Origin of the sequence: Kitasatospora sp. NPDC101447, from assembly GCF_044767225.1 — a bacterium.
In the GTDB taxonomy this organism is placed as follows: domain Bacteria; phylum Actinomycetota; class Actinomycetes; order Streptomycetales; family Streptomycetaceae; genus Kitasatospora.
In genome coordinates this window covers 288,770-402,761 of sequence record NZ_JBIWNL010000003.1, presented here as the reverse complement: position 1 = coordinate 402,761, position 113,992 = coordinate 288,770, and the positions used below count along the sequence as shown (strand labels likewise).

At 73.0% G+C, this 113,992-nt stretch carries 102 protein-coding genes, 7 tRNA genes and 1 pseudogene; 80 read left to right on the top strand and 30 right to left on the bottom strand.

The genetic code is table 11. The features are described 5' to 3' along the window. Positions 1–93: 93 nt before the first annotated feature. Entirely contained in the window at positions 94–444 is a 351-nt protein-coding gene (locus ACIRST_RS06805; RefSeq protein ID WP_350523799.1) for a transcriptional regulator, read from the bottom strand. Beyond that, positions 441–1,232, bottom strand: coding sequence for a hypothetical protein (locus ACIRST_RS06800; RefSeq protein ID WP_402800563.1), 792 nt, complete (start codon positions 1,230–1,232; stop codon positions 441–443). The genes ACIRST_RS06805 and ACIRST_RS06800 overlap by 4 nt, the downstream gene beginning before the upstream one ends. Positions 1,233–1,458: 226 nt before the next feature. Between ACIRST_RS06800 and ACIRST_RS06795 the strand changes: the two genes are divergently transcribed. Continuing rightward, complete coding sequence (locus tag ACIRST_RS06795) at positions 1,459–2,898, top strand: radical SAM protein (protein WP_402800562.1); 1,440 nt, start codon at positions 1,459–1,461, stop codon at positions 2,896–2,898. Further along, the gene (locus tag ACIRST_RS06790) at positions 2,895–3,917 is read left to right on the top strand and encodes an aminotransferase class I/II-fold pyridoxal phosphate-dependent enzyme (RefSeq protein ID WP_402800560.1); all 1,023 of its coding nucleotides are present in this window, start codon (positions 2,895–2,897) and stop codon (positions 3,915–3,917) included. The genes ACIRST_RS06795 and ACIRST_RS06790 overlap by 4 nt, the downstream gene beginning before the upstream one ends. Before the next feature lie 16 nt (positions 3,918–3,933). On the opposite strand, the gene ACIRST_RS06785 is transcribed toward ACIRST_RS06790, so the two are convergent. From ACIRST_RS06785 to ACIRST_RS06775, 3 genes are all read right to left on the bottom strand, one after another. Next, positions 3,934–4,836, bottom strand: a complete 903-nt coding sequence (locus tag ACIRST_RS06785) for a 5'-3' exonuclease (protein WP_350523879.1) — start codon at positions 4,834–4,836, stop codon at positions 3,934–3,936. Positions 4,837–4,994: 158 nt separating this feature from the next. Beyond that, on the bottom strand, positions 4,995–6,071 hold the full coding sequence (locus ACIRST_RS06780) for a cation diffusion facilitator family transporter (protein WP_402800558.1): 1,077 nt from the start codon (positions 6,069–6,071) through the stop codon (positions 4,995–4,997). 194 nt (positions 6,072–6,265) lie between these two features. Beyond that, positions 6,266–7,054, bottom strand: a complete 789-nt coding sequence (locus tag ACIRST_RS06775) for a gamma-glutamyl-gamma-aminobutyrate hydrolase family protein (protein WP_402800556.1) — start codon at positions 7,052–7,054, stop codon at positions 6,266–6,268. Between the two features lie 174 nt (positions 7,055–7,228). Here ACIRST_RS06775 and ACIRST_RS06770 point away from each other — a divergent pair, with 174 nt between their 5' ends. From ACIRST_RS06770 to ACIRST_RS06760, 3 genes are all read left to right on the top strand, one after another. Then, positions 7,229–8,719 (top strand): glutamine synthetase family protein, encoded by a 1,491-nt coding sequence (locus tag ACIRST_RS06770; RefSeq protein WP_402800553.1) that lies wholly within the window; start codon positions 7,229–7,231, stop codon positions 8,717–8,719. 101 nt (positions 8,720–8,820) lie between these two features. Then, positions 8,821–9,621: a 3-oxoacyl-ACP reductase gene (locus ACIRST_RS06765; protein WP_402800551.1), complete on the top strand. Its 801-nt coding sequence runs from the start codon at positions 8,821–8,823 to the stop codon at positions 9,619–9,621. A gap of 111 nt (positions 9,622–9,732) precedes the next feature. Then, the gene (locus ACIRST_RS06760; RefSeq protein ID WP_402800549.1) at positions 9,733–11,031 is read left to right on the top strand and encodes a DUF2510 domain-containing protein; all 1,299 of its coding nucleotides are present in this window, start codon (positions 9,733–9,735) and stop codon (positions 11,029–11,031) included. Positions 11,032–11,157: 126 nt separating this feature from the next. Here ACIRST_RS06760 and ACIRST_RS06755 read toward each other — a convergent pair whose 3' ends face one another. The 3 genes from ACIRST_RS06755 to ACIRST_RS06745 all read right to left on the bottom strand — a co-directional run bounded on the left by ACIRST_RS06755 (position 11,158) and on the right by ACIRST_RS06745 (position 14,008). Then, a complete protein-coding gene (locus ACIRST_RS06755) occupies positions 11,158–12,075 on the bottom strand; it encodes a lytic polysaccharide monooxygenase (protein ID WP_402800547.1) in 918 nt (305 codons plus the stop codon). Positions 12,076–12,320: 245 nt separating this feature from the next. After that, positions 12,321–12,731, bottom strand: coding sequence for a hypothetical protein (locus tag ACIRST_RS06750; RefSeq protein WP_402800545.1), 411 nt, complete (start codon positions 12,729–12,731; stop codon positions 12,321–12,323). A gap of 59 nt (positions 12,732–12,790) precedes the next feature. Beyond that, a complete protein-coding gene (locus ACIRST_RS06745; protein WP_402800544.1) occupies positions 12,791–14,008 on the bottom strand; it encodes an alanine racemase in 1,218 nt (405 codons plus the stop codon). 91 nt (positions 14,009–14,099) lie between these two features. Here ACIRST_RS06745 and ACIRST_RS06740 point away from each other — a divergent pair, with 91 nt between their 5' ends. Continuing rightward, on the top strand, positions 14,100–14,882 hold the full coding sequence (locus ACIRST_RS06740; protein ID WP_402800543.1) for an SseB family protein: 783 nt from the start codon (positions 14,100–14,102) through the stop codon (positions 14,880–14,882). 54 nt (positions 14,883–14,936) lie between these two features. On the opposite strand, the gene ACIRST_RS06735 is transcribed toward ACIRST_RS06740, so the two are convergent. Beyond that, the gene (locus ACIRST_RS06735; protein WP_350523786.1) at positions 14,937–15,314 is read right to left on the bottom strand and encodes a DUF1844 domain-containing protein; all 378 of its coding nucleotides are present in this window, start codon (positions 15,312–15,314) and stop codon (positions 14,937–14,939) included. Positions 15,315–15,790: 476 nt separating this feature from the next. Between ACIRST_RS06735 and infC the strand changes: the two genes are divergently transcribed. The 12 genes from infC to ACIRST_RS06675 all read left to right on the top strand — a co-directional run bounded on the left by infC (position 15,791) and on the right by ACIRST_RS06675 (position 28,288). Next, a complete protein-coding gene (gene infC, locus ACIRST_RS06730; protein WP_350523878.1) occupies positions 15,791–16,519 on the top strand; it encodes a translation initiation factor IF-3 in 729 nt (242 codons plus the stop codon). A 143-nt stretch (positions 16,520–16,662) separates the two neighbouring features. Beyond that, positions 16,663–16,857 (top strand): 50S ribosomal protein L35, encoded by a 195-nt coding sequence (gene rpmI / locus ACIRST_RS06725; RefSeq protein WP_045701618.1) that lies wholly within the window; start codon positions 16,663–16,665, stop codon positions 16,855–16,857. Between the two features lie 109 nt (positions 16,858–16,966). Continuing rightward, on the top strand, positions 16,967–17,362 hold the full coding sequence (gene rplT, locus ACIRST_RS06720) for a 50S ribosomal protein L20 (RefSeq protein WP_030055649.1): 396 nt from the start codon (positions 16,967–16,969) through the stop codon (positions 17,360–17,362). Positions 17,363–17,475: 113 nt separating this feature from the next. Further along, on the top strand, positions 17,476–18,342 hold the full coding sequence (locus ACIRST_RS06715; protein ID WP_350523785.1) for an RNA methyltransferase: 867 nt from the start codon (positions 17,476–17,478) through the stop codon (positions 18,340–18,342). Positions 18,343–18,507: 165 nt separating this feature from the next. Continuing rightward, complete coding sequence (locus tag ACIRST_RS06710; protein ID WP_402800541.1) at positions 18,508–19,611, top strand: ATP-binding protein; 1,104 nt, start codon at positions 18,508–18,510, stop codon at positions 19,609–19,611. A gap of 265 nt (positions 19,612–19,876) precedes the next feature. Then, on the top strand, positions 19,877–20,998 hold the full coding sequence (gene pheS, locus ACIRST_RS06705; RefSeq protein ID WP_350523783.1) for a phenylalanine--tRNA ligase subunit alpha: 1,122 nt from the start codon (positions 19,877–19,879) through the stop codon (positions 20,996–20,998). Then, a complete protein-coding gene (pheT, locus tag ACIRST_RS06700; RefSeq protein WP_402800539.1) occupies positions 20,998–23,499 on the top strand; it encodes a phenylalanine--tRNA ligase subunit beta in 2,502 nt (833 codons plus the stop codon). The genes pheS and pheT overlap by 1 nt, the downstream gene beginning before the upstream one ends. Positions 23,500–23,646: 147 nt before the next feature. Next, on the top strand, positions 23,647–24,084 hold the full coding sequence (locus tag ACIRST_RS06695; RefSeq protein ID WP_350523781.1) for a GntR family transcriptional regulator: 438 nt from the start codon (positions 23,647–23,649) through the stop codon (positions 24,082–24,084). Continuing rightward, entirely contained in the window at positions 24,084–25,010 is a 927-nt protein-coding gene (locus ACIRST_RS06690) for an ATP-binding cassette domain-containing protein (protein ID WP_402800536.1), read from the top strand. The genes ACIRST_RS06695 and ACIRST_RS06690 overlap by 1 nt, the downstream gene beginning before the upstream one ends. After that, the gene (locus ACIRST_RS06685) at positions 25,007–25,972 is read left to right on the top strand and encodes an ABC transporter permease subunit (protein WP_402800534.1); all 966 of its coding nucleotides are present in this window, start codon (positions 25,007–25,009) and stop codon (positions 25,970–25,972) included. The genes ACIRST_RS06690 and ACIRST_RS06685 overlap by 4 nt, the downstream gene beginning before the upstream one ends. Positions 25,973–26,093: 121 nt before the next feature. Next, positions 26,094–26,930 (top strand): chitosanase, encoded by an 837-nt coding sequence (locus ACIRST_RS06680; protein ID WP_396548367.1) that lies wholly within the window; start codon positions 26,094–26,096, stop codon positions 26,928–26,930. 266 nt (positions 26,931–27,196) lie between these two features. Beyond that, complete coding sequence (locus ACIRST_RS06675; RefSeq protein WP_350523777.1) at positions 27,197–28,288, top strand: substrate-binding domain-containing protein; 1,092 nt, start codon at positions 27,197–27,199, stop codon at positions 28,286–28,288. Positions 28,289–28,379: 91 nt separating this feature from the next. Here ACIRST_RS06675 and ACIRST_RS06670 read toward each other — a convergent pair whose 3' ends face one another. Then, positions 28,380–29,249 carry a 3-hydroxybutyryl-CoA dehydrogenase gene (locus ACIRST_RS06670; protein WP_350523776.1) on the bottom strand — a complete coding sequence of 290 codons (870 nt, stop codon included), beginning with the start codon at positions 29,247–29,249 and terminating at the stop codon, positions 28,380–28,382. Between the two features lie 314 nt (positions 29,250–29,563). Between ACIRST_RS06670 and ACIRST_RS06665 the strand changes: the two genes are divergently transcribed. Then, positions 29,564–30,382 carry an SDR family oxidoreductase gene (locus ACIRST_RS06665; RefSeq protein ID WP_350523775.1) on the top strand — a complete coding sequence of 273 codons (819 nt, stop codon included), beginning with the start codon at positions 29,564–29,566 and terminating at the stop codon, positions 30,380–30,382. A 15-nt stretch (positions 30,383–30,397) separates the two neighbouring features. Here ACIRST_RS06665 and ACIRST_RS06660 read toward each other — a convergent pair whose 3' ends face one another. Beyond that, a complete protein-coding gene (locus ACIRST_RS06660; protein WP_396548369.1) occupies positions 30,398–31,306 on the bottom strand; it encodes a polysaccharide deacetylase family protein in 909 nt (302 codons plus the stop codon). 208 nt (positions 31,307–31,514) lie between these two features. Between ACIRST_RS06660 and ACIRST_RS06655 the strand changes: the two genes are divergently transcribed. From ACIRST_RS06655 to ACIRST_RS06645, 3 genes are all read left to right on the top strand, one after another. Continuing rightward, positions 31,515–32,399: an SAM-dependent methyltransferase gene (locus ACIRST_RS06655; protein WP_350523773.1), complete on the top strand. Its 885-nt coding sequence runs from the start codon at positions 31,515–31,517 to the stop codon at positions 32,397–32,399. Between the two features lie 124 nt (positions 32,400–32,523). Then, complete coding sequence (locus tag ACIRST_RS06650; RefSeq protein WP_396548370.1) at positions 32,524–33,081, top strand: HDIG domain-containing metalloprotein; 558 nt, start codon at positions 32,524–32,526, stop codon at positions 33,079–33,081. A gap of 37 nt (positions 33,082–33,118) precedes the next feature. Further along, the gene (locus tag ACIRST_RS06645; RefSeq protein ID WP_350523771.1) at positions 33,119–33,643 is read left to right on the top strand and encodes an FBP domain-containing protein; all 525 of its coding nucleotides are present in this window, start codon (positions 33,119–33,121) and stop codon (positions 33,641–33,643) included. Positions 33,644–33,679: 36 nt separating this feature from the next. Here ACIRST_RS06645 and ACIRST_RS06640 read toward each other — a convergent pair whose 3' ends face one another. Both ACIRST_RS06640 and ACIRST_RS06635 read right to left on the bottom strand, forming a co-directional pair. Then, positions 33,680–34,054: a S4 domain-containing protein gene (locus tag ACIRST_RS06640; protein ID WP_350523770.1), complete on the bottom strand. Its 375-nt coding sequence runs from the start codon at positions 34,052–34,054 to the stop codon at positions 33,680–33,682. A gap of 132 nt (positions 34,055–34,186) precedes the next feature. Further along, positions 34,187–34,591, bottom strand: coding sequence for a VOC family protein (locus ACIRST_RS06635; RefSeq protein WP_350523769.1), 405 nt, complete (start codon positions 34,589–34,591; stop codon positions 34,187–34,189). Positions 34,592–34,687: 96 nt separating this feature from the next. Between ACIRST_RS06635 and ACIRST_RS06630 the strand changes: the two genes are divergently transcribed. From ACIRST_RS06630 to cobA, 16 genes are all read left to right on the top strand, one after another. Then, a complete protein-coding gene (locus ACIRST_RS06630) occupies positions 34,688–35,899 on the top strand; it encodes a methyltransferase (RefSeq protein WP_402800529.1) in 1,212 nt (403 codons plus the stop codon). Between the two features lie 153 nt (positions 35,900–36,052). Next, positions 36,053–37,081: an N-acetyl-gamma-glutamyl-phosphate reductase gene (argC, locus tag ACIRST_RS06625; RefSeq protein ID WP_402800527.1), complete on the top strand. Its 1,029-nt coding sequence runs from the start codon at positions 36,053–36,055 to the stop codon at positions 37,079–37,081. Positions 37,082–37,095: 14 nt separating this feature from the next. Continuing rightward, positions 37,096–38,250 (top strand): bifunctional glutamate N-acetyltransferase/amino-acid acetyltransferase ArgJ, encoded by a 1,155-nt coding sequence (gene argJ / locus ACIRST_RS06620; protein WP_350523876.1) that lies wholly within the window; start codon positions 37,096–37,098, stop codon positions 38,248–38,250. Positions 38,251–38,426: 176 nt separating this feature from the next. Then, positions 38,427–39,302 carry an acetylglutamate kinase gene (gene argB, locus ACIRST_RS06615; protein WP_402800636.1) on the top strand — a complete coding sequence of 292 codons (876 nt, stop codon included), beginning with the start codon at positions 38,427–38,429 and terminating at the stop codon, positions 39,300–39,302. Beyond that, positions 39,299–40,504 carry an acetylornithine transaminase gene (locus ACIRST_RS06610; protein WP_350523767.1) on the top strand — a complete coding sequence of 402 codons (1,206 nt, stop codon included), beginning with the start codon at positions 39,299–39,301 and terminating at the stop codon, positions 40,502–40,504. The genes argB and ACIRST_RS06610 overlap by 4 nt, the downstream gene beginning before the upstream one ends. Before the next feature lie 23 nt (positions 40,505–40,527). Beyond that, positions 40,528–41,076: an arginine repressor gene (locus tag ACIRST_RS06605; RefSeq protein ID WP_049652068.1), complete on the top strand. Its 549-nt coding sequence runs from the start codon at positions 40,528–40,530 to the stop codon at positions 41,074–41,076. A 114-nt stretch (positions 41,077–41,190) separates the two neighbouring features. Continuing rightward, entirely contained in the window at positions 41,191–42,615 is a 1,425-nt protein-coding gene (gene argH, locus ACIRST_RS06600; RefSeq protein ID WP_350523766.1) for an argininosuccinate lyase, read from the top strand. 108 nt (positions 42,616–42,723) lie between these two features. Then, positions 42,724–42,981, top strand: coding sequence for a winged helix-turn-helix domain-containing protein (locus ACIRST_RS06595; RefSeq protein WP_350523765.1), 258 nt, complete (start codon positions 42,724–42,726; stop codon positions 42,979–42,981). A 210-nt stretch (positions 42,982–43,191) separates the two neighbouring features. Beyond that, on the top strand, positions 43,192–43,692 hold the full coding sequence (locus tag ACIRST_RS06590) for a GNAT family N-acetyltransferase (RefSeq protein ID WP_350523764.1): 501 nt from the start codon (positions 43,192–43,194) through the stop codon (positions 43,690–43,692). A 548-nt stretch (positions 43,693–44,240) separates the two neighbouring features. Further along, positions 44,241–45,266: a methionine ABC transporter ATP-binding protein gene (locus tag ACIRST_RS06585; RefSeq protein ID WP_402800522.1), complete on the top strand. Its 1,026-nt coding sequence runs from the start codon at positions 44,241–44,243 to the stop codon at positions 45,264–45,266. Next, positions 45,263–45,994 carry a methionine ABC transporter permease gene (locus ACIRST_RS06580; protein WP_402800521.1) on the top strand — a complete coding sequence of 244 codons (732 nt, stop codon included), beginning with the start codon at positions 45,263–45,265 and terminating at the stop codon, positions 45,992–45,994. Before ACIRST_RS06585 ends, ACIRST_RS06580 begins: the two co-directional genes overlap by 4 nt. A gap of 109 nt (positions 45,995–46,103) precedes the next feature. Next, the gene (locus ACIRST_RS06575) at positions 46,104–46,928 is read left to right on the top strand and encodes a MetQ/NlpA family ABC transporter substrate-binding protein (protein ID WP_350521297.1); all 825 of its coding nucleotides are present in this window, start codon (positions 46,104–46,106) and stop codon (positions 46,926–46,928) included. A 205-nt stretch (positions 46,929–47,133) separates the two neighbouring features. Beyond that, a complete protein-coding gene (locus tag ACIRST_RS06570; protein ID WP_350521296.1) occupies positions 47,134–47,799 on the top strand; it encodes a GNAT family N-acetyltransferase in 666 nt (221 codons plus the stop codon). A gap of 243 nt (positions 47,800–48,042) precedes the next feature. Then, positions 48,043–49,299 carry a precorrin-6y C5,15-methyltransferase (decarboxylating) subunit CbiE gene (gene cbiE, locus ACIRST_RS06565; RefSeq protein WP_402800518.1) on the top strand — a complete coding sequence of 419 codons (1,257 nt, stop codon included), beginning with the start codon at positions 48,043–48,045 and terminating at the stop codon, positions 49,297–49,299. Positions 49,300–49,806: 507 nt separating this feature from the next. Beyond that, positions 49,807–53,844, top strand: a complete 4,038-nt coding sequence (gene cobT, locus ACIRST_RS06560; RefSeq protein WP_402800515.1) for a nicotinate-nucleotide--dimethylbenzimidazole phosphoribosyltransferase — start codon at positions 49,807–49,809, stop codon at positions 53,842–53,844. A gap of 106 nt (positions 53,845–53,950) precedes the next feature. Continuing rightward, positions 53,951–55,198 carry a uroporphyrinogen-III C-methyltransferase gene (cobA, locus tag ACIRST_RS06555; protein WP_402800513.1) on the top strand — a complete coding sequence of 416 codons (1,248 nt, stop codon included), beginning with the start codon at positions 53,951–53,953 and terminating at the stop codon, positions 55,196–55,198. A gap of 54 nt (positions 55,199–55,252) precedes the next feature. On the opposite strand, the gene ACIRST_RS06550 is transcribed toward cobA, so the two are convergent. Further along, positions 55,253–57,997 carry a SpoIIE family protein phosphatase gene (locus ACIRST_RS06550; RefSeq protein WP_402800511.1) on the bottom strand — a complete coding sequence of 915 codons (2,745 nt, stop codon included), beginning with the start codon at positions 57,995–57,997 and terminating at the stop codon, positions 55,253–55,255. Between the two features lie 89 nt (positions 57,998–58,086). Here ACIRST_RS06550 and ACIRST_RS06545 point away from each other — a divergent pair, with 89 nt between their 5' ends. After that, on the top strand, positions 58,087–58,899 hold the full coding sequence (locus tag ACIRST_RS06545; protein ID WP_402800509.1) for a TrmH family RNA methyltransferase: 813 nt from the start codon (positions 58,087–58,089) through the stop codon (positions 58,897–58,899). Positions 58,900–60,005: 1,106 nt separating this feature from the next. Here the strand turns inward: ACIRST_RS06545 and ACIRST_RS06540 are convergent. Then, positions 60,006–61,280, bottom strand: a pseudogene (locus ACIRST_RS06540) (protein kinase); the annotation flags it as partial. A gap of 407 nt (positions 61,281–61,687) precedes the next feature. On the opposite strand from ACIRST_RS06540, the gene ACIRST_RS06535 reads away from it, so the two are divergent. Further along, the gene (locus tag ACIRST_RS06535) at positions 61,688–61,891 is read left to right on the top strand and encodes a hypothetical protein (protein WP_350521290.1); all 204 of its coding nucleotides are present in this window, start codon (positions 61,688–61,690) and stop codon (positions 61,889–61,891) included. Between the two features lie 311 nt (positions 61,892–62,202). Here ACIRST_RS06535 and ACIRST_RS06530 read toward each other — a convergent pair. The 5 genes from ACIRST_RS06530 to ACIRST_RS06510 all read right to left on the bottom strand — a co-directional run bounded on the left by ACIRST_RS06530 (position 62,203) and on the right by ACIRST_RS06510 (position 62,724). Beyond that, positions 62,203–62,274 (bottom strand) — tRNA-Val (locus ACIRST_RS06530). Positions 62,275–62,315: 41 nt separating this feature from the next. Then, a tRNA-Val gene (locus ACIRST_RS06525) sits at positions 62,316–62,387 on the bottom strand. Positions 62,388–62,431: 44 nt separating this feature from the next. Continuing rightward, a tRNA-Val gene (locus ACIRST_RS06520) sits at positions 62,432–62,503 on the bottom strand. A gap of 34 nt (positions 62,504–62,537) precedes the next feature. Then, positions 62,538–62,611, bottom strand: a tRNA-Cys gene (locus ACIRST_RS06515). A 40-nt stretch (positions 62,612–62,651) separates the two neighbouring features. Then, a tRNA-Gly gene (locus ACIRST_RS06510) sits at positions 62,652–62,724 on the bottom strand. Between the two features lie 351 nt (positions 62,725–63,075). Here ACIRST_RS06510 and ACIRST_RS06505 point away from each other — a divergent pair. The 3 genes from ACIRST_RS06505 to ACIRST_RS06495 all read left to right on the top strand — a co-directional run bounded on the left by ACIRST_RS06505 (position 63,076) and on the right by ACIRST_RS06495 (position 65,927). Then, the gene (locus ACIRST_RS06505; RefSeq protein WP_402800507.1) at positions 63,076–64,137 is read left to right on the top strand and encodes a chorismate-binding protein; all 1,062 of its coding nucleotides are present in this window, start codon (positions 63,076–63,078) and stop codon (positions 64,135–64,137) included. A gap of 33 nt (positions 64,138–64,170) precedes the next feature. Then, positions 64,171–65,001 carry an aminotransferase class IV gene (locus ACIRST_RS06500; RefSeq protein WP_402800504.1) on the top strand — a complete coding sequence of 277 codons (831 nt, stop codon included), beginning with the start codon at positions 64,171–64,173 and terminating at the stop codon, positions 64,999–65,001. Positions 65,002–65,081: 80 nt separating this feature from the next. After that, positions 65,082–65,927: a GNAT family N-acetyltransferase gene (locus tag ACIRST_RS06495; RefSeq protein WP_350521287.1), complete on the top strand. Its 846-nt coding sequence runs from the start codon at positions 65,082–65,084 to the stop codon at positions 65,925–65,927. Positions 65,928–65,934: 7 nt separating this feature from the next. Here the strand turns inward: ACIRST_RS06495 and ACIRST_RS06490 are convergent, their stop codons facing one another. Next, positions 65,935–66,435 carry a DsbA family protein gene (locus tag ACIRST_RS06490; protein WP_402800501.1) on the bottom strand — a complete coding sequence of 167 codons (501 nt, stop codon included), beginning with the start codon at positions 66,433–66,435 and terminating at the stop codon, positions 65,935–65,937. 110 nt (positions 66,436–66,545) lie between these two features. On the opposite strand from ACIRST_RS06490, the gene ACIRST_RS06485 reads away from it, so the two are divergent. Beyond that, entirely contained in the window at positions 66,546–67,001 is a 456-nt protein-coding gene (locus ACIRST_RS06485) for a hypothetical protein (RefSeq protein ID WP_350521285.1), read from the top strand. Positions 67,002–67,063: 62 nt separating this feature from the next. On the opposite strand, the gene ACIRST_RS06480 is transcribed toward ACIRST_RS06485, so the two are convergent. Both ACIRST_RS06480 and ACIRST_RS06475 read right to left on the bottom strand, forming a co-directional pair. Then, positions 67,064–67,633, bottom strand: a complete 570-nt coding sequence (locus ACIRST_RS06480) for a CGNR zinc finger domain-containing protein (RefSeq protein ID WP_350521284.1) — start codon at positions 67,631–67,633, stop codon at positions 67,064–67,066. Between the two features lie 429 nt (positions 67,634–68,062). Then, on the bottom strand, positions 68,063–68,476 hold the full coding sequence (locus tag ACIRST_RS06475) for an SsgA family sporulation/cell division regulator (RefSeq protein ID WP_030056266.1): 414 nt from the start codon (positions 68,474–68,476) through the stop codon (positions 68,063–68,065). A gap of 195 nt (positions 68,477–68,671) precedes the next feature. Here ACIRST_RS06475 and ACIRST_RS06470 point away from each other — a divergent pair, with 195 nt between their 5' ends. From ACIRST_RS06470 to ACIRST_RS06460, 3 genes are all read left to right on the top strand, one after another. Beyond that, positions 68,672–69,130 carry a TIGR02611 family protein gene (locus ACIRST_RS06470; protein WP_402800498.1) on the top strand — a complete coding sequence of 153 codons (459 nt, stop codon included), beginning with the start codon at positions 68,672–68,674 and terminating at the stop codon, positions 69,128–69,130. Between the two features lie 78 nt (positions 69,131–69,208). Further along, positions 69,209–69,280, top strand: a tRNA-Val gene (locus ACIRST_RS06465). A gap of 206 nt (positions 69,281–69,486) precedes the next feature. Continuing rightward, positions 69,487–69,558, top strand: a tRNA-Val gene (locus ACIRST_RS06460). A 79-nt stretch (positions 69,559–69,637) separates the two neighbouring features. Here ACIRST_RS06460 and ACIRST_RS06455 read toward each other — a convergent pair. Next, entirely contained in the window at positions 69,638–70,405 is a 768-nt protein-coding gene (locus tag ACIRST_RS06455) for an exonuclease domain-containing protein (protein ID WP_350521282.1), read from the bottom strand. Positions 70,406–70,574: 169 nt separating this feature from the next. Here ACIRST_RS06455 and ACIRST_RS06450 point away from each other — a divergent pair, with 169 nt between their 5' ends. The 4 genes from ACIRST_RS06450 to ACIRST_RS06435 all read left to right on the top strand — a co-directional run bounded on the left by ACIRST_RS06450 (position 70,575) and on the right by ACIRST_RS06435 (position 75,029). After that, entirely contained in the window at positions 70,575–71,129 is a 555-nt protein-coding gene (locus ACIRST_RS06450; RefSeq protein WP_350521281.1) for a DUF4365 domain-containing protein, read from the top strand. Positions 71,130–71,161: 32 nt separating this feature from the next. Continuing rightward, positions 71,162–72,319, top strand: coding sequence for a hypothetical protein (locus ACIRST_RS06445; RefSeq protein ID WP_402800496.1), 1,158 nt, complete (start codon positions 71,162–71,164; stop codon positions 72,317–72,319). Positions 72,320–72,407: 88 nt separating this feature from the next. Continuing rightward, positions 72,408–74,387: a threonine--tRNA ligase gene (gene thrS, locus ACIRST_RS06440; RefSeq protein WP_402800494.1), complete on the top strand. Its 1,980-nt coding sequence runs from the start codon at positions 72,408–72,410 to the stop codon at positions 74,385–74,387. A gap of 81 nt (positions 74,388–74,468) precedes the next feature. Continuing rightward, positions 74,469–75,029, top strand: a complete 561-nt coding sequence (locus tag ACIRST_RS06435; RefSeq protein WP_097238679.1) for an HIT domain-containing protein — start codon at positions 74,469–74,471, stop codon at positions 75,027–75,029. Positions 75,030–75,102: 73 nt separating this feature from the next. On the opposite strand, the gene ACIRST_RS06430 is transcribed toward ACIRST_RS06435, so the two are convergent. Further along, positions 75,103–76,749 carry a hypothetical protein gene (locus ACIRST_RS06430; RefSeq protein ID WP_350521278.1) on the bottom strand — a complete coding sequence of 549 codons (1,647 nt, stop codon included), beginning with the start codon at positions 76,747–76,749 and terminating at the stop codon, positions 75,103–75,105. A 173-nt stretch (positions 76,750–76,922) separates the two neighbouring features. Here ACIRST_RS06430 and ACIRST_RS06425 point away from each other — a divergent pair, with 173 nt between their 5' ends. Beyond that, positions 76,923–77,381: a thiol-disulfide oxidoreductase DCC family protein gene (locus ACIRST_RS06425; RefSeq protein ID WP_402800490.1), complete on the top strand. Its 459-nt coding sequence runs from the start codon at positions 76,923–76,925 to the stop codon at positions 77,379–77,381. Positions 77,382–77,516: 135 nt separating this feature from the next. Here the strand turns inward: ACIRST_RS06425 and ACIRST_RS06420 are convergent, their stop codons facing one another. Then, positions 77,517–79,565, bottom strand: a complete 2,049-nt coding sequence (locus ACIRST_RS06420; RefSeq protein ID WP_350521276.1) for an elongation factor G-like protein EF-G2 — start codon at positions 79,563–79,565, stop codon at positions 77,517–77,519. A 255-nt stretch (positions 79,566–79,820) separates the two neighbouring features. Here ACIRST_RS06420 and pgsA point away from each other — a divergent pair, with 255 nt between their 5' ends. The 16 genes from pgsA (at position 79,821) to ACIRST_RS06340 (ending at position 95,729) form a co-directional block, all read left to right on the top strand. Then, positions 79,821–80,468, top strand: a complete 648-nt coding sequence (gene pgsA / locus ACIRST_RS06415) for a phosphatidylinositol phosphate synthase (protein ID WP_350521275.1) — start codon at positions 79,821–79,823, stop codon at positions 80,466–80,468. A 16-nt stretch (positions 80,469–80,484) separates the two neighbouring features. Further along, complete coding sequence (locus ACIRST_RS06410; protein WP_402800487.1) at positions 80,485–81,462, top strand: phosphatidylinositol mannoside acyltransferase; 978 nt, start codon at positions 80,485–80,487, stop codon at positions 81,460–81,462. A gap of 40 nt (positions 81,463–81,502) precedes the next feature. Continuing rightward, positions 81,503–82,687, top strand: coding sequence for a glycosyltransferase family 4 protein (locus tag ACIRST_RS06405; protein WP_350521273.1), 1,185 nt, complete (start codon positions 81,503–81,505; stop codon positions 82,685–82,687). A gap of 100 nt (positions 82,688–82,787) precedes the next feature. Continuing rightward, positions 82,788–83,156 (top strand): isomerase, encoded by a 369-nt coding sequence (locus ACIRST_RS06400; RefSeq protein ID WP_350521272.1) that lies wholly within the window; start codon positions 82,788–82,790, stop codon positions 83,154–83,156. 43 nt (positions 83,157–83,199) lie between these two features. Further along, positions 83,200–83,745, top strand: coding sequence for a hypothetical protein (locus ACIRST_RS06395; RefSeq protein WP_402800484.1), 546 nt, complete (start codon positions 83,200–83,202; stop codon positions 83,743–83,745). A gap of 128 nt (positions 83,746–83,873) precedes the next feature. Continuing rightward, entirely contained in the window at positions 83,874–84,785 is a 912-nt protein-coding gene (gene pdxS / locus ACIRST_RS06390; protein ID WP_350521271.1) for a pyridoxal 5'-phosphate synthase lyase subunit PdxS, read from the top strand. A 103-nt stretch (positions 84,786–84,888) separates the two neighbouring features. Then, the gene (gene pdxT, locus ACIRST_RS06385) at positions 84,889–85,512 is read left to right on the top strand and encodes a pyridoxal 5'-phosphate synthase glutaminase subunit PdxT (RefSeq protein WP_350521270.1); all 624 of its coding nucleotides are present in this window, start codon (positions 84,889–84,891) and stop codon (positions 85,510–85,512) included. A 112-nt stretch (positions 85,513–85,624) separates the two neighbouring features. Continuing rightward, entirely contained in the window at positions 85,625–86,383 is a 759-nt protein-coding gene (locus ACIRST_RS06380; protein WP_350521269.1) for a YebC/PmpR family DNA-binding transcriptional regulator, read from the top strand. 143 nt (positions 86,384–86,526) lie between these two features. Beyond that, positions 86,527–87,078, top strand: a complete 552-nt coding sequence (ruvC, locus tag ACIRST_RS06375) for a crossover junction endodeoxyribonuclease RuvC (RefSeq protein WP_350521306.1) — start codon at positions 86,527–86,529, stop codon at positions 87,076–87,078. After that, positions 87,075–87,686, top strand: a complete 612-nt coding sequence (gene ruvA / locus ACIRST_RS06370; protein WP_350521268.1) for a Holliday junction branch migration protein RuvA — start codon at positions 87,075–87,077, stop codon at positions 87,684–87,686. Before ruvC ends, ruvA begins: the two co-directional genes overlap by 4 nt. A 55-nt stretch (positions 87,687–87,741) precedes the next feature. Next, positions 87,742–88,812: a Holliday junction branch migration DNA helicase RuvB gene (gene ruvB / locus ACIRST_RS06365; protein ID WP_402800634.1), complete on the top strand. Its 1,071-nt coding sequence runs from the start codon at positions 87,742–87,744 to the stop codon at positions 88,810–88,812. Between the two features lie 261 nt (positions 88,813–89,073). Beyond that, positions 89,074–89,481: a preprotein translocase subunit YajC gene (gene yajC, locus ACIRST_RS06360; RefSeq protein WP_402800482.1), complete on the top strand. Its 408-nt coding sequence runs from the start codon at positions 89,074–89,076 to the stop codon at positions 89,479–89,481. 148 nt (positions 89,482–89,629) lie between these two features. Next, complete coding sequence (gene secD / locus ACIRST_RS06355; RefSeq protein ID WP_402800480.1) at positions 89,630–91,450, top strand: protein translocase subunit SecD; 1,821 nt, start codon at positions 89,630–89,632, stop codon at positions 91,448–91,450. A 4-nt stretch (positions 91,451–91,454) separates the two neighbouring features. Continuing rightward, the gene (secF, locus tag ACIRST_RS06350; RefSeq protein WP_350521266.1) at positions 91,455–92,543 is read left to right on the top strand and encodes a protein translocase subunit SecF; all 1,089 of its coding nucleotides are present in this window, start codon (positions 91,455–91,457) and stop codon (positions 92,541–92,543) included. Positions 92,544–92,571: 28 nt separating this feature from the next. Next, positions 92,572–93,123: an adenine phosphoribosyltransferase gene (locus ACIRST_RS06345; protein WP_402800477.1), complete on the top strand. Its 552-nt coding sequence runs from the start codon at positions 92,572–92,574 to the stop codon at positions 93,121–93,123. A gap of 191 nt (positions 93,124–93,314) precedes the next feature. Beyond that, positions 93,315–95,729 (top strand): RelA/SpoT family protein, encoded by a 2,415-nt coding sequence (locus ACIRST_RS06340; protein ID WP_396550483.1) that lies wholly within the window; start codon positions 93,315–93,317, stop codon positions 95,727–95,729. Positions 95,730–95,793: 64 nt separating this feature from the next. Here ACIRST_RS06340 and ACIRST_RS06335 read toward each other — a convergent pair whose 3' ends face one another. Continuing rightward, positions 95,794–97,023 (bottom strand): DUF349 domain-containing protein, encoded by a 1,230-nt coding sequence (locus ACIRST_RS06335; RefSeq protein ID WP_350521264.1) that lies wholly within the window; start codon positions 97,021–97,023, stop codon positions 95,794–95,796. A gap of 276 nt (positions 97,024–97,299) precedes the next feature. After that, a complete protein-coding gene (locus ACIRST_RS06330; RefSeq protein ID WP_350521263.1) occupies positions 97,300–98,142 on the bottom strand; it encodes a peptidylprolyl isomerase in 843 nt (280 codons plus the stop codon). A gap of 250 nt (positions 98,143–98,392) precedes the next feature. Here ACIRST_RS06330 and ACIRST_RS06325 point away from each other — a divergent pair, with 250 nt between their 5' ends. The 8 genes from ACIRST_RS06325 to rpsD all read left to right on the top strand — a co-directional run bounded on the left by ACIRST_RS06325 (position 98,393) and on the right by rpsD (position 106,831). Beyond that, a complete protein-coding gene (locus ACIRST_RS06325) occupies positions 98,393–99,100 on the top strand; it encodes an MBL fold metallo-hydrolase (protein ID WP_350521262.1) in 708 nt (235 codons plus the stop codon). Positions 99,101–99,111: 11 nt separating this feature from the next. After that, positions 99,112–100,374 carry a histidine--tRNA ligase gene (hisS, locus tag ACIRST_RS06320; RefSeq protein WP_350521261.1) on the top strand — a complete coding sequence of 421 codons (1,263 nt, stop codon included), beginning with the start codon at positions 99,112–99,114 and terminating at the stop codon, positions 100,372–100,374. Then, positions 100,371–102,161 carry an aspartate--tRNA ligase gene (aspS, locus tag ACIRST_RS06315; RefSeq protein WP_396550434.1) on the top strand — a complete coding sequence of 597 codons (1,791 nt, stop codon included), beginning with the start codon at positions 100,371–100,373 and terminating at the stop codon, positions 102,159–102,161. The genes hisS and aspS overlap by 4 nt, the downstream gene beginning before the upstream one ends. A gap of 97 nt (positions 102,162–102,258) precedes the next feature. After that, on the top strand, positions 102,259–102,765 hold the full coding sequence (locus tag ACIRST_RS06310) for an N-acetyltransferase (protein WP_350521259.1): 507 nt from the start codon (positions 102,259–102,261) through the stop codon (positions 102,763–102,765). A gap of 136 nt (positions 102,766–102,901) precedes the next feature. Continuing rightward, positions 102,902–103,705 (top strand): polyphosphate kinase 2, encoded by an 804-nt coding sequence (ppk2, locus tag ACIRST_RS06305; protein WP_350521258.1) that lies wholly within the window; start codon positions 102,902–102,904, stop codon positions 103,703–103,705. A 72-nt stretch (positions 103,706–103,777) separates the two neighbouring features. Further along, positions 103,778–104,389, top strand: coding sequence for an antibiotic biosynthesis monooxygenase (locus ACIRST_RS06300; protein ID WP_402800475.1), 612 nt, complete (start codon positions 103,778–103,780; stop codon positions 104,387–104,389). A gap of 53 nt (positions 104,390–104,442) precedes the next feature. Then, on the top strand, positions 104,443–105,906 hold the full coding sequence (locus ACIRST_RS06295; protein ID WP_402800474.1) for a replication-associated recombination protein A: 1,464 nt from the start codon (positions 104,443–104,445) through the stop codon (positions 105,904–105,906). Between the two features lie 310 nt (positions 105,907–106,216). Then, on the top strand, positions 106,217–106,831 hold the full coding sequence (gene rpsD / locus ACIRST_RS06290; RefSeq protein ID WP_196952100.1) for a 30S ribosomal protein S4: 615 nt from the start codon (positions 106,217–106,219) through the stop codon (positions 106,829–106,831). 147 nt (positions 106,832–106,978) lie between these two features. Here the strand turns inward: rpsD and ACIRST_RS06285 are convergent, their stop codons facing one another. Continuing rightward, complete coding sequence (locus tag ACIRST_RS06285) at positions 106,979–107,305, bottom strand: tetratricopeptide repeat protein (protein WP_350521255.1); 327 nt, start codon at positions 107,303–107,305, stop codon at positions 106,979–106,981. Between the two features lie 48 nt (positions 107,306–107,353). Then, positions 107,354–109,582, bottom strand: a complete 2,229-nt coding sequence (locus ACIRST_RS06280) for an ATP-binding protein (protein ID WP_402800471.1) — start codon at positions 109,580–109,582, stop codon at positions 107,354–107,356. Between the two features lie 220 nt (positions 109,583–109,802). Between ACIRST_RS06280 and ACIRST_RS06275 the strand changes: the two genes are divergently transcribed. The 4 genes from ACIRST_RS06275 to ruvX are packed head-to-tail and all read left to right on the top strand — an operon-like array spanning position 109,803 to position 113,848. After that, on the top strand, positions 109,803–110,282 hold the full coding sequence (locus ACIRST_RS06275) for a DUF948 domain-containing protein (protein WP_396550422.1): 480 nt from the start codon (positions 109,803–109,805) through the stop codon (positions 110,280–110,282). Positions 110,283–110,286: 4 nt separating this feature from the next. Next, complete coding sequence (locus tag ACIRST_RS06270; RefSeq protein ID WP_402800470.1) at positions 110,287–110,700, top strand: DUF6167 family protein; 414 nt, start codon at positions 110,287–110,289, stop codon at positions 110,698–110,700. Continuing rightward, entirely contained in the window at positions 110,700–113,369 is a 2,670-nt protein-coding gene (alaS, locus tag ACIRST_RS06265; protein WP_402800469.1) for an alanine--tRNA ligase, read from the top strand. The genes ACIRST_RS06270 and alaS overlap by 1 nt, the downstream gene beginning before the upstream one ends. Next, positions 113,369–113,848, top strand: coding sequence for a Holliday junction resolvase RuvX (ruvX, locus tag ACIRST_RS06260; RefSeq protein WP_350521250.1), 480 nt, complete (start codon positions 113,369–113,371; stop codon positions 113,846–113,848). Before alaS ends, ruvX begins: the two co-directional genes overlap by 1 nt. The last annotated feature ends 144 nt before the right edge of the window (positions 113,849–113,992 follow it).

Below are 113,992 nucleotides of genomic sequence, written 5' to 3'. Positions count from 1 at the left end.
CTGCGCTCATGTCCGGCGCCACCCCGCCGTGCCAGGCTCCCGCCGTCGCCGACGGGCGTGAGGGGGAAGTCGGCCGGGCCGACTTCCCACTCCCTACTCCTGCCGCCCGCTCGCCGCGGCCGCGTCGAGGCGGCGGACGAGTTCCCGCAGGGCCCGGAGTTCGCGGTCGAGCGCCTCGGCGCCGCGCGGGGTCATGGCGACCCAGGTCCGGGGGCGGCGCCCGGCGTAGCCCTTGGTGACGGTGACGAGGCCGGAGTCTTCCAGGACCTTCAGATGGCGGGACAGGTTGCCGTCGGTGGCGCCGAGTTGCTCCTTGAGGAAACCGAAGTCCACCTGGTCGGCCTCGCGGGCGATGGTGAGGATCCCGAGCCGGACCCGTTGGTGGACGGTGTCGTCCAGCGACAGGGTCGGGTGCTGTTCCTCGGTTTCGTCGGCAACGCTCATGGGGTGACCGTACGGGATGCCGCAGCTCGTCGACGCCCGGCGGTCCACTGCGCCAGGCCTGCGGCCAGCGGGATCGCCGCCAGCAGGAGGGCCTTCAGCTCCGGGCGGTCGGTCCAGCCGTCGGACCGGTCGAGCCACGGCAGCCAGCCGCTCTCCCACGGGGCCGAGAGGTAGGCGCTGAGCAGCGCGGTGTGGAGGAGGCCGGCGCCGGCCACCAGCGGGCTGCGTTCGGCCAGGCCGAGGACGAACAGGCCGACACCGAGGACGTACCAGGGCGAGGCGTAGGTGTTCACCAGGAGGCCGAGGTCGAAGTGCCGGCTGTCGACGAGGACCCGCGCGAGCACCACGGCGGCGGCCAGCGCGCCGACTCCGGCCGTGGCGCCCAGCCAGGTCGTGCGGCGCGGGACGATCCCGCGGCCTTCGCCGCGCCGCCGGTACCAGCGGGCCAGGGCGAACCAGGCCAGCGGGAGCAGTGCGAACCAGACGCCCCAGGCCAGGCAGCGGAGCACCGCCCCGGCGAACTCGCCCTTCTCGCAGGCGGCTCCGGGGGCGTGCGGCACGCACAGGCCGGTCAGCTGGGCGTAGGCGAAGGCCGGATAGGAGGTGATGTCCCGCCCGTTGGCGCCGAAGTTGAAGGCCTGCCCGGCGACCGGTACGGCCGCCAGTGCGAGCAGGCCCAGGCCGAGCAACGGGACCCCCGCCCCGCTCAGTCGGCTCCTGGCCCTCGCCCGCAGCCCGTTCGTGGCGGCCAGCAACTCGGCCGGGCCGCCCTGCTGCAGTGTGGTCACGCTCCACCCCCTCGGTGCCGTCGGCCCCTCCGACGGCCCGTCAACTTTGCAATGCAAAGTACATTGCGGTCAAGAGTTCACGGGGATGCAGAGCCGGGGCGGCCGCGGGGTCGGTTGCGGCGAACGCGGCGGCCCCTCGTGCGGATCGTCCGGCCGGTGGGGAAGCCGTCCGGGATCATCGGATCGAGCAGCTCGCACGCGAGGGCCGGTCGTGCATGATGACCCGATGAAACGTAGCGACCGGCGCTTCCACGTCATCGTGCTGTCGAACTTCGCCAGGGGCTTCGACAAGTACGCCTTCGCCTACGGCAAGGCGGGCATCCCGGAGAGCACCCATCCCGACCGGTTCCACCTGCTGACCCGTGCGGAGTTGGGCATCGGCGTCGGCAAGGCACGACGCCTGCTGGAGAGGCTGGCCATCCCGGGCGACCGGCTGCTGGTGCTGGAGACCGCGGTGGACCCCGACGAGCTGGTGCCCAACGCGGCGACCGGCCTCGGCATGGAACTGCACGAGGCCCGCATCCGGCTGTCAGCCGTCCACGAACTCGACCACGCGGACGACCCCGACGGCCCCAACGACCCCGCTGACCCGGCCGACCCGGCCACCCCCGCCGACCCGGCCACCCCCGCCGACCCGGCCACCGCGAGCGAAGCGGGCGACGGGCTCACGCTGCGCCCGACGACCGTCGAGGACGCGATGGCGGCCTCCCTGCGCCTGCACGGATCGGCAGATCGTCACTACGCCGACCTGAGACCGCGCTCGGTCTCGCTGCTGCCGGTCGCCTCCGCCTGCCAGGCCCGGTGCTCGTTCTGCTTCTCCGCGGCGTCGATCTCCAGTGACCAGGCGCCGGCCCGGGTCCCGTGGGACGCGGTCGCCCACTGGCTGGAGCGCGCCCGTGCGGCGGGCGCCGAGCGTGCCGTGATCACCGGTGGCGGGGAGCCCACGCTCATACCCTTCGACCAGCAGCTGCGGCTGGTGTCCGCCTGCTCGGCGGCCTTCCCGAAGGTCGTCCTGATCACCAACGCGCACACCCTGGCGAAGGGCGGGCACGCCGACCGGGCCGACCGGCTGGCAGCCCTGGGCGCCGCAGGCCTGAGCGTGCTGGCGGTCTCCCGGCACCACCAGGACGACGCCGTCAGCGAGCGGCTGATGGCGCTGCGCACGCCGGTGGGCTCGGTGATCGACACCTGGCGGGTGGAACGCGACCGCTGGCCGTCGCTGCTGACACGGCTCATCTGCGTGCTCCAGCGCGGCGGCGTGGCCGACGCGGCCGGCGTCGCCGACTACCTCTCGTGGGCCGCGGCCCTGGGTGTCGAGGAGGTCTGCTTCAAGGAGCTCTATGTCTCCACCAGCACCGAGTCGCTCTACTTCGACCGCGCCGCCAACGTCTGGAGCCGGGAGAACCAGGTGTCGCTGTCCGTCGTCACCGGGTTCGCCGAGCAGCACGGCTTCGAACTCGCGAGCCGCCTGCCCTGGGGTGCGCCGGTCTACCGCGGCAGCTGGGACGGCCGGCCGATGCGGATCGCCGCCTACACGGAGCCCAGCCTGCTCTGGGAGCGCACCAGCGGGGTCGCCCGCAGCTGGAACGTCCTGGCCGACGGGCGCTGCTACGCCTCCCTGGAGGACCGGGCCAGCGAGATCCTGCCGGAAGGGGCGATGGCGTGAGGTTCGACGAGTTCCAGGACTTCCGGCAGCGGCAGCTCGACGCGTCCCCGTCGCTGCTGGACGCCGCCGAGACCAACCTGTACCGGGCGCTCGCGCCGATGCGGCCGGAACCGCCGGACGACGCGCGTACGGTGCACCGGTGCGATCTCGCCCGTGCCTGGCTGCGGCGCTACGAGCTGCCGGAGGAGTGGTCCGGTCGCGCCATGGTCTGTCGAGGGGTCCGCCACGGGCTCGACGTGGTGTTCCGCCGGCTGCGCGCCGTGCGGGCGAGGGTGTGGCTGCCCGCGGACGTGTACCCGGTCTACTTCGAGCTGGCCCGCGCCGCGGGCCTGGCGCCCGCGGCCTACCCGACGCTGCCGGCACCGGTCCTGCCGGGGGCGCCGGCGGACGACCGGCCCGAGTACCTGCTGCTCGCCAACCCCAGCAAGCCGCTCGGCCGGTACCTGTCCGACGCCGAGTGCGCCGAGGTGATGGCCTGGCTGCGGGAGTCACCGCACCGGCACCTGCTGATCGACGGCGTCTACGACCTGGGCGCACCGTTCGCCGCCGGCACGCGGCGGTTGCTGGACACCGGTCGTGCGGTCCTGCTGCACTCGGTCACCAAGGGATGGCTCTGGCCGCGCACCTTCGGAGTGGTCCTGCTGGGCCCGGATCAGGCCGAACTGGCCGACTCGTTCCGCGCGGACCCGCCGACGCCCGACCAGCTGAGGCTCGCCGACCGCCTGCTGACCGTGCACGGCGACGTGCCCGGGCAGGTGGCCGCCGAACTGGCCGTACGGGCCGAGCGGTTGTTCGACCGGCTGCCGGCCGACGTGCTCGGGGCGGTCGCGCCGGGGAGCCGGACGTGCCCGGGCAACTACTTCTTCCCGGTCGACATCCCGGCGGAGACGCTCCGCCGCGCGTACGGCGTGCTCGCCCTGCCGGGCGGCGTCTTCGGCGAGACCGCTTGGTCCGGCTCCGTCCTGACCAGCCTCGCCGACGCCTTCGGCCCGACGCCGTCGGCGGTGCGGCCGGGGTGATGCCCCCGTGGGTGCCTCAGCGCCGGGCCAGGGCCTCCAGGACGCGGTCCAGGGAGGTGCCGAGGCCCCAGCGGGTGGAGAGCTCTTCGAGGGTCATCGGGTCGAGGGGTTCGCGGGGGAGGACCGGGTCGAACGCGGGGAGGGGGGCGTCGTCGGCGACGCGGACGACCTTCGGGGCGACGTCGAGGTAGGCGGCGCCCTCGACGATGTTGCGGCGCCGGGCCGGGGTGAGCCTGGAGGCGAGGTCGAGGGCGGCGGCGCGGATGGCCGGGAGGTCGCCGTACTCGTTGATCAGCTGGGCGGCGGTCTTCTCGCCGATGCCCTTGACCCCGGGCAGGCCGTCCGACGGGTCACCGCGCAGGGCGGCCATGTCGGCGTACTGGGCGCCGCGCACGCCGTACTTCTCCAGCAGCAGCGCGTCGTCGGTGACCTGCAGGTTGCCCATGCCCTTGACCGGGTAGAGCACGGTGATCCCCCGGGCGTCGTCCACCAGCTGGAAGAGGTCGCGGTCGCCGGTGACGATCTGCACCGGGCCCTCGGCGCGGGCGGTGAGGGTGCCGATCACGTCGTCCGCCTCGTAGCCGGGGGAGCCGACCCGGGCGATGCCGAGCGCGTCCAGCACCTGCTCGATCACCGGGACCTGCGGGGCGAGCGTGTCGGGCACCTCCTCCTCGCCGTCCACGGCGGCCTCGGCGACCCGGTGGGTCTTGTACGAGGGGACGAGGTCCACCCGCCACTGCGGGCGCCAGTCGGCGTCCATGCAGGCCACCAGCCGGTCGGGGCGGTGGTCGTGGACCAGCCGGGCGATGAAGTCCAGCAGGCCGCGGACGGCGTTGACCGGCTCGCCCTGCGGCGAGCGCAGGGTGTCCGGTACGCCGAAGTAGGCCCGGAAGTACAGGCTGGCGGAGTCGAGCAGCATCAGTCGCGGTGCGGTCACGTCACAGATCATGCCGCACCGCGCTGACGGAGTCCCGGTTCTCGGGGTTCGTGCGGCCGGTTCCGGGTGCTCGTACGGCCCGGTTCCCGGCGCTCGCACCGCCCGTGCTCGTACGGTCCGGCGCTCGTACGGCCCGGTTCTCAGTGCTCGTGCGGTCCGGCGCGGTGGACCGGGCCGTGGGCGTCGGCGCAGTGTTCGGCGGCCGTGTCGCCCGGTGCGGCGATCTGCAGCAGCGCGCCCGCCTCGTCCTCGCCGACGTGGTCGACCTGGAGGGTGCTGTGGGTGATGCCGTACTCGTCGGCCAGTCGGCGCTGGAGCCGGCGCCGGACGGCGTGGCAGTCGCCGCCGGGGGTGACCAGGATGTGCGCGGACAGCGCCGGCTGGCCGGAGGTGATCTCCCAGATGTGCAGGTCGTGGATCTCCTCGACCAGCGGTTCGGTGACCATCCGGTCGGCCACCGCGTCGGGGTCGATCCCGGCGGGGGCGGCCTCCAGGAAGATCCGCCCGGAGTCGCGGACGAGCCCGATGCCGGCCTTGAGCATCAGCGCGACGACGATCAGCGAGGCGATCGCGTCGGCCCGCTCGAAGCCGGTGGTCAGGACGACCACACCGGCGATGGCGGTGGCGATGAACGCGTACAGGTCGGTCAGGACGTGCTGGAAGGCGCCCTCGACGTTCAGCGAGCTGCGGTTGGCCTTGGACATGCACCAGGTCGCCGCGAGGTTGACGACGATCCCGACCAGCGCGGTGACCAGCACCAGCGAGCCGGCGACGTCCGGCGGTTCGAGCAGCCGGGTGACGGCCTCGTAGCCCAGCCAGGCCGAGAGCACCAGCAGGGTGACGCCGTTGGCCTGCGCGGAGAGGATCTCGGCCCGCTTGAGGCCGTAGGTGTAGCCGCCGCGGGCCGGGCGGGCGGCGAGCCGCATCGCGACCAGGGCGAGCACGATCGAGGCGGCGTCGGTGAGCATGTGCGCCGCGTCGGAGATCAGCGCGAGGGAGTGGGCGGCGAAGCCGACCACGACCTCGCCGGCCATGAAGACGACGATCAGGGCGAGCGCGCCGAGCAGCCAGCGGCGGTCCGCGTCGGCGGCGACACCGTGCGAGTGCCCGCCGTGGCCCCCGTGTCCGCCGTGCGCGTGTCCGCCGCCGTGCCCGTGCCCGTTCGACTGTGCGTGGTCATGCGCATGATCATCGTGCGAATGCTCGTGCCTGGCCATGGAAGTCCTCTCTGGGCGCACGAAGGCGAACGGGGGTGCGGCGCGACCGCCCCGCAACCGAAGTGAACCGCAGAATCGACAAAGATCCAAAGGCTGTACTGGTGACCGTTGTCGTTGCCGTTCGGCCGGCCGGACGCGGTGCACTCCGCACCCCTCCGACCAGCCGATGTCGCCTGCGCCCGCGCCCAGTTGAGCTACCCCAGTGCGACCGGGTCCAGGGCCGCCGAGCCCAGGACCGCGGCATCGGCGACGGCGGCGTCCAGGGCCGTGGCGTCCAGCGCGGCGGCGGTGGCCGCCCGTACCAGGGCCCGCATCAGCCGCAGGTCGTCCCCCTGCTCCGGATGCCACTGCACCCCGAGCGTGAACCCCGGCCCCTCCACCGCCTCGACCGTGCCGTCCGGCGCGTGGGCGCTCACCCGCAGGCCCGTGCCCACCCGGTCGACGGCCTGGTGGTGGAAGGTCGGCACCTCCAGCTCGCACTCCGGCAGCAGCCCGCCCAGCAGCGTGCCGGGCACCGGCCGCACCAGGTGCGTGCCGTACCGTCCCGGCGCCCCGCCGTGCACGTTCACCGGCAGCACGTCCGGCAGGTGCTGCACCAGCGTTCCCCCGCACACCACGTTCAGGACCTGCATCCCGCGGCAGACCCCGAGCAGCGGCATCCCCGCGGCCAGCGCCGCCCGCAGCAGGGCGACCTCCCAGACGTCGCGCTCCGGCGAGTCCACCTCGGTCGCCGGATGGGCCGGCTCCCCGTAGTACGCCGGGTCGATGTCCGGCCCGCCGGCGATGACCAGCGCGTCCAGCCGGGCCAGCACCTCCGGCGCCCGCTCCGGGGCGTCCGGCGGCAGCAGGACGGCGATCCCGCCGGAGTCCCGGACGTACGCGGTGTACCGCTCGGGCACGAGGGCGACCCGGCGGCCCCGCCAGTCGCTCCAGCTCGCGTCCACGAGGTAGGTGCTGACGCCGATCAAAGGCCTGCGATTCATGGCGCGCATTCTCCTCCCGAACCACCTGATCCACCGTCAACCACGCATATCGGCGCGCCACACCAGTCCGCCCTCTTCCGCCCCGCGAGTCGCAGGCCGTACGGTTCGCTGTGACTGCTTGATCTCGAAGAGTGATCGAAGGAATGCAGGACGTCGAGGAAGGAGGGCTCCGCCATGTCCGGGAACGCCGCCCCCGAGAACGCCGCCCCCGAGAACGCCGGCCCCGGGAACTCCAAGCCCGGGAGCGCCGCCCCCGGGAACGCCGCGCCGGAGCGCTCCACGTCCGGGACCACCGCCGCGGCCGTGCCAGCCCGGCCGCCGCTGACCCTGGACGAGCTGCGCACCCTGGTGGACGCCGGCGAGGTGCACACCGTCGCGCTCGCCTTCACCGACATGCAGGGCCGGCTGCAGGGCAAGCGCTTCGCCGCCCGGTTCTTCCTCGACGAAGTCGCCGAGCACGGCGCCGAGGCCTGCGACTACCTGCTGGCCGTCGACGTCGACCTGAACACCGTGGACGGCTACGCCTTCTCCTCCTGGGCCACCGGCTACGGCGACTTCGCGATGCGCCCCGACCTCGGCACCCTGCGGCTGACCCCCTGGCAGCCCGGCACCGCCCAGGTCACCGCCGACCTCGCCCGGCACGGCGGCCACCCGGTGGACGCCGCCCCGCGCCAACTGCTGCGCCGCCAGATCGCCCGGCTCGCCGAGTACGGCCTGGCCGCCGACATCGGCACCGAACTGGAGTTCCTGGTCTTCCGCGACACCTACGAGCAGGCCTGGCTCGGCGGCTACCGCGGCCTGACCCCGGCCAACCTCTACAACGTGGACTACTCGATGCTGGGCACCGCCCGGGTCGAGCCGCTGCTCTCCCGGATCCGCAACGAGATGGCCGGCGCCGGCCTGGTCGTGGAGTCCGCCAAGGGCGAGTGCAACCTCGGCCAGCACGAGATCGCCTTCCGCTACGCCGACGCCCTCACCACCTGCGACCAGCACAGCGTCTACAAGACCGGGGCCAAGGAGATCGCCGCCCAACTCGGCTGCGCGCTCACCTTCATGGCCAAGTACGACGAGCGCGAGGGCAACAGCTGCCACATCCACCTCTCGCTGCGCGACGCCGTCGGCGCCCCGGCCTTCGCCGACCGCGACGGCCGGATGACCGACACCATGCGGCACTTCCTGGCCGGCCAGCTGAAGGTGCTGCGCGAGTTCAGCGTGCTCTACGCCCCGAACATCAACTCGTACAAGCGCTACCGCCCCGGCTCCTTCGCCCCGACCGCCGTCGCCTGGGGCCGGGACAACCGCACCTGCGCCTACCGGGTGGTCGGCCACGGCCCCGGCCTGCGGATGGAGAACCGGGTGCCCGGCGGCGACGTCAACCCGTACCTCGCCGTGGCCGGGATGATCGCGGCCGGTCTGTACGGGCTGCAGCGCAAGCTGGAGCTGCCCGCGCCCTGCCTGGGCAACGCCTACGCGGTCGAGGAGTACGCCCGGGTGCCCGGATCGCTGCGCGAGGCCGCCGACCTGTGGGCGCAGAGCGAACTGGCCCGGGAGGCCTTCGGCGACGACGTCGTCGACCACTACCTGAACATGGCCCGGGTCGAGCAGGCCGCCTACGACGGCGCCGTCACCGACTGGGAGCGCTACCGATCCTTCGAACGGATGTGACGCATGATCGACGGATGTGAGGCATGACCGACGGAAGTGAGACATGACCGACGGATGCGGGGCCAGGAACGTCGTCATCCAGAGCGAGGAGTGACAGCCCGATGAGCGAGAAGCACGCCGCGCGGGACGGGGCGGTCTGCCGTCGGCTGGTCGGCCGCACCGCCGTGGTCACCGGCGCGGGCAGCGGCATCGGCCTGGCCGCCGCCCGCCGGCTCGCCTCGGAGGGGGCGAAGGTGGTCTGCGCCGACCTCGACGAGCAGACCGGACGGGCCGCCGCCAAGGAGGTCGGCGGGTTGTTCGTGCACACCGACGTCACCGATCCGTACATGGTCGAGGCGCTCTTCGACGAGGCGTACGAGACCTACGGCAGCGTGGACGTGGCCTTCAACAACGCGGGCATCTCGCCGCCGGAGGACGACTCGATCCTGACCACCGGCCTGGACGCCTGGCGCCGGGTCCAGGAGGTCAACCTGACCTCGGTCTACCTGTGCTGCAAGGCGGCCCTGCCGTACATGCGTCGGCACGGACGGGGCTCGATCATCAACACCGCCAGCTTCGTGGCCCGGATGGGCGCGGCCACCTCGCAGATCTCCTACACCGCCTCCAAGGGCGGGGTGCTCGCGATGTCCCGCGAGCTGGGCGTGCAGTTCGCCCGCGAGGGGATCCGGGTCAACGCGCTCTCCCCGGGGCCGGTGGACACCCCGCTGCTGCGCGAGCTGTTCGCCGAGGACCCGGAGCGGGCGGCCCGCCGACTGGTGCACGTCCCGCTCGGCCGGTTCGCCCGGGCCGAGGAGATCGCGGCCGCGGTGGCCTTCCTGGCCAGCGACGACTCCTCGTTCATCACGGCGAGCGAGTTCCTGGTGGACGGCGGCATCTCCGGGGCCTACGTCACCCCGCTCTGAGCGACGCCGCCGGGGACCGCCACGCCTTCTCACCGTAATCTCATCGAAAACCGCGGGAATTCCGTGCCGCGCTGATTTCGCGTTTATCCGGCTGCCTTTAGATTCTCTGCTGTGAGTGAGCAGATTCCCGCCGGGTGGTACCCGGACCCGAAGGCCGGCACCGGCGACCCGGCGACGCAGCGGTGGTGGGACGGCAAGGGCTGGACGGGCGCCACCCGGCCCGCAGCCTCGGACGTCCCGGAGACGGACGCCCCGGAGCCGGGCGCCGCGTCGGCGTCCGGTGCGGCGTCGGCCCCCGAGGCTCCGCACGCCCCGGAAGCCTCGGACGCCCCGGAAGCCTCGGACGCCCCGCAGGCCCCGCAGGCCTCGGCGGCGGCCGGTGAGCCCGGGGCGGGGACGGCCGAGCAGCCCACCGTGCTGGAGGGCGAGGTCCTGGAGAGCGGCCCGACCGTCCGCTACCCGGAGCCGCCGCCCTTCGGTGCCGCCTTCGGCGCGGCCGTGCCGCCGCGCAAGGCCCGGCGCAAGCCGTCGAAGCTGGTCGTGGCGACCACCGTTGCCGCGCTGCTCGGCCTGGGCGCGGGCTCGGGGATCACCTACCTCGCCATGGACGGCCACGGCGACAAGTCCAAGCCGGTCGCCCAGCACACCCCCCGCGGCAACTTCGGCCCCTGGGGCGGTTACCCGGGCTCCGGCGGCGGCGACGGCAGCAGCCAGGACGGCCAGGGCAACGGCCAGGGCAATGGCAATGGCCAGGGCAACGGGAACGGCAAGGGCAACGGCAACGGCAACGGCAACGGTCAGGGGAACGGCAACGGCCGGGTCCGGCCCGGCGCCGACACCGCGATCGACATGGTGAACAGGCTCACCCTGCCGGTCCCGAGCGGCTGGCAGGCCGACACCACCGACAACGGCTACGCCATGATCACCGTCGGCCCGTACGACTGCCCCGACGGCAGCGGCAACGAGTGCACCCTCGGCGGGGCGAACACCGGACGGATCGACGGTGCGGGCACCGACGCCCAGACGGCGGCCAAGACCGACATCGACAAGGCCGCCAAGGACTCGTACGTCGGCATCACCGGCCACCAGGAGCTCAAGTCCGAGGCCGTCAAGGTCAACGGCAAGGACGGTTACCTGGTCCGCTGGAAGGTGGACGTCGCCAAGGGCAACCCCGGCTACGTGCAGACCGTGGTCTTCCCGTCCGCCGACGGCAAGGCGCTGGTCTCGGTGCACTTCGGCTTCGACATCGCCGACAAGGCGCCGGACGTCGCCGTGATGGACACGATCGTCAAGGGCATCACGGACTACAAGGGCAAGCTGCCGAGCATCCCCGGGCTGCCCGGCTCGGGCTCCGGCCCCGGCGGCGCGGGCGGCGGCGCGGCCGGGGGCACCGGGGGCACCACCACCTGAGCCTCGCGCTCCTCACACGGCGGCGGCCCACCCGGGAGACAGACCTCCGGGTGGGCCGCCGCCGTCATGCGGTCACGGGAACCGGGCCGGACGGGGGTGTGACCGGCCCGGCGCCCGCGTCCGGCGTCAGGAGTCGCGTCGAACAGCCTCGACACGACGGCGCCGGAGCACCATGCCGGCCCAGCCGACGCCGATCGCGGCGGCACCGGCGAGCAGCAGCGGGCCGGTGGCCGAGGTACCGGCCACGGCGGCGGAGGTGGTCGGGACGATCTGGCCGGCCGGGGCGTTCGGGTCCCCGCCGTGGCCGTGGTGGGCGACCGTGGACCTGGGCGCGTCGGCCGCGATCTGGGCGTCGCTGGGCGCGGCCGGGGCCTGCGCGGCGAGCGCCGGGGCGGCAGCGGCGGCGGTCGAGCCGAAGTCGACGTCGGAGCAGCTGTAGAACGCCTCCGGACTGTCGCTGCGCTGCCAGACCATGTACAGCAGCTGGCGGCCGGTGCGCTGCGGCAGGGTGCCGGAGTAGGTGTAGTACCCGTCGGTGGCGGTCCGGGTGACCTGCACCTGGGCCACCGGGGTCGGGTCGAGGTCCGACCACTTCAGTGGCTTGGTGGGGTCGTAGCTCGGCTTGGTGATGTAGACGGTCTGGGTGCCGACGTGCGGCGCGGTGGTGCGGAACTGGAAGGTGAACGCGCCCGCCTTGACCGGGGTGGCCGGCCAGTCGGTGCGCGGCCAGTCCAGGGCCTGGTACTTGTCGCGGTTGGCCGAGCAGAGCTTGCCGTCCGGGATCAGCGCCTGGTGGTTGCCGGCCGCGTTGGCGATGTTGACCTCGTTCCAGTCGTACAGCGGCTGGGTGCCGCTCGCGGCCACGAGGTCCTTGCAGACCTGGGACACCGGGTGCTCCGGGCCCTCCGCGTAGCAGGCGGCGACCCGGCTGACGGGGTTGGTCATCGTGCCGTGGGCGCTGGCGGTGCCGGCGGTGGTCGCGGCCACCGCGAGGACCGCGGCGCCGACCACGCCGACGGACAGGGCACTTCGCTTGATGGACATGGGGTGGGGACTCCTTGACCGTCGTGCCGGGCGAGTTGTGGGGGAGAGCGGGCACGCCTGCCCGTTCGGGGGCCGGTCGGCCCGGATCGCGGCCCCCGGCCCGAGCGTAGGATTGGTCTGGACCAGAGCGCAATAGCCGCGCGTGGACCACTTGTTGACGGACTGTAGGCCCCGGAACAGCGCAAAGGCCCGATGGAAGGCTGTTGTTAGCCGTTCCATCGGGCCTGGTTAAGGCTGGGGAAAGGTCAGTGCTTGTGGACCTCGTTGATCTTGCCCGCCATGATCGTGGTTCCGCTGAAGGTTCCGCCCTTGATCGTCTGGTTGTACGTCTCGTGGACCACCTGCTGAGGCTGCTGCGGCGTGAACTCGTCCAGGATCGCCTGGAGTTCCTCGGCCATCGCTGGGTTGTCGGCCAGCAGTCGGCGCAGCTTCGGCTGCCACTCGCCCTGGGCGCTCTGGATGGCGGACTCGCGGCTGTCCTCCGGCGCTGCGGCCACCTCGGCCCGGGTCTCGTCCAGATCCTCGGAGATCGACTCCGCCCTGCCGCCGAACATCGCGGCGACACGCGGCTTGACCCGGTCCCAGGCCGAGGTGACCATGAGGCCGGCCAGAGCGGTCGCGCCCCTCGTGGCGATGTCCGTGAACTCGGGGTCCATGCTGCTCCCTTGTCGTACCGTTCTGTCGGCACCACGGTAGGGCAGAGACGGACGAACCGTCAGAGAAATGTCTTCCCCTCACCCCGGTACGTCGGCACGGTCCGGACGACGCGTTCGCCCTCGACCAGGTGCAGCTCCGCGAAGCGCTCGCACAGCTCGCCCGCCTTGGCGTGCCGGAACCAGACGCGGTCGCCGATCAGCAGGTCGTTGGCGGCCGGGCCGAGCAGCGGGGTCTGGACCTCGCCGGCGCCCTCCATGGGGTCGTAGCGCAGGCCCGGCGGCAGGTACGGCACCGGCGAGCGGTCCGGGCCGGCCGCGCCGGAGGCCGGGTAGCCGCCGCCGAGCACCGTGACCACGCCGACGCCGGGGCGGCGCACCACCGGCTGGCCGAACAGGGCGGCCGGACGGCCCCGGAAGGAGCGGTAGTTGTCGAACAGCTGCGGCTGGTACAGCCCGGAGCCGGCCGCCACCTCGGTGACGGCGCGCTCGGCCACGGTGGACTCCACGCTGCCGGTGCCGCCGCCGTTGACGAACTCCAGCTCGGCGACCTGCCGCAGCCGGCGGACCACCGCCGCGCGGCGCTCGGCCAGTTCGGTCCGGGCCTTGGCCTGCATCAGCCGGATCAGGTGCGAGCGCACCGGCCGTCCGGGCACCCGGTCGCCCACCCCGGCGACGTGTCCCTCGTACGCCATCAGGCCGACCACCCGGAAGCCCCGGCGGCGCTGGACGAGTTCGGCGAAGGCGCCGAGGTCCTCGGGGGTGCGCAGCGGCGAGCGCCGGGCGCCGACCCGGACCCGGCCGCCGAGCAGGTGCAGGGCGGTGTCCAGTTCCAGGCAGACCCGGACCTCGGCGTCGCCGGCCCGGGCCTTGTCGATGAGGTCGAGCTGGTCCGGGTCGTCCAGGACGACGGTGATCTCCCGTGCGGCCGCCGGGTCGGCGGTGAGGGCGGCGAACCCGTCCCGGTCGGCGGAGGGGTAGGCGAGCAGGACGTCCCGGACGCCGGTGCGGGCGAGCCAGAGCGATTCGTCCAGGGTGAAGCTCATCACCCCGGCGAAGCCGTCCACGGCCAGCACCCGCTCCAGCAGGGCCCGGCAGCGCACCGACTTGCTGGCGACCCGGATCGGCTTGCCGCCCGCCCGGCGCACCAGGTCGGCGGCGTTGGCGTCGAAGGCGGCGAGGTCGACGACGGCGACCGGCCCGTCCAGGTGGGCGGTGGCGCGGTCGTACCGGAGGCGGTCGGAGACCGGGGTGGGCGCGGGTGCGTCGAGGATCACCATGGGCGCAGGGTGCCACAGCGGCCTACCGGTGGGTAGGGGGCGCGTGCAGGGAAGTCGGGCCGGTCGGGTGCGGTGGCATAGGGTCGGGCGGGTGGACCGCAAAGACTTCTCCAACCCGGCGTTCGTCGGCAAGAACATCCCGAACCCCGGCTTCGGTGACGACGACGGCACCGCCGACCCGGCGGTCGTCGAGGCCCTCGCCCGCTGGTCGCAGGACCGCGCCGCCGAGCCCGAGGTGCTGGCGGCGCTGACCCCCACCCGGCTGATGGTGCCGATCGTGGCGATCCTCGGCGAGGTCGAGGTGGACGAGCACGGGCACAAGCACGAGAAGACCAGCGACATGGCCGTCCCGGTGCTGGAGGCCCCGGACGGGCGCCGCGCGCTGCCCGCCTTCACGTCGCTGGAGTCGCTCGCCCGGTGGCGCGCCGACGCCCGCCCGGCGCCGACGGCCGCCCCGCAGGCCGCGATGGTGGCCTTCTCGGAGCGCGCCGACACCCTGCTGATCGACCCGGCCGGGCCGGTGGCCTTCCAGCTGAGCGGCGCGCGGCTGCGGGCGCTCGCGGAGAACCGTCCGTTCGTGCCGCCGGCGCTGGACCCGGAGGTGCGCGAGGCGGTGCGGGCGCTGCTGGCGGCCGAGCCGGACGTGGTCAGCGGGCTGCTGGCGGCCTCCGGGGGCTCGGACGGGGTGCTCGCGGTGGTGTTCGACCCGGCGCTGGACCAGGCGGGGCTGCAGGCGGCCGCGCAGCGGGTCGGTCAGGCGGTGGCCGCGGACCCGGTGCTGCGGGTGCGGCTGGACCGCGGGCTGGACCTCGCGGTGCTGCCGGCGAGCGCCGAGCTGCCGGGTGAGCCGCTGTTCCGGCGCCAGGAGCGGTAGGAAACGCCGAAGGACCACCTACTCACGTGAGCAGGTGGTCCTTCGCGCGTCACGTCAGGAGTAGACCGGCCCGGTGAACTTCTCGCCCGGGCCCGCGCCCGGCGCGTCCGGGACGATGGAGGCCTCGCGGAAGGCGAGCTGCAGCGAGCGCAGGCCGTCGCGCAGCGGGGCGGCGTGGAAGTTGCTGATCTCCGGGGCGCCGGCGGTGACCAGCCCGGCCAGTGCGGTGATCAGCTTGCGGGCCTCGTCCAGGTCCTTGTCCTTCTCGCCGCCCTCGGCCAGACCGCACTTGACGGCGGCCGCGCTCATCAGGTGCACGGCGACGGTGGTGATCACCTCGACGGCGGGGACCTCGGCGATGTCGCGGGTGAGGTCGTCGAAGCCGATCTTGTCGTCGTCCGTGTCGGGGGTCTGGGTGGGCTCGCTGCTCAAGGGGGGCTCGTTCCGTCGTGCCGTGTGGGTACACGTGGAGCGTACAAGGGCTCCGTGGCGCGCCGGGAAGGCACTGCGCCGGGTCGGAATGGCGTCGGGCTTCCCGGCCCTGTATGCTTCGAGACTGACCGGCCGGGATCCCGCATGGGCGCCTGGCCAGCAAGTGGAGGCTCCACTGAGGAGGCCCGAGAGGGCAACCGCGAAAGTCTCCCACCTGATCGGCCTCGCGGTCGACGGGTCCCGGTCCGCGACGGGCGCCTGGCGCCGAGTCGCCGCAGCGCCCCTCACCGGGCGCAGCCCCCGGTTGTGTGGAGCCCCGCTTGTACCGAGCGGGGCTTTTTTCGTGTCGCGGGTGCGACGGTGCCGGAAGGTGCCGGGCAGCGCAGCACGAATGAAGCCCCGCCCAGTGGTCGAGTCCACTACGTGCGACCGCCGTCCGACGGCCGCATCGCAGAAGGTGCAACCGAGGAGGCCCCATCAGCACCGAGCCCCGCATCAACGACCGGATTCGCGTTCCGGAGGTGCGACTCGTCGGTCCCAGCGGCGAGCAGGTCGGCATCGTGCCGCTTGCCAAGGCGCTGGAGCTTGCGCAGGAGTACGACCTCGACCTGGTCGAGGTCGCGGCGACCGCCCGGCCGCCGGTGTGCAAGCTCATGGACTACGGCAAGTTCAAGTACGAGTCGGCCATGAAGGCTCGTGAGGCGCGCAAGAACCAGGCGCACACGGTCATCAAGGAGATGAAGCTCCGGCCGAAGATCGACCCGCACGACTATGACACCAAGAAGGGTCACGTCGTCCGGTTCCTCAAGCAGGGCGACAAGGTCAAGATCACGATCATGTTCCGTGGTCGTGAGCAGTCCCGCCCCGAGCTGGGCTTCCGCCTGCTGCAGCGGCTCGCCGACGACGTCCAGGACCTGGGTTTCGTCGAGTCCTCGCCGAAGCAGGACGGCCGTAACATGATCATGGTTCTTGGCCCGCACAAGAAGAAGACCGAGGCGATGGCCGAGGCCCGCGCCCTCGCGGACGCCCGCAAGGCCGAGCGTCAGGGCCGCACCCCCGGTTCCGACGCCCCCGCGGACGAGGCCGTGGCCGAGGACACCGTTGTCGACGACGCCGTGACCGAGGCGCAGGACGCCCCGGCCGAGGCGCCGGCCGTCGAGGCCGACGCTCCGGTCGAGCAGCCGGCCGCGTCCCAGGGCGCCTGAGCCTTCACGGCTCAGGGCAGCCCGGGAGACCGGCCCCAAGGGTGACGGGGCAGCCCGCCCGGTCACCACAGATCCATCCAGTTCACGCCCGTGTGGCAGACGCTGCGCGGGCGTGAACGGGACCGACGAGGAGATACGGCGAAATGCCGAAGCAGAAGACGCACAGTGGCGCCAGCAAGCGCTTCAAGATCAGTGGCTCTGGCAAGGTGCTGCGCGAGCGCGCCGGTCGCCGCCACCTCCTGGAGCACAAGCCCTCGACGCTGACCCGCAAGCTGGCCGGGACGATCGAGCTGGCCCCCGCTGACGCCAAGAAGATCAAGAAGCTTCTCGGCAAGTGATCGCCCTCCCGCCCGGCGCGAGCCGTGTGCGGGGCAGCTGATCCTTCCCGACCCATTCGAATGACGGACCACGTGAAGTAGTCCGTGGTCCAACCCAAGGAGTAATGAAGTGGCACGCGTCAAGCGGGCAGTCAACGCCCACAAGAAGCGCCGGGTCATCCTGGAGCGCGCCAGCGGCTACCGTGGCCAGCGCTCGCGCCTGTACCGCAAGGCCAAGGAGCAGGTCACCCACTCGCTGGTCTACAACTTCAACGACCGCAAGAAGCGCAAGGGCGACTTCCGTCAGCTGTGGATCCAGCGCATCAACGCTGCGGCCCGTGCCAACGGCATCACCTACAACCGCTTCGTGCAGGGCCTGAAGGCCGCCAGCGTCGAGATCGACCGCAAGATGCTGGCCGACCTGGCCGTCAACGACCCGGGTGCGTTCGCCTCCCTGGTCGAGGTCGCCCAGAAGGCGCTGCCGGCCGACGTGAACGCCCCGAAGGCCGCCGCCGACGCCGCCTGATCTTCCGAGATCGGTTGAGCTCTGACCGGACCCGCAGGCTCTCCTGCGGGTCCGGTTCTGCATTTCCGCCCCTCAGCGCCCTCCGTCCGCCTGCGCCTCCAGAGATCGAGACCATGCCGAGCACCGACACCCCCCTGCTGACCTCCCTGCGCTCCCCGCGCGTCGTCGCCGCCCGCCGGCTGGCCAAGCGCAACCAGCGCACCAAGGAGCGCCGCTTCCTGGCCGAGGGCCCGCAGGCCGTCCGGGAGGCCGTCGCCTTCGGCAGACTGCCGGGCACGGGCGAGCACGCCGTGGTCGAGGTCTACGTGACCCCGGAGGCGGCCGAGCGGCACGCCGGCATCGTCGAGGCCACCCTGGCGGAGGGGCTGCCCGTGCTGACCGCCACCGACGAGGTGATCGCCGACATCTGCGACACCGTGACCCCGCAGGGCATCGTGGCGCTCTGCCGCTTCATCGACACCCCGTTCGACGACGTGCTCACGGCCCGCCCGAAGCTGGTCGCGATCCTCGCCCACGTGCGCGACCCCGGGAACGCCGGCACGGTGCTGCGCACCGCCGACGCGGCCGGCGCGGACGCCGTGGTGCTCACCGACGCCTCGGTGGACCTCTACAACCCGAAGGCCGTCCGCGCCTCCGTGGGCAGCCTCTTCCACCTGCCGGTGGCCGTCGGCGTGCCGGTCGAGGAGGCCGTCGGGAAGCTGCGCGAGGCCGGGATCCGGGTGCTCGCCGCGGACGGTGCGGGGGAGCGCGACCTGGACCAGGAGCTGGACGAGGGCACCCTGGGCGCGCCCGGCGCGTGGGTGTTCGGCAACGAGGCGTGGGGGCTCCCGGAGGAGACCCGCGCGCTCACCGACGAGGTCGTGCGCGTCCCGATCCACGGGCACGCCGAGAGCCTCAACCTGGCCACTGCCGCGGCCGTCTGCCTGTACGCCTCGGCCCGGGCGCAGCGCTCGCCCGGCGGCTGCCGTTCGAACGCCTGACGCACCCGGGGCGCACCGGATCACCCCGTGGTACGCGGGGTTCGCCGGGCGGATCCCGCCGGGCCCGGGCGATCCGCCCCGCAAGCCCTACTGCGGGGGCCTGCGAGGCGCTAGGGTCTGCCTCGGTGTGGGGATAGGCACGGTGGGTAATCGGGGAGGCAACCCATGGTCGGCAGCGGGCCCGAGCTCGACCCGGACGACCTGCCGGACGGCCTGGTGGTCGCCGACGCGCTGGGCCGGGTGGTCTGCTTCAACCGGGCCGCGGCCCGGCTCACCGGCGTGCTCCCGGAGGTCGCGCTCGGCTGCGCGCTGGAGGACGTCCTCCCGCTGGAGGACCTGGACGGCCGCCGCTGGTGGCAGCTGACCGACCCGTACGGCGGCCTGGCCATCCGCACCCGCCAGCCGGAGCGCAACCTGCTGCTGCCCGGCGGCCACGAGGTGCTGGTCTCCGCCCGGTACGTCCGCGCGGTGCCGTGCGGGCCGCTGGAGCGCCTGGTGATCGCCCTGCGCGGCACCGAGGCCCGGCGCCGCACCGAGCGCAGCCACGCCGAGCTGATCGCCACCGTGGCGCACGAGCTGCGCTCCCCGCTGACCAGCGTCAAGGGCTTCACGGCGACGCTGCTGGCCAAGTGGGAGCGGTTCACCGACGGGCAGAAGCGGCTGATGCTGGAGACCGTGGACGCCGACGCCGACCGGGTCACCCGGTTGATCGCCGAGCTGCTGGACATCTCCCGGATCGACGCCGGGCGGCTGGAGCTGCGCAAGCAGGTGGTCGACCTTTCCGCGGCGGTGCGCCGGCACGTCGAGCGCAAGGTCGCCACCGGGATCCCCGAGGAGCGCTTCGACGTCCGGGTCAGCGAGCCGCTGACCGTCCTGTGGGCCGACCCGGACAAGGTCGACCAGGTGCTCGCCAACCTGCTGGAAAATGCGGTGCGGCACGGCGAGGGAACTGTCACGATCGAGGTGGCACCGGCCAAGGAGGTCGTCGAGGCGCCCGTCTGGGAGCGCTCCGGCACCCCGCCCCGCATCGTGGAAGGCACAGCGGTCACCGTGAGCGACGAAGGAAGCGGCATCCCCGAGGAGTCGATGCCGCGCGTCTTCACCCGCTTCTGGCGCGGCTCCAAGCGCGGCGGCACGGGCCTGGGCCTCTACATCGTCAAGGGCATCGTGGAGGCCCACGGCGGCTCGATCCGCGTCGACCGCGCGCCCGGCGGCGGCGCCCGGTTCCGATTTATCCTGCCCGCCGGCGTTCCGGACTTCATGCTCTGAGAGAGCTCGGACGGCCAGCAGAGCCCGCTCTGACCGGTCGCCGGAGTCCCGCCGGACGGGCATCGCGGCAGCGGCGCTACGCGCTGCGACTACACTCGACCTTTGGCGTCGAGCAACGCCCTGCGCGGCTGAGCCGCGGACACCCACTCCCGTGAGCCTCCGGTGAACGGAAACCGGCTGCCCGTGCCCCGGCCCCGCCGGGCGTGGCGCGAAGGCGAACCCACACACCTGAGCACGGACGAGCAGGAGCACGGGAAAGATAGAGATGTCGGCACCCAACAAGTCGTACGACCCGGTCGAGGTCGAGGCCCTCAAGCCCGAGGTGGTGGAGCAGGCGCGGGACGAGGCCGTCGCCGCCTTCGCCGCCGCCAGCACCCTGGACGAGCTGAAGCAGGCCAAGGTCGCCCACACCGGCGACCGGTCCCCGCTCTCGCTCGCCAACCGCGAGATCGGCGCCCTGCCCCCGCACGCCAAGGCCGCCGCCGGCAAGCTGATCGGCCAGGCCCGCGGCGCCGTCAACCAGGCCCTCGCCAGGCGGCAGGCCGAGCTGGAGGCGGAGCGCGACGCCCGCGTGCTGGTCGAGGAGGCGGTGGACGTCAGCCTGCCGTACGACCGCGCCCCGCGCGGCGCCCGGCACCCGCTGACCACCATGGCCGAGCGCATCGAGGACACCTTCGTCGCGATGGGCTACCAGGTCGCCGAGGGCCCCGAGGTCGAGGCCGAGTGGCTCAACTTCGACGCCCTCAACCTGGGCCCGGACCACCCGGCCCGCTCGATGCAGGACACCTTCTTCGTCCAGGCCCCGGACGGCTCCGCCGACTCCGGCGTGGTGCTGCGCACCCAGACCTCCCCGGTCCAGGCCCGCACCATGCTCGACCGCGAGCCCCCCGTCTACGTGGTCTGCCCCGGCCGGGTCTACCGGACCGACGAGCTGGACGCCACCCACACCCCGGTCTTCCGCCAGGTCGAGGGCCTCGCGGTGGACGAGGGCATCACCTTCGCCGACCTCAAGGGCACCATCGAGGTCCTGGTCGAGAAGCTGATCGGCGACCACCTGGAGCTGCGCTGGCGGCCCTCGTACTTCCCGTTCACCGAGCCGTCGGCCGAGGTCGACCTGCAGTGCTTCGTGTGCCTGGGTGCGAGCGTCGGCAACCCGGACCGGCCGTGCCGCACCTGTTCCTCCGAGGGCTGGATCGAGCTCGGCGGCTGCGGCGTGGTCAACCCGCGGGTGCTCGTCGCCTGCGGTGTCGACCCCGAGCGCTACAGCGGGTTCGCCTTCGGCCTGGGCCTGGAGCGGATCCTGATGAATCGTCACAACGTCGCCGACATGCGCGACATGGTCGAGGGTGACGTGCGCTTCACCCTCCCGTTCGGGATGGAGATCTGATGCGCGTCCCGCTTTCCTGGCTGCGCGAGTACGTCGACCTGCCGACCGGCGCGACCGGCCGTGACGTCGCGGAGCGCCTGGTCCGGGCCGGCCTGGAGGTCGAGACCGTCGAGCAGATCGGCGCCGACCTCAAGGGTCCGCTGGTGGTCGGCGAGGTGCTCTCCATCGAGGAGCTGACCGGCTTCAAGAAGCCGATCCGGCACTGCTTCGTCAACGTCGGCGACGCCAACGGCACCGGCGAGCCGCAGGAGATCGTCTGCGGCGCGACCAACTTCGCCGTCGGCGACAAGGTCGTGGTCGTGCTCCCGGGCGCCGTGCTGCCCGGCCCCTTCCCGATCGCGGCCCGCAAGACCTACGGCCAGACCTCGGCCGGCATGATCTGCTCCGCCCGCGAGCTGGGCATGGGCGACGACCACAACGGCATCATCGTGCTCCCGCCGGAGTACGAGCCCGGCACCGACGCCATCGAGCTGCTCCAGCTCGTCGACGAGGTGCTCGACATCGCCGTCACCCCGGACCGCGGCTACTGCCTGTCCATGCGCGGCGTGGCCCGCGAGGCCGCCGCCGCGTACGGGCTGCCGCTGGCCGACCCGGCGCTGCTCGACGTGCCGCCGGCCAACTCCTTCGGCTACCTGGTCAAGGTCAACGACCCGGCCGGCTGCGACCGCTTCGTGGCCCGCACGGTCGTCGGCGTCGACCCGAACGCCAAGTCCCCGATCTGGCTGCAGCGCCGCCTGCAGAAGTCGGGCATCCGCCCGATCTCGCTGACCGTCGACATCACCAACTACGTGATGCTCGAAGTCGGCCAGCCCCTGCACGCCTACGACAAGCAGCGCGTCAACGGCCCGATCACGGTCCGCCGGGCGGAGCAGGGCGAGAGCCTGACCACCCTCGACGGCGTCGAGCGCAAGCTCTCCGCCGAGGACCTGCTGATCTGCGACAACAGCGGCCCGATCGGCCTGGCCGGTGTCATGGGCGGCGCGTCGACCGAGATCCTCGACCCGGCCGCCGGCCCGGGCACCACCGAGGTGATCATCGAGGCGGCGCACTTCGACCCGGTCGCGATCGCCCGCACCGCCAAGCGCCACAAGCTGCCCTCCGAGGCGTCCAAGCGCTTCGAGCGCGGCGTCGACCCGGAGGCCGCCCGCGCCGCCGCGCAGCGCGCCGTCGACCTGCTGGTCCTGATCGCCGGCGGCACCGCCGAGGCCGGGGTCACCGACATCGCCGCCCCGCACCCGGTGCGCACCATCACCATCGCCGCCGACCTGCCCGACCGGGTGGCCGGCACGGAGTACGGCCGCGAGACCGTCACCCGGCGCCTGCAGGAGGTCGGCTGCTCGGTCTCCGGCGCCGACGTCCTGGAGGTCACCCCGCCGACCTGGCGCCCCGACCTCACCGACCCGTACGACCTCGCCGAGGAGGTCATCCGGCTGGAGGGCTACGACAACGTCCCCGCCCGGATGCCCGACGTACCCCCGGGCAAGGGCCTGACCGAGGCCCAGCGGGTCAACCGCCGGATCGGCGTCGCGCTGGCCGGGGCCGGCTACGTCGAGGTCAACAACTACCCGTTCCTCGGCGAGGCGGCTTGGGACGCGCTCGGCCTGGAGTCGGACGACCGCCGCCGCCGTACGGTCAAGCTGGTCAACCCGCTCAACGACGAGGAGCCGGCGCTGCGCACCACGCTGCTGCCGGGCCTGCTCGGTGCGCTGCGCCGCAACATCGGCCGCGGCAACACCGACCTGGCGGTCTTCGAGTCCGGCACGGTCTTCCTGCCCAAGGACGAGCTGTCCGTGGCCCCGCGCCCGGCCGTCGACCACCGGCCCAGCGACGAGGAGCTGGCCGAGCTGGACGCCGCGCTGCCGGACCAGCCGCGCCGGATCGCCGTCGCCCTCGCGGGCGAGCGGCTGCCGTCGGGCTGGTGGGGCAAGGGCGCCCAGGCCTCCTGGGCGGACGCCGTCGAGGCGGCCCGCACGGTGGCCCGCGCGGCCGGCGTCGAGCTGACCGTCCGCCAGGGTCAGCTGGCGCCCTGGCACCCGGGCCGCTGCGCCGAGCTGGTCGTCACCGGCACCGACCGGGTGGTCGGCCACGCCGGCGAGCTGCACCCGCGGGTGGTCAAGGCGCTCGGCCTGCCGGCCCGTTCCGCCGCGATGGAGATCGACGTCGACCTGCTCACCGCCGACGGCGCCGAGCGGGTCGGCGGCCCGACCGTCTCCGGCTTCCCGGTGGCCACCCAGGACGTCGCGCTGATCGTCGACACCGCGGTTCCGGCCGCCGACGTCGAGGCCGCGCTGCGCACCGGCGCCGGCGAACTGCTGGAGGCCATCCGGCTGTTCGACGTGTTCACCGGTGAGCAGGTGGGCGAGGGCAAGAAGTCGCTGGCGTACGCGCTGCGCTTCCGGGCCGTCGACCGCACGCTGACCGCGGACGAGGCCACCGCCGCCCGTGAGGCGGCCGTCGCCGAGGCCGTGGCCCGTACCGGAGCGGTGCTGCGCGGCGCCTGATGCCGTAGCACCCGAGCAGAGGGGCCCCGCCCCCGGACCACCCGGTCCGGGGCGGGGCCCTTCGTGTTGCCTGGATTCGACTGCTTCGACCGCTTCGACCGCGCTCCGGCTTGACGCGGTGTCAGGCCGTCGTTTATCTCTTTACCTATGGAAGTAGATAAAGGCGATGACCGGCCCTCTCCCATCGAGTTCCGCCTGGACCCGGCCTCCGGCGTCCCGACCTACCTGCAGCTCGTGCAGCAGGTCGAACAGGCGCTGCGGATGGGCTGGTTGACCGAGGGGGACCGGCTGCCCCGGGTGCGCGAGGTGGTGGCCGGGCTGGCGATCAACCCGAACACCGTGCTCAAGGCGTACCGCGAGCTGGAGCACCGCGGTCTCGCGGCCGGCCGCCGGGGCCAGGGCACCTTCGTGCGGGGGCTGCCCGCCGGGGTGGTGCCGCTGCGCGAACGGGCCGCGCTGCGGCGGGGGTTGCTGGACTGGATGCGCTCGGCGCGGACCGCCGGGCTGGACGACGAGGGGATGGTCGCCGTGTTCGAGGACGCGCTGCGCGACCTGCGTGAGGGGCGCGACGGGGTGGTGGCGTGATGACGGGGGACACCGTGATCGACTGCGGCGGGATCGGCAAGCGCTACCGCCGCTCCTGGGCCCTGCGGGACTGCAATCTCGCCGTCCCCGCCGGGCACGTGGTGGCGCTGGTCGGCCCGAACGGCGCCGGCAAGAGCACACTGCTCGGCCTGGCCGCCGGCCTGACCCTGCCGAGCGAGGGCGCGATGACCGTCCTCGGCGACCAACTCCCCGGCTCACCGAGGGCCCTGGACCGGATCGGCTTCGTCGCCCAGAACGCCGCGCTCTACCCGGGCCTGCCCGTACGGGACCTGCTCGCGATGGGCCGCCACCTCAACCGCCGCTGGGACGACGCCCGGGCACGCACCCACCTGGAGGGCCTCGGCATCCCACTGGACCGCAGGTACGGCCGGCTCTCCGGCGGCCAGCAGGCCCAGGTCTCGCTCGCCCTGGCGCTCGCCAAGCGCCCCGAACTCCTGCTCCTGGACGAGCCGTTGGCCGCACTCGACCCGCTCGCCCGGCACGACTTCATGGCCGTGCTGCTGACCGCGGTGGCCGAGGACGGCCTCTCGGTGGTGTTCTCCTCGCACGCCGTCAACGAGCTGCAGCAGAGCTGCGACTACCTGGTGGTGCTCGGCGGCGGCCGGGTCCAGGTGGCGGGGGAGGTCGACGACCTCCTGGGCGGCCACCGGATGCTCACCGGCCCGACCGCCGAGGCGGACCGGGTCGCCGAGCAGCTGCCGGTGGTCCGCGGCCGCCGCGCCGACGCGCAGTCCCACCTGCTGGTGCGCACCGGCGGCGTGGACGCCCCGGTCTCCGCCGGCTGGCGCCAACAGCGCGTCGGCCTGGAGGAGTTGGTGCTCGCCTACCTGCGCGAGCCGACCGCCTCCGCCCTTCCCGGCCCGCGCGGGGCCGTCCGTCCGAGCGAGAAGGCCCTGCTGTCGTGAGTTCCCTGACCCTCGCCCCGCCCCGCTCCGCCGTCCTGCGGGCCGCCGGGCTGCGCCACCGGCCGGCGCTGCGGACCCTGCTGGGTGTCCTCGCCGGGCTGCTCCTCGTGCTGGCCGTCACCGGGTACTACGTCCATGCCGGACTCGACCGGTCCGGTGCGGCCGGGTGCGACATGGCGCTGCGTAGCTGCAACGAGCGCTGGAAGGTGTTCCTGCACGGGTACGGCCCCGCGCTGACGGTCGGTGGGAACCTCGTCTACTTCCTGGGCGGCGCCCTCGGGGCGTTCGTGGGAGCTCCGCTGCTGGCCCGCGAGTTCGAGCACGGCACGGTTCGGTTCGCCTGGACCCAGGGGGCGGGGCGCACCCGGTGGACGGCCGGCGGGCTGGTGCTCGTCGGCGGCGTGCTGGCCGTGGCGACGGCCCCGACGGCCGCGGTGCTCAACTGGTGGATCGCGCCGCTGGCGACGCATGCGGGCCGGTTCACCCCGCTGGCGTTCAGCAGTGCTCCGCCCGCGCTGGTCGGCCGGGTGCTGCTGGTCTTCACGCTGTCCGCGCTCGCCGGGGCGGTGCTGCGGCGGACGGTCGTGGCGGTGGGGATCGGCGTGGGGGCCTCGGTGGTGACCAACCTGGTGGCCGAGTCGCTGCGGTTCCACTACCGGACGCCACTTGAGGACACCGTGCACACGCTCGCCCAGGGCTCGCTCGACCATCGCTGGGAGGGCGGCCTCTGGGCCACCGACCCGGCGGGGAGCCGGCTCGACCTCAACCGGTTGTACGACCTGGGCGGCGACTACTACGGGGCGGAGAAGCTGTTGGGCGAGGGCGGCTACTCGCTGCACGAGTCCTACCAGCCGGACGGCCGCTACTGGTCCTTCCAGTTCGTCGAGTTCGGCTGGACGACCGCGCTCGCCGTCGTCCTGGGCGCGGCGGCGGTCTGGTGGGTCCGACGCCGGGCGGTCTGACCTGCGGGGCCGTGGAGGGCTTGAAGAGTTTCCGTCAAAACCCTTGCGGAGTACGGGCGGACAGCGTTTCCTACTCCTCGTTAGGAAAGTTTCCTAACCCATCGAGGAATCGGAGCGTCCCATGCGCCCTCAGCCCCGTCGTGCCCTCCGCATAGCCCTCGCCGCCGCCCTGGTGGCCGCGCCCCTCACCGTCGCGGCCACCTCGGCGGCCCAGGCCGCCCCGGCCCCGGCCGTCCAGCTCAAGGGCGTCGGGCTGGACGACCCGCACAAGAAGGACATCGCCATGCAGCTGGTGTCCAGCGCGGAGAACTCGTCGCTGGACTGGAAGGCCCAGTACAAGTACATCGAGGACATCAAGGACGGGCGGGGCTACACCGCCGGCATCATCGGCTTCTGCTCCGGCACCGGTGACATGCTGGAGCTGGTCGAGCACTACACCGACCTCAAGCCCGGCAACGTCCTGGCGAAGTACCTGCCCGCGCTGAAGAAGGTCAACGGCACCGACTCGCACGCCGGCCTCGGCTCCGCCTTCGAGCGCGACTGGGCCACCGCCGCCAAGGACGCCGTCTTCCAGCAGGCCCAGAACGACGAGCGCGACCGGGTCTACTTCAACCCCGCCGTCAAGCAGGCCAAGGCCGACGGCCTGCGCGGGCTCGGCCAGTTCGCCTACTACGACGCCATCGTCATGCACGGCCCGGGCAACAGCTCGGACAGCTTCGGCGGCATCCGCGCCGCCGCCATGAAGAAGGCCAAGACCCCCGCCCAGGGCGGCGACGAGGCCGCCTACATCAAGGCCTTCCTGGACGCCCGCAAGGTCGTCATGAAGAAGGAGGAGGCCCACTCCGACACCAGCCGGGTGGACACCGAGCAGATGGTCTTCCTCAACGCCAAGAACTTCGACCTCAACCCGCCGCTGAAGTGGAAGGTCTACGGCGACAGCTACGCCATCAACAGTTGAGCCGTCACCGTCCCGACGGCGGGCGGCCCCTCTCCTCGGGGTCGCCCGCCGTCGGCTTTCTGCTTCGCGCTTCCTTCGGGAGTCGACGCCGCTCCGGAGCCGTCCGGCAGCCTTCCTGCGGCGATGCGCACGGATCATTCGCTTCATAACGAATCGGACGGGAGGGCGGCGAAGTCTCCTTCACTTATTGACGCATCGGTCCGGTGACGCTTGACTCCCTGGCACTGCCGCGACGTCGCGGCGCCGTACAGGAGGCACCACCGATCATGAACAGACCCATGCGTCTCGCGGCCGCGGGCACGGCCGCCGTGTCGCTCGCACTCACCCTCGCGGCCTGCGGTCAGACCGTCGCGTCGCAGCAGCCGGGGGCCGGCGGGAGCGAACGGAGCATCGGTCTGCTTCTGCCGGAGAACACCTCCTCCACCCGCTACGAGGCCTTCGACAGGCCGCTGATCCAGCAGACGGTCACCAGCCTCTGCCCGAGGTGCACGATCGACTACGCCAACGCGGACGGGAACGAGAGCACCCAGAAGCGCCAGTTCGACGACATGCTGGCCAAGGGCGTCAAGGTCATCCTGCTCGACCCGGTCAACGCCAAGACCACCGCGCCGTGGGTCGAGGCCGCCACTGCCAAGGGCGTGAAGGTCGTCGCCTACGACCGGCTGGCCGCCGGCAAGGTCGCCGCCTACGTCTCCTTCGACAACGGGCGCACCGGTGAACTCCAGGGCCAGACCCTGTTGGACGCGCTCGGCCCGAAGGCCGCCTCGGCCAATGTCGTGATGATCAACGGTGCCGAGTCCGACCCCAACGCGGCCCAGTTCAAGGCGGGCGCGCACCGCGCGCTGGACGGCAAGGTCAAGAAGATCGCCTACGAGCAGTCCGGCGAGTGGAAGCCGGAGGTGGCCACGGCGAAGATGAACGAGGCCATCCAGAGCCTGGGCAAGGACGGCATCCAGGCCGTCTACGCGGCCAACGACGGCATGGCCGCGGCCGTCATCGAGTCCCTGAAGGCGGCGGGCATCAAGAACGTGCCCGTGGGCGGTCAGGACGCGTCCATGGACGCGGTGCACCGGGTGCTCACCGGCGAGCAGGCCTACACCATCTACAAGCCGTACAAGCCCGAGGCGGACGCGGCCGGCAGGATCGCCGTCCAGCTGGTCGAGGGCCTGGACATCAGCTCGACGGCGACCTCGATCACCGACAGCGGCGGGCTGCACATCCCGTCCCTGCTGCTCACCCCGATCGTGGTGACCAAGGCGAAGGTGCAGGCCACGGTGGTCGGCGGCGGCCTCTACAAGGCGGCCGACATCTGCACGCCGCAGTACGCGGACGCCTGCGCGGCGGCCGGCGTCAAGTAGTGCGAGGACCGGTGCCCCGCCCCGCGGGGCGGGGCACCGGCCGCGTCGCCGCCGGCCGGAGCCGCCTTCGTGCGGAGGTGTCCTTCGCGGGTCAGGCGCTCGCGGTGTAGTCGTAGAAGCCGCGGCCGGACTTGCGGCCGAGCAGGCCCGCGTCGACCATCCGGGAGAGCAGCGGCGGAGCGGCGTACAGCGGCTCCTTGTACTCGTCGTACATCGACTCGGCGATCGACACGATGGTGTCCAGGCCGATCAGGTCGCACAGCCGCAGCGGGCCCATCGGGTGGGCGCAGCCGGCTTCCATGCCCTTGTCGATGTCGGAGGCGGTGGCCACGCCCGACTCGAACATCCGCACCGCGGACAGCAGGTACGGCACCAGCAGCGCGTTGACCACGAAGCCGGCCCGGTCGCGGGCGCGGATCGGCTCCTTGGCGAGCACCTGGGAGGCGAAGGCCTCGACGCGCTCGGTGGTCGCCGCGGAGGTGGTCAGGGTCGGGATGACCTCGACCAGCTTCTGCACCGGCGCCGGGTTGAAGAAGTGCAGGCCGATCACCTGCTCCGGGCGGGAGGTGGCGGCGGCCAGCTTCACGATCGGGATCGAGGAGGTGTTGGAGGCGAGGATCGCGTCCCGGCGCACGATGACCTGGTCCAGGGTCTGGAAGATCCGGACCTTGATGTCCTCGCGCTCGGCCACGGCCTCGACCACCAGGTCGCGGTCGGCGAAGTCGGCCAGGTCGACGGTGAAGGACAGCCGGGCCATCGCCTCGTCCCGCTGCTCGGGGGTCAGCTTGCCGCGCTTGACCGCCGTGTCCAGGGAGTTGGTCAGCCGCGTACGGCCGAGCTCCAGCGCCTCACCGGTGGCCTCCGACACCAGGACGTCCAGCCCGGCCCGGGCGAAGACCTCGGCGATGCCCGACCCCATCAGACCGCAGCCGACTACTCCGACGCGCGCGATGTCACTCACTCAGTTGCCCTTCGGTGGTGCTGGGGGTCGCCCAGCGACTGGTGGCCCAGCGAGCTGCTGGTCAGCGGGTCGGTGTACCGGAATGGGTGCACCGGTCACCGCCCCGACGACGTTACTACTCCGTACCGGCCAGTAGGTCACCCCCTCCCTGGCGGAGTGCCACCGCGGGTGGGTCCTCCGAACGGGTGAGGCGGCGGTCCCGGCCCGTGCGCCCGGGGCCGCCGCCGCCCGGTGGCCGACAGAATGCCGCAGACGGGGGCCGGGGACGGACAGCGGAACAGCGGACAGGGCCGGGGGCGGGAAGGGAGCACACGGTGTCGACGGGATCGCTCGCAGGACAGGTCGCCCTGGTCACCGGCGCCGGCCGGGGCATCGGCCGGGAGATCGCCATCGGCCTGGCCGCTGAGGGGATGGCGGTCGGCCTGGTCGGCCGCACGCACGAGACGCTGACCGACACCCTCAAGGAGTGCGTCAAGCGCGGCTCCCGGGGCGTCGCCGTCACCGCCGACGTCACCCGCCCCGGATCGGTGCGCGAGGCGGTCCGGCTGGTCGAGCGCGACCTCGGCCCGATCGACCTGCTGGTCAACAACGCCGGCCTGGTCGACCGCGCCGAGGTGCCGATCTGGGAGACCGACGTCAACCAGTGGTGGCAGGTGATCGAGACCAACCTGCGCGGCCCCTACAACCTGCTGCGCTGCGTGCTGCCCGGCATGGTCGACCGGCGCAGCGGCCGGGTGGTCAACCTCAACTCCGGCTTCGCGCTGCGCCCGGACGGCAACTACACCGCGTACGCGACGTCCAAGGGCGCGCTGCTCCAGCTCTCCGACAACATGGCGGACTCGCTCGCGCAGCACGACGTCGTGGTCCTGGACATCAGCCCGGGCGCGGTGGCCACCGACATGACCGCCGGGATGCCGATGTTCCAGGACATGAAGACCTGGGGCTCCATCCCGTACATGGTCGCGGTCACCGTGGACGCCGCCCGCGGCCGCTTCGACGGGCTGCACGGGCGGTTCATCCACGCCGGGCGGGACGACCTGGAGGAGATGGTCGGCCGGGCCGACGCGATCCGCGCCTCGGACGCCCGCACCCTGCGGCTGCGCCCGTACAAGGACGACGATCCGATGGTCTGACGGGCCCCGGGGCCCTCAGGCGCAGAGCTGGCTGGCGGTCACCGGCTTGAGCCCGGCCTTGGCGAGGCCGTCCAGGATGGCCGGCAGCGCGTCCACCGTGCACTGGTGGCCCATGTGCAGCGCGACGACGGAGCCGCCGCGCACCGAGTTCAGCACCCGGCGCTGCAGCTCGGCGGCCGAGGGGTCGTTGTAGTCGCGCGGGTCGACGTCGAAGGACAGCACGTGCTCGTAGCCGACGGCCCTGGCCTGCTCGCGCACCATCGGGGTGGCGTACTGCGCGGCGGACGGGCGGAACCAGCGGCCGATCGAGCCGGTGAGCCGCTGCAGCCGGTCGGCGCACTGGGCGATCTCGGCGCGGGCCTGGTCGGGCGTCATGGCGGAGATGTTGAGGTGGTTCTGGGTGTGGTTGCCCAGCTCGTGGCCGCCGTCCAGGATCCGCCGGGCCATCTGCGGCTGCTGGTCGAGCCAGCTGCCGACGACCATCACGGTCAGCTTGGCGCCGCGCTGCTCGGCGATCTCCAGCAGCGCGGTGGCCAGCTTCGGGTCCCCGCTGCCGTGGCAGGTGAGTGCCACGTTCTTGCCGGTGCGCGGCCCGTACACGACCTCGACGGGGGTGCCGGGCGCGAGCGGCGGCAGCGGGGGCGGGGTCGGCGGGGCGGAGGCCTGGGCGGCGGCCGGGGTGGCCTCGGCGGTGGGCTGGGGCTCCGCCGGGGTGGTCGGGGCGGGGGAGGCCGGGCCCTCGCCGCCGTTCCACGCCGGGTCGGTGACGTGCTGCGGGTCGACGGTGCCCGGGTGTGCGGCCAACGCCCCGGGGTCGGCCCGGCGGGGTACGTCGGTGCCGCAGGCGGTGAGGAGGCCACCGGCGGCGGAGAGGGCGGCCAGCTTGGCGGCGGTGCGCAGTACGGTGCGGCGGTCGGCAGTCATCGGCAGCCAGCATAGAGAGCACGGCCGGGGCGGGCGATCCGGTATGACCGGTCCCCATCGTCTTGACGTGCACACATTCTGTCTACGGGCGTTGCGTAAACCTGAACTACCGCTGTTTCCACGGTGTGTCGTTGGATACGATCACCGCGCACCGCGTGTTGACGGGCGGTCGCACAATTCCGGCATTGCGCATTGGGGGCGGAACAGGATGCACGACGACACCACGGCCACCGGCCAGGCGGGCGGCACCGACTGGGGCTGGGCCAGGGCGGACGACTGGCAGCCGCCGAGCGAGCTGGACACCGGCGTCCCGCACACCGCCCGGATGTACGACTACTACCTCGGCGGCAAGGACAACTTCGAGGCCGACCGCAAGGCCGCCCAGGCCGCGATAGCCGCCTACCCGGCGCTGCCGCTGCTGGCCCGCACCAACCGGCAGTTCCTCGGCCGCGCGGTGGAGTTCGCGGCCGGCCGCGGCATCCGCCAGTTCGTCGACATCGGCACCGGCATCCCGGCCGTCGGCTCCACCAGCGAGGCCGCCCAGCGGGTCGCCCCGGACGCCCGCGTGGTGTACGTGGACAACGACCCGATCGTCGCCACCCACGCCCGCGCCCTGCTCGCGAGCCACCCCGCCGGGCACACCTCGGTGATCGAGGCCGACCTGCGCGACCCGGCCGCGATCCTCGCCCACCCCGGGCTGGCCGCCGCCGTCGACCTCTCCCGGCCGGTCGCGCTGATGCTGGTCGCCGTGCTGCACTTCATCCGCGACGAGGACGGCGCGCAGCAGATCGTGCGCACCCTGCGCGACGCGCTCGCGCCCGGCAGCGCCCTGATCCTCTCGCACGGCAGCCCCGACTTCGCCTCCCGCGAGAGCGCAGCCGAGGGCACCCGGATCTACCGGAGCGCCAGCGCCCCGCTCGTGCTGCGCCCCCGGGCCGGTGTCGAACCCTTCTTCGGCGACTTCGAGTTCGCCGGCCCCGGGCTCGTCCAGCTCCCGCTCTGGCGCCCCACCGCCGGCCACGTCCCCACCACCGAACTGCCCGAGGGCTGGCAGGACGTCTCCGCGTACGCGGGCGTCGCCTTCAAGCCGTAGCCCCGCCGGCCGACCCGTACGGGACCGAGCCCGGTCCCGGCGCCTCCCTCCTGCGCCGGGACCGGGTCACCGCAGCCTACGCACCCGCACTGACAACCCCTCACCCGCCCCGGTAGCCTGCGGCGTGACCACCGCCCTGCCGCCGCTGCCCGCCGACGTCGCCGACCTGCTGCGGGCCCTCGCGGCGCCGCCCCGACTGGTCGCCCACCTCGCGCTGGTGCACGAGGTCGCCGAGGAGATCGCCGACTTCTGCGCCCGCGAGGGCCTGGAGTTCGACCGCGAGGCCGTCCGGTACGGCGCCGCCACCCACGACATCGGCAAGACCGTCCACCCCGAGGAGCTCTCCGCGCCCGGCTCCGCGCACGAGGCCGCCGGCCACGCCCTGTTGATCGCCCGCGGCGTCCCCGAGCGGCTCGCCCGCTTCGCCCGCAGCCACGCGCGGTGGGGCGAGCCCGGCACCACCGTCGAGGAACTGCTGGTCAGCCTGGCCGACAAGGCCTGGAAGAACAAGCGCGTCCCCGACCTGGAGGACCGCGTGGTCGACCGGCTCGCCGCCGCCGGCGGCCGGGAACGCTGGGAGGCCTTCCTCGCCCTGGACGACCTGCTCACCCGGATCGGCGAGGACGCCCCGCGGCGGCTCGCCGTCCAGGCCGGGCACCCCGTACGAACCGGGAGAAATTGACGCGACAGCGCCCGCGGCGCGGTGTTAGCTTCCGGGCATGGAACCCCTGAGCGAGAACGAGATCCGCGCGTCCTTCGTCAACTGCTCCAAGGGCGAGGCCCGTCGGCTCAACCTGCCCCGGGGCCTGGCCGAACTGCCCTGGGAGAACCTGGACTTCCTCGGCTGGCGGGACCAGGGCGCCCCCGACCGCGCCTACCTGGTGGCCCGGCACGGCGGCGAACTCGTCGGCGTGACGCTGCGGGTGCCGACGGTCCGGCGCAGCCTGACCAAGACCAACGTCTGCTCGCTGTGCATCACCGCGCACGCCGGCACCGGCGTCGCGCTGCTCGCCGCCCGCCGGGCCGGCGCGGCCGGGCGCGAGGGCAACACGGTCGGGACGTACATCTGCGCCGACCTCGCCTGCTCGTTGTACGTACGCGGGTTGAAGAAGTCCGCCCTGGTCACCAGGCCCGACGAGTCGCTGCCGCTGGAGGACCAGATCGCCCGGACGGTGGGCAACCTCGACGCCTTCGTCGCCAAGGTGCTCACCGACACGTCCGTCGGGTCCGCCGTGTCCGCGTAGCGCCCCGTGTCCGCATAGGGCGCCCAAGCCCCGGGCTCACTGCCCGCGCAGCTGGTCCAGCTCGCGGCGCTCCCGCTTGGTCGGGCGCCCGGCCCCGCGGTCCCGCTGCCCGGCCGCCGCGACGAACTCGCGCGGCGGCCGCGGCGGGCTGTTGTCGACCAGGCACTCCGCGGCGACCTCGGCACCGACCCGCTTGCGGATCAGCTTCCGCACCACCACGACCCGCTCGTGGTTCTCCTCGCGGACCCGGACCTCGTCCCCGGCCTTCAGCGCCTGGGCCGGCTTGGCCCGCTCCCCGTTCACCCGGACGTGCCCGGCCCGGCAGGCGGCCGCCGCCAGCGCTCGCGTCTTCACCAGCCGGACCGACCAGATCCAGCTGTCCACCCGCACGCTTCCCTCGTGTTCAGCCATCCTCGGAGCCTACCCAAGCGGTCCGGCCCTTCCCGGGTCCGCGCGGCCGGGGGGTGCAGGCGGGGCCCGCGCGGCCGGGGGCACGCCCCGACGTCCGTGCGGCGGACGGGCGTCCGCGCCGCCGTCCGCGGGCTACGCCGCGCGCGGCGCCTCCTGGACAGCCCAGCCGTTCCCGTCCGGGTCGTTGAAGAACACGAAGTTGTTCCAGGCCTCGCCGTGCCCGTTCACCCGGGCCCCCGCCACGAAGTGCTGGACGGGGCTGACCTCCACGCCCCGCGCCCGCAGTTCGGCGTGCGCCTTCTCGATGTCCGCGACCACCAGTTGGAGGCCCTTGACGGACCCGGGCGGGGAGTCGATCACCCCCTTGCCCACCACGATCGAGCAGGGCGAGCCCGGGGGAGTCAGCTGGACCACCCGGACCCCGTCCCGCAGGCGGGTGTCGTGGTCCACCGTGAAGCCGGCCTGCTCCTCGTAGAAGAGCTTCGCGCGGTCCACGTCGGACACCGGGACCACCACGACTTCGAGCTTCCAGTCCATCGCCCTCACCCCTCTCGGTCGGGCTCTTCCAGTATCCGTCCGGCGGCCGTCATCCAAAACTGTTCCCCGGTGCCCGTCCGATAGCCTGAGAACACGATGAATCCGCAGACCACGCCCGCCGCGACCCCGCCGGCCACCCTGCTGGCCACCCCGTGGGGCGCCCTCGACCTCACCCGCTTCCCCGAGGACCCGCGCGAGCGGCTCCGGGCCTGGGACGCCGCCGACGAGTACCTGCTGCGCCACCTCGCGGGCGAGGCGGCGAGCGCGGCCGGCGCCGCGACCGAGCTGGCCGACCGCCGGATCGCCGTCCTCGGCGACCGCTGGGGCGCGCTGACCACCGCGCTCGCCGGATTCCGGCCGGTCCAGATCTCCGACTCCCACCTCGGCCGGCAGGCCACCCTGGCCAACCTGGCCCGGGCCGGCGCCGACGTCGACGAGGACCGGCTGCTCACCACCCGGGACACCCCGCCGGAGCGGATCGACGTGCTGCTGGTGCGCGTCCCCAAGAGTCTGGCGCTGCTGGAGGACCAACTGCACCGGCTCGCCCCCGCGATCCACCCCGGCACCGTGGTGATCGGCGCCGGCATGGTCACCGAGATCCACACCTCCACGCTCCAGCTCTTCGAGCGGATCCTCGGCCCGACCCGCACCTCGCTCGCCGTCCGCAAGGCCCGGCTGATCCTCTGCACCCCGGACCCGGCGCTGGACCCCGGCCCGAACCCGTGGCCGCACCGCTACGCGCTGCCGTCGGACATCGGCCCCGCCGCCGGCCGTACGGTGGTCAACCACGCCGGCACCTTCTGCGCCGAGCGCCTCGACATCGGCACCCGCTTCTTCCTCGCCCACCTGCCCACCCCCGCCCCAGGCGCCCGGGTGGTGGACCTCGGCTGCGGCAACGGCGTGGTCGGCACGGCCGCGGCCCTCGCCGGGCCGGGCGCGCAACTGCTCTTCGTGGACGAGTCGCACCAGGCGGTGGCCTCCGCCGAGGAGACCTTCCGCACCAACCTGGGCCCGGACGCCCCGGCCGAGTTCCTCACGGCCGACGCGCTCGCGACGGACGCGGTCGCCCCCGGCTCGGTGGACCTGGTGCTCAACAACCCGCCGTTCCACTCCCACCAGGCCACCACCGACGCCACCGCGTGGCGGATGTTCACCGGCGCCAAGCGGGCACTGCGGCCCGGCGGCGAGCTCTGGGTGGTCGGCAACCGCCACCTCGGCTACCACGTCAAGCTGCGCCGCCTCTTCGGCAACTGCCGGCTCGTGGCCGGCAACCCCAAGTTCGTGGTGCTGCGGGCGGTCAAGCGCTGATCCAGCGCCGTCGAGCGCCGATCCGTCGCCGTCAAACGTTGAGCCGTCCCGCCCCGCCCCGCCCCGACCGTGTCCGGGCGGGGCTCCGGCACATACTCCTTGCATGAATTTTCCGTCACGCGTATATTCATGCCAAGACTAAGGAGGAACGCCATGGCATTGCGAGTCGCCGTCGCCGGCGCGAGCGGGTACGCGGGCGGCGAGGTGCTGCGCCTGCTGCTGGGCCACCCGGAGGTGGAGATCGGGGCGCTCACCGGCGGCTCGAACGCGGGCACCAGGCTGGGCGCGCTGCAGCCGCACCTGATCCCGCTCGCCGACCGCGTCCTCGAACCCACCACCCCCGAGGTGCTGGCCGATCACGACGTGGTGTTCCTGGCGCTGCCGCACGGCCAGTCCGCCGCCGTCGCCGAGGCCCTCGGCCAGAACGTCCTGGTGGTGGACTGCGGCGCCGACTTCCGGCTCAAGGCCGCTGCCGACTGGGAGCAGTTCTACGGCTCCGCGCACGCCGGCGCCTGGCCCTACGGCCTGCCCGAACTCCCCGGCCACCGCGCCGCGTTGAAGGGCAGCAACCGGATCGCCGTGCCCGGCTGCTACCCGACGGCCGTCTCGCTCGCGCTGTTCCCCGCGTACGCGGCCGGGCTGGCCGAGCCGGAGGCCGTGGTGGTCGCCGCCTCCGGCACCTCCGGCGCGGGCAAGGCCGCCAAGCCGCACCTGCTGGGCAGCGAGGTGATGGGCAGCGTCAGCCCGTACGGCGTCGGCGGCGTGCACCGGCACACCCCCGAGATGGCCCAGAACCTCACCCCGCTCGCGGGCGAGCCGGTCACCGTCTCCTTCACCCCCACCCTCGTCCCGATGCCGCGCGGCATCCTCGCCACCTGCTCCGCCAAGGCGAAGCCCGGCGTGACCGCCGAGAGCCTGCGCGCGGCCTACACCGAGGCGTTCGCGGACGAGGCCTTCGTCCACCTGCTGCCCGAGGGGCAGTGGCCGCAGACCAGCAGCGTCTACGGCGCCAACACCGCCCTGGTCCAGGTCGCCCTGGACGCCACCGCCGGGCGGATCATCGCGATCAGCGCGATCGACAACCTGGTCAAGGGCACCGCGGGCGGCGCGGTGCAGAGCATGAACATCGCCCTCGGCCTTCCCGAGGAGCTGGGCCTTCCCGTGAACGGAGTCGCACCGTGAGCACTGCCACCAACGTGGGCGTGACGGCGGCCAAGGGCTTCCGCGCCGCCGGTGTGACGGCCGGCATCAAGGCCTCCGGCACCCCCGACCTCGCCCTGGTGGTCAACGACGGCCCGTCGCTCGCCGCGGCCGGCGTCTTCACCGCGAACCGGGTCAAGGCCGCGCCGGTGCTCTGGTCCGAGCAGGTCCTCAAGGGCGGCGTGGTGTCCGCCGTCGTCCTCAACTCTGGTGGCGCCAACGCCTGTACCGGCCCGCTCGGCTTCCAGGACACCCACGCCACCGCGGAGAAGGTCGCCGAGGAGCTGAAGCTCAACGCGGGCGAGGTCGCCGTCGCGTCCACCGGCCTGATCGGCGTCCGGCTGCCGATGGACATCCTGCTGCCGGGCGTGACCCAGGCCGTCGGCGAGCTCAGCGAGACCGGCGGCGAGGCCGCCGCGATCGCCATCAAGACCACCGACACCGTGCACAAGACCGCCCAGGTCACCAGCCCGGCCGGTTGGACGGTCGGCGGCATGGCCAAGGGCGCGGGCATGCTCGCGCCGAGCCTCGCCACCATGCTGGTCGTGCTCACCACCGACGCCGCCGTCGACAGTGCCGGCCTGGACGCCGCCCTGCGCGGCGCCACCCGCACCACCTTCGACCGGATCGACTCCGACGGCTGCATGTCCACCAACGACACCGTGCTGCTGCTCGCCTCCGGCGCCTCCGGTGTCACCCCGGACGGGGCCGAGTTCGCCGAGGCCGTCCGCACGGTCAGCGCCGACCTGGCCCGCCAGCTGATCGGCGACGCCGAGGGCGCCGGCAAGGACATCCGGATCGACGTCACCGGCGCCGCCACCGAGGACGAGGCGGTCGAGGTCGCCCGGACGATCAGCCGCAACAACCTGCTCAAGTGCGCCATCCACGGCGAGGACCCCAACTGGGGCCGGGTGCTGGCCGCGATCGGCACCACCTCCGCCGCCTTCGACCCGAACGAGCTGGACGTCGCCATCAACGGCGTCTGGGTCTGCAAGGACGGCGGCGTCGGCGAGGACCGCGACCTGGTGGACATGACGGGCCGCGAGGTCGTCATCACGGCGGACCTCAACGCCGGCCCCGCGAGCGCCTCGGTGTGGACCAACGACCTCACCGCTGACTACGTTCACGAGAACAGCGCCTACTCGACCTGATCCACGTCACTTCGTCCGCGACATCCTGACCCGCGGCAGCACCGAGCCGCGGCAGCACCGAGCCGCGACGTCCTCCCCCCGGCCTCCGGCCCGGGGGACCCCATCGACGAGGGAATCCCGTGCAGATCGCACCCAAGGGCGAACAGGCCCGCAACAACACCGCGTTGCCCAAGGCCATGACGCTGATCGAGGCGCTGCCGTGGCTGGAGCGCTTCCACGGCAAGACCGTCGTGATCAAGTTCGGCGGCAACGCCATGGTCGACGACGAGCTGAAGGCCGCCTTCGCCCAGGACGTCGTCTTCCTGCGCTACGCCGGACTCCACCCCGTCGTGGTGCACGGCGGCGGCCCGCAGATCAGCGCCCAGTTGGACAGGCTCGGCCTGAAGTCCAGCTTCACCAACGGCCTGCGGGTCACCACCCCCGAGACCATGGACGTGGTCCGGATGGTCCTGGCCGGCCAGGTGCAGCGCGAGCTGGTCGGCCTGCTGAACGAGCACGGCCCGTTCGCCGTCGGCATGACCGGCGAGGACGCGCACACCATGACGGCGGTCAAGCGCTACGCCGTGGTGGACGGCGAGCAGGTGGACATCGGCCTGGTCGGCGACATCGTCAACATCGAGGCCGGCGCGGTGAAGGCGCTGATCGCCGACGGCCGGATCCCGGTCGTCTCCTCGATCGCCCGGGGCGCCGACGGCCACGTCTACAACATCAACGCCGACACCGCCGCCGCCGCCCTGGCGGTCGCGCTCGGCGCCGAGATGCTCGTCATCCTCACCGACGTCGAGGGCCTCTACAAGGACTGGCCGAACTCCGACGACGTGATCAGCCAGCTCAACGCGAGCGAGCTGGACGGACTGCTGCCCGGCCTGGCCAGCGGCATGCTCCCCAAGATGGAGGGCTGCCTGCGCGCCGTCCGCTCCGGCGTCGGCACCGCCCGCGTCCTGGACGGCCGGGTGCCGCACAGCCTGCTGCTGGAGATCTTCACCGACGAGGGCATCGGCACGATGGTCGTGCCGGACGACGAACCGACCGTGACCGGGGGACTGGCATGACGCACAACGAGCAGCTCGCCGAGCGGTGGCAGCACAGCTTCACCGACAACTACGGCACCCCGCGGATCCCGCTGGTGCGCGGCGAGGGCAGCAAGCTCTGGGACGCCGACGGCAAGGAGTACACCGACCTGCTCGGCGGCATCGCCGTCAACGCCCTCGGCACCGCCCACCCGGCCGTCGTCGAGGCGGTCGGCAGGCAGATCGCCACCCTGGGCCACGTCTCCAACCTCTTCATGGCCGAGCCCACCATCGCCCTCGCCGAGCGCCTGCTGGAGCTGGACGGCCGGGCGGGCGGCCGGGTGTTCTTCTGCAACTCCGGGGCCGAGGCCAACGAGGCCGCGTTCAAGATCAGCCGGCGCACCGGCCGCACCCACCTGGTCGCCCTCCAGGGCGCCTTCCACGGCCGGACCATGGGCGCCCTCGCGCTCACCGGCCAGCCCGCCAAGCAGGACCCGTTCCGCCCGCTGCCCGGCGACGTCACCCACGTCCCGTTCGGTGACGTCGAGGCGCTGCGCGCGGCCGTCACCACCGAGACCGCCGCGGTCTTCCTGGAGCCGATCCAGGGCGAGAACGGCGCCGTCCCGCTCCCGGACGGCTACCTGAAGGCGGCGCGCGAGATCACCCGGGCCACCGGCACCCTGCTGGTCCTGGACGAGATCCAGACCGGTGTGGGCCGCACCGGCCACTGGTACGCCCACCAGGCCTTCGAGGGCGTCGAGCCGGACGTCGTCACCCTGGCCAAGGCGCTCGGCGGCGGGCTGCCGATGGGCGCCGTCCTCGCCTTCGGCCCGGCCGCCGAGCTGCTCACCCCGGGCCAGCACGGCACCACCTTCGGCGGCAACCCGGTGGCCGCCGCGGCCGGGCTCGCGGTGCTGGACACCATCGAGTCCGAGGGCCTGCTGGAGCACGTCCGCAAGCTCGGCGAACGGCTGCGGCACGGCGTCGAGGCGATCGGCGACCCGCTGGTCTCGCACGTGCGCGGCGCCGGCCTGCTGCTCGGCATCGTGCTCACCGCTCCGGTCTCGGCGCAGGTCCAGGCCGTCGCGCAGCAGGCCGGCTTCCTCGTCAACGCGGCCGTCCCGGACGCCGTACGGCTGGCTCCGCCGCTCGTCCTGACCGAGCAGGAGGCGGACGCCTTCCTCGCAGCCCTGCCGGGCATCCTCCGGACGGTGCGCGAGAACGCCCCGGCCGATGCGAGTTGACCGTCGTCCGGGAGAATAATCACATGACCGCTTCCCATTCCGGCCCGTCCGCCGCCGGCCCGACGCCGCAGGTCCCGCAGACCCGCACCGCGCGCCACCGGCGGATCGTGGACCTGCTCACCCGCCAGCCCGTGCGTTCGCAGAGCCAGCTCGCCAAGCTGCTCGCCGACGACGGACTCGTGGTCACCCAGGCCACCCTCTCCCGGGACCTGGACGAGCTGGGCGCGGTCAAGATCCGCAACCGGGACGGCGCGCTGATCTACGCCGTCCCGGCCGAGGGCGGCGACCGCACGCCGCGCGCACCGATGGGGGAGTCGGCCAGCGAGGGCCGGATGGCCCGGCTGGCCGGCGAGCTGATGGTCTCCGCGACGGCCTCCGGCAACCTGGTCGTGCTGCGCACCCCGCCGGGCGCCGCCCAGTTCCTCGCCTCGGCGATCGACCAGGCCGAGGTGTTCGAGATCATCGGCACCATCGCCGGCGACGACACGGTGCTGCTGATCAGCCGCGACCCGGCCGGCGGCCAGGCGCTCGCCGACCACCTCATGCAACTCGCCCAGGCGAAGGCGCAGTAGCGCCCGGAAACCCCACGACCCCGGCCGACGGATCCATGCGGCCGGGGTTTTGTGTTCCATACGCCATCGTGCATACTTATGCCGTCCGCTGTACATGCATGAAGGAGCCACGCGATGACCGCCCAGCAGTCCTCCGACGTCCGCCTCTGGGGCGCGCGCTTCGCCGACGGCCCGTCCGAGGCGCTGGCCAGGCTGTCCGCCTCGGTCCACTTCGACTGGCGGCTCGCGCCGTACGACATCGCCGGCTCCAAGGCCCACGCCCGGGTCCTGCACAAGGCCGGGCTGCTGTCCGACGACGAGCTGTCCGCCATGCTGGCCGGCCTCGACCGGCTGCTCGCCGACGTCGAGGCGGGCACCTTCACGGGCACCGTCGCCGACGAGGACGTCCACACCGCCCTGGAGCGCGGCCTGCTGGAGCGCCTCGGCGCCGAGCTCGGCGGCAAGCTGCGGGCCGGGCGCTCGCGCAACGACCAGATCGCCACCCTGTTCCGGATGTACCTGCGGGACCACGCCAAGACCATCGGCGGCCTGCTGCTCGACCTCCAGGAGGCCCTGGTCGGCCTCGCCGAGGCGCACCCGGACACCGCCATGCCGGGCCGCACCCACCTCCAGCACGCCCAGCCGGTGCTCTTCGCCCACCACGTCCTCGCGCACGTGCAGGCCCTCGGCCGGGACGCCGAGCGGCTGCGCCAGTGGGACGCCCGCACCGCCGTCTCGCCGTACGGCTCCGGGGCGCTGGCCGGCTCCTCGCTCGGCCTCGACCCGCAGGCCGTCGCCGCCGACCTCGGCTTCGAGGGCGGCTCGGTCGGCAACTCGATCGACGGCACGGCCTCGCGCGACTTCGTCGCCGAGTTCGCCTTCGTGACCGCGATGATCGGGATCAACCTCTCCCGGATCGCGGAGGAGGTGATCATCTGGAACACCAAGGAGTTCGGCTTCATCACGCTGCACGACGCCTTCTCCACCGGCTCCTCGATCATGCCGCAGAAGAAGAACCCGGACATCGCCGAGCTCGCCCGCGGCAAGTCCGGCCGCCTGATCGGCAACCTGACCGGCCTGCTGGCCACCCTCAAGGCGCTGCCGCTCGCCTACAACCGGGACCTCCAGGAGGACAAGGAGCCGGTCTTCGACTCCTGCGACACGCTGGAGGTGCTGCTGCCCGCGTTCACCGGGATGATGGCCACCCTCACCGTGCACCGGGAGCGGCTGGAGGAGCTCGCCCCGGCCGGTTTCTCGCTCGCCACCGACATCGCCGAGTGGCTGGTCAAGCAGGGCGTGCCGTTCCGGGTCGCGCACGAGGTGGCCGGCGCCTGCGTCAAGGTCTGCGAGGCCGAGGGCATCGAGCTGTCCGACCTGACGGACGAGCAGTTCGCCGCGATCTCCGAGCACCTGACGCCGCAGGTGCGCTCGGTGCTCAGCGTGCACGGCGCCATCGCCTCCCGCGACGGGCGCGGCGGCACCGCCCCCTCCGCGGTCGCGGTCCAGCTCGCCGAGGTGAAGGCGGACCTGGCGCGGCAGCAGGAGTGGGCCCGGGGCTGACCGGCCGCCGTCGGGAGGAGGGGCGCGGCGGTCCGACCGGCGCGCCCCTCCGGCGTCCGCGCCACGGCCCGGGCGTAACCGGCCCCGCCCCGGTGCGTCATGCACGGTGTGTGCACCACCCTTCCCCCCGTCCCCTCCGCCGAGGACGTCTACCTCGCCGAACGCCGCCGCCGCGTGGTCCGCGAGACCGTGGCCGCCCTGCCCGGCCGCTGTCCGCAACTGATCGCCGCCCTCGCCGAGGATCCGCCGCCCACCTACCGCGAGCTCTCCGAGCGCCTCGGCATGCCCCGCGGCTCCATCGGTCCCACGCGCTCCCGCTGCCTCGCCTGCCTGCGCACGTTGCTCCGAGCGGAGCGTTATCCGTGAGGCGCCCCGGGGCCCTCCGGGCATCCGCGCCGGCCCCCGGAGCCGGGCGTGACCCTCGCCACGTCCGGCCGCGCGAAGGTTGAGGGGAGCTGACACCCGGGTAGAGCGCTGGCGAACGCAGCTCTTGACGGTGCCGCGATCACTCGGATACTGAGCGTGAGCGCGCCACCCTCTGCGCGCAGGGCACGACGACTGGGGAGGCCCCTCCACATGGGCATGAGCGTGATCATCTCGGCCGCGGCGGCCGAGGACGCGGAGCAGATCCTCAAGCTCCAGTACCTCGGGTACCAGCCCGAGGCCGAGCTGTACGGCGACTGGGCGATCGAGCCCCTGACACAGAGCCTGGAGAGCCTGCGCGCCGAACTGACCGAGCAGCACTTCCTGGTCGCCCGGCTGGGCGGCGAGGTGGTCGGCACCGTCCGCGGCCGGATCGACGCCGACGGCGTCGGCCGGATAGGGCGTCTGGTCGTCCACCCGCGGATGCAGCGCCACGGCCTGGGCGGCCGCCTGCTGGACGCGCTGGAGCGCCGGCTCGCCGAGGACGGCCCGGTGTCCGCCTACCGCCTGTTCACCGGCCACCGCAGCCTCGGCAACCTGCGCCTGTACGCCCGCCAGGGCTACCGTCAGACCCGGGTCGAACAGGTCAACAGCCGGCTGAGCTTCGTCCACCTGGAGAAGGCCGTCGGCACCCCGCTCGCCGCGACGGCCTGACCCCGCCGCACCGCGCCCCCCGCTCGGCGCCGCCACCATCCGGACGGTCCGGTGGCGGCGCCGAGTCATGTCTTGCCTGGTCACAGCGGTCGCTGTCCGCATTGCGGACAGCGACCGCCAAATAATTGGGCGTACCCCGAACCATCTGTTTTACTGGCTCACATGACTGCGACGACGAACTGCACCCCCACCGGCACGCTGCCGGCAGGTGAGCGTGCCATGTGCCGTCGAATGTGTCACTGCTGAGGGCCACCGCCCCCGGCACCCCCGTACGGGTGCCTCCCCTCGCGCCCCGAAGCGAGACTCGGCGCCGCTCCCGCCCGTGTGAGCGCGCCCATCCTCCCGGACCCCTTCCCTTGCCGTGCCCGCCCACTCGCGGGTGCCGGTGACTCGTGAGGGCCGCGCCGTCGCGCGTCCCGGCCGCCCGGCGGCCACGACCGAGGGCGTCAGGTCCGGATCCCCCCGGCGGAGCGCCGCAGGAAACCGCCGACCGGAACCCGGTCGGGCGGTCGACCCGTGCCGCCCGCCCCCGACCCACGGAAGCAGCTGTGATCACCACCACGGACCTCACGAAGGTCTACCGCTCCCGAGGCCGCGAGGTGACCGCCCTCGCCGGTGTCGACCTGCACGTCCGCCCGGGCGAGGTCTACGGCGTCGTCGGCACCAGCGGTGCCGGCAAGTCCACCCTCATCCGCTGCGTGAACATGCTGGAGCGCCCGACCTCCGGCACCGTCACCGTGGACGGGGTCGAGCTCACCGCGCTGCCCGGCGGCGAGAACCGGGCCGGACGGGAACTGCGCGAGGCGCGCCGCCGGATCGGCATGGTCTTCCAGCACTTCAACCTGCTGTCCTCGCGGACGGTGCAGCAGAACGTCGAACTCCCGCTGGAGATCATCGGTCTGGACCGCACCCAGCGCCGCCGCAAGGCCGCCGAACTGCTCGACCTGGTCGGCCTCGGCGACAAGGCCCACAGCTACCCCAACCAGCTGTCCGGCGGCCAGAAGCAGCGCGTCGGCATCGCCCGCGCCCTGGCCGGCGACCCCAAGGTGCTGCTCTCCGACGAGGCCACCTCGGCGCTCGACCCGGAGACCACCCGCTCGATCCTCAACCTGCTGCGCGAGCTCAACCAGCAGCTCGGCCTCACCGTCCTGCTGATCACCCACGAGATGGACGTCATCAAGTCCGTCTGCGACTCCGCCGCCCTGATGCGCGGCGGCAAGGTGGTCGAGTCCGGCGCGCTGACCGACCTGCTCGCCGAGCCCCGCTCCGAGCTGGCCCGCGAGCTGTTCCCGCTCAGCGAGTTCGGCACCGGCCACCCCGGCTCCACCGTGCTGGAGATCACCTTCCAGGGCGACACCTCGGCCCAGCCGTTCGTCTCCCAGCTGGCCCGCACCTACCAGATCGACATCAACATCCTCGGCGCCGCGGTGGAGACCATCGGCGGCCGGATGGTCGGGCGGATGCGGGTCGAGCTGACCGGCGGGCACCAGGACAACGTGGTGCCGATCGGCTACCTGCGCGAGCAGGGCCTGCAGGTGGACGTGATCGGCGCGGCGGAAGGAGCGGTGGCATGACCTGGGACGAGATGTGGGCCCTGATGAGGCCCGCCACGGTGGAGACCTTCCAGATGGTCGGCGTGTCCACGGTCTTCACCGTGCTGCTCGGCCTGCCGCTCGGCGTCCTGCTGGTGCTCACGTCCAAGGGCGGGGCGCTCCAGAACCAGCCGGTGAACAAGGTGCTCGGCGCGATCGTGAACCTCGCGCGCTCACTGCCGTTCATCATCCTGATGATCGCGCTGATCTCCTTCACCCGCTGGCTGACCGGCAACTCGCTCGGCTGGCAGGCCGCCACCGTGCCGCTGACCGTCGGCGCGATCCCCTTCTTCGCCCGGCTCGTCGAGACCAACGTCCGCGAGGTCGACCGCGGCCTGGTCGAGGCCGTGCAGGCGATGGGCGGCGGCACCTGGACGCTCGTCCGCAAGACCTTCGTCCCCGAGGCCCTTCCCGGCATCGTGGCCTCCGTCACCACCACCGTCATCGCGCTGATCGGCTACTCCGCGATGGCCGGCACCGTCGGCGGCGGCGGCCTCGGCGACCTCGCCTACCGGTACGGCTACCTGCGCTTCGAGACCGCCTTCATGTGGATCATCGTCGCCGAGATCGCGCTCATCGTCACCGTCGTCCAGCTGGCCGGCGACTACCTCGTGCGCCGCCTGGCCAACCGCGGCCACGGCGGAGGCCGGACCCGCCTGCTGCGCCTCCCCGGCGCCGCCACCGCCGACGAGGACCTCGTCGCCTCCTAGGCCCCCGTCGCCTCCTAGGCCTCGTCACCTCCAGGCCTCGTCGCCTCCCAGACCTCCCACGTCCGATCCCCGGGCGCGGCTCCCCGTATCACGCAGAAAGGCACTTTTCGTGCGCAACGTTGTGAAGTTCACCAGTGTCCTCGCCACCGCCGGCCTCGCCCTCTCGGTGGCCGCCTGCAGCAGCTCGGGCTCGTCCTCCTCGGACCCGAACGCGCCGCTCAAGGTCGTCGCCAGCCCCACCCCGCACGGGCAGATCCTCAAGTTCGTCAAGGACAACCTCGCGGAGAAGGCCGGCCTCAAGCTGGACATCAAGGAGGTCACCGACTACGTGACCCCCAACACGGCGGTGCAGGACGGTTCGGCCGACGCCAACTACTTCCAGCACGTCCCGTACCTGGAGGACTTCAACAAGAAGCGCGGCACGGACGTCGTCTCGGTCGGGACCGTGCACCTGGAGCCGCTCGGCGTCTACTCCAAGAAGGTCAAGTCGATCACCGACCTCCCGGACGGTGCCACCATCGGCCTGCCCAACGACGCCACCAACGAGGGCCGCGCGCTCAAGCTGCTCGCCGACAACAAGCTGATCACCCTCAAGGACGGCGCCGGCACCGCCGCCACCCCGGCCGACGTGACCGGCAACCCGAAGAACCTCAAGTGGAAGGAGCTGGAGGCCGCCCAGCTGCCCCGCTCCATCGCCGACGTCGACGCCGCCGTCATCAACGGCAACTACGCGCTGGACTCCGGCCTCAAGCCCGCCACCGACGCGCTGGTGCTGGAGAAGGCCGAGGGCAACCCGTACGCCAACATCCTCGCCGTCAAGAAGGGCAAGGAGAACGACCCGCGGGTCAAGAAGCTGGCCGAGCTGCTGCACTCCGACGAGGTCAAGAAGTACATCGAGGACACCTTCCAGGGCTCGGTCGTCCCGGCGTTCTGATCCGTCGTACCGCCGCCGTACGCCCCCCACGCCCGACCGGGCCCCCGCCGCACCTCGGCGGGGGCCCGGTCGGGCAGTATGCACCAGGGACACCTTCGGGCGACCGCGTTCTGACGTACCGTCGTGCGCGCGGCGCACCGCGTGGTACCCGGAGTGCGACGGAGGCGTACGGTGTTGTGTTCACGACCCGGCGAGGAGAGACGGCATGGCAGCGAGCTTCCCCGAGACCGCCATCAGCACCGAACGGTTGCTGTTGCGTCCCCTTGCGGAGGACGACGCCCCCGGCCTCTCCACGATGATGGCCGATGACCTCGTCCTGGCCTGGACCGACCTCCCGCAGCCCTTCACCGAGGCGTACGCCGCCGAGCTCGCCCGCACCCTCGCCCCCGCCCACCGGGCCGCCGGGCGCGGCATCGTCTTCGCCGTCACCGAACACCTGACCCAGCGCCTGGTCGGCCTGGTCGAACTGCGCAACACCGACTGGCGGCTGCGCAGCACCGAGATCTCCTACGTCACCGCCTCCTGGGCGCGCGGCGAGGGCTACGCCCCGGAGGCCGTCCTCGGGGTCGCCCAGTGGCTGTTCGAGGACCGCGGCTTCCTGCGCCTGGAGATGCGCACCGCCGCGGGGAACACCGCCGCCCAGCAGGTCGCCGGGAAGATCGGTGCGATCAGCGAGGGCGTGCTGCGCAGCGCCTGGATAGTGCGCGACGAGCCCGGCGAGGTCGTGGTGGGGGTGCCGTCCGGCCGCCGGGCCGGGGGAGAGAGCCGCAGCGACCTCATCCTGTGGAGCCTGCTCCCGGAAGACCTGGAGTCGCCCGAGCTGCACCGGGACGGCTGGCACGGCGACCGCCGCTACGTGCTGCGCGACTGAACCCGCGGCACCGGGGCCGCCGGACCTGCCCGGTCGGACCGCGCGCTGCCGGACCGCGCCGGGTCGGACCGGGCGCGATGGGCCCCGCCCGGCCGGACAGCCGCCGGTCACCCGCTCGCCACGGACATGTGTACGAGATGTCCGCCTCCGGGGGATCACACCCGGTAGCCTCTGACCGGCGCCGCACCACCGCGCACCGCGGCGCACCGAGTGGCGCACCGAGTCGAGGGAGAACGGCCGCAGATGGCTGACCGGATCACGGTCATCGGGTGGGACGGCACGCCGCTGACCGAGGCCGCCGGTGCGGCCCTCGCCGCGGCGACCCTGGTGGCCGGAGCCCCCTACCAACTGAGCGCCCTCCCGGTGCCGGACGCCGCCGAGCGGATCGCCCTCGGCGACATCCGGCAGGCCGCCCGCCGGATCGCCGAGCACCGCGGCGCCGCCGTCGTGGTCGCCGAGGGCGACCCGGGTTTCTTCGGCGTGGTGCGCACCCTGCGCCGCCCCGAGTACGGCCTCGAACTGGAGGTCCTGCCCGCCGTCTCCTCCGTCGCCACCGCCTTCGCCCGGGCCGGCATGCCCTGGGAGGACGCCCAGGTGGTCAGCGCGCACGGCGGCCGGCTGCGCCGCGCGGCCAACATCTGCCGGGCCCACCCCAAGGTCGCGGTGTTGACCGCCCCGGGCGCCGGGCCCGCCGAACTCGCCCTGATGCTGCGCGGGGTGCACCGGACCTTCGTGGTCTGCGAGGCCCTCGGGACCCCGGACGAGGACGTCACCGTCCTCACCTCCGACCGGATCGCCGACCACGTGTGGCGCGACCCCAACGTGGTGCTGGTGATCGGCGGCAGCGCCCAGGCCGCCGCGGTGGACCAGGCGGCCGGCTGGCTGGCAGGGCGCCCGGTCGGCTACCCCGGCGCGGAGCGCGGCTGGGCGCTCCCCGGTGATGCCTACGCGGGCGCCGGGCGCACGGGTGGTGGGACCGGCGCGTCGGAGGAGCTTCCCGCGCACGTACGCGCCCTGGTGCTGGCCCGTCTGGGTGCACGTCCCGGGGACCTGGTCTGGTCGGTCGGCGCGGGCAGCGGCGCCCTCGCGGTGGAGGCGGCCCGGTTCGGCGCCGCCGTGGTCGCGGTCGAGGGCTCCCGTTCGGCCTGCGCCCGGCTGGCCGTCAACGCCCGCCGGTACGGCGTCGAGGTGGAGGCCGTGTACGGCAGCGGTCCCGAGGTGTTCGGCGGCCTGCCGGAGCCGGACGCGGCGGTGGTGGAGTCCGGCGGACCGGAGGTGGTGCGCGCGGTGCTGGCCCGCAAGCCGGCGCGCTTCGTCGCCCTGGCCCGGACCTTCGCCGAGGCGGAGGAGATCCGCCGGGCGATCGACGGGGCCGGCTACCGGGCGGACGGCGCGCTGCTCCAGTCGACCCCGCTGCGGTCCGCGGGCGAGGGCGGCGGGCTGGAACTGGGGGCGGGCGGCACCGGCGCACTGGTGCTCTGGGGTGAGCAGATCGTGTGAAGGCCTCGGGCGTGCGCCGGGGCGCGGCGGTCGCGCGGGCGGTGGTCCGCGCACGGCGCGGACGGTGATCCAGGTCGCATCCGGACACTGATTCGAGAGGTGACCGCGCCGGGCCGGTAGTGTGACGTCCTGAGCGGCTGCAGCGGTCGGCGACCCACCCGATTCGGTCGGTTTGTCACCTTTTTGACGTGGTGCAGGCCGGTTCCGCTCGGAGTGTGGGCAATTCGACGAGCTTCGTGCCGGACCTGGAGAATGCCGTAGGGTCCGGTGCGGTCGTGCCGGTTGCTCCGGGTTGTCGTTGTTTCAGACGATGCGTCGCCCCGTGCGGGCGGTGCACCGGGCCGGGGTGCCGCAGCGCGCCGGAAGGACTTGGGCCGCAGCGCTACGGCGCGGCGGCCGCGTGTGGTTGAGGGGCGGGTCGGTGCAGGCCCGGCCCGTGCGGATGGGCGCTGCGATCGGTGATCGTGTCGCCAAGGGCGCGGCAGCGGCCTGGAAGGAGCTTTGACAATGACCGATGGCGGCCACGTCCCGGGCGAGGGACTGCCGGAGCACCTGCACGCCGGGCCTGACCCGCTCGGCGGACCGGAGGGCGTCGCGGGCGTTGCACCTCTGCAGGGCGTCGCGACGGACGGCGGAATGATCCCGAACCCGGCGGCCCCGGTCGGCGGCATGCCCGGCGCGATGCCGGGCATGGGCACCATCCCGCCGCAGGGACAGCCCGGCTACGCCGTCCCCGGCGTGCCGGCGTCCGGTCTCCCCGGCGAGGGGTGGGGAGTCGACCAGGGCGCCCCGCGCCCGGCCTTCCACTTCCTCGACCAGCCCGACTCGCCGGACGGCCTGGACGACGATGACGACGTGCTGCTGATGCCCGGCCCGCAGGGCTCCTGGGGCGAGCCGATGGCGGCCGTACCCGCCGAGCAGATGCCGCTCGCGCCGCAGCAGGACGGCACCCCGGTCGAGCCGTCCTGGCCGCCGGTGGACCCGCCGGTGCCCGGCGCCGAGCAGGTCCAGCAGCAGCCCGTCCAGCTGCAGCAACAGATGCAGCAGCCGATGACGCAGGCTCAGCCGCCGCGCCGCCCGCTGCACGCCGGGCCGCCGATCCCGGACCCGTCGCTGATGACCGGTCAGGTCCCGGTCCGTTCGCTGGCCGACCGCGGCCCGTCGCAGGGCGGCACGCCCGCGCACGGCATCCCGGTCGTCGGCCGGCCGCCGATGGCCGAGGCCGCCTTCCAGGCTCCGGCCGCCGTGCCGCACGCCGCTCCGGCGGCGCCGGTGCCGCCGGTCGTTCCGCTGGTCCCGGGTGCTCCGGTGGCGGACGGTCAGCAGCTGCCGCTCGCCCCGGACGTCCAGCAGCCGCTCCAGGTGCCGCTGGACTCGCAGCCGGTCGAGGGCGTGTTCGCCGTCGAGACGGTCGGGGCGATCGAGGTGATCGAGGTCGTCGAGACGCCGGAGGCCGTTCAGGCCGCCCCGGTCGTCGAGGGTGCCCAGGTCGCGCAGGCCGTGGCGGCGCCCGAGGCCGTCGTGGCGGCCGCGTCCGTCGCGCCGCAGGCCGTCGTGGTCGAGCCGGTCGCCGAGCAGGCCCAGGCCGAGGCCGCCGTCGCTGCGGTCGCGGTCGAGTCGGTCGCGGTCGAGTCGGTCGCGGTCGAGTCGGTGATGGTGGAGCCGGTCGCCGCCGAGTCCGCCGCCGTCCAGTCCGTCGCCGTCGAGGGTGCCGTCGAGCAGGCCGGGGCCGAGGCCGCGGCTCCGGCCGGTCAGCCGCGCCGGATCTCCGCCTTCCTCGCCGCACCCACCCCGCACGGCCTGCCCAAGGTCGAGGCGGCCCAGGGTCCGGCGGTCGAGGAGGCGGCCCCGCAGCAGTCCGTGCCCATAGTGGCCGCCGACGCGCCGCAGGCCGTCGAAGGCGGCGAGACCGTCCAGGCCGCTCCCGTCGCCGAGCCCGCCCAGGGCGCGGAGGCCGCCGAGGCCGTCGCGCCGCAGGCCGCCGAGGCCGCTGCGGTCGCGCCGGAGGCCGTCGCCGAGCCGGTCGCCGAGACCGCCGCGGGCACCGGTGAGATGCCGTCCGGGCAGGCCGTCAGCGAGACCGGCGCCGAGACCGTCACCGAGGTCGGCGCCGTGGTCGTCACCGAGGCCGTCGACGAAACTGCCGCCGAGGCCGAGCAGCCGCAGCAGCAGGAGGCCGCGCCGGCCCAGGCCCCGGCCGAGACGCAGGCCGGGACTCCGGCGGAGGCCCCTGCCGAGCCGGTCGCCGAGCAGGCCCAGGTGCCGGCCGAGGCTCCCGCCGAGGGTGTCACCGAGCAGGTCCAGGCCGAGGCCGCGGGTGACACCGCAGCCGCGACCACCGCCGAGCCCGCCACCGCGGAGTCCGCCACCGCCGACTCCGCCACCGCCGACTCCGCCGCCGCGGGCGAGGCGGCGCAGCCCGCCGAAGCCGCCGCGCAGGAGCCGGAGCAGCAGCCCGCCGCCGAGGCCGCCGAGGCTTCTGCTCCCGCCGCCGAGCCCGCCCAGAGCGCGGAGGCCGTCGAGGCCGCTGCGGTCGCGCCGGAGGCCGTCGCCGAGCAGGCCCAGGCCGCCGCCGAGCCGGTCGCCGAGCAGGCCCCGGCCGAGGCGCCCGCCGACGCAGCCGTCGAGACCGTCGAGCAGGCCCCCGAGGCCGCCGTCACCGAGGAGCCGCAGGCCGAGCAGCCGGTCGCCGTCGACCAGCCCGTCGACCAGCCCGCCGCGGAGGAGCAGCCCGCCGCCGAGCAGCCCGCCGCCGAGGAGCCGCAGCCCGAGGAGCCCGCCGAGCCGCGCGGCCCGGCCGCCCCGGGCTACGACGAGGCCGGTCGCGACGCCGTCCACCAGGTGATCCGCGAGCGCCGCGACATCCGCAACGGCTTCCGCTCGGACCCGATCCCGCACGAGGTGCTGATCCGCGTCCTGGAGGCCGCGCACACCGCGCCCAGCGTCGGCTACTCGCAGCCCTGGGACTTCGTGGTGATCCGCTCGCGCAAGACCCGCAAGAAGATGCACGCCCTGGCCGAGCGCCAGCGCGAGGCGTACGCGGACTCGCTGCCCAAGGGCCGGGCCAAGCAGTTCAAGGAAATCAAGATCGAGGCCATCCTCGAAACCCCGGTCAACATCGTGGTGACCGCCGACCGCACCCGCGGCGGCCGGCACACCCTCGGCCGGCACAGCCAGCCCCAGATGGCCCCGTACTCGGCCGCCCTGGCCGTCGAGAACCTCTGGCTGGCCGCCCGCGCCGAGGGCCTGGGCGTCGGCTGGGTGAGCTTCTTCGACGACGAGGAGCTGGTCCGCGAGCTCGGCCTGCCCGAGCACCTGGAGGTCGTGGCCTACCTGTGCGTCGGCTTCGTCGACTCCTTCCCGGACGAGCCCGAGCTGGAGCAGCAGGGCTGGGCCAAGAAGCGCCCGCTGTCCTGGGTCGTCCACGAGGAGCAGTACGGCAACCGCGCGCTGCCCGGCGAGGAGCCGCAGAGCCTGCTCGCCGAGACCCTGCGCGGCATCCGCCCGCTGGACGCCAAGGCGCTCGGCGAGGCCTGGGACCGCCAGAAGCGGATGACCAAGCCGGCCGGTTCGCTCGGCATGCTGGAGATCATCTCCGCCCAGCTGTGCGGCCTGTCCCGCAAGTGCCCGCCGCCGATCCCGGAGCCCGCCTGCGTGGCGATCTTCGCCGGTGACCACGGCGTGCACGCCCAGGGCGTCAGCCCCTGGCCGCAGGAGGTGACCGCCCAGATGGTCGGCAACTTCCTGGCCGGGGGAGCGGTGATCAACTCCTTCGCGAAGCAGATCGGCACCGAGGTCTGCGTGGTCGACGTCGGCGTGGCCGCCGAGCTGCCGGAGGCCGTCCAGCAGGGCCGCGCCACCGGCCTGCTGCCGCGCAAGGTCCGCCCCGGCACCGCCGACATGACCCAGGGCCCGGCGATGACCCGCGAGGAGGTTCTCCAGGCCGTCGAGGTCGGCATCGAGACCGCCCGTGACCTGGTCGCGGCGGGCAACAAGGCGCTGGTCACCGGCGACATGGGCATCGCCAACACCACCGCCTCGGCCGCCCTGATCTCGGTGTTCACCGGCCTCGACCCGGCCGAGGTCACCGGCCGCGGCACCGGCATCGACGACGAGACCCACGCCCGCAAGATCGAGGTCATCCGCGCCGCGCTGGCCCTCCACCAGCCCGACCCGAGCGACCCGATCGGTGTCCTCGCCGCCGTCGGAGGCCTGGAGCACGCGGCCATCGCCGGCTTCCTGCTGGGCGCGGCCTCGCTGCGCACCCCGGTGGTGCTGGACGGTGTCATCGCCGGTTCGGCCGCCCTGGCCGCCAAGGCGATCGCCCCCGAGGTGCTGGCCGCCTGCATCGCCGGGCACCGCTCCGCCGAGCCCGGCCACCAGGCCGCGCTGGCGAAGCTCGGTCTGCGTCCGCTGATCGACCTGGACCTGCGGCTCGGCGAGGGCACCGGTGCCCTGCTGGCCCTGCCGCTGGTGCAGAGCGCGGCCCGGGCGATGCACGATGTAGCCACCTTCGACTCCGCCGGGGTCACCGAGAAGGCCTGACGCACACTCGCACCGCTCCGCGGACCGGCCCGAGGGCGCGCCGGCCCGCGGAGCGGCGTCTCGCCGTACCGTCCCCACACCCTCACCCCGATCAGGAGCCCCGCCGATGACCGCGCCCACCCCGCACCCGAGCACCGAGGGCCGAACCCCCTACCCGGTCGGCCTGCTGCTGGCCGGCCGCCGCGTCGTCGTGGTCGGTGGCGGCCAGGTCGCCCAGCGGCGGCTGCCGGCACTGATCGCCACGGGGGCCGAGCTGCACCTGATATCGCCGGCCACCACCCCGGCCGTCCAGGCGATGGCCGACGCCGGCGAGCTCACCTGGCACGCCCGCCCGTACCGGGACGGCGACCTGGCCGACGCCTGGTACGTCCTGGTCGCCACCGACGACCCGGCCGTCAACGCGGCGGTCAGCGCCGAGGCCGAGCGCGGCCGGGTGTTCTGCTCCCGCAGCGACGACGCCTCCGCCGCCACCGCCTGGACCCCGGCCAGCGGCCGCGACGCGGGCGCCACCGTGGCCGTCCTCACCGGCGACCCGCGCCACTCCGCCGCCCTGCGCGACGCCATCGTGGACGGCCTGCGGGACGGCTCGCTGGCCGCCCGCCAGTACCGCTCGCACGGCGCCGGCGTCGCCCTGGTCGGCGGCGGCCCCGGAGACCCGGACCTGATCACCGTGCGCGGCCGCCGCCTGCTCGCGGACGCCGACGTGGTGGTCACCGACCGCCTCGCCCCGCGCGAACTGCTCGCCGAGCTGCCCGAGCACGTCGAGGTGATCGACGCCTCCAAGATCCCGTACGGCCGCTTCATGGCCCAGGAGGCGATCAACCGGACCCTCATCGAGCACGCCAAGGCCGGAAAGTTCGTCGTCCGCCTCAAGGGCGGCGACCCGTACGTCTTCGGACGCGGCGGCGAGGAGCTGCTGGCCTGCGCCGAGGCGGGCCTGCCGGTCACCGTCGTGCCCGGGATCTCCAGCTCGATCAGCGTCCCCGCCGCAGCGGGCGTCCCGGTCACCCACCGCGGCATGACCCACGAGTTCACCGTGATCTCCGGCCACGTCGGCCCGGACGACGAGCGCTCCCTCACCAACTGGGAGGCCGCCGCGAAGATGAGCGGCACCCTGGTGCTGCTGATGGCCGTGGACAAGATCGGCGCGATCGCCGCCCGGCTGGTCGAGTACGGCCGCCCGGCGGACACCCCGGTCGCGATCGTCCAGGAGGGCACGACCGCCGCCCAGCGCCGGGTCGACGCCACCCTGGGCACCGTCGCCGCCGTGGTCGAGGCCGAGGGCGTCAAGCCCCCGGCGGTCATCGTCGTCGGTGACGTCGTCAACGTCCTGGCCGCCGCCTTCCCGCGGTAGGCCCGTCCCCGGAGTGCCCGGCCCGCGGAGTGGGAAGTCGGCCCGGCCGACTTCCTACTCCAGCGGCTGCTCCGTCCAGATGACCTTCCCGGTCGCCGTGTAGCGCGTCCCCCAGCGGTCCGCGAACTGGGCGACCAGGAACAGCCCGCGCCCGCCCTCGTCCTCGGTCGCCGCGTACCGCAGGTGCGGCGAGGTGCTGCTGCCGTCCGACACCTCGCAGATCAGCGCACGGTCCCGGAGCAGCCGCACCCGGATCGGCCCCGAGCCGTAGCGGATCGCGTTGGTCACCAGCTCGCTCAGGATCAGCTCGGTGACGAACGCGGCCTCGTCCAGCCCCCAGGCCTCCAGCCGCCGGGCCACCTCCCCCCGCACGGCACCCACCGCGGCCGGGTCGGACGGCACGTCCCACTCCGCCACGTGGTCCGAGGCCAGCACCCTGGTCTGCGCCACCAACAGCGCGATGTCGTCCTGCGGGTGCGACGGCAGCATCGCCCCGAGCACGTCCGCGCAGGTCTGCTCGGGGGTGCGCGGCGGGCCGGTCAGCGCCGTCCGCAGCAGGTCCAGCCCCTCGTCGATGTCCCGGCTGCGGTCCTCGACCAGCCCGTCCGTGTACAGCACCAGCCGGCTGCCCTCCGCCAGCTCCAGCTCGGCGGTCTCGAACGGCAGCACCGCCAGCCCGAGCGGCGGCCCGGTCGGCAGCTCGGGGAACACCACCCGGCCCTGCGGATCCACCACGGCAGGCGGCGGGTGCCCGGCGGTGGCCAGCGTGCACCGCCGCGACACCGGGTCGTAGATCGCGTACAGACAGGTCGCCCCGGTCAGCCCCGCGTGCTCCCCGCTCGCCGCCTCGTCCTGGTCGATCCGGTTCACCAGCTCGTCCAGGTGCCCCAGCAGCTCGTCCGGCGGCAGGTCCAGGGTCGAGAAGTTGTGGATCGCGGTGCGCAGCCGGCCCATCGTCGCCGCCGCGTGCAGCCCGTGCCCCACCACGTCCCCGACCACCAGGGCCACCCGGGCGCCCGGCAGCGGGATCACGTCGAACCAGTCCCCGCCGACCCCGGCCTGGGCCGGCAGGTAGCGGTGCGCCACCTCCAGCGCGTTCTGGGCCGGCAGGGTGCGCGGCAGCAGGCTGTGCTGCAGCGTCACCGCCATCGCGTGCTCCCGGGTGTAGCGCCGGGCGTTGTCGATGCACACCGCCGCGTGCGACACCAGCTCCTCGGCCAGTGCCAGGTCGTCCGTCTCGAACGCCTCCGCCCGCTGCGCCCGCCAGAACCGGACCACCCCCAGCAGCACCCCGCGCGCCCGCAGCGGCACCCGGACCAGCGAGTGCACCCCGTACTCCAGCACCTGCGCCGACCGCTCCGGGTCCTGGTCCCGCCACCGCCGGGCCTCCGCCAGGTTCGGCTCCAGGCCCGGCTCCCCGCTGTGCAGCGCCCCGGCCAGCGGGGTCGCGGGCACGACGTCCAGCACCGTGCCGACCGGGTAGAACGGCGCGTCGTCCCGGACGCCCTGCACCGCCGCCCGCCGCATCCGCCCCAGCGAGGTGCCGGCCGGCGGCTCCTCGCCCACCAGGACCTGCTCGGCGAGGTCCACCGTGACGAAGTCCGCGAACCGCGGCACCGCGACCTGCGCCAGCTCCTCCGCCGTCCGCGTCACGTCCAGCGTGCTGCCCACCGTCACGCCGGCGTCGTACAGCAGCCGCAGCCGCCGCTGCGCGCGCTCGGCCCGGCCGGACAGCGCCAGCAGCTCGGTCGAGTCGCGCAGCGTGGCGACGCAGCCGGGCGGGCCGTCGGGGGCCTGGTCGGTCAGCCGGACGTTCACCGCCAGCAGCCGCTCCCCGGCCAGTACCACCTGGTCGGTCACCTGGCGGTTGGCCGTCAACAGCGCCAGCGGGGCCTGCTCCAGACCCAGCTCCGTCACCGGACGGCCCTCGGCGTCCGGTGGCAGGTCCAGCAGCCGGCGCGCCTCGTCGTTGCAGAGCAGCAGCCGCCCGTCCCCGCCGACGATCATGACGCCCTCGCGCACCGCGTGCAGCACGGCTGCGTGGTGCTCGTACATCCGGGTCATCTCGATCGGGCCCAGCCCGCGCGTCTGCCGCCGCAGCCGACGGCTGATCAGCGCCGTCCCGAGCGTGGCCAGGCCGATCGCGCCGGCCGCCGCGCCCAGCACCACCGGCAGCTGACGCTCGCTCGCCGTGCTGACGTTCGCCAGCGTGACGCCCGCCGAGACCAGCCCGACCACCTGGCCGTCCGGCGCGTACACCGGGACCACCGCCTGCACCAGCGGGCCGAGCGTGCCCGTGACGTGTTCGGTCACCACCTGGCCTTGCAGCGCGGGCTCGTAGTCGCCGACGAACTTCTGGCCGATCCGGGCCGGGTTCGGGTGGGTGTAGCGGATGCCCTGGTTGTTCAGGACGACGATGAAGTCCACGCCCGAGCCGACCCGCGCGGACTGCGCCTTCGGCTGGAGGATCGCGGTCGGATCGGGGGAGCGGAGCGCCTCGACCATGCCCGGTGAGTTCGCGAAGGTCTGGGCGACCGCCACCGACCGGTTCCGCGCCTCGTTGTCGGCGTCCCTGTGCGACTGCACCACCAGCGCCACCACGGCGGCCGCCACCAGGAGCAGCACGACCAGGATCTGCAGTGCGAACACCTGTCCCGCCAGCGACCGGTGCCACACCGGCCATCCCCGCATCGCGCGCGGCAGCTGTGGCCGACCGTGTGGGCGCCCACCGGAGGAGCCGGCGGAGCCAGTGGCGCCAGAGGCCGACGGAGCCCGGGATCGGCCCGGATAACGGGCCATACGGTCATATTTGCACTCCGACCAGCCGGGGACCACCCCGTCCGATCGGCCGTTTGGCCTTCCCCGCCCCGGCTTGGCAAGATCGCAGGGTGTCCGAACCCAGCACCATCACCGACCCGGCCGACCCCCGACTCGCCGACTACACCGGCCTCACCGACGTCGAACTGCGCCGTCGCCGCGAACCCGCCGAAGGCCTGTTCATCGCCGAGGGGGAGAAGGTCATCCGCCGGGCCCTCGCCGCCGGCTACCGGATGCGGTCGATGCTGCTCACGGCGAAGTGGCTGGACGTGATGGCCGACGTCATCGCCGAGGCGGACGCCCCCGTCCACGTCGTCGAGCCCGCGCTCGCCGAGGCCGTCACCGGCTACCACGTCCACCGCGGCGCCCTCGCCTCGATGGAGCGCAAGCCCCTTCCGGACGCCGCCGACGTGCTCGCCGGAGCCCGCCGGGTCGCGGTCCTGGAAGGCCTGGTCGACCACACCAACCTCGGCGCCATCTTCCGCAGCGCCGCGGCCCTCGGCATGGACGCGGTCCTGCTCTCGCCCGACTGCGCCGACCCGCTGTACCGGCGCGCCGTCAAGGTCTCGATGGGCGCCGTCTTCGCGGTCCCGTACGCCCGCCTCGACCCCTGGCCGGCCGCTCTCGACACGGTGCGCGACGCCGGCTTCACCCTCCTCGCCCTCACCCCCGCGGACGACGCCGTCGACCTCGCGGGCCTCACCCCGCACCGCCTCCCCAAGGCCGCCCTCATGCTCGGCGCCGAGGGCGACGGCCTCACCCCCCACGCCATCGCCGCCGCCGACCACCCGGTCCGCATCCCCATGGCCCACGGCATCGACTCCCTCAACGTGGGCGCCGCCGCAGCCGTGGCCTTCTACGCCGTCACCACCCCCACCGCCTGACCCCCGCCGCCGCGGGCCCCAAACCACCGGAAGTCGGCCCGCCCGACTTCCGGTGCGCCCGCACGGGGCCAGGTCACCGGCCGACGCTGCTCGTCGGGCGGCCGGTGCGTCACCTGCTGCGCCCGCTCGGCTCGGCGGCGTCACGAGAAGTCGGCCCGCCCGACTTCCCACGCCTCCGCCTGCCCCCCGTCGCCCGCGCAGCCTGCTGGGAGGCCGCTCGCCGGATGCCTCGCGTGCCTGCCGCGTCATGGGAAGTCGGCCGGCTCGACTTTCCACGCTCTCGCCCGCGGCCCGTTGTCTGCGGCTCCCAGAGGTTGCCCGCCGGGTGCGGTGTGTGGCGCCTGGGGTAGCTCGCCGTCACCGACCCGGTTGCCTGCGCAGCTCCTGCCGCGTCACCGGAAGTCGGCGGATCCGACTTCCGGTGCTCCGCCCGGGCCCGGTCAGCCCGTTGTGGCGGCCGTGGGCGGGGCGGGGGCGGCGGCGGGGGGTGGGACGGGGGCGCCGGGGGCGCCGGGCCAGGACTCGTCGAGGGTGCCGTCGGCGCGGACGGTGTAGCGGGTGGAGGTGACCGCTCCGGTGGCGGCGACGCGCTCCTCGCGGACGACCGTGCTGCCGTCCAGCCGCCAGGTGGCCGCCGCCTGCGGGTCCGCTGCCGAGGTGCGGGAGGTGGTGGCGACCGGGTTGTCCCCGGCGAAGGTGTAGAGCTGGACGAGGTCGACGGGCGCCGAGCCCTCCGCCCGCCGCAGGACCACGACCGCGGCCGGCACGCCCTTGTACCGGGCCGGCAGCACCGCGCTCAGCGCGACCTGCGGCCCGGCCCCGACCGAGTGGCCGTCCTTCAGCGCGACGGCCGACCCGCCGACCCCGTCGGGGTAGCTGCGGTTCGGCCAGTCGACCGCGGGTACCGGCCCCTGCGGGGCGGTCAGGGCGCCGTCCGCCGTGCCGCCGCGCGCTGCGGCCGGAAGCGGTGTGGTCGAGGCTTGCGGGACGACGTCCACCGACGACCCCGGCACCGAAAGCAACCCGCCGCCGCCACCACCGCCCGCACCGGCAGCCGCGCTCGCGACCGCCCCGGTCGGCGGCTTCAGGCCCTGGTTGCCGCGGTCCTCGCACCCCTGCGCCGCCGCGATGGCCAGTGCCACCCCGAGGGTCACCGTGACGAAGACCACCAGCCGCTGTCGCAGCAGCCGCTGCCGCGCCGTGCCGGGCCGCCCGCCGGGGGCGGGGGTGTGCTGCCGGTCCCGGGGGCGGGCCCGGTCGCGGGGGCCGGGACGGTACGGGGGCGGAGTCTGTGGGCGGTCCGCGCGCAGCGGGCGGGTCACGGGCGTCGGCTCGGGCCGGGGGAGCGGTGCGCCCGCCCCCGGCGGACGCCGCCCGCCGGCCCCGGAAACCTGCGCACCGGGACGGCCCGCCGCCGCCCGGGCCCGGGCCGCGGCGGGCGGTTCGGGCGAGCGCCCGGGAGCCGGGACGCCCTGCCGGGCGCCGTCCTGCGGCGCGGGCGCGGGTGCCCCCCGCCCGGGCCGGGCCGTGCGGGCTGCGCCGCCGGCGGCCGCGGCGGCCGTTCCGCGCGCGGCCAGCTCGCTGAGCCGCTCGTGCAGCGCGGCCGCGCCGGGCCGTTCGGCGGGCTCCTTGGCCAGGCAGGCACGGATCAGCGGCGCGAGCTGCGGCGGTACGGCCGACAGGTCGGGCTCCTCGTGGACGACCCGGTACAGCATCACCTCGGAGGAGGCTCCCGAGCCGAACGGGGTGTCCCCGGTGAGCGCGTACGCGAGGGTGGCCCCGAAGGCGAAGACGTCGGTGGCCGGTGTGACGGCGGCTCCGCGTACCTGCTCGGGCGCGAGGAAGCCGGGGGAGCCGACCGCCGTGCCGACGTGGGTGAGCGTGCTGGCGCCGCGCGACCACGCGATGCCGAAGTCGATGATCCGCGGGCCCTTCGGCGAGAGCAGGATGTTGGAGGGCTTGAGGTCCCGGTGGACCACACCGGCCTCGTGCACCTTGACCAGCCCGTCGGCGAGCGCGGCCCCGATCCGGGCGGCCTCGGGCCAGTTCAGCGGGCCCTCGTCGCCGACCCGCTTGTAGAGCGAGGGCCCGGGCACGTACGCGGTGGCCAGCCACGGCCGGTCGGCTTCGATGTCGGAGCCGACCACGCGGGCGGTGCAGCCGCCCCGGATGCGGGAGGCGGCGGCGATCTCGCGGGCGAAGCGGGTGCGGAACTCCACGTCCTCGGCGAGTTCGGCGCGGATCAGCTTGAGGGCGACGCGCTGCCCGCGGCGGTCGGAGCCGAGGTAGACCACACCCATCCCGCCGGCGCCCAGTCGCCGGTGCAGGCGGTACGGCCCGACGATGCGGGGGTCCTCACGCCTCAGCCGCATCATCGCCATGTTTCCGTTCCCCGTCAGCCTGTGGGTGAGGCCCCGTCGGTTGGGCCATCGTCAGTTCCTGTCTGGCACAGCTTACGGACTGCCTGCTGCGGTGTGCTGATACGCAACACCTCAAGCCGCCGTGCGATTGTCTGATCTTGCGTGGACGTGCAGGTCACAGGGGTGCCGGATCGCCTCTCGGGGTTGCCCCTCAGGGTTCCCCCGGGGGTCGGGTCAACCTTCCCTCCCCCTGCGGTAGTAGGCCTCAAGTCCGAGCGTCATCCTCCGGGACGTCCGAGGAACAGTACGACGGCATGACGTCCGGAGGGGCCCCCGACCAATAGCGTTGAGCCCAGCGGTGGACGGGAAGCTCGTCCCCCGAGGTAAGCCGTTCACCGCGCCAACTCGACCGGATCAGGAGCAAGGGCATGGCACCGCAGCTCACGGGAAACCCCCGCCGCCGTCGGCCGGCCTTCGTCCAGTCCCGGTCCGCCACCGAGCAGCCCACCCGGCACCCTGCGGTGGCACTGGCCATGGCCCTGCCGTGCGCCGTGCTCCTGGTGCTGCTCTTCGGCGGGTGGGACCAGATGGCGAACCAGGCCCAGGCCGTCGCCGATCTGATCGGCCGCTGAGAAGGACGCCGCCCCCTGAGGGGCGGACACAGAACGGGCACCGGTCCCCTGGGGACGGGGAGCGGTGCCGCCGGGGAGGCCGCGGCCGCTGTGACTCGCGGACGGGCGAGAGCGGTGCGCAGAGCGCCCCGGCAGGCGGAGATGCCGCGTACGGACGTCGGTGAGGGCGTCCGTACGCGGCTCTTCTCTTGTCCGGCCACCGTCGAAGTGCTGCGGAGCAACCGAAGTGCTGCGGAGCAACCGCAGAGCAGATGGACAACGCAGAAGGCCGGAGCCGCGACCCTGGTGGATCGCGGCTCCGGCCGTTACTGTGCGCGATACTGGGATTGAACCAGTGACCCCTACCGTGTCAAGGTAGTGCTCTCCCGCTGAGCTAATCGCGCCTGGTGAGGCGGTCCTGCAGCAGACCCCGGAGGATCCGACGTGCGCGATACTGGGATTGAACCAGTGACCCCTACCGTGTCAAGGTAGTGCTCTCCCGCTGAGCTAATCGCGCCTGGTGAGGCAGTGGTGCAGCAGGCCTCGAAGGGCCCGTTACTGTGCGCGATACTGGGATTGAACCAGTGACCCCTACCGTGTCAAGGTAGTGCTCTCCCGCTGAGCTAATCGCGCGGGGAGGGCTCCCGGTGGAACCGGGAGATCCTCTTGGAGGTGGAGACGGGATTTGAACCCGTGTACACGGCTTTGCAGGCCGTTGCCTCGCCTCTCGGCCACTCCACCAGGCAACACATGAAGAACGATCTTACACTGTTCTCCATCGAGCGGACGACGAGATTCGAACTCGCGACCCTCACCTTGGCAAGGTGATGCTCTACCAACTGAGCCACGTCCGCCTGTCTCCCAGGACCTTCGCCGTTCTTCCCGGCTGCGCTCCCTGGCGACGTGTTGAACTCTAGCGGATTCCCGGGCCAGCTAAAAATCCGTTCTCGCAGCGTGCCGAGGGCGTGCCCGCCGAGTGCCGTCCCGTCAGCCTGTGCCGGCGCCCACCGGCCGCCACCTGCGGCGCTCCCGGACGATCATCCGCAGGCCATCCGACGCACACCCGCGCGACGCCCGGAGCTGCTCGAAAGCAGCACGAGCCCCGGCTCGCGCGCCCCGTCGCACAGGGGGCGCACCAGGGTCGGCTGCGCGCCCCCCGACCTACACTTCAGACACCGCCGCCCAGCACACCGCGCAGGAGAACCGTGTCCGGCCACCCCGACCCCAGCACCCCGCTCGCCCGCTTCGGCGGCCGCCTGGCCACCGGACTGCGCGACGTCACCTCGGACCCGGCCGCCCTCGACTCCGCCGGCTACTGGGCCGTCGCCTACGACTTCGAGGGGCGGCTCACCTGCGCCCGCTTCGACCGGGTCCTGCCCGCCCCCGCCCCGCCCTCCGGCGCCGGCTGGCGCGGCCCGGACGCCGGCAGCTGGCACAGCTCCCTGGACCGCACCGCCTACACCGCGGGCGTGCGCCGCATCCGCGAGCACATCGCCGCCGGCGAGGTCTACCAGGCCAACCTCTGCCGGGTGATGTCCGCGCCACTGCCCGACCCGGACCTCAGCGACATCGACGCCCTCACCGGCCTCCTCGCCCACGGCAACCCCGCCCCCTACGCCGGCACCATCCGGCTGCCCGAGCACGGGGTCGAGATCGCCACGGCCTCGCCCGAGCTCTACCTGCGCCGCACCGGCCGCACCGTCTCCTCCGGCCCGATCAAGGGCACCGGCCGCACCGAGGACGACCTCCTCGACAAGGACCACGCCGAGAACGTGATGATCGTGGACCTGGTCCGCAACGACCTCGGCCGCGTCTGCGACACCGGCAGCGTCACCGTCCCCGACCTCTGCGCCGTCGAGAAGCACCCCGGTCTGGTCCACCTGGTCTCGACCGTCGAGGGCACCCTGCGCGAGGACGCCGGCTGGCCCGGACTCCTCGCCGCCACCTTCCCGCCCGGCTCCGTCACCGGGGCCCCCAAGTCCAGCGCCCTGCGGATCATCGAGTCCCTGGAGACCGCTCCGCGCGGCCCGTACTGCGGCGCCGTCGGCTGGGTCGACGCCGACCGCGGCGAGGGCGAACTCGCCGTCGGCATCCGCACCTTCTGGCTCGACCGGACCGACCCCGGCACCCCGGTCCTGCACTTCGGCACCGGCGCCGGCATCACCTGGGGCTCCGACCCCGACCGCGAGTGGGCGGAAACCGAACTCAAGGCCGCCCGCCTGGTCGCGATAGCGTCGGGAAGCGAACCCGATCCGACCGGGGCATGAGCCACACCGCCCACCGCTGAGGAGCAGCCCTCGATGCACAACCGCACCACGAGCTGGGTCAACGGCACCCTCGTCGACTCCGCCGACGCCACCGTCTCCGTCTTCGACCACGGCCTCACCACCGGCGACGGCGTCTTCGAGACCCTGAAGACCGTCGACGGCAGGGCCTTCGCGGTCACCCGCCACCTCGACCGGCTCACCCGCTCCGCCCGCGGCCTAGGCCTGCCCGACCCCGACCACGACCTGGTCCGCGAGGCCTGCGCCCAGGTGCTCGCCGCCAACCCCGCGCCGCTCGGCCGCCTGCGCGTGACCTACACCGGCGGCCAGGCCCCGCTCGGCTCCGAGCGCGGCACCACCGGCCCGAGCCTCGTCGTCGCCCTCGGTGCCATCAACCGCCGCCCCGACGAGACCGCCGTCGCCGTCGTCCCCTGGCGCCGCAACGAGCACAGCGCCGTCGCCGGCCTCAAGACCACCTCGTACGCGGAGAACGTCGTCGCCCTGGCCGCCGCCCACCGCGTCGGCGCCTCCGAGGCCCTGTTCGCCAACACCGCCGGCCGGCTCTGCGAGGGCACCGGCTCCAACGTCTTCGTGGTCATCGGCGGCCGCCTGCTCACGCCCGCCCTCGCCTCCGGCTGCCTGGCCGGCATCACCCGGCGGCTCGTCGTCGACTGGTGCGGCGCGGAGGAGGCGGACCTCCCGCTCGACGCCCTCCAGGACGCCGAGGAGGTCTTCCTGACCTCCACCACCCGCGACGTCCAGGCCGTCACCCGCGTCGACGACCGCGAACTGTCCGGCATCGGCCCCGTCACCGCCAAGGCCATGTCCGTCTTCGCCGAGCGCAGCGGCGACGACCTCGACCCCTGATCCCGCCTCCGGGCCGCGGAACCCGGCCGCGTGGACGGCCCCCGTGGATAACCTCCCGAGCAAGGGGAAGGGACCACCACATGACCACCACGCTGCGCCCCGAGGGCCCGGAGACACCCACCGCGGCCGGCGGCCGCACCAGACGCTGGCGGATCCTGGCGAACGGCCACCCGGTCGGCGCGCTGCGCACCACCGCCACTCCGCACGGCGGCCGACTCTGGGGCGAGATATCGGAGTTGGAGGTCACCGAAGGGCGCGGCCGGGGCCGTGGGACGTTCGGCGGGCTGGCCGCCGAGGAGGTGCTGCGCCACTGGGACTGCGTCCGGGTGGACGTCAGGATCCCCGAACCGGCGCCCGTGGCGCGGGCCCTCGCCGCCACCCTCGGCTACACCGAGCGGATGCGGACCCTGACCAAGCACCTCGACGCAGCCCCCGCCCTGCCCACCGGACTGACCGTGCGCCCGATCGAGGCCGCGGTGCTCCCGGGCTGGCTCGACGGGGGAGCGGAGCGCTTCGCCCGCGCACTCGTGGCCTCCGGCCTCACCGAGGAGCAGGCCCGAGCCAAGTCCGGCGACGCCCGGCCGAACCTGCTCCCGCAGGGCGTCGAGACCCCGGGCGCCGTCCTGCGCAGCCTCCACGGCGCCGACGGCGGCCCGGAGCCGTACGGCTCGATCTGGGTGGCGCTCCACCTGCGCGACCTGCCGGACGGCGAACCGCTGGCCTGGGTGATGGTCGTCGAGGTGTCCCCGGCCCACCGGGGCCGCGGTCACGGCCGCACCCTGATGCTGCTCGCCGAGCGGGAGTGCCTGGCCGCCGGGGTGCGCAACCTCGGGCTCAACGTCTTCGCCGACAACGAGGTCGCCGTCCGGCTCTACGACTCGCTCGGCTACGGCGTCACCGAACGCCTCTACGGCAAAGCGCTCTGACGTGCCGTCAGGAAGCGTGCGCCGCCTCGATGACGGCCACGATCCGCTCGCGCAGCCCGTCCTGGCTCTGCCCGCCGTCCAGGCGCAGGCCGCCGATCACGTACGTCGGCGTGCCCGTGACCCCGATCGCCTTCCCCTCGGCCTGGTCGGCGTCGACGGTCAGCATGTGCCGACCGTCGACCAGCGCGGTGTCGACCTCCTCGACGTCCGCCCCGACCTCGCGGGCGACGTCCAGCAGCACCTGCTGCCCCCGCGCGTCCAGCTCCTCGACCCGGGCCAGCAGCGCCTCCACGAACGGCCAGCCCAGCCCCTGCGCGAACGCCTCCTCGGCCGCCTCGGCGGCCGCGTAGGCGTGCTTGTGCTTCTCCAGCGGGAAGTGCCGCAGCTCCACGGGCAGGGCGTCGCCGTACTGCGCGCGCAGCGCCCGTACGTCGTCCAGCGCGGTGCGGCAGTCCGGGCACTGGAGGTCGCACCAGAACTCAAGGCGGGGGAGGGAACCATCGATCATTCCCCCAGTGTTCCACTAGTGGGCGCCCGCCCCGGCCGGTGGTGCGCCCGAGGGCGGACCGACAGGGAGGCACCGATGACCAGGACGATCGGACGCGAAGGGGTGGCCCCGTGCTGAGCGCGGCGATCAGCTTCATGCTCACGGCGGGCGGCGTGGCCGTCGCGGGCCTGCGGGCCTACAAGCGGCGCTTCCTGTCCGCGACCCGCTGGTTCGCGGTCGCCCTGGTGCCCGCCGGGCTGTACCTGACCGGGCTGTTCCCGCTGGCGAGCACGATCGGCCGGGCGTTCACCGACTGGGCGGCGAAGCTGGTCTTCGACCCCCGGGTGTGGACCGGCGTCGTACTGCTCGCCGTCTCCGTGGTCCTGCTGGTCACCACCCGCTGGGTGGGCCGCCGGGGCGCCGTCGAGGCGCCGCAGGAGCGCCCCGCGGCCGCCGGACCGGCGCCCGAGCGTCCGGCGGTGGCACCGGCCCCCAAGGCGCCGAAGAAGCCGGCCGGGGGCAAGCGCGACGACGGCCTCGGCGACTTCGCCGACATCGAGGAGATCCTCCGCAAGCGCGGCATCTGACCGCCGGAGCCGGACACGGGGCCCGTACGGGGGAGTCCCGCGGCGCCGCACGGGCCCGTGGATCAGGACGAGGGGACGGCCTCGGCCGAGCGCTGCCGGGCCCGGTAGGCGGCGACGTGCAGCCGGTTGCCGCAGGTGCGGCTGTCGCAGTAGCGCCGGGAGCGGTTCCGGGAGAGGTCCACGAAGACCCGGGCGCAGTCCGGCGCCTCGCACCGGCGCAGCCGCTCGCGCTCGCCGGCCATGAGGATGAAGGCCAGCGCCATGCCCAGCTCGGCCGCCAGGTGGTCGCCGAGCGCGGCGTGCGGCGCGAAGTAGTGGATGTGCCAGTCGTGGCCGTCGTGGTCGGTCAGCCGGGGCGTCGTCCCGGCGGCCGCGACGATGGCGTTGACCAGTTCGGCGGCCTCCGCGGTGGACTCCGTCCCGAACACCTCGCGCAGTCGGGTCCGCAGCTCGTGCACCCGGCGCAGGTCGTCCTCGGTCAGCGAGTCGATCTCGCTGATCTCCTGGCGGACCACGAAGGCGTCGAGCGCGGCGACGTCCGGCAGCCGCTCGGCGCCGCACACCTCGGGTGCGGTGTTGAGCAGCTCCACGAGGATGCTCAGCGCGCACTCGGTGTCATGGGTGATCAGCACGTTGGGGGCTCCTCGCGCAGGGGACTCCGATACCCCGCGTCCACGGTTACCCCAGACCATACCGGGCCTTGTGCCAGAAGGGCGGCGCCTTCTTTCGAAGGCGTGTACGGATCCCGTCAGAGCGTCCGAAACCGGGCGTCGCCCGCCGATCCGGACCCCGGGTGGACGTTCGAAGCCCGTCTCCGTGTGCGACCCCGGGAAGACGTCGACGCCCGGCACCGAGGCCGGCCACCCGAACGGGGTGGCCGGCCTCGGTGCCGGGCGCCTGCGGTGCTGCGGGCCCGCTCCGGTGGGAACGGGCCGTCCACCGGCCCCGAGACCGCGTCGTGCGCGGCTGAGTGCGCTGCCGTGCCCCCGAGTAGGACGGCTGCGATGACGGCAGGGGGATCGACCCCGCCGACGGCGGGGCGTGACCTCCTCCGGTCGGGGTCAGCTTTCGGCGAGGATGTGGGACAGCTCCCGGTCGAGGTCGAAGTGACGGTGTTCGGTGCCGGGCGGCACCGCGGCGTCCGTCCGCTTGAGGAACGACTCAAGCGCCCGGGCCGGGGCCTCCAGCAGGGCTTCTCCTTCCGGAGAGCTCAGCGCGATGCAGACCACCCCTTGCCCGTGACTGCGCGACGGCCACACCCGGACGTCGCCGGTACCGGTGGGTCGGTGCAGCCCCTCCGCGAGGAGATCTCGGGCGAACACCCACTCCACGGTCTCGTCGGCGCCCGTGTGGAACGTGGCGTGCACGGCGTAGGGGTCGGCGGTGTCGTAGCGCAGGCCCGCGGGGACGGGCAGTGAGGACTCGCTGGACACGATGAGGCGCAGGTGCAGCTCGCAGCTGACCGTGGTGTTCATAAGCGCCATGGCCTTTCGCTCAGTGTGCGCTCGGGGAATCGCACGTCGGCGAACGGACCATCCCACCCCCAAGACCGATGTAAACCCCTCTGTCCCGATTCGGGCGCGAGTCGTACCCCTGACGGCGCATTGCGGAATCGCCCCGGAGCGGCCGGGCCCGGCATTACCGAGGCACTTCTTGGTTAGTTTCCTGGCATGACTGTGCGAAACGACAAGACGGCCGGGAACACGAGAACGGGTGAAGCGATCACGCCGGATGACGGACCCCCCGACGGGGGCCGGGCGGTCGGCTCCCGGGCCCCGGCCTTCGTGCGCCGCTCCCGCGCGCTGCACCGGGCCTGGCAGGTGGCGATCTTCCTGGCCGGCCTGGCCGTGGTCGGGCTGGGCGTGGTGCTGCTGCCGCTGCCCGGGCCGGGCTGGGTGGTGATCTTCCTGGGCATGGGGATCTGGGCCACCGAGTTCGTCTGGGCCCGGCTGGTCCTGCGCTGGACCCGCCGCAAGGTCGCCGAGGCGGCCCACCGGGCCATGGACCCGCGGGTGCGCCGGCGCAACCTGACGATCACCGCCGTCGTGCTGGCCGCCGTCGTCGGGGCGGGCGGCTGGTACCTCGCCCGGTACGGCCTGGTCGTCCCCTGGCAGCTGGACGGGAGGTGAGCTGCCCGGGTCCGGGGCGGGGTGCAGGGAGGGTGTTCGGACCACCCCCCGGGATGCGGTAATGTTTTCTCTGCACCCGGGCGATTAGCTCAGCGGGAGAGCACTTCGTTCACACCGAAGGGGTCACTGGTTCGATCCCAGTATCGCCCACCGGAATGCATTGTGATATGTGAGGCCCAGCCGATTATCGGCTGGGCCTCACATGTTTTTCCGGAATCCCTTCGAGGAGTCCGGTAATCGACTGAGGCACAGTCACCTTCCGCGCGGAGCGCGAGTTCTGCGGATGCGTCGGCGCACCTCGGAAGGGCGAGTTGTACGACGACCTCCGAATGGTGCTACAGTTCATCTCGTTGCCCGGGCGATTAGCTCAGCGGGAGAGCACTTCGTTCACACCGAAGGGGTCACTGGTTCGATCCCAGTATCGCCCACCGGACAGCACGCAGGCCCTGACCAGGAAACCGGTCAGGGCCTGCGGCGCGTTCCGGCTCCGGTGCGCCGGGCCGCCCGCTACGCCGCCGCCTCGCAGCCGTGCTCCGGCTCCAGCCGCCGCCCGCAGCCGCACCGGGCCGGCCGCAACGGCCAGGACGGGTCCACCCGCTCCGCGACCCCCGAGCGGTCGAACCAGCCCTGCAGCCCGCGCGCCTGCGCCGCGTGCCAGACCGCCTGCCGCAGGTGCAGCTCCGCCGCCGTCAGCCCGCCGACCGCCGCCGGGTAGCGGGCACCTATGCACCGGGTCAGGCCCAGCGCCGCCGTCGCGTCCGCCGCCGCGTCGTGCGCCCCGGCCAGCTCCACGCCGTAGTGCGCGCACAGGTCGGTCAGCGTCCGGCGGCCCTTGCGATAGCGGTCCACGTGCTTGTCCAGCACCCGTGGATCCAGCACCAGCAGCCCGGCCGCCGCCAGGCCGCCGACCAGCGTCAGCCCGTGATGGCGGCGCAACTCGCGGTCCAGCAGCGTCAGGTCGTACGGCGCGTTCATCACCACCACCGGGTGCCCGGCCCGGGCCTCGGCCGCCAGCGCGCGGGTGACCTCCGCCACCACCGCGCGGGCCGGGCGGCCGTGCAGCCGGACGTGCTCGTCGGTGATGCCGTGCACCGCGCGGGCGCCGTCCGGGATCGGGACGCCCGGGTCGGCGAGCCACGTGGTGGTCCGCACCGGTGCGCCCGGGGCGAGTTGGACGACCAGGGCGGCCGAGACGATCCGGTCGTTCTCCACGTCCACGCCGGTGGTCTCGGTGTCGAAGGAGGCGAGTGGGCCGGTGTACCAGTGCTGCTGCATGACTGCCCCTCAGGCGTGCGTTCCGCGCCCGGTTGATACCCGGTTCTGACGGACCTTCAACCCGTTTGGCCCAGGCCGGACCGGGGATCCTGCCCATGACTGTCCCGTTCGAATCGACCGGCCCGTTCGAATGCCGGACGGGCCCGCAGCCGGGGGAGGCCACGGGGCGATGGCACTGACACAGCCGCAGCCCGAGGAGGCGGCGGCCGTCCTGCGGGGGAACCTCGCGGTCACCGCCTGCATGGAGACGCTGCAGGTCGGCTACCTGCACGCGGTCGCCGCCGCGGCCGGCTGCTCGCTCTCCCAGCCATTCCCGGACAACGGCATCGACTGGCAGGTCAACCACGGCTCCCGGGCGCACCAGGTGGACGACGAGGTCACCATCAAGATCCAGCTCAAGGCCACCCAGCAGATCGCGCCCGACCCGGCCGGGCGCTTCTTCAGCTTCACCCTGGACAACGACCACCTGCGCAAGCTCGCCCGGTCCCGGGTCGCCGTCCCCCGGATCCTGGTCGTGATGCTGCTGCCGAGCCGGGTCGACCACTGGCTGCGGGCCCGCCCGGACGCCCTGGAGCTGCGGCACTGCTGCTACTGGGTCAACCTGGCCGGCCACCCCGTCACCGGACAGCGGCGCACCAACGTCCGGGTGCCCACCGACAAGGTCTTCGACGACCGCGCGCTCTGCGACATCATGGCCCGGGTCGGCGCGGGCGGCAGCCCGTGACCGCCCGGCCCCGGCAGCGAGGAGCCGACCCCATGACACCGCCGCACGGACCGGGCGAGCCGCCCCTGCCCGACCCGGCCACCGTCGACCCCGCGGTGCTGACCACCCTGCTCGCCCGGCACGGCTGGATCCGCCGCGGTGGCCCGGCCGCCCGGTACGGCCGCTGGACCCCGCCCGACGGCGAGCCCGGCACCAGCCTCCTCGTCCCGGCCGCGGACGGCTTCGACGACGCCGTCGAACTCCTCACCGACGCCGTCACCGCACTCTCCCGCTCCCGCGCGCCCTCGGCCCGCTCGATCCTGCTCGCCCTCGCCGTCCCCGGCGATGAACTGCGCTGGCGCCGCGAAGCGCCCGGCCCCGCCGGGGCCACCCCCTGGGACGACGCCGAGCGGCTCCGCCGGGCGGCCCGCGGGATGCTCGCCGCCGGGGCCAAGGCCGCCCGCGCCAGGGCCGCCTACTTCGGCGCCCGGCTGGACGGCCCCGCCGCGGACTTCCTGGACCGCGTCCTAGTGGTCGAACACGGTGCCGCGCTCACCGCGTACACCCCCGCCCCCGAGGGCCGCGCCGCCGTCACCACGCTGGTGCGCGCCCTGGAGGCACTGCGCGACGCCGTCGACTACCGCCGGGTCAGCGGCGGGCCCGAGGCCTTCGAGAACGCCGTCCGGGCCGGCGTCAGCCGGGAGCTCGTCCAGTCCGTCGGGGAACTCATCCGCGGCACGACGGCGGCTCGGCTCACCGTCGCCTGGTCACCCGCCGCCGGAACGCCGGGCGGCTTCGGCGACCGCCGGATCGACCTCGACTTCTCACCCGGAGACCTGCCCGCCCTGACCGAGGCCGCCGACCTGCTGGAACGGATCGAGCCCGCCGTCGCCGTCACCGTCGTCGGCGTCGTCACCCGGCTCAAGCGCGCCGACCCGGCCGGCCCCGGCTCGGTACGGCTGCGCGTCCTCACCGGCGCCGAGGTCCGCGAACTCAGGCTCCGGCTGCCCGACCCCGACTACCGGCTCGCCGCCGAGGCCCACCTCGCGGGCCTGCCCGTCCGGGTCTCCGGCCGGCTGGAGCGGCACGGCGGTTTCCGCCGACTGACCCGCCCGCACGGACTGGAACCGTGCGGCTGGGAGGAAGGGGACCGCGAGCGCCTGCTGAAGTCGCTCGGGGAGAAGGCGGACGGAGGGGGAGAAGGGGCGTAGGTGGACGGCGGGGGCGGCGCTCTCGGTACCATCGTCACGCGCAGCGCTGTGCTGCGTCCTCTGAAATCCAGTACGTCAGGAGAGACCGGTGACGGACGTCCGGGTAATCATCAGCCGCGAACCCGATCGGGAAGAGCGCGTGGTGACGACGGGCACCACGGCCGCCGAGCTCTTCGCCGACGACCGCTCGATCATCGCCGCCCGCGTCGCCGGCCAGCTCAAGGACCTCGCCTACGCCGTCCAGGACGGCGACGAGGTCGAGCCGGTCGAGATCGGCAGCAAGGACGGCCTCGACATCCTGCGCCACTCCACCGCGCACGTGATGGCCCAGGCCGTGCAGCAGCTCTACCCCGAGGCCAAGCTCGGCATCGGCCCGCCGGTCAAGGACGGCTTCTACTACGACTTCGACGTCGAGAAGCCCTTCCACCCCGATGACCTCAAGGCCATCGAGAAGAAGATGCAGGAGATCATCAAGCGCGGGCAGAAGTTCTCCCGCCGCGTGGTCACCGACGAGTCCGCCCGCGAGGAGCTGGCCGCCGAGCCGTACAAGCTGGAGCTGATCGGCCTCAAGGGCTCCGCCGCCACCGCCGGCGAGGGCGCCGACGTCGAGGTCGGCGCCGGCGAGCTCACCATCTACGACAACCTGGACGCCAAGAGCGGCGAGCAGTGCTGGGGCGACCTCTGCCGCGGCCCGCACCTGCCCAGCACCCGGCACATCCCGGCGTTCAAGCTGATGCGCAACGCGGCCGCCTACTGGCGCGGCAGCGAGAAGAACCCGATGCTGCAGCGCATCTACGGCACCGCCTGGCCGACCAAGGACGAGCTGAAGGCGCACCTCGACTTCCTGGTCGAGGCCGAGAAGCGCGACCACCGCAAGCTCGGCAACGAGCTCGACCTCTTCTCCATCCCGGAGGAGATCGGCTCCGGCCTCGCCGTCTTCCACCCCAAGGGCGGCATCATCCGCCGGGCGATGGAGGACTACTCGCGCAAGCGGCACGAGGAAGAGGGCTACGAGTTCGTCTACACCCCGCACGCCACCAAGGGGAAGCTCTTCGAGAAGAGCGGCCACCTCGACTGGTACGCGGACGGCATGTACCCGCCCATGCAGCTCGACGAGGGCGTGGACTACTACCTCAAGCCGATGAACTGCCCGATGCACAACCTGATCTTCGACGCGCGCGGTCGCTCGTACCGTGAACTGCCGCTGCGCCTCTTCGAGTTCGGGACGGTGTACCGCTACGAGAAGTCCGGCGTGGTCCACGGCCTCACCCGTGCCCGCGGCTTCACGCAGGACGACGCGCACATCTACTGCACCCGCGAGCAGATGGCCGAGGAGCTCGACTCCACGCTGACCTTCGTGCTCAACCTCCTTCGCGACTACGGTCTGACCGACTTCTACCTGGAGCTGTCGACCAAGGACCCGGTGAAGTACGTCGGCAGCGACGAGACCTGGGAGGAGGCCACGGCCGTCCTCGCGAGCGTGGCCGAGAAGCAGGGCCTGCCGCTGGTGCCGGACCCGGGCGGCGCGGCCTTCTACGGCCCGAAGATCTCGGTGCAGGCGAAGGATGCCATCGGCCGTACCTGGCAGATGTCGACCATCCAGCTCGACTTCAACCTGCCGGAGCGCTTCGACCTCGAATACACCGCGGCGGACGGCTCGCGCCAGCGCCCGGTCATGATCCACCGTGCGCTGTTCGGCTCGATCGAGCGGTTCTTCGCGGTGCTGCTGGAGCACTACGCCGGCGCCATGCCGCCGTGGCTGGCCCCGGTCACCGTGACCGGCATCCCGATCACCGACGAGCACGTTCCGTACCTGCTGGAGGTCGCGGCCGAGCTCAAGAAGCACGGGATCCGGGTCGAGGTGGACACCTCGGACGACCGCATGCAGAAGAAGATCCGCAACGCGCAGCGCAGCAAGGTGCCGTTCATGCTGATCGCCGGCAACGACGACGTCGAGGCGGGTGCCGTCTCCTTCCGCTACCGCAACGGCGAGCAGAAGAACGGCGTCCCGGTCGCGGACGCGGTCGCCGAGATCGTGGATGCGGTGAAGAACCGCATCCAGGTGTGATCCGGTAGCACGACCGTCACGCGCGGGGCAGGCTCTCGATGAGTCTGCCCCGCGCGGCTTTGCATCCACCGTCGGGCGAATATGCTGATCAGCATGACGACTGAGCCGGAACTGCAGCGGGGCGTCGGTGAGCCGGACGGCTTCCGCCGCTTGTGGACCCCCCATCGGATGGCGTACATCCAGGGTGAGAACAAGCCCACCGGCCCGGCTCCGGACGACGGTTGTCCGTTCTGCTCGATCCCGTCGCTGAGCGACGAGGACGGGCTGGTCATCGCCCGGGGCAGCGCCGTGTTCGCGGTGCTGAACCTGTACCCGTACAACGGCGGGCACCTGATGGTGGTCCCGTACCGGCACGTGGCCGACTACACCGACCTGGACGAGGCGGAGACGGCCGAGCTGGCGGACTTCACCAAGAAGGCGATGACCGCGCTGCGGGCGGCCTCCGGGGCGCACGGGTTCAACATCGGGATGAACCAGGGCGCGGCGGCCGGTGCCGGGATCGCGGCGCACCTGCACCAGCACGTGGTGCCGCGCTGGGGCGGGGACACCAACTTCATGCCGGTGGTCGGCCACACCAAGGTGCTGCCGCAACTGCTGGCGGACACCCGGAAGATGCTGGCCGAGGTCTGGCCGCAGGGCTGATCCGGAGAACGCGGAAGGGGCCCGCCACCGAGGAGATCGGTGGCGGGCCCCTTCCGTCCGTCGTGGACCGGGCTCAGCCGGCGTTGAAGGTGTCGACGTCGTACGGCCGGGGGCTCTGCGCCTCGGACTTGATGATCGAGGTGCGGGTCTTGAAGAACCGGTCGGCGTCGAGGTCGTGCTCCTCCAGGAACTCCAGCGTGGCGGTGTGGACCGCGTTGAGCACCGGGACGGAGGCGTTCATGGCGTTGTCGACCATGGAGCGGTTGTCCCAGGCGCGGCCGGCCCAGACGTGCCGCAGGCCGAACGGTTCGGGCAGGCCCAGCCCGCCGCCGAGCCAGCCGAGCAGGCCGGGAATCCGGTAGAAGGGGGCGCGGACGGCCTGGCGGACGACCTCGTCGTTGTCGATCAGGGGGAGCTTGACGGTGCGGTCCTCCCAGAACTTCACCGTCTTGGAGACCGTCTTCTCCTTGTCCTTGGGCTTGTCGAAGAAGACGCCCTTGACCGGGCCGAGCGCGTAGCCGGCCACCGAGATGGTCAGCACGTTGGCGAGCAGGGTCACCGTGATGGTGAAGGTGAGGACGAGCTTGCCGTCGTGGGTGATGAACTGGGTGGCGAGGTAGTGCCGGGGGCCGCCGGAGAAGGTCTGCTTGTCGGCGATGCTCTGCACGGCGAAGTCGCGCATCCGGTCGCCGTCCATGTCGGCGTTGCCGGGGCGGCTGATCTCGTCGGCGCCCTCGCCGATGTCGAAGACCACCCACTGCTTGATGGTGACGTTGGGCATGCCGCTGTTGGCGACGTGGCTGATGCCGAGGCCCTTGAGGTGGGTGGAGATCCGGCGGACCAGGTCCCAGGGGTGGAAGGCGCGGAAGTCGACGTGGCCCTCGGCGGGGTGGAGGGTGTCGGCGAGGCGCCACTCGCCCCAGCGGCGGCCGGCGCCGAGGATGCCCTTGGGGCCGGCGTAGTGGTGGACGTTGGTCTCCTGCTCGGCGTCCAGGCGGCCGAGCTTGTCGCGCAGGTCGACGGCCTTCTTGTCGAGGTCGTCGCGGGGGACGGCCTTGGCGACGGTCGCGGCGACGGCGGAGCCCTCGACCAGGGACTGCCAGCGGGCGCGCAGGTCCTTGGCGGAACGCTCGACGATCCGGCGGGCGAGGTACCAGCCGATGACCGGGGCGAGCATCGTGATGCGCAGGTAGATGCCGAGGACGCCGGCGGCCGGCGGGCGCAGCACGAGGAAGACGGCGAGGGCGGCGGCCAGCGCGAGGGTGATGCCGCCGTAGACGCCGGCGTTCTTCGGGTTGTCCCGTTTGAGCCAGGCGCGCACCTGGAAGGCGGCGAGCCAGACCAGGGTGCCGGGGAGGAAGAGTCCGCCGGTGACCAGGGTGACGGTGGTGAGGTGGCGGTCGCGGGTGTTGCGCAGTTCCTCGGCGGCCAGGCAGTGCTCGACGACCTGGCGGGTGTCGACGCCGAAGGCCGGGACGATGGGCTTGCGGTCGCCGCCGAGGGCGCGGGAGACCAGCGCCTTGCTGAAGGCCTCGCCGAGGTTGGGGCGGAAGAGGGCGAAGCGGCCCTTCTTCTCCTTGGCGTCGGTGACGGCTGTGACGAAGCCGCCGATCTCGCCGTCGCGGTAGGCGGCCGAGGAGAGCGCCTGGGTGACGGCGGTCTGCGGGCCGGCGTCGGTCCGGGGTATCTGCGCGCCCGGGGTCATGTCGAGTGTGGTCACGGTGGCGTCCCCTCCTCCCCTTGTCAGCGGCAGGTTACCGTGCCGCGGCCCCCGGGCGCGGATGATCGTCTGAAGTACCGTCACGATCGAGCCGTACCGGGGCTGAGAGGCATGATGCCCGGGTTCGGGTGCATCGATACCCGCCGGAGCGGTCGGGTGTGGGGTGGAGGAGGATGGTGGTGGAGACGAGGAAAAGGGGAGCCGTTGTGAAGGATCCGGTGCTGGTCTTCGACGGGGACTGCGCGTTCTGCTCGTCGTGCGTGCGGTGGGCGGAGCGGTACCTGCGGCAGACGCTGGCCTCGGGGGGCTGGGAGGCGGTGGCGTTCCAGTTCGCGGACCTGGCGGCGCTGGACGCGCTCGCGGGCGGTCGGGGCGAGGTGTCGGCCGAGCGGGCGGAGCGCGAGGTGCTGTGGGTGACGCCGAGCGGGCGGGTGTACGGGGGCGCACAGGCGGTTGCGCGGCTTCTGATGCGCTCCGGCGGCGCGTGGGCGTACCTGGGCGCGGTGTTGACGGCGGCGCCGGTGCGGCCGGTGGCGGGTGTGGTGTACCGGTGGGTGGCGCGGAACCGGCACCGGATGCCGGGGGGTACGGCGGCGTGTGCGCTGCCGAACCGCGGGGCCGTCCGGCCGTGAGCCCGTCCGGCGGGCCCGTCCGGTCGCGAGTCAGCCGGTCGCGAGCCTGTCGGTCGCGAGCCTGCTGGTGGTGAGTCGGCCCGGCGGCAAGTCCGCCCGCTGGTGGGGCCGTTCGGCCGGTGCGCCGGTCGGTGGTCAGTCCGTGTAGCGCTCGGCCAGGGCGGTGGGCATGGGTTCGTGGCGCAGGTAGGCGCGGGAGAACTCGGCGGTGCCGTGGGTGAGGGAGCGCAGGTCGACGGGGTAGCGGACGAGTTCGAGTTCGGGGACCTCGGCGCGCAGCAGGGTGAGGCCGGTGCCGCCGGTCTCGGTGCCGAGGACGCGGCCGCGGCGGGCGGAGAGGTCGCCGAGGACGGCGCCGAGGTAGTCGTCGGGCAGCAGGATGCTGACGGCGGCGACGGGTTCGAGCAGGCGGATGACGGCGTGCTCGGCGGCGTCGCGCAGGGCGAGGGCGGCGGCGTTCTGGAAGGACGCGTCGGAGGAGTCGACCGAGTGGGCCTTGCCGTCGGTGAGGGTGACCCGGACGTCGACGAGCGGGTACCCGGTGGAGACGCCCTTGGCGAGTTGGGCGCGGATGCCCTTCTCGACGGAGGGGATGAAGTGCTTGGGGACGGCGCCGCCGACGACGTGTTCCTGGAACTCGAAGCCGGATCCGGCCGGGAGGGGCTCGACTTCGAGGTCGCAGATGGCGTACTGGCCGTGGCCGCCGGACTGTTTGACCAGGCGGCCGTGGCCGGCGGCCGCGGTGCCGAAGGTCTCGCGGAGGGCGACCTTGGGGGCGACGGTGTCGACGTGGACGCCGTGGCGGGTGCGCAGGCGGTCGAGGACGACGTCGGCGTGGGCCTCGCCGGTGCACCAGAGGACGAGCTGGTGGGTGTCGGGGTTCTGTTCGAGGCGTAGGGCCGGGTCCTCGGCGGTGAGCCGGGTGAGGGCCTGGGAGAGCTTGTCGTCGTCGGCCTTGCTGTGGGCTTCGACGGCGATCGGCAGCAGGGGCTCGGGGAGGGTCCAGCCGTCGAGGTCGACGGGGTGGCCGGGGTCGTGGACGGTGTCGCCCGCGCGGGCGCTGGTGAGCTTGGCGGCGCAGACGAGGTCTCCGGCGACGGCGTGCGGGACGGGGCGCTGGAGCTTGCCGAACGGGCTGGTGAGGGCGGTGACGCGTTCGTCGCCGTTCTGGTCGGCGGTGTGGGCCGGGCCGACGAGGTGGATCTTGGTGTCGGGGCGCAGGGTGCCGGCGTACAGGCGCAGCAGGCTGATCCGGCCGACGTAGGCGTCGCCGGTGACGCGGACGACCTGGGCGGCGAGGGGGGCGTCGGGGTCGCAGTCCGGGCCGGGGCGGGTGCGTTCGGTGGGGTTCGGGAAGGCGTGGACGACGAGGTCGAGGAGTTCGGCGGCACCGAGGCCGTTGTCGCTGGTGGGGACGGCGGGGTGGAGGGTGCAGTCGAGGACCTCGCGGCGCAGCCCGGCTTCGAGGGAGTCGGTGTCGAGGGTGTCGCCGGAGAGGTAGCGCTCCATGAGGGTGTCGTCCTGGCCGGAGATGGCCTCGACGAGGCTGTCGTGGGCGGGGCCGGTGTCGGGGAGCGGGGTGGCGTCGCCGTAGGTGTCGCCGGTGAGGAGGTCGACGCTGCCGTCGGGCCGGCCGTCGTGGAGGACGGGGAGGAAGAGCGGCCGCAGGGTGTCCGGGCCCAGCCCGAAGGCGTCGTGGCAGGCCGTGAGGATCTCGTCGAAGCCGGTGCGGGCGAGGTCGAGCTTGGCGACGGCGATGGCCCGGGGGATCCCCTCGGCGGCGCACTCGCGCCACAGGGCGCGGGTGGGTGCGGTGACGGGGTCGGTGGCGGAGACGACGAAGACGGCTGCGTCGGCGGCGTGCAGCGCGGCGCGCAGGTCGGCGGCGAAGTCGGGGTGGCCGGGCGGGTCGATCAGGTTGATCTTGACGCCCTTCCATTCGAGGGGCAGCAGCGAGAGCTGGACGGAGCGTTGCTGCTGGTGCTCGATGTCCTCGTGGTCGGAGACGGTCGTGCCGTCGGTGACGCGGCCGGCGCGGCCGGTGGCGCCGGCGGCGTGGGCGAGGGATTCGGCGAGGGTGGTCTTCCCCACACCGCTGGAGCCGATGAGGACGACGTTGCGCAGGTCCCGGGGGCCGGTGACGGCGGGTGCCTGGCCGGCTCGTGCCGTGCTGCGGTCGGGCATCGGGGTCTCCTCCCGTGGCGCCGAGGCTGTCCATCGCAGTCTAGGACCGGGTGTCGCGGCGGCGCGTGTCGTACGGCCGCTCGGTGACCGTGCGTGTGCGTGCCGTGGTGGGTGCGTCGCGCGGCGGTGCGTGCGGTGGAGCGCGTCTCCGGCGTGGCTACGATGGGTGCGCCGGACGGGCTTATCCGTCGGGCCGTCTGCCGTGTCGTGTTGCGCCAGGCGGGTATCTGGGAGATCGGAGCGGCTGGGAAGGCCATGCTCAACAAATACGCGCGTGCCTTCTTCACACGTGTTCTGACCCCGTTCGCCGCGTTCCTGATCCGGCTGGGCGTGAGCCCGGACACCGTGACGCTGGTCGGTACGGCCGGTTCGGTGACCGGTGCGCTGGTGTTCTTCCCGCGTGGGGAGTTCTTCTGGGGCACCATCACGATCACGCTGTTCATCTTCTCGGACCTGGTGGACGGCAACATGGCCCGTCAGCTGGGTCGGAGCACGAAGTGGGGGGCGTTCCTCGACTCCACGCTGGACCGGGTCGCGGACGCGGCGATCTTCGGCGGCCTGGCGATGTGGTACGCGGGCAAGGGTGACAACAACCTGCTGTGCGCGGTGGCGATCTTCTGCCTGGCGAGCGGCCTGGTGGTGTCGTACACGAAGGCGCGGGCGGAGAGCCAGGGCCTGCCGTGTGACGTGTCGGGGCTGGTGGAGCGGGCCGAGCGGCTGGTGGCCAGCCTGGTGGCGGCCGGCATCGCGGGCCTGCACGAGTTCGGTGTGCCGTACGTGGAGTGGCTGCTGCCGGTGGCGCTGTGGCTGGTGGCGGCGGGCAGTCTGGTGACGGTGTTCCAGCGGATGCTGACCGTGCGCCGGGAGGCGTTCGAGGCCGACCGAGCGGCGGCCGGGAGCTGATGGGGGGCGTCCTGCGGTGACGGACCGACTGGTGTACTGGGCGTACGCGCTGGGCTGGGGGCTGCTGAAGCACCTGCCGGAGCGGGTGGCGCGCGGGTTGTTCGAGCGGCTGGCGGACTACGCCTGGCGCAAGCGCGGCAAGCGGGTGCTGCAGCTGGAGGCGAACCTCCGGCGGGTCCGTCCGGAGCTGGACGAGGCCGCGGTGCGGTCGCTGTCGCGGGCCGGGATGCGTTCGTACCTGCGGTACTGGATGGAGTCGTTCCGGCTTCCGGTGTGGAGCCCGGAGCGGGTGGCCCGGGACGTGCAGGTCGAGGGCTTCGAGCACCTGCGGGAGGCGATGGAGTCCGGTCGGGGCGCGGTGATAGCGCTGCCGCACATGGGCAACTGGGACCTGGCGGGCACCTGGGTCGCGCAGCGGGGCTACCCGTTCACGACGGTCGCGGAGCGGTTGAAGCCGGAGCGGCTGTTCGACCGGTTCGTCGAGTTCCGGGAGGGCCAGGGCATGGAGGTCCTGGCGCTGACCGGCGGTTCGGTGAACGTGATCGGCACGCTGGCGCGGCGGCTGCGCGAGGGCCGGCTGGTGTGCCTGGTGGGGGACCGGGACCTGTCGGAGGCGGGCATCGAGGTGTCGTTCTTCGGCGAGGCGACCCGGATGCCGGCCGGTCCGGCGGCGCTCTGCCAGCGGACCGGGGCGGCGCTGCTGCCGGTGACGCTCTGGTACGACGGCCCGCTGCTGCGGGCGCGGATCCACCCCGAGGTGACGGTCCCCGAGGGGGACGACCGCAAGGAGCGGACGCGGGCGATGACCCAGGCGATGGCGGCCGTGTGGGAGCGGGGCGTCCGCGAGTACCCGCAGGACTGGCACATGCTGCAGAAGTTCTGGCTGGCCGACCTGCCGGTCCGTGAGACGGTGAAGGAGTCCTCCGCGGTGCGCGCGGAGGCGGCACCCGCGGCCGAGGCCCCCGAGCCCGCGGCCGAGGCCTCCGGGTCCTGAGCCCGGCCCGTACGACTGTCCGAAGGAGCTTGAGGAACCCGTGAAGATCGGCATCGTCTGCCCGTACGACTGGGACGTCCCCGGCGGGGTGCAGTTCCACATCCGGGACCTGGCCGAGCACCTGATCCGTCTGGGGCACGAGGTCTCGGTGCTGGCGCCGGCCGAGGACGACGAGGCGCTGCCGCCGTACGTGGTCTCGGCCGGGCGGGCGGTGGCGGTGCCGTACAACGGGTCGGTGGCGCGGCTGAGCTTCGGCATCCTGTCGGCGGCGCGGGTGCGGCGGTGGCTGCACGACGGTCGCTTCGACATCCTGCACGTGCACGAGCCGGCCTCGCCGAGCCTGTCGATGCTGGCGGCCTGGTCGGCGACCGGGCCGATGGTCGGGACCTTCCACACCTCGAACCCGCGCTCGCGGGCGATGATCGCGGCCTCGCCGATCCTGCAGCCGGGCCTGGAGAAGATGCGGGCCCGGATCGCGGTGTCGGAGTACGCCCGGCGGACCCTGGTGGAGCACCTGGGCGGGGACGCGGTGGTGATCCCGAACGGCGTGGACGTGGGCTTCTTCGCGGACGCCGAGGCGGACGAGCGCTGGATGGGCCACGCGGCGAAGGGGGAGCCGGGCACGATCGGCTTCATCGGCCGGATCAACGAGCCGCGCAAGGGCCTGCCGACGCTGCTGGCGGCGCTGCCGCGGATCCTGGCGGAGCGGCCGGGGGTGCGGCTGCTGGTGGCGGGCAAGGGCGACGAGGAGGAGGCCGTCGCCGGCCTGGCGCCCGAGGTGCGCCGGCAGGTGGAGTTCCTCGGCATGGTGAGCGACGAGGAGAAGGCCCGGCTGCTGCGCAGCGTCGACCTGTACGTGGCGCCGAACACCGGTGGCGAGAGCTTCGGGATCATCCTGGTCGAGGCGATGTCGGCGGGTGCGCCGGTGCTGGCGAGCGACCTGGACGCGTTCAAGCAGGTGCTGGACGGCGGGGACGCCGGCGAGCTGTTCCCGGTGGAGGACGCGGACGCGCTGGCCCGTACGGCGCTGCGGCTGCTGGGCGATCCGGCCCGGCTGGAGGAGCTGCGGAAGGCCGCCTCGCGGCACGTGCGGCGCTTCGACTGGTCGACCGTGGGCGCGGACATCCTGGCGGTGTACGAGACGGTGACGGCGGGGGCCGCGGCGGTGGTCGAGGAGGACGAGCGCAGCGGGCGGCGCGGCCGGTTCGGGCTGGCCAGGGACTGATCGGGGGCCGGCCGGGCGCTGCGGCGGGGCCGTGGTCGGCCCGGCCGTTGGTGGGGTTAGGGTCGGGCGACCGTACCGCTTCACCGCATGGGGGAAACCGATGCCGCAGATTTCCGTGGACTACTCGGCCGGCCTGGCCGGCACCTTCGACCGCCGTGGGCTGGGCCTGGCGATCAACCGGCTGACGGAGCGGACGATCGACGCCAAGCCGGAGTCCTGCAAGACGGTGTTCCGGCAGAGCGAGGAGCTGGTGGTCGGCACCAGTGGGGTGACGGGGGACGTCCAGGTGTTCGTGGAGTTCCAGATCTTCCCGGGGCGGACGCCGGAGGCGAAGGCGGCGCTGAGCGAGGGCGTGCTGGAGCTGGTGGCCCGGTTCGTGCGGCCGCGGCCCGGGAGCCGGCTGTTCACCGCGGTGAACATCGCCGACATCGATCGGGAGTGCTACCGCAACGCCGTCGCGGTCGGCTGACGCCGGTCTGGCCGGCCGGTGACACCCGGTAACGTAGCGGCCCGTGACTACCTGGATCTGGGCCGGCGTGGCCGTGGTGCTCTTCGGCATGTACCTGAGTTGGACGGCCGGCCGGTTGGACCGGCTGCACGCCCGGATCGACGCCGCGCGGGCGGCGCTGGACGCGCAGCTGGTCCGCCGGGCCTCGGTGGCGATGGAGCTGGCGACGTCCTCGCTGCTGGACCCGGCGGCCTCGCTGCTGCTGCTGGACGCGGCGCACGCGGCCCGGCAGGCCGACGACGAGCAGCGCGAGGTGGCGGAGAGTCAGCTGAGCCTGGCGCTGCGGGCGGTGCTGGACGAGCCGGAGCAGGTGGCGGCGCTGGTGGCCGAGCCGGGCGGCGAGGACGCCGTTCGTGATCTGACGGCCGCGGTGCGGCGGGTGCCGATGGCCCGTCGATTCCACAACGACGCGGTGCGGGCGGCGCGTGCGGTGCGTGAGCACCGGTTGGTGCGGTACTTCCGGCTGGCGGGCAAGGCGCCCTTCCCGATGGCCTTCGAGATGGACGACGCTCCGCCGCCCGCCCTCACGCCCGAGGGGGCGCCTGCTTAGGGTGTCCTCGGATACGGCCCGATTGTCGTATCCCGTCGTCCCGGCTGGACTGGGTGGCACATGGAGGCGTCACCCGGTCCGCCTACCATAGGGCGATAGCACTGGTTCATCTTCGAGTGAGGTCTCACGTGTCCACCACCCCCACCACCGCAGACCAGCCGCAGATCGGCACCGCCCGGGTCAAGCGGGGCATGGCCGAGCAGCTCAAGGGCGGTGTGATCATGGACGTGGTCAACGCCGAGCAGGCCAAGATCGCCGAGGACGCCGGCGCGGTGGCCGTCATGGCGCTGGAGCGGGTTCCGGCGGACATCCGCAAGGACGGCGGCGTGGCCCGCATGTCCGACCCGAACATGATCGAGGAGATCATCGAGGCGGTCTCCATCCCGGTGATGGCCAAGTCCCGCATCGGGCACTTCGTCGAGGCCCAGGTCCTGCAGTCCCTGGGTGTCGACTACATCGACGAGTCCGAGGTCCTGACCCCGGCCGACGAGATCAACCACTCGGACAAGTGGGCGTTCACCACCCCCTTCGTCTGCGGTGCGACCAACCTGGGCGAGGCCCTGCGCCGCATCGCCGAGGGCGCGGCCATGATCCGCTCGAAGGGTGAGGCCGGCACCGGCAACGTCGTCGAGGCCGTCCGCCACCTGCGCCAGATCAAGAACGAGATCGGCCAGCTGCGCGCCCTGGACCACAACGAGCTGTACGCCGCCGCCAAGGAGCTGCGCGCCCCGTACGAGCTGGTCAAGGAGGTCGCCGAGCTCGGCAAGCTGCCGGTCGTGCTGTTCTCCGCCGGTGGCGTGGCCACCCCGGCCGACGCCGCGCTGATGCGCCAGCTGGGCGCCGAGGGCGTCTTCGTCGGCTCCGGCATCTTCAAGTCGGGCGACCCGGCCAAGCGCGCCGCCGCCATCGTGAAGGCCACCACCTTCTTCGACGACCCGAAGATCATCGCGGACGCCTCCCGCAACCTGGGCGAGGCCATGGTCGGCATCAACTGCGACACCCTGCCGGAGACCGAGCGCTACGCCAACCGCGGCTGGTAGTCGCCCCGCAGGTTCCGAGGGCCCGGGCCCGCCGCAGCGCTTCGGCGCCGCGGCGGGCCGCGCCACGTCATTCCGTAGCAACGATCGATTGAGGTTGAAGACCGTGAGCACTCCAGTCATCGGCGTCCTCGCCCTGCAGGGCGACGTCCGCGAGCACCTGGTCGCGCTGGCCGAGGCCGACGCGCTCGCCCGCCCGGTGCGCCGTGCCGAGGAGCTGGCCGAGGTCGACGCGCTGGTGATCCCCGGCGGGGAGTCCACCACCATGTCCAAGCTGGCGCTGCTGTTCGGCGTGATGGACCCGGTGCGCGAGCGGGTGGCCGCCGGGATGCCGGTGTACGGCACCTGCGCGGGCATGATCATGCTGGCGGACAAGATCCTGGACGGCCGCGAGGACCAGGAGACCGTCGGCGGCATCGACATGACGGTGCGCCGCAACGCCTTCGGCCGCCAGAACGAGTCCTTCGAGTCCGGGATCGCCTTCAAGGGCCTGGACGACGCGCCGGTGCACGGCGTCTTCATCCGCGCCCCCTGGGTCGAGGCGGTCGGCGCGGGCGTCGAGGTGCTGGCCGAACTGCCCGCCGCGGACGGCCCGGACAGCCGGATCGTGGCCGTGCGCCAGGGCAACCTGCTGGCCACGTCGTTCCACCCGGAGCTGACCGGCGACCACCGGGTGCACGCGTACTTCGTGAAGATGGTCGAGGAGCACCTCGCGGCCGCCGCGGGCTGAGCGCTCACCGGGAGCGTCTCGGCCGCGCACGGACCGTGTGCGCCTCACCGGTGACGACACCGGTAAGATCTCATCTGTTTCATTTCCATTTGGCGACGTAAAGGAGCTGGCGATGTCCGGCCACTCTAAGTGGGCTACCACCAAGCACAAGAAGGCCGTGATCGACGCCAAGCGCGGCAAGCTCTTCGCCAAGATGATCAAGAACATCGAGGTGGCGGCGCGCACCGGCGGTCCCGACCCGGCGGGCAACCCGACCCTCTACGACGCCATCCAGAAGGCGAAGAAGAGCTCGGTCCCGATCGACAACATCAACCGCGCCGTCAAGCGCGGTGGCGGTCTGGAGGCCGGCGGCGCCGACTACCAGACCATCATGTACGAGGGCTACGGCCCGAACGGTGTCGCCGTCCTGATCGAGTGCCTCACCGACAACCGCAACCGCGCCGCCTCCGACGTGCGCGTGGCGATGACCCGCAACGGCGGCTCGATGGCCGACCCGGGCTCGGTGTCGTACCTGTTCACCCGCAAGGGTGTCGTCATCGTCCCCAAGGCCGACGGCGTGGACGAGGACAAGCTCTTCGAGGTCGTCCTCGACCAGGAGCCCGAGGAGATCAACGACCTCGGCGACTCGTTCGAGATCGTCTCCGAGGCCTCCAAGATGGTCGCCGTGCGCACCGCGCTGGTGGACGCCGGCGTCGACTACGACTCGGCCGAGGCCAACTTCCTCCCGAGCATGCAGGTCGAGCTGGACGTCGACGGCGCCCGCAAGATCCTCAAGCTGATCGACGCGCTGGAGGACAGCGACGACGTGCAGAACGTCTTCGCCAACTTCGACATCTCCGACGAGGTCGGTGCGGAGCTCGACGCCGAGTGACACGGCGTCGCCCGATCGACGGCGAGTGATCGTTCTCACTGCCCGGCCCGGTGGTCCCAGGACCGCCGGGCCGGTGTCGTCGGCGGGGTTGTCGGACCCGGACGGTAGCCTTCGCAGGTCGAGGACGGGAGGCGGGGCCGGTGGTGCGGGTACTGGGTGTGGACCCGGGGCTGACCAGGTGCGGGGTCGGCGTGGTCGAGGGTGCGCCGGGCCGGCCGCTGCGGATGGCCGGGGTCGGGGTGGTGCGCACCCCCGCCGAGGCCGAGATCGGGCAGCGGCTGCTCCTGGTCGAGGAGGGCATCGAGGCCTGGCTGGACGAGCACCGGCCAGACCTGGTCGCCGTCGAGCGGGTCTTCGCCCAGCACAACGTGCGCACCGTGATGGGAACGGCCCAGGCCAGCGCGGTCGCCATGCTCTGCGCGACGCGCCGCGGCATACCCGTCACCCTGCACACCCCCAGCGAGGTCAAGGCGGCCGTCACCGGCTCCGGCCGGGCCGACAAGGCCCAGGTCACGGCCATGGTGCAGCGCCTGCTGCGGCTGGACGCCCCGCCCAAGCCCGCGGACGCCGCCGACGCGCTGGCGCTCGCCATCTGCCACATCTGGCGCGGCGGCGCGACCAACCGCCTGGAGGCCGCCGTCCGGGCCGCCCGCGCCACGACCCGCTCCACTCCTCTGAAAGGCAGCATCCGGTGATCGCCTTCGTGCAAGGGCCCGTGGCGGCCATCTCCTCCGGGCTCGCGGTGGTCGAGGTCGGCGGGGTGGGCATGGCGGTGCAGTGCACGCCGAACACCCTGGCCGGCCTGCGACTGGGCGAGCCGGCCCGGCTGGCGACCTCGCTGGTGGTCCGGGAGGACTCGCTGACCCTGTTCGGCTTCGCGGACGACGACGAGCGCGCGGTCTTCGAGATCCTGCAGGCCGCGCCGGGCGTCGGCCCCAAGCTGGCGCAGGCGATCCTCGGCGTGCACAGCCCCGACGCGCTGCGGGTCGCGATCGCGAACGGCGACGAGAAGGCGCTGGTCGCCGTCCCGGGCATCGGTAAGGCGAAGGCCGCCAAGCTGCTGCTGGAGTACAAGGACAAACTGGGCGCCCCGCACGGCGCGGTGCCCGCGCAGAAGCCGATCGCGGCCGGCCCGGCGCCGTGGAGCGAGCAGCTGCACTCCGCGCTGACCGGCCTCGGCTACGCCCCGCGCGAGGCGGACGAGGCGGTCGCGGCCGTCGCCCCGGAGGCCGAGGCGCAGCAGACGCCGGACGTCGGTGCCCTGCTCCGGCTCGCGCTGCGCGGCCTCAACCGCGCCCGCTGAGCCCGTCTGACGATCTGTCCCTTTGTCGACCTCGGAATACCTGGAGCCCGTGACGATGTACGACTCGGAACCCGCCGACCGGCTGGTCACGGCCGCCGCCGACGGTGAGGACCAGGCGGTGGAGGCGGCGCTGCGCCCCAAGCTGCTGGACGAGTTCATCGGCCAGGAGCGGGTGCGCGAGCAGCTGTCCCTGGTGCTCCAGGCCGCCCGCAAGCGCGGCAGCGCGCCCGACCACGTGCTGCTGAGCGGTCCGCCCGGGCTGGGCAAGACCACCCTGTCCATGATCATCGCGGCCGAGCTGGGCGCCCCGATCCGGATCACCTCCGGCCCGGCCATCCAGCACGCGGGGGACCTCGCGGCGATCCTCTCCTCGCTCACCGAGGGGGAGGTGCTCTTCCTCGACGAGATCCACCGGATGTCCCGGCCGGCCGAGGAGATGCTGTACATGGCGATGGAGGACTACCGGGTCGACGTGATCGTCGGCAAGGGCCCGGGCGCCACTGCCATCCCGCTGGAGCTGCCGCCCTTCACGCTGGTCGGTGCCACCACCCGGGCCGGGCTGCTGCCGCCGCCGCTGCGCGACCGCTTCGGCTTCACCGGCCACATGGAGTTCTACGCCCCGGCCGAGCTGCAGCGGGTGGTGCACCGCTCGGCCACGCTGCTGGACGTGGAGATAGACCCGGCCGGCGCCGCCGAGATCGCCGGGCGCTCGCGCGGCACCCCGCGCATCGCCAACCGGCTGCTGCGCCGGGTGCGCGACTATGCGCAGGTCCGGCACGACGGGGTGGTCACCGCGGGGATCGCCGCTCAGGCGCTGGACGTCTACGAGGTGGACGCCCGCGGCCTGGACCGGCTGGACCGCGCGGTGCTGGACGCGCTGCTGCGGCTGTTCGGCGGCGGTCCGGTCGGTTTGTCGACACTCGCGGTCGCGGTGGGCGAGGAGTCGGAGACGGTCGAGGAGGTCGCCGAGCCGTTCCTGGTCCGCGAGGGCCTGCTCGCCCGGACCCCGCGCGGGCGGATCGCCACCGCCGCGGCCTGGCAGCACCTCGGTCTGACCCCGCCGGTTCAGACCACTCGCGGCGGTGTCCCGCCCCAGTCGGAGCTGTTCCTGGCCGACGGGAGTTGACCGTCATCGGCTGAACGGGTGAGCCGGGGCGGTGCGTTCCCGCCGGGTGCGGCCGGGGCGCGGCAAGGGGGAGCCCGGAACGGGGTCCGCGGAAACTGTGCAGGCGGAGGGTCGCCACTTTCGGCAGCAGGATGCGATGCTTGGCGTTGTCCGATCGATTCGGGGTTGCATAGACTCCGCCGGACCGCCCCTCTCACCCGACGGGCCGATCCATTACCACACAGGCCGCCGGCCGGCGGCCCGTAAAGGACCCTGGCTGCAGTGAACCTCATCATCCTTCTCCTCCCGATCATCGCGATCGTGCTCATGTTCCGGTCGCAGAAGAAGCGCCAGCAGCAGCAGCAGCAGATGCAGACCGCTCTGGAGCCCGGGGCGGGTGTTCGCACCATCGGCGGTCTGTACGCCCAGGTGAAGGCGGTCAACGAGGAGACCGTCGAGCTGGAGATCGCGCCCGGCGTGTTCACCTACTTCACCAAGAGCGCGATCGCGGCCGTCCTGGACCCCCAGGAGTACGACGCGATCATCAACGGCCGCCCCGCCGACGACGAGCTCGCCGAGCCGGAGGCCGAGGACGCCGACGCCGAGCCGGTCGAGGACAAGCCGCTGTCGCTCACCAAGGACGGCGACGAGAAGAGCGACGTCGAGGGCGGGGCTCCCGCGAGCAAGTAGTACGGCCGGGCAACCCGCCCGGTCGCGCGGCGCAGTGCCGCGAGCCCACAGGACCTCAGGGCCGCAGAACCACCCGGACCCCTGTCCAGCCACGAGCCGGACGGGGGTCCGGTCGGGGAGGTGGCATGGACAGGGAGAAACGAGCAAGGTGGCAACACCCAAGTCGCGCCCGCGCGACGGCTACCCAGGGCGGGCGCTGGCCCTCATCCTGGTCGTCACCGTCGGACTGGTCGCCCTCATGTTCGGGACGGGCAACACGAAGCCCCGGCTCGGGATCGACCTCGCAGGTGGCACCAGCATCACGCTGACCGCGAAGTCGACCGACCCCAAGGCGATCAGCAAGTCCAACATGGACATCGCCACCGGGATCATCGAGCGCCGTGTCAACGGTATGGGTGTCTCCGAGGCGGAGGTCCAGACCCAGGGCGACAACACGATCATCGTGAACATCCCCAAGGGCGGCGACCGGCAGAACGCGGCGGACCAGGTCGGTACCACCGCCAAGCTGTTCTTCCGCCCGGTCCTGGCCGTGGCCCCCAGCGGCGTCACCGCTCCGGCCCCCACCGGCACCCCGTCCGCCCCCGCCACCGGCACCCCGGCCGCGACCCCGTCGGCCACCGCGCCCGCCGCGACCGGCACGCCGTCCGCGGGCGCGAGCGCCACGAAGCAGGGCCGCACCGTCGGTGAGGCACTGGCCGCCGAGGGCACCACCCCGTCGCCCGCCGCCACCGGCGCGAGCGCGGCCCCGTCCGCCGCCGCCACCGGCAGCGCCGCTCCCAGCGCCGCCGCGACCCCGAGTGCCGCCGCGACCCCGCCGAGCGCCGCCGACCTGAGCGCCGCGATGACGCAGGGCACCGTTCCGCCGGAGCTGTCCACCGCGTTCGCCACCCTCGACTGCTCCAAGCCCGAGGTCCGCAGCGCCCAGACCGGCCCCGAGGACAAGGCCGTCGTCGCCTGCTCCCAGAAGGCCGAGAACGGCTACTACGAGAAGCTGGCGCTCGGCCCCGTGGCCGTGAAGGGCTCGGACGTCTCCAAGGCCCAGCCCTCGCTCGACACCCAGACCGGCGCCGGATGGCAGGTCCAGCTGCAGTTCAACGGCACCGGCACCGACGCCTTCGCCAAGATCACCGGCCAGCTGGCCACCCAGGCCCCGCCGACCAGCCAGTTCGCGATCGTGCTGGACAACCAGGTCGTCTCGCACCCGCAGGTCAACGGCCCGATCTCGGGCGGCAGCGCGGTCATCACCGGTCGCTTCACCCAGACCGAGGCGCAGGACCTGTCCAACGTGCTGGGCTACGGCGCCCTGCCGCTGGAGTTCGCCAAGAGCGACATCACCACCGTCTCCCCGGCGCTCGGCAGCGACCAGCTCAAGGCCGGCCTGGTCGCCGGTGCGATCGGCATGCTGCTGGTGGTCGCCTACTCGCTGGTCTACTACCGCGGCCTCGGCCTGGTCTCGATCGCCGGTCTGCTCGTCTCGGCGGCCCTGACCTACTCGATCATGAGCCTGCTCGGCGGCGGGATCGGCTTCGCGCTGAACCTGCCCGCGGTCTGCGGTGCGATCGTCGCGATCGGTATCACCGCCGACTCCTTCATCGTGTACTTCGAGCGCATCCGCGACGAGGTCCGCGAGGGCGCCCCGCTGCGCCCGGCGGTCCAGCGGGCCTGGCCGCGCGCCCGGCGCACGATCCTGGTCTCGGACTTCGTGTCCTTCCTCTGTGCCGCCGTGCTCTACGTGGTCTCGGTCGGCAAGGTCCAGGGCTTCGCGTTCACCCTCGGTCTGACCACCGCGCTCGACGTCGTGGTGATCTTCCTGTTCACCAAGCCGCTGATCACGCTGCTGGCCCGCCGCAAGTTCTTCCTCGACGGCCACCCGTGGTCCGGTCTGGACCCGAAGCGGCTGGGCGCCCGCCCGCCGCTGCGCAGCAGCCGTCGCCGTAGCCCCTCCTCTGCCGCCGTGAAGGAGGCCTGACACCGTGTCGCGCTTCTCCAACCTGGGCCACCGGCTCTACCAGGGCGAGGTCAGCTTCGACTTCGTCGGGCGCCGCAAGCTCTGGTACTCCATCTCCGGCGTGATCGTGCTGGTCGCGGCGATCGGTCTGGCCATGGGCCTGCACCTGGGCATCGAGTTCAAGGGCGGCTCGGTCTACACCGTGTCCAAGCCCGGCCTGACCGTCTCGCAGGCGCAGGACAAGGCCGACCAGGTCGTCTCCTCGCACCCGCTGGTGCAGTCCACCGACAACGGCAAGATCCGCATCCAGGTCAGCACCGAGGAGCCGAAGAGCTCCGACGAGGTGCGCTCGCAGCTCGCCGAGAAGATCGGCGTTCCGCTGGACACCGTCGAGGCCCAGGTGATCGGCCCCAGCTGGGGCAAGCAGATCTCCAACAAGGCCATGACGGGTCTGATCATCTTCATGATCCTGGTGACGGTCTACCTGGCGATCGCCTTCGAGTGGCGGATGGCGGTGGCCGCCCTGGTCGCCCTCATCCACGACCTCCTGATCACCATCGGCGTCTACGCCCTGGTGGGCTTCGAGGTCACCCCCGGTACGGTGATCGGCTTCCTGACGATCCTCGGGTACTCGCTCTACGACACGGTCGTCGTCTTCGACACCGTGAAGGAGAACACCAAGGGGATCGCCAAGCAGAACAAGCTCACCTACAGCGAGGCGGCCAACGCGGGCCTCAACCAGACCCTGGTCCGCTCGCTCAACACCACCGTGGTGGCGCTGCTGCCGGTCGCCGCGCTGCTGTTCATCGGTGGCGGCATCCTGGGCGCCGGCACGCTGAACGACATCTCGCTCGCGCTGTTCATCGGTCTCGCCGCCGGTGCCTACTCCTCGATCTGCGTCGCCACCCCGCTGCTGGCGCAGCTCAAGGAGGAGCAGCCGGAGATGAAGGCGCTGCGCAAGCGGGTCCTGCAGCACCGGGCCGCGGCCGGCCGGACCGAGGACGCGGTGCCCGGGGACGAGCTCGCGGACGAGGGCCAGCCTGCGGGTATGGTCGGTCAGCGTGGCCGCTCGGCCGGCACCCGTGCCAAGGGCCGTCCGTCCACCAAGCGCTGACCCGAACCACGACCCCGAGGACACCACCGTGACCACCGCCGACACCGCACTGGCCGAGCTGTTGAACAGCCGGATCCGGGACGTCCCGGACTACCCGAAGCCGGGTGTGCTGTTCAAGGACATCGCGCCGCTGCTCGCCGACGCCGAGGCCTTCGGCGCCCTCACCAGGGCGCTGGCGGACCGGGCGAAGGAGCTCGGGGCGACCAAGGTGGTGGGCCTGGAGGCCCGCGGCTTCGTGCTGGCCGCCCCGGCGGCCTTCTCGGCCGGGCTCGGCTTCGTGCCGATCCGCAAGCAGGGCAAGCTGCCCGGCGAGGTGTTCCGGCGCTCGTACGAGCTGGAGTACGGCTCGGCGACGCTGGAGGTGCAGTGCGACGCCTTCGCACCCGGTGAGCGGGTGCTGGTGGTGGACGACGTGCTGGCCACCGGCGGGACCATCGGCGCCTCGCTGGACCTGGTCAAGGAGGCCGGCGCCGAGCTGGTGGGCGTCGTGGTGCTGATGGAGCTGGGCTTCCTGGACGGCCGCGCGCGGCTGGCCGGGCACCTGGCCGGCGCTCCGCTGGAGACGCTGGTCACGGTCTGAGGCACCCCCGCGAAGGGCGGCAGTCGGAACATCCGACTGCCGCCCTTCCGTTTCCTGGCCCGGCCGGATGAACACCGGGGCGCCCGGCTCGGTACCATGAAGATTCATCCCCTCCCGGTTGTGTCCGTCCGTTCGGGCCCCGGCAGGGGTCGGCCCGGTGCCCCGAGGAGTTGTCCTTGCCCGACGAGGTTGTGCCCACGGCCGCAGCGGCCACCCCCGAAAACCGTCCCACGCCCTCGGGGGCCACCCCGGCACGCCCGGCGCCGACCTCCTCGCGATCGCTCGCTCCCTCGGGCCGCGGCTCCACCGGCGGCATGCGCGCCCGCCTGGCCCGCCTCGGCGGCCAGCGCTCCAGCGTGCTCAACCCCGTCCTGGAGCCGCTGTTCCGCTCGATCCGGGCGAACGACCCCAAGGCCGACCCGGCACTGCTGCGCGACATCGAGAAGGCGTACGCGGTCGCCGAGAAGTGGCACCGCGGGCAGAAGCGCAAGAGCGGCGACCCGTACATCACCCACCCGCTGGCCGTGGCGACGATCCTGGCCGAGCTCGGCATGGACGCCCCGACCCTGATGGCCGGGCTGCTGCACGACACCGTCGAGGACACCGACTACGGCCTGGAGACCCTGCGCAAGGACTTCGGCGACTCGGTGGCCCTGCTGGTGGACGGCGTCACCAAGCTGGACCGGGTCAAGTTCGGCGAGGCCGCGCAGGCCGAGACCGTCCGCAAGATGGTCGTCGCGATGGCCAAGGACCCGCGCGTCCTGGTGATCAAGCTCGCCGACCGCCTGCACAACATGCGCACGATGCGCTACCTCAAGCGGGAGAAGCAGGAGAAGAAGGCCCGCGAGACCCTGGAGATCTACGCCCCGCTGGCGCACCGGCTGGGCATGAACACCATCAAGTGGGAGCTGGAGGACCTCGCCTTCGCGATCCTCTACCCCAAGATGTACGACGAGATCGTCCGGCTGGTCGCCGAGCGTGCCCCCAAGCGGGACGAGTACCTGGCGACCGTGATCGACCAGGTCCAGGCGGACCTGCGCGGCGCCCGGATCACCGCCTCCGTCACCGGCCGGCCGAAGCACTACTACTCGGTCTACCAGAAGATGATCGTCCGGGGCCGGGACTTCGCCGAGATCTACGACCTGGTGGGCATCCGGGTCCTGGTCGACACCGTCCGCGACTGCTACGCGGCACTGGGCACCATCCACGCGCGGTGGAACCCGGTGCCGGGGCGGTTCAAGGACTACATCGCGATGCCCAAGTTCAACATGTACCAGTCGCTGCACACGACGGTGATCGGTCCCGGCGGCAAGCCCGTCGAACTCCAGATCCGCACCTTCGACATGCACCGGCGGGCCGAGTACGGCATCGCCGCGCACTGGAAGTACAAGCAGCGCGCGGTCGCCGGGGCGTCCAAGGTCCGCACCGACACCCCGACCCAGACCCGCAAGGACGACAAGGCCGGCGCCGTCAACGAGATGGCCTGGCTGCGGCAGCTGCTGGACTGGCAGAAGGAGACCGCCGACCCGGGTGAGTTCCTGGAGTCGCTGCGCTTCGACCTGGCCAGCAACGAGGTCTTCGTCTTCACCCCCAAGGGCGACGTGATAGCCCTGCCGGCCGGTGCGACCCCGGTCGACTTCGCCTTCGCGGTGCACACCGAGGTCGGCTACCGGACGATAGGCGCCCGGGTGAACGGGCGGCTGGTGCCGCTGGAGTCGACGCTGGAGAACGGCGACACCGTCGAGGTGTTCACCTCCAAGGCGGAGAACGCCGGTCCCTCCCGGGACTGGCTGGGCTTCGTCAAGTCGCCGCGCGCCCGCAACAAGATCCGCGCCTGGTTCTCCAAGGAGCGCCGCGAGGAGGCGATCGAGCACGGCAAGGAGGCGATCGTCCGGGCGATGCGCAAGCAGGGCCTGCCGATCCAGCGGATCCTGACCGGCGACTCGCTGGTCACGCTGGCCCACGAGATGCGCTACCCCGACATCTCCTCGCTCTACGCCGCGATCGGCGAGGGGCACGTCGCCGCGCAGAACATCGTCCAGAAGCTGGTCCAGGCGCTCGGCGGCGAGGAGGGCGCGACCGAGGACCTGGCGGAGACCGCCACCCCGACGCACGACACCCGCCGCGCGGTGCGCCGCCGGGCCAAGGGCGACCCGGGCGTGATCGTCAAGGGCGTCGAGGACGTCTGGGTCAAGCTCTCCCGCTGCTGCACCCCGGTGCCGGGCGACCCGATCGTCGGCTTCATCACCCGCGGCAACGGCGTCTCGGTGCACCGCGCCGACTGCGTCAACGTGGAGTCGCTGAGCCAGCAGCCGGAGCGCATGATCGACGTCGAGTGGGCGGCCACCCAGTCCTCGGTCTTCCTGGTGGCCATCCAGGTCGAGGCGCTGGACCGCTCCCGCCTGCTCTCCGACGTCACCCGGGTGCTCTCCGACCAGCACGTCAACATCCTGTCGGCGGCGGTGCAGACCTCCCGGGACCGGGTGGCGATGAGCCGTTTCACCTTCGAGATGGGCGACCCGAAGCACCTCGGCCACGTGCTCAAGGCGGTGCGCGGCGTCGAGGGCGTGTACGACGTCTACCGCGTCACCTCCGCCCGCAAGTAGCGGACGCACGAGAGGGGCCCCGGGATCTTCCCGGGGCCCCTCTCGGCGTTCGACGGCCGTCGGATCAGCCGCTGAACTCGTCCTGGCTCTTGTGCGCCTGGTCCAGCAGGGTCTGCACGCCGGCCAGCTCGGACTCCAGCTTGGCGATCCTGCCGGCGTTGCCGGCCGCGCGAGCCTTGTCCAGGTCGGCCTGGATCTTGTCCGCCTTGGCCTGGAAGAGCCCGACCATGCCGGCCGCGCGGGCCTTGGCCTCCGGGTTGGAGCGCTTCCACTCGGCGTCCTCGGCCTCGCGGATCGCCCGCTCGACCGCGTTCAGCCGGCCGTCCAGCTTCGGACGGACCTCGCGCGGCACGTGCCCGATCGCCTCCCAGCGCTCGTTGACCTCGCGCAGCGCGGCCTTGGCGGCCTTCAGGTCGGTGATCGGCAGGATCGCCTCGGCCTCGACGGCCAGCGCCTCCTTGAGCTTCTGGTTCTCCACCTGCTCGGCGTCCCGCTCGCTGAACACCGCGGAGCGGGCCTGGAAGAAGACGTCCTGCGCGCCGCGGAACCGCGCCCACAGCTCGTCCTCGATGTCGCGCTGGGCCCGGCCGGCGGCCTTCCAGCGCGCCATCAGGTCGCGGTAGGCGGCCGCGGTGCTGCCCCAGTCCGTGGACGAGGACAGCGCCTCGGCCTCGGCGACCAGCGACTCCTTGGTCTGCCGGGCCTTGTCGCGCTCGGCGTCCAGGGTGGCGAAGTGCGCCTTGCGGTGCTTGGAGAAGACCGAGCGGGCGTGCGAGAAGCGGTGCCACAGCTCGTCGTCGCTCTTGCGGTCCAGGCGCGGCAGGCCCTTCCAGGTGTCCACCAGGGCGCGCAGCCGGTCCCCGGCCTCCCGCCACTGGGTGGACTCGGCGAGCTGCTCGGCCTCGGAGACCAGCGCCTCCTTGGCCGCGCGGGCTTCGTCCTGCGCCTTGGCGCGGGCGGCCTTGCGCTCCTCCCGCCGGGTCTCGATCTCGCCGGCGAGCGTGTCCAGTCGCTTGGCCAGGGCGTCCAGGTCGCCGACCGCGTGCCCCTCGACCACCTGCGCGCGCAGGTGCTCCAGCGCGGTCTGGGCGTCCTTGGCGGCCAGGTCGGTGGTGCGCACCCGCTTCTCCAGCAGGCCGATCTCCACCTCGATGCCCTGGTACTTGCGCTCGAAGTAGGCGAGGGCCTCCTCGGGCGAGCCGGCCTGCCAGGAACCCACGACGCGTTCGCCGTCGGCCGTCCTGACGTAGACCGTGCCCTGCTCGTCCACACGGCCCCACGGGTCGCTGCTCATAGCGCGTCCTCCACATGACGTCGCGCCCGCGCCGGGGCGGCGCGCGTCCGTCGTCCACAGTTGATGTGCGGCGGACCGATGAGTCCGCCGTCCCCGTCCGCCGTGCCTTTCTGCCGAGGGTGACGGCTAGGCGGGTCCGGGCACCCTATACAACGCCAACATAGGCGACCAGGCCCGGTGCTGTCCGCATCCGGGCCGGGCGATTTCGGGCCGGGGCCGGGCGAGGACGGCGGCGGTGCGCCGGCTCGACAAGGGTTCCACCGGCCCCGGAGCCGATCAACCCTTCGACACCGTAACGGAGTTGAAGGTGACATCGGCCATCGGGTGGCCGTCCGGGGAGCCCTCCAGGGTGCCGGCGGCGGCGATCTTCTGTACCACGTCCAGGCCGCCGCTGATCTTGCCGAAGGGGGTGTAGTTCGGCGGCAGCTTGGTGTCCTTGTAGACCAGGAAGAACTGGCTGCCGTTGGTGCCCGGGCCGGAGTTGGCCATCGCCACGGTGCCCGCCGGGTACGTCGCGCCGGCCAGGTTCTCGTCCGCGAACTTGTAGCCCGGGTCGCCGGTGCCGCCCGGGACGGTCGCGCTGGCGGTCGGGTCGCCGCACTGGAGCACGAAGATGCCGTCCGTGGTGAGGCGGTGGCACTTGGTGTGGTCGAAGTACTTCTCGCCCGCCAGGAAGGAGAAGGAGTTCACCGTGTGCGGGGCCTTGGCCGCGTCCAGCGCGATCGTCACCTTGCCGCAGTTGGTGTCCAGCGCCATCGTGTACGACGCGCCCGGGTCGATCGACATGGCCGGCTCGGCCTGCCACTGCTTGCCGTTGGGGGCGCCCGGCGCCGGGTCCGTGCAGCCCTCGACCGGCTTGCGGGTCGGGGCGGTCGGCTCGCCGGTCTGGGTCGGCGCGGCCTGCGCGCTGCTCGCGGCCGAGGTCTTGTCCTTGTCGTCCGAGCTGAACGCGCCGGTGGCGATCAGGGTCCCGCCGCCGGCCAGGACCACGACGGCCAACGAGGCGCCCAGGACCGTGTTGCGGCGCCGGCGCGCGGCCGCGACCTCGATCCGCCGCTCCATCTGGCGCTCGTACTTCTCGCGGGCGAGCTGCCGCCGCCGCTGTTCGCTGCTGACCACCGGCCGTGTCTCCTACGCATGTGCGGAAAAAGTGGATGGATTCCGGAGCGGATCATCGCATCCCCCGGCGGCCAAGTGTAGGGACCGGGCCCGTAAGGGCGAGGTGAACCTGACACGCGGCCCCTCCCGCCACCCCTATCTGGTTCGCAACCGGAGCCGGACCGCCGGTAGGCTGCCCCTGAGTAACCAATAGGCAGCATCACTACAGGTGGTTCTCGCAAACCGACCGCCGCACACCCGAAGGACGCGCGTGTTCATCGCCGGATTCCCCGCTGGAGCCTGGGGCACCAACTGCTACCTGGTCGCTCCGGCGGCGGGCGAGGAGTGCGTCATCGTCGATCCGGGCCACCAGGCGGCCCGCGGCGTCGAGGAAATGGTCCGCGAGCACCGGCTCAAGCCGGTCGCCGTGCTGCTCACGCACGGCCACATCGACCACGTGGCCTCGGTGGTCCCGGTCTGCGGCGCCCGCGGCGTCCCGGCCTGGATCCACCCCGAGGACCGGTACATGATGTCCGACCCGGAGAAGGCGCTCGGCCGCTCCCTGGGCACCCAGCTGATGGGCGAGCTCACCGTCGGCGAGCCCGACGACGTGCGCGAGCTCACCGACGGCAGCGTGCTGGAGCTCGCCGGCCTGCAGCTCACCGTGGACCACGCCCCGGGCCATACCGGGGGGTCGGTGACCTTCCGGACGCCCGGTGCCGAGGACCTCCCCCCGGTGCTGTTCTCGGGCGACCTGCTGTTCGCCGGCTCCATCGGGCGTACCGACCTCCCGGGCGGGGACAGCGAGGCGATCATGACGTCGCTGGCCCGGGTGTGCCTGCCCCTCGACGATTCCACCGTGGTCCTCTCCGGCCACGGCGGTCAGACCACCATCGGCCGCGAGCGCGCCACCAACCCCTACCTCCGACAGGCAGCAGGGGCGGCAGGCGCCCCGGCTTTCCCGCGACGAGGAATGTGACGGAAGAGAAGTTGAGCACCTTCACCGCCCCCAAGGGCACCTACGACCTGCTGCCCCCCAGCTCCGCGACCTTCCTGGCGATCCGCGAGCGCATCGCAGCGCCCGCCCGCCGGGCCGGCTACGGCTACGTCGAGACCCCGGTCTTCGAGGACGTGAAGCTCTTCTCCCGCGGCGTCGGCGAGTCCACCGACATCGTCACCAAGGAGATGTACAACCTCACCACCAAGGGCGGTGACGAGCTCGCGCTGCGCCCCGAGGGCACCGCCTCGGTGCTGCGCGCCGCGCTCCAGGCCAACCTGCACAAGCAGGGCAACCTGCCGGTCAAGCTCTGGTACTCCGGCTCGTACTACCGCTACGAGCGCGCCCAGAAGGGCCGCTACCGCCAGTTCTCCCAGGTCGGCGCCGAGGCGATCGGCGCCGAGGACCCGGCGCTGGACGCCGAGCTGATCATCCTGGCCGACGACGCCTTCCGCTCGCTGGGCCTGCGCGACTACTCGCTGCTGCTCAACAGCCTCGGCGACAAGCAGTGCCGCCCGGTCTACCGCGCCGCGCTGATCGAGTTCCTCTCCGGCCTGGACCTGGACGAGGACACCCGCCGCCGCGCCGAGATCAACCCGCTGCGCGTGCTGGACGACAAGCGCGAGTCCGTGCAGGCCCAGCTCACCGGCGCCCCGATGCTGCGCGACTACCTGTGCGAGGACTGCAAGGCGTACGACGAGAAGGTCCGCGAGCTGCTCACCGCGGCCGGCGTCGCCTTCGTGGACGACCCGAAGCTGGTCCGCGGCCTGGACTACTACACCCGCACCACCTTCGAGTTCGTGCACAACGGCCTCGGCGCCCAGTCCGCGATCGGCGGCGGCGGCCGCTACGACGGCCTCTCCGAGATGATCGGCGGCCCGGCGCTGCCGTCCGTCGGCTGGGCGCTCGGCGTGGACCGCACCTTCCTGGCGCTGGAGGCCGAGGGCGTCACCCTCGACCTGCCGGCCGCCACCGCGGTGTACGCGGTCGCGCTCGGCGAGGAGGCCAAGAACGTCCTGTTCGCCAAGGTGATCGAGCTGCGCCGGGCCGGCGTGGCCACCGACCTCGCCTTCGGCGTCAAGAGCATCAAGAACGCCATGAAGTCCGCCGACCGGTCCGGCGCCCGCTTCGCCCTGATCGCCGGGGACCGGGACCTCGCCGAGGGCGTCGTCCAGCTCAAGGACCTGAGCACCGGCGAGCAGACCCCCGTCGGCCTCGACGCACTCGTCACCACCCTGAAGGAGAAGCAGCTGTGATCCGCACGCACGACGCGGGCACGCTCCGCCCGGAGCACGCAGGCACCACCGTCACCCTGGCCGGCTGGGTCGCCCGCCGCCGCGACCACGGCGGCGTGGCCTTCATCGACCTGCGCGACGCCTCCGGCACCGTGCAGATCGTGGTCCGCGACCTCGACTCGGTCCACGGCCTGCGCGCCGAGTACTGCGTCAAGGTCGTCGGCGACGTCCGCGTCCGCCCCGAGGGCAACGAGAACCCCGACATCCCGACCGGCGCGGTCGAGGTCGTCGTCAGCGAGATCGAGGTGCTCTCCGAGGCCGCCCCGCTGCCCTTCCCGGTCGCCGAGTACGAGCCGGGCACGGTCAACGAGGAGGTCCGGCTGCGCTACCGCTACCTGGACCTGCGCCGTGAGGGCCCGGCCAAGGGCCTGCGCCTGCGCTCCAAGGTCAACAACATCATCCGCCGGGTGATGGAGGAGAACGACTACCTCGACATCGAGACGCCGTACCTCACCCGCTCCACCCCCGAGGGCGCCCGCGACTTCCTCGTCCCGGTCCGCCTGCAGCCCGGCCACTGGTACGCGCTGCCGCAGTCGCCCCAGCTGTTCAAGCAGCTGCTGATGGTGGCCGGCATGGAGCGCTACTACCAGATCGCCCGCTGCTTCCGCGACGAGGACTTCCGCGCCGACCGGCAGCCGGAGTTCACCCAGCTGGACATCGAGGCCTCGTTCGTCGACCAGGAGGACATCCTGGCCCTCGGCGAGAAGATCATCGGTGCGATCTGGCGCGAGGTGCACGGCTACGAGGTCCCGAACCCGCTGCCGCGGATGACCTACGCGGACGCCATGGGCCGCTTCGGCTCCGACAAGCCGGACGTCCGCTTCGGCCAGGAACTCACCGACCTCACCGAGTACTTCAAGGGCACCGAGTTCCGCGTCTTCCAGGCCCCGTACGTCGGCGCCGTGGTCATGCCCGGCGGCGCCTCGCAGCCGCGCAAGCAGCTGGACGCCTGGCAGGACTGGGCCAAGGCGCGCGGCGCCAAGGGCCTGGCCTACGTGCTGATCGACGCCGAGACCGGCGAGCTGCGCGGCCCCGTCGCCAAGAACCTCTCCGAGGAGCACCTGGCCGGCCTGGCCGCCGCCGCGGGCGCCAAGAACGGCGACGCGGTCTTCTTCGCGGCCGGCAAGGAGCGCGCCTCCCAGGAGCTGCTCGGCGCCGCCCGCCTGGAGATCGGCCGCCGCTGCGAGCTGATCGACGAGTCCAAGTGGGCCTTCCTCTGGGTCGTCGACTTCCCGATGTTCGAGCCGATCGAGGACGACAAGGGCGCCTTCCAGGGCTGGCACGCGGTGCACCACCCGTTCACCGCCCCGACCAAGGAGTCGCTGGACACCTTCGACACCGACCCGGGCTCGGCGCTGTCCAACGCGTACGACCTGGTCCTCAACGGCTCGGAGCTGGGCGGCGGTTCGATCCGTATCCACCAGCGCGACGTGCAGAAGCGGGCGTTCGACGCGATCGGCCTCTCCGAGGAGGAGGCGGCCTCGCAGTTCGGCTTCCTGCTGGACGCCTTCAACTACGGCCCGCCGCCGCACGGTGGTGTCGCCTTCGGCCTCGACCGGATCGTCACGCTGCTCGGCGGGTACGACACCATCCGGGACGTCATCGCCTTCCCGAAGACGTCCACCGGTGGCGACCCGCTGACCGGCGCGCCGACCCCGATCACTCCGGCGCAGCGCCGCGAGGCCGGCGTGGACGCCAAGCCCAAGGTCCGCGAGGACGCCAAGTCCGAGGCTGAGCCCAAGGCCTGACGAAGCGTCACATCCGCTAACCTGCAACGGCCCCGGACGGTCCACCCACCGTCCGGGGCCGGTCCACAACGACGTGTGACACAGGGAGAGTTGACCGATGCAGGTCATAACGAGAGTGGAACGTCCGGCGGACGCCCCGGCGACCAGACGCGTCCACATGGCCGCGTTCCCCGGTCCGGACGAGGCGGACCTGGTGGACGCGCTGCGCCGCGATCCCGCCTGGCTGCCCGGGCTGTCCGTGGTCGCGGTCGACGGGACCGGCCTGGTGGTCGGCCACGCCCTGCTGACCCGGCTGCGGGTCGGGGACGGTGAGGCGCTGGCGCTCGCGCCGGTCGCCGTGGCACCGGAGTGGCAGCGCAGGGGAGTCGGCGAACTCGTCGTCCGGGCCGCGCTGTCGGCGGCCGAGGACGCGGGGGAGAAGCTCGTGGTCGTCCTCGGCGACCCGGCGTACTACGCGCGGTTCGGCTTCTCGCCGGCCGGGCGGCACGAGGTCGTCGGCCCGTTCGAGGTGCCGGACGCGTACTTCCAGGCACTGCCGCTGGCGTCGTACGACGGCGGCCCGCGCGGGCTCTGCCGCTACCCCGAGCCCTTCGTCGCGGTCTAGACCGCCGCGGCTCCTCCTCGGTCCGTCCCGCCGCCGGTTCGTCCCGCCGCCGGTCCGTCCCGGTCCGCCCTGCGGACCCGCCGTGCTGCGCCTACGGTGAGTGTGCATCAGCACGGGTCGGACGGAGGATCAGAGGGTGGCCGCGAAGCCGGAGCGACTGGCGAGGAAGCCGTACGAGCGGGAGCTGCTGCGGCTGCAGCAGGAGCTGGTGAAGCTCCAGGAGTGGGTGCGGGTCGAGGGCGCCCGGCTGGTGGTGGTCTTCGAAGGACGTGACGCCGCGGGAAAGGGCGGAGCGATCAAGCGGGTGACGGAGTACCTGAACCCGCGCATCGCCCGGGTCGCGGCGCTGCCCACGCCGACCGAGCGGGAGAAGACCCAGTGGTACTTCCAGCGGTACGTGGAGTACCTGCCCGCGGCCGGGGAGATCGTGCTCTTCGACCGCAGCTGGTACAACCGCGCCGGGGTCGAGCGGGTGATGGGCTTCTGCTCCGACGAGGACTACTGGCAGTTCCTGCACCAGTGCCCGAACTTCGAGCGGATGCTGATCGAGGCGGGCATCCTGCTGCGCAAGTACTGGTTCTCGGTGAGCGACACCGAGCAGGAACAGCGTTTCCGGGCCCGGCTGGGGGACCCGATGAAGCGCTGGAAGCTCTCCCCGATGGACGTCGAGTCGATCACCCACTGGGAGGACTACTCGCGGGCCAAGGACGAGATGTTCATCCACACCGACATCCCGGATTCGCCCTGGCACGTGGTGGAGAGTGACGACAAGCGGCGGGCCCGGATCAACATGATCGCCCACCTGCTGTCCACCGTGCCGTACCACGAGATCAAGGCGCCGCGGATCGACCTGCCGCCGCGCCCGGCCCCGCGCGGCTACCAGCGGCCCCCGCGCGACCTGCAGAAGTACGTCCCGGACCACGCTGCCAGACTGGAGTAGACGGGGCCCGCCGGGCGCTGCTGTCGAGAACCGGCCCCGTGTGGCGCCCGGGCGTCCGCAGGAGGCGCGCTCATGTTCGTCCGTACCGTCTACGCCACCGGCAACCCGGAGCGGATCGACCGGACCCTCGACGGGTTCAGGGCCGAGGCCGTCGGGCTGCTCACCGCCCAGCCCGGCTACCGGGGCTACGGGCTGTTCGCCGACCGCGAGCTCGGCAAGATCACCATGGGTTCGTGGTGGGAGTCCGCGCAGGCCGAGCGGGACAGCGACCGGGAGCTGCGGGCGCGCCGCGCCGAGCTGCTGGCGCCGTTCGAGGGCACGGCGGCCACCGCCCTGTGGGAGGTCGCGGTGGAGACCCCGCCCGGCGAGGCCGGGCCGGGCGCCTGGTTCCGCGTGGTGCGCACCGACGCCGACCCGGCCGCGGTGGACCGGATGGCGGAAGTCTTCCGGGACCGCGCGCTGCCGGTGCTGGAGAAGTCGCCGGGGTTCGTCTCCGCGGCGATGCTGGTCGACCGGGCGACCGGGCGCGCCTCGGTGGGCGCGATCTTCGCGGACCGGGAGACGCTGGTGGCCTCGCGCGGTCCGCAGGCCGACGCCCGGGCGAGGGCGGTCGCGGCGGCCGGCGTCACGGTGTGGTCGCTGGAGGAGTTCGAGGTCGTCCTGCTCGACCACCGTCGCTCGTAGGGCCCGGCCCCGGACCGCCCCGGCGTGTCGGCGGCCTCGCATAGGCTTCCGGTGTGGACGAACCGGACCTCTTCACCGCCGCCGCCGAGGAACTCCAGACCAGGGAGCCCGGCCGGGCGCCGCTGGCCGTACGGATGCGCCCGCGCACCCTGGACGAGGTGGCCGGGCAGCGGCAGCTGCTGAAGCCCGGCTCGCCGCTGCGGCGGCTGGTCACGAGCTCGCGCGGGCCGGCGGCCACCAGCTCGGTGATCCTCTGGGGCCCGCCCGGCACCGGGAAGACCACGCTGGCGCACGTGATCAGCCAGGCCGTCGAGGGGCGCTTCGTCGAGCTGTCCGCGATCACCGCCGGGGTCAAGGAGGTCCGGGCGGTGATCGACGGCGCCCGGCGCGCGGTCGGGATGTCCGGCCGGGAGACGGTGCTCTTCCTGGACGAGATCCACCGCTTCTCCAAGGCCCAGCAGGACTCGCTGCTGCCGGCCGTCGAGAACCGCTGGGTCACGCTGATCGCGGCGACCACCGAGAACCCGTACTTCTCCGTGATCTCCCCGCTGCTGTCCCGCTCGCTGCTGCTCACCCTGGAGTCGCTGACCGACGAGGACATCCGCGCACTGCTGCGCCGGGCGGTGGCCGACGAGCGCGGCCTGGAGGGCGCGCTGGAGCTGACCGAGGAGGCCGAGGACCACCTGGTCCGGCTGGCCGGCGGGGACGCCCGGCGGGCGCTCACCACGCTGGAGGCGGCGGCCGGGGCGGCGCTGGAGAAGGGCGAGCCGAGCATCACGCTGGCCACCACGGAGACGGCCGTCAACCACGCGGCGGTCCGCTACGACAAGGACGGCGACCAGCACTACGACGTGGCGAGCGCGCTGATCAAGTCGATCCGCGGCAGCGACGTGGACGCGACCCTGCACTACCTGGCCCGGATGATCGAGGCGGGGGAGGACCCGCGGTTCATCGCCCGCCGGCTGATGATCTCGGCCAGCGAGGACGTCGGCCTGGCGGACCCGACGGCGCTGCAGACGGCGGTGGCGGCCGCGCAGGCGGTGGCGCTGATCGGCTTCCCGGAGGCGCGGATCATCCTCTCCCAGGCGGCGATCGCGCTGGCGCTGGCGCCCAAGTCCAACGCGGCGTACCTGGCGATCGACGCGGCGCTGGCGGACGTCCGGCAGGGCCTGGCGGGTGCGGTGCCGGCACACCTGCGGGACGCCCACTACGGCGGCGCGGGCAAGCTCGGCCACGGCAAGGGCTACCGGTACCCGCACGACCTGCCGGAGGGCATCGCCGCCCAGCAGTACGCCCCGGACGCGGTGCACGGCCGGGAGTACTACCAGCCGACCCGGCGCGGCGGCGAGGCGCGGTACGCGGACGTCGTGGAGTGGACCCGGGGGCGGTTGCGCGGCGAGCGGCGCAGCGAGCAGAAGGCGGAGCGGCAGGCCGGGAAACCCGAGCAGCAGGCGGAGCGGCAGCCCGGGAAGGCCGAGCGGGAGCCGGAGCGGGAGCCCGGGCACAAGGGCGAGTGACCGGCGGCTATACTCGGTCGGAGTGCCATGTCCCGGGACGGCGGCGGGGGAGACCCCACCGACCGGCCGCACCAGCGGGACATCGGCGGTAGGCCCCTTCCGAGGGGCCCGCACCAGGAGCGTCGCGCACCGTTTCGGTGTCGCGGGTGGCCCAGGTTCTGGGCCGGCCCGTGTGACAAGCACTTTCGTGCCCGGCTCCGGAGAGCGGCTGATCCCATCGCGCAGGCGGCGGGGTTTTCTCCGGGTCGCGACATGCGACCTCCGTCAACACCTGGTGAAGCCGTATTCGTGAGCAAGGAAGGTTTGGTTCATGGCGAACCAGAAGCGTCCCAAGGTCAAGATCGCGCGTGCGCTCGGCGTGCCGCTGACCCCGAAGTCCGTCAAGTACTTCGAGGCCCGCCCGTACCCGCCCGGCCAGCACGGCCGTGGTCGCAAGCAGAACTCGGACTACAAGGTCCGTCTGCTTGAGAAGCAGCGTCTTCGCGCCCAGTACGACCTGAGCGAGAAGCAGCTGTCGCGTGCGTTCGACCGCGCGAAGAAGGCCGAGGGCAAGACCGGTGAGGCGCTCGTCGCCGAGCTGGAGACCCGTCTGGACTCCCTGGTCCTGCGTTCGGGCATCGCCCGCACCATCTACCAGGCCCGCCAGATGGTCGTCCACGGCCACATCGAGGTCAACGGTGGCAAGGTCAACAAGCCGTCGTTCCAGATGAAGCCGGGCTTCGTGGTGACCGTCCGCGAGCGCAGCAAGGAGAAGGTCCCCTTCCAGGTCGCCCGTGAGGGTGGCTACGCGGGTGAGGGCCAGACCCCGAAGTACCTTGAGGTCAACCTGAAGGCCCTGGCCTTCCGCCTGGACCGTGCGCCGCAGCGCAAGGAGGTCCCGGTGATCTGTGACGAGCAGCTCGTCGTCGAGTACTACTCGCGCTGACCCGCGAGCGGTTCCGCTCTTCGCAGGACCACGAGTGAGCCCCCGTCGCCTTTCGAGGCGGCGGGGGCTTGCCCCTTTTCCGGGCGCCGCCGGTTCTCCGGGTGCCGCCGGTTCTCCCGACGTCGCCGGTTTCCCGGGCGCCGCCGGTCAGACGCTCTCGCCGGCCATCGCGGCGGCCAGCCGCAGGTGCGGGCGGGCCTCCTCGGTGCGGCCCTGGCGCTCCAGGGTGCGGCCGAGCATCATCCGGGCGTAGTCCTCGGCCGGGTCGGCGTCCAGGATCCGGATCAACTCGGCCTCGGCGCGGCCGAGTTGGGCGGAGTGGTAGTAGCTGCGGGCGAGCAGCAGCCGGACGGAGAGGTTGGCCGGCTCCTCGGCCAGCACGCCCTCAAGCATGCGGGCGGCGTCGGTGTACGCCTTGGAGTCGAAGTAGAACGTCGCCATGCGGTACTCGTCGGCGGTGTTGTGGACGGCCATGGTGCTCCTTCCGGGTGGATCCTTGCCTCCTCAAGCAACGGACAAGTTTCAACTATTCCGGACCGGCGAGGGGGCCGGCGCGGGCGGCACCGAGCAGGGCCCCGGACCGCGCTCGGGGCCCTCCGCCGAGCCTCCGCCGCCGAGCGCCCGGCTGACGGCCTCGTCCACGTCCAGCCGGGCCCCGGCCTCGTAGCACTCCCGGTACTCCTGCTCGGTCAGCCCGGCCCGGGCCCGCTCCGCGCACTCCTGGTGGGTGCCGAAGAAGTTCCGCGAGCCGAGGAACGGCGTGCCGACCGCGCGCCAGATCCGGTGCGCGGCGCCCTGCAGCACCCGGGCCTCGCGCAGGTCGCCCGCCTCGTCCGGGCCGTTCGGCTCGGTCTCCAGCAGCGCCAGCAGGTCGATCCCCAGCACGATGCCGAGCAGGTCGTGGAAGAGGTGGTTCAGCCGCACGCACTCCCGGGCCAGCGCGCGGGCCGCCTGGACCGCGCCGTCCAGCCAGTGCGAGTACGCCGTCGCGTACAGCACGTACGCGTACGCCCACTGCTCGCCGTGCTCCTCGCACAGTTCGCGGGCCTGGCCGAACCAGAGCTCACCGCTGTCCAGGTCGCCCTGGAACAGGTAGGCCAGGCCGAGCTCCAGCATGGCCATCGCGACGTTGCTGTTGAGCTCGCCGATGGTCCGGTAGTGCCAGAGCGCCTCCTCGAACAGCTCGGCGGCGCGGTGCGGGTCGTCGCCGATCAGGGCGGCGCAGCCCTGGCGGTGGACGGCGTAGGCGAGGGCCCGGTCGTCACCGGTGTCCAGGGCCTGGCGGCGGCACTCCTCCAGGGCGGGACGGGCGGCGGCCAGGTCCCCCTGGAGCGTGGCCGTGTAGCCGGTCACCCAGAGCGCCTTGGCCCGGGCCTCGGTGGGTTCGCGGTCCAGTGCGAGTGCGCGGTCCAGCCAGTGCCGGCCCTCGCCGAGGTGGCCGCAGCCGACCCAGTAGAACCAGAGCGTGCCGGCCAGCAGCAGGGCGATCTGCTCCTCGCCGGGCTCGCCGAGGCAGAACTCCAGCGCCGCTCGGAGGTTGGTGTGGGCCAGCGCGGTGCGTTCGGCGGTCTCCGCCTGGCGGGGGCCGAACCACTCCACCTCGCCCCAGGTGGCGACGCCCAGGTACCAGTCCCGGTGGCGGCGGCGCAGCCGCGGCTCCTCGCCGGCGGCGCGCAGCCAGTGGCCGCCGTACTCGCGCAGGGTGTCCAGCAGCCGGAAGCGGACGCCGAAGGCGCTGTCCTCGCGCAGCACCACGGACTTGGCGACCAGCTCGTCGAGCAGGTCCAGCACGTCCTCGGGCTCGATGCCGTCGCCGGCGCAGACGTACTCGGCGGCCTCAAGGTCGAAGCTGCCGGCGAAGATCGACAGGCGGGCCCAGAGTAAACGTTCCTGCACCGTGCAGAGCTCGTGACTCCAGCCGATCGTCGTCCGCAGCGTCTGGTGCCGCGGCAGGGCCGTCCGGGAGCCGCCGGTGAGCAGCCGGAAGCGGTCGTCCAGGCGGGCGGTGATCTGCTCCACGGACAGCGCCCGCAGCCGCCCGGCCGCCAGCTCCACGGCCAGCGGGATGCCGTCCAGCCGTCGGCAGAGCAGGCCGACCGCCTCGGCGTTGGCCTCGGTCACCGCGAAGGAGGGCAGCACCGCCCGGGCCCGGTCGGCGAACAGCCGCACCGCGTCCGGCAGCGCGCCGGGCCCGGCGGGCCCGGCCGGCGCCGGGTCGACCGGCAGCGGCGCGAGGGTCAGCAGGTGCTCGCCGGAGGCGCGCAGCGCGGTGCGGCTGGTGGCCAGCAGGCGCAGGCCGGGCAGCGCCCGCAGCAGCGCGTCCGCCAGCTCGGCGCAGGCCTCGACCAGGTGCTCGCAGCCGTCCAGCACCAGCAGCAGGCGGCGGCCGGCCAGCCGCTCGGTCAGCACGTCCAGCGGCGGACGGGCGGTGCCGTCGGTCAGCCGCAGGGCCTCCAGGACGGCGTGGCCGAGCAGCAGCGGGTCCTGCACCGGGGCGATGTCCACCAGCCAGGTGCCGTCCGGGAACCCGCCGCCCGCGCGGGCCGCCGCGCGCAGCGCCAGCCGGCTCTTGCCCACCCCGCCCGGACCGGTCACCGTCACCAGCCGGGCCGTGGCCAGCAGACCCGCCAGTTCGGCCAGTTCCCGCTGCCGCCCGACGAAGCCGGTCACCTCGGCCGGCAGCCGGCCGTGCTCCGGCTCGCGCGGCCCCGCCGGGGGCTCCCCGGGCTGTGCTGTCCAGTCGCCGGCCAAGCGCTGCTCCCGTCTCCCAGGCCGGACCGTTCGCGGCCCGGACGTGCTCGGGCCGTCCGCGCGACGGCCTGCCTGGCAGAACGAGGTGACCGGCCGGTAGGTTACGCGCGCGGATCGCACACCCGGTCGGACCGACCGCGTCGACAACCCGGTCCGGAAACCGGGCGTGGGCGCGATAGGGTTCCGTCTGGAGAACAGCAAGGCGAGGGAGCGCGCAAAGGTGTCCGTGGGAGAGCTGGCCGGATTGCTCGTCGCCGTGTTCTGGGCGGTCCTGGTCACCCTGCTCGCCGTGGTCCTCGTCCGCCTCTCGCGGGTGCTGAAGGAGGCCGCCGTCCTGGTCTCCGCCGTCACCGAACAGGCCGTGCCGCTGCTGACCGACGCGGGCGCCGCGGTGCGCAGCGCCAACGAGCAGCTGGAGCGGGTGGACGAGATCACCGCCAACGTGCAGGACGCCGCCGCCAACGCCAACGCGCTCTCCTCCACCGTGGCCGCCACCCTGGGCGGACCGCTGGTGAAGGTCGCGGCCTTCAGCTACGGCGTCCGCAAGGCCGTCGCCAAGCAGCAGGGCCACCTGCCGTCCGTGCCGCTGCAGACCGGCGAGCGCGACGAGCTGGCCCGGCTGATCCGGGCCGAGGTGCGTGCCGCGACCGCGCCCAGGGGCGGCCTGCTCTCCAGGGTCCGTCGAGCGGTGAGGGGCTGACGTCATGGCACGCATCTTCTGGATGGCGGTCGGCGCCGGTGCCGCGGTGTGGGCCATGAAGAAGGCCAACGGCGCGGTGCAGAAGCTCACGCCGGACAGCCTCTCCGGTACCGCCGCGCGCGGCGCGCTGCACCTGGGCGACCTCGCCAAGCAGTTCGCCCAGGACGTGCGGGCCGGCATGGCCGAGCGCGAGGAGCAGCTGAAGGACGACCTCGGGCTGCACGGCACCGCCGTGGTGGAGCCCCGAAGAGTCCTGCGCGGCGAGCCGCAGTACCGAGCTATCTCGGCGGCGCCCGGAAGCCGGGCCGCCGCCCTGCCCCCCGCCCGCGGTTCCCGAACCGCTCCCCAAGCCATTGAAGAAACGCCCCGCCGCGCCCTGCCGCCGCGGGGCGGCACCCCGAACCGGAAGGACCAATAATGGAGTCGGCTGAGATCCGCCGCCGCTGGCTGCGCTTCTTCGAGGAGCGCGGCCACACCGTCGTTCCGTCGGCGTCCCTGGTCGCCGACGACCCCACCCTGCTGCTCGTCAACGCCGGCATGGTGCCGTTCAAGCCCTACTTCCTGGGCGAGGTCAAGCCGCAGTTCTCGCGCGCCACCAGCGTCCAGAAGTGCGTGCGCACCCTGGACATCGAGGAGGTCGGGAAGACCACCCGGCACGGCTCCTTCTTCCAGATGTGCGGCAACTTCTCCTTCGGCGACTACTTCAAGGAAGGAGCCATCAAGTTCGCGTGGGACCTGCTCACCACGCCCGTCGCGGACGGTGGCTACGGCCTGGAGGAGGAGAAGCTCTGGATCACCGTCTACAAGGACGACGACGAGGCCGAGCAGATCTGGCGTGACGTCATCGGCGTCCCCGCCGAGCGGATCCAGCGCCTCGGCATGAAGGACAACTTCTGGTCGATGGGCGTCCCCGGCCCGTGCGGCCCGTGCTCGGAGATCAACTACGACCGCGGCCCCGCGTACGGCGAGGAGGGCGGCCCGGCCGTCAACGGCGAGCGCTACCTGGAGATCTGGAACCTGGTCTTCATGCAGTACGAGCGCGGCCACGGCGACGGCAAGGACGGCTTCGAGATCCTCGGCGACCTGCCGAGCAAGAACATCGACACCGGCCTCGGCCTGGAGCGCCTCGCCGCCATCCTGCAGGGCGTCGACAACCTCTTCGAGATCGACACCAGCCGGATGATCCTCGACCGCGCCGCCGAGCTGACCGGTCACGCCTACGGCGCCGACCACAAGTCGGACGTCTCGCTGCGCGTGGTCACCGACCACATCCGCACCGCGCTGATGCTGGTCGGCGACGGCGTCACCCCCGGCAACGAGGGCCGCGGCTACGTGCTGCGCCGCATCCTGCGCCGCGCCATCCGCAACATGCGCCTGCTGGGCGCCACCGAGCCGGTGGCCAAGGAGCTCATCGACGTCGCCATCAAGGCGATGGCGCCGCAGTACCCCGAGCTGGAGGCCGACCGCAAGCGCATCGAGACGGTCGTCGTCGGCGAGGAGGCGGCCTTCCTGCAGACCCTGAAGGCCGGCACCAACCTGCTGGACGCCGCGGTCACCGACACCAAGCAGTCCGGCGGCGTGGTGCTCTCCGGCGAGCAGGCGTTCAAGCTGCACGACACCTACGGCTTCCCGATCGACCTCACCCTGGAGATGGCCGAGGAGCAGGGCCTCCAGGTGGACGAGGCCGGCTTCCGCCGCCTGATGCAGGAGCAGCGGGACCGCGCCAAGGCGGACGCCAAGGCCAAGAAGATGGGCCACGCCGACGTCGCCGCGTACCGCGAGGTCGCCGACAAGTCCGGTGCGAGCGTCTTCACCGGCTACTCCCTCACCGAGGGCGAGGCCACCGTGGTCGGCCTGCTGGTGGACGGCGTGCCCTCGCCGGCCGCCTCCGAGGGCGACGAGATCGAGATCATCCTCGACCGCACCCCGTTCTACGCCGAGGGCGGCGGCCAGCTCGCCGACCACGGCCGGATCCGGCTGGAGTCCGGCGCGGTGGTGGAGATCCGCGACGTGCAGCAGCCCGTCCCGGGCGTCATCGTGCACTCCGGCGGCGTGCTGTTCGGCGAGGTCGTGCTGGGCGCCTCGGCGTACGCCACGATCGACACCGAGCGCCGCCGGGCGATCGCCCGCGCCCACTCGGCCACCCACCTGACCCACCAGGCGCTGCGCGACGCGCTCGGCCCGACGGCCGCCCAGGCCGGCTCCGAGAACGCCCCCGGCCGCTTCCGCTTCGACTTCGGCTCGCCCGCGGCCGTCCCGGGCACCGTGCTGGTCGACGTCGAGCAGAAGATCAACGACGTGCTGGGCCGCGAACTCGACGTCACCGCCGAGGTCATGACGATGGACCAGGCCCGCAAGGCCGGCGCCATCGCGATGTTCGGCGAGAAGTACGGCGACGAGGTCCGGGTCGTCACCATCGGCGACTTCTCCAAGGAGCTGTGCGGTGGCACGCACGTCGGCAACACCGCCCAGCTGGGCCTGGTGAAGCTGCTCGGCGAGTCCTCGATCGGCTCCGGCGTGCGCCGCGTGGAGGCGCTGGTCGGCGTCGACGCGTACAAGTTCCTGGCGCGTGAGCACACCGTGGTCTCCCAGCTCACCGATCTGGTCAAGGGCCGTCCGGAGGAGCTGCCGGAGAAGATCTCGGGCATGCTCGCCAAGCTCAAGGACGCCGAGAAGGAGATCGAGCGCTTCCGCGCCGAGAAGGTGCTGGCCGCCGCGGCGGGCCTGGCCGACTCGGCCGAGGACGTGCACGGCATCGCCGTGGTCGCCGCGCAGGTCGCCGACGGCGTGGGTGCGGACGAGCTGCGCAAGCTGGTCCTGGACGTGCGCGGCCGCCTCGGCTCGCGCCCGGCCGTGGTCGCCGCCTTCACCGTGGCGAACGACCGCCCGCTGACCGTGATCGCCACCAACGAGGACGCCCGCGGTCGCGGCATCAAGGCCGGCGAGCTGGTCCGGACCGCCGCCAAGACCCTCGGCGGCGGCGGTGGCGGCAAGGACGACGTGGCCCAGGGCGGCGGCTCCAACCCGGCCGCGGTCGGCGAGGCCATCGCCGCGGTGCGCGGCCTGGTCGCGGAGCGCGCCAGCTGATGGAGCAGGAGGAGAGGCCCTTCCGGCGTGGGCGGCGGATCGCCGTCGACGTCGGTGACGCCCGGATCGGGGTCGCGTCCTGCGACCCCGACGGGGTGCTCGCCACGCCCGTGGAGACCGTCCCGGCCGGCGTGAAGTCGCAGGCCAGGATCGCCGCCATCGTCGACGAGTACGGCGCGATGGAGGTGATCGTCGGGCTGCCGCGCTCGCTGAGCGGCAAGGAGGGCCCGGCGGCGGAGAAGGTCCGGGCGTACGCGGCGCGGCTGGCCAACCGGCTCTACCCGGTGCCGGTGCGGCTGGTGGACGAGCGGATGTCGACCGTCACCGCGACCCACGGGCTGCGGGCGTCGGGGGTCAAGGCGAAGAAGGGCCGCTCGGTGGTCGACCAGGCCGCCGCGGTGGTGATCCTGCAGACCGCCCTTGAGTCCGAACGGGTGAGCGGACGCCCGCCCGGTGAGAGCGTCGAGGCGGTCGGCTGAGGAGCCTGATCTAACGTCCCGATTGAGGGGTGGGGGGGGGGGGGGCCGCCCCCGCCCCCCCCGCGGGGCGGGGGGGGGGGCAGCTCGCGAAGTTGTGTGGGTAGGGGGGAGAGGTGGGTGCGCGCGGCGGGCGCGCCGGCACGC

Excerpts from the sequence above, each read along its gene's own strand:
- ACIRST_RS06805 (WP_350523799.1), bottom strand. The coding sequence starts at position 444 with ATGAGCGTTGCCGACGAAACCGAGGAACAGCACCCGACCCTGTCGCTG.
- ACIRST_RS06795 (WP_402800562.1), top strand. The coding sequence starts at position 1,459 with ATGAAACGTAGCGACCGGCGCTTCCACGTCATCGTGCTGTCGAACTTC.
- ACIRST_RS06785 (WP_350523879.1), bottom strand. The coding sequence starts at position 4,836 with ATGCTGCTCGACTCCGCCAGCCTGTACTTCCGGGCCTACTTCGGCGTA.
- ACIRST_RS06780 (WP_402800558.1), bottom strand. The coding sequence starts at position 6,071 with ATGGCCAGGCACGAGCATTCGCACGATGATCATGCGCATGACCACGCA.
- ACIRST_RS06775 (WP_402800556.1), bottom strand. The coding sequence starts at position 7,054 with ATGAATCGCAGGCCTTTGATCGGCGTCAGCACCTACCTCGTGGACGCG.
- ACIRST_RS06770 (WP_402800553.1), top strand. The coding sequence starts at position 7,229 with ATGTCCGGGAACGCCGCCCCCGAGAACGCCGCCCCCGAGAACGCCGGC.
- ACIRST_RS06765 (WP_402800551.1), top strand. The coding sequence starts at position 8,821 with ATGAGCGAGAAGCACGCCGCGCGGGACGGGGCGGTCTGCCGTCGGCTG.
- ACIRST_RS06755 (WP_402800547.1), bottom strand. The coding sequence starts at position 12,075 with ATGTCCATCAAGCGAAGTGCCCTGTCCGTCGGCGTGGTCGGCGCCGCG.
- ACIRST_RS06750 (WP_402800545.1), bottom strand. The coding sequence starts at position 12,731 with ATGGACCCCGAGTTCACGGACATCGCCACGAGGGGCGCGACCGCTCTG.
- ACIRST_RS06745 (WP_402800544.1), bottom strand. The coding sequence starts at position 14,008 with ATGGTGATCCTCGACGCACCCGCGCCCACCCCGGTCTCCGACCGCCTC.
- rpmI (WP_045701618.1), top strand. The coding sequence starts at position 16,663 with ATGCCGAAGCAGAAGACGCACAGTGGCGCCAGCAAGCGCTTCAAGATC.
- ACIRST_RS06715 (WP_350523785.1), top strand. The coding sequence starts at position 17,476 with ATGCCGAGCACCGACACCCCCCTGCTGACCTCCCTGCGCTCCCCGCGC.
- ACIRST_RS06710 (WP_402800541.1), top strand. The coding sequence starts at position 18,508 with ATGGTCGGCAGCGGGCCCGAGCTCGACCCGGACGACCTGCCGGACGGC.
- pheS (WP_350523783.1), top strand. The coding sequence starts at position 19,877 with ATGTCGGCACCCAACAAGTCGTACGACCCGGTCGAGGTCGAGGCCCTC.
- pheT (WP_402800539.1), top strand. The coding sequence starts at position 20,998 with ATGCGCGTCCCGCTTTCCTGGCTGCGCGAGTACGTCGACCTGCCGACC.
- ACIRST_RS06695 (WP_350523781.1), top strand. The coding sequence starts at position 23,647 with ATGGAAGTAGATAAAGGCGATGACCGGCCCTCTCCCATCGAGTTCCGC.
- ACIRST_RS06690 (WP_402800536.1), top strand. The coding sequence starts at position 24,084 with ATGACGGGGGACACCGTGATCGACTGCGGCGGGATCGGCAAGCGCTAC.
- ACIRST_RS06680 (WP_396548367.1), top strand. The coding sequence starts at position 26,094 with ATGCGCCCTCAGCCCCGTCGTGCCCTCCGCATAGCCCTCGCCGCCGCC.
- ACIRST_RS06675 (WP_350523777.1), top strand. The coding sequence starts at position 27,197 with ATGAACAGACCCATGCGTCTCGCGGCCGCGGGCACGGCCGCCGTGTCG.
- ACIRST_RS06660 (WP_396548369.1), bottom strand. The coding sequence starts at position 31,306 with ATGACTGCCGACCGCCGCACCGTACTGCGCACCGCCGCCAAGCTGGCC.
- ACIRST_RS06655 (WP_350523773.1), top strand. The coding sequence starts at position 31,515 with ATGCACGACGACACCACGGCCACCGGCCAGGCGGGCGGCACCGACTGG.
- ACIRST_RS06645 (WP_350523771.1), top strand. The coding sequence starts at position 33,119 with ATGGAACCCCTGAGCGAGAACGAGATCCGCGCGTCCTTCGTCAACTGC.
- ACIRST_RS06640 (WP_350523770.1), bottom strand. The coding sequence starts at position 34,054 with ATGGCTGAACACGAGGGAAGCGTGCGGGTGGACAGCTGGATCTGGTCG.
- ACIRST_RS06635 (WP_350523769.1), bottom strand. The coding sequence starts at position 34,591 with ATGGACTGGAAGCTCGAAGTCGTGGTGGTCCCGGTGTCCGACGTGGAC.
- ACIRST_RS06630 (WP_402800529.1), top strand. The coding sequence starts at position 34,688 with ATGAATCCGCAGACCACGCCCGCCGCGACCCCGCCGGCCACCCTGCTG.
- argC (WP_402800527.1), top strand. The coding sequence starts at position 36,053 with ATGGCATTGCGAGTCGCCGTCGCCGGCGCGAGCGGGTACGCGGGCGGC.
- argB (WP_402800636.1), top strand. The coding sequence starts at position 38,427 with ATGACGCTGATCGAGGCGCTGCCGTGGCTGGAGCGCTTCCACGGCAAG.
- ACIRST_RS06610 (WP_350523767.1), top strand. The coding sequence starts at position 39,299 with ATGACGCACAACGAGCAGCTCGCCGAGCGGTGGCAGCACAGCTTCACC.
- ACIRST_RS06605 (WP_049652068.1), top strand. The coding sequence starts at position 40,528 with ATGACCGCTTCCCATTCCGGCCCGTCCGCCGCCGGCCCGACGCCGCAG.
- argH (WP_350523766.1), top strand. The coding sequence starts at position 41,191 with ATGACCGCCCAGCAGTCCTCCGACGTCCGCCTCTGGGGCGCGCGCTTC.
- ACIRST_RS06590 (WP_350523764.1), top strand. The coding sequence starts at position 43,192 with ATGGGCATGAGCGTGATCATCTCGGCCGCGGCGGCCGAGGACGCGGAG.
- ACIRST_RS06580 (WP_402800521.1), top strand. The coding sequence starts at position 45,263 with ATGACCTGGGACGAGATGTGGGCCCTGATGAGGCCCGCCACGGTGGAG.
- ACIRST_RS06570 (WP_350521296.1), top strand. The coding sequence starts at position 47,134 with ATGGCAGCGAGCTTCCCCGAGACCGCCATCAGCACCGAACGGTTGCTG.
- cbiE (WP_402800518.1), top strand. The coding sequence starts at position 48,043 with ATGGCTGACCGGATCACGGTCATCGGGTGGGACGGCACGCCGCTGACC.
- cobT (WP_402800515.1), top strand. The coding sequence starts at position 49,807 with ATGACCGATGGCGGCCACGTCCCGGGCGAGGGACTGCCGGAGCACCTG.
- cobA (WP_402800513.1), top strand. The coding sequence starts at position 53,951 with ATGACCGCGCCCACCCCGCACCCGAGCACCGAGGGCCGAACCCCCTAC.
- ACIRST_RS06550 (WP_402800511.1), bottom strand. The coding sequence starts at position 57,997 with ATGGCCCGTTATCCGGGCCGATCCCGGGCTCCGTCGGCCTCTGGCGCC.
- ACIRST_RS06535 (WP_350521290.1), top strand. The coding sequence starts at position 61,688 with ATGGCACCGCAGCTCACGGGAAACCCCCGCCGCCGTCGGCCGGCCTTC.
- ACIRST_RS06500 (WP_402800504.1), top strand. The coding sequence starts at position 64,171 with ATGCACAACCGCACCACGAGCTGGGTCAACGGCACCCTCGTCGACTCC.
- ACIRST_RS06495 (WP_350521287.1), top strand. The coding sequence starts at position 65,082 with ATGACCACCACGCTGCGCCCCGAGGGCCCGGAGACACCCACCGCGGCC.
- ACIRST_RS06490 (WP_402800501.1), bottom strand. The coding sequence starts at position 66,435 with ATGATCGATGGTTCCCTCCCCCGCCTTGAGTTCTGGTGCGACCTCCAG.
- ACIRST_RS06475 (WP_030056266.1), bottom strand. The coding sequence starts at position 68,476 with ATGAACACCACGGTCAGCTGCGAGCTGCACCTGCGCCTCATCGTGTCC.
- ACIRST_RS06470 (WP_402800498.1), top strand. The coding sequence starts at position 68,672 with ATGACTGTGCGAAACGACAAGACGGCCGGGAACACGAGAACGGGTGAA.
- ACIRST_RS06455 (WP_350521282.1), bottom strand. The coding sequence starts at position 70,405 with ATGCAGCAGCACTGGTACACCGGCCCACTCGCCTCCTTCGACACCGAG.
- ACIRST_RS06450 (WP_350521281.1), top strand. The coding sequence starts at position 70,575 with ATGGCACTGACACAGCCGCAGCCCGAGGAGGCGGCGGCCGTCCTGCGG.
- ACIRST_RS06445 (WP_402800496.1), top strand. The coding sequence starts at position 71,162 with ATGACACCGCCGCACGGACCGGGCGAGCCGCCCCTGCCCGACCCGGCC.
- ACIRST_RS06435 (WP_097238679.1), top strand. The coding sequence starts at position 74,469 with ATGCTGATCAGCATGACGACTGAGCCGGAACTGCAGCGGGGCGTCGGT.
- ACIRST_RS06425 (WP_402800490.1), top strand. The coding sequence starts at position 76,923 with ATGGTGGTGGAGACGAGGAAAAGGGGAGCCGTTGTGAAGGATCCGGTG.
- ACIRST_RS06420 (WP_350521276.1), bottom strand. The coding sequence starts at position 79,565 with ATGCCCGACCGCAGCACGGCACGAGCCGGCCAGGCACCCGCCGTCACC.
- pgsA (WP_350521275.1), top strand. The coding sequence starts at position 79,821 with ATGCTCAACAAATACGCGCGTGCCTTCTTCACACGTGTTCTGACCCCG.
- ACIRST_RS06400 (WP_350521272.1), top strand. The coding sequence starts at position 82,788 with ATGCCGCAGATTTCCGTGGACTACTCGGCCGGCCTGGCCGGCACCTTC.
- ACIRST_RS06380 (WP_350521269.1), top strand. The coding sequence starts at position 85,625 with ATGTCCGGCCACTCTAAGTGGGCTACCACCAAGCACAAGAAGGCCGTG.
- ruvB (WP_402800634.1), top strand. The coding sequence starts at position 87,742 with ATGTACGACTCGGAACCCGCCGACCGGCTGGTCACGGCCGCCGCCGAC.
- ACIRST_RS06335 (WP_350521264.1), bottom strand. The coding sequence starts at position 97,023 with ATGAGCAGCGACCCGTGGGGCCGTGTGGACGAGCAGGGCACGGTCTAC.
- ACIRST_RS06310 (WP_350521259.1), top strand. The coding sequence starts at position 102,259 with ATGCAGGTCATAACGAGAGTGGAACGTCCGGCGGACGCCCCGGCGACC.
- ACIRST_RS06300 (WP_402800475.1), top strand. The coding sequence starts at position 103,778 with ATGTTCGTCCGTACCGTCTACGCCACCGGCAACCCGGAGCGGATCGAC.
- rpsD (WP_196952100.1), top strand. The coding sequence starts at position 106,217 with ATGGCGAACCAGAAGCGTCCCAAGGTCAAGATCGCGCGTGCGCTCGGC.
- ACIRST_RS06285 (WP_350521255.1), bottom strand. The coding sequence starts at position 107,305 with ATGGCCGTCCACAACACCGCCGACGAGTACCGCATGGCGACGTTCTAC.
- ACIRST_RS06270 (WP_402800470.1), top strand. The coding sequence starts at position 110,287 with ATGGCACGCATCTTCTGGATGGCGGTCGGCGCCGGTGCCGCGGTGTGG.
- alaS (WP_402800469.1), top strand. The coding sequence starts at position 110,700 with ATGGAGTCGGCTGAGATCCGCCGCCGCTGGCTGCGCTTCTTCGAGGAG.
- ruvX (WP_350521250.1), top strand. The coding sequence starts at position 113,369 with ATGGAGCAGGAGGAGAGGCCCTTCCGGCGTGGGCGGCGGATCGCCGTC.